Annotated in this window: 108 protein-coding genes, 4 tRNA genes and 3 rRNA genes (1 of these 115 cut by a window edge); 43 read left to right on the forward strand and 72 right to left on the reverse strand. The window is 66.3% G+C overall.

Going from position 1 to position 111475, the window contains the following annotated elements:
• Positions 1-76: 76 nt before the first annotated feature.
• From infB to trmB, 5 genes are all read right to left on the reverse strand, one after another.
• The gene (infB, locus tag E7T10_RS01325) at positions 77-3097 is read right to left on the reverse strand and encodes a translation initiation factor IF-2 (protein ID WP_137720404.1); all 3021 of its coding nucleotides are present in this window, start codon (positions 3095-3097) and stop codon (positions 77-79) included.
• A 108-nt stretch (positions 3098-3205) separates the two neighbouring features.
• The gene (locus E7T10_RS01330; protein WP_137720405.1) at positions 3206-3865 is read right to left on the reverse strand and encodes an RNA-binding protein; all 660 of its coding nucleotides are present in this window, start codon (positions 3863-3865) and stop codon (positions 3206-3208) included.
• A gap of 18 nt (positions 3866-3883) precedes the next feature.
• Positions 3884-5617, reverse strand: a complete 1734-nt coding sequence (nusA, locus tag E7T10_RS01335) for a transcription termination factor NusA (protein ID WP_137720406.1) — start codon at positions 5615-5617, stop codon at positions 3884-3886.
• Entirely contained in the window at positions 5617-6216 is a 600-nt protein-coding gene (gene rimP, locus E7T10_RS01340; protein WP_066555243.1) for a ribosome maturation factor RimP, read from the reverse strand. The genes nusA and rimP overlap by 1 nt, the downstream gene beginning before the upstream one ends.
• Positions 6217-6364: 148 nt before the next feature.
• Positions 6365-7081 carry a tRNA (guanosine(46)-N7)-methyltransferase TrmB gene (trmB, locus tag E7T10_RS01345; protein WP_137720407.1) on the reverse strand — a complete coding sequence of 239 codons (717 nt, stop codon included), beginning with the start codon at positions 7079-7081 and terminating at the stop codon, positions 6365-6367.
• A gap of 136 nt (positions 7082-7217) precedes the next feature.
• Here trmB and E7T10_RS01350 point away from each other — a divergent pair, with 136 nt between their 5' ends.
• The 4 genes from E7T10_RS01350 (at position 7218) to arfB (ending at position 11019) form a co-directional block, all read left to right on the forward strand.
• The gene (locus tag E7T10_RS01350; protein ID WP_137720408.1) at positions 7218-8696 is read left to right on the forward strand and encodes an amidohydrolase; all 1479 of its coding nucleotides are present in this window, start codon (positions 7218-7220) and stop codon (positions 8694-8696) included.
• On the forward strand, positions 8696-10036 hold the full coding sequence (locus tag E7T10_RS01355; protein WP_137720409.1) for an amidohydrolase family protein: 1341 nt from the start codon (positions 8696-8698) through the stop codon (positions 10034-10036). Before E7T10_RS01350 ends, E7T10_RS01355 begins: the two co-directional genes overlap by 1 nt.
• Positions 10037-10159: 123 nt before the next feature.
• On the forward strand, positions 10160-10618 hold the full coding sequence (locus E7T10_RS01360) for a YaiI/YqxD family protein (protein ID WP_045811813.1): 459 nt from the start codon (positions 10160-10162) through the stop codon (positions 10616-10618).
• Positions 10615-11019, forward strand: a complete 405-nt coding sequence (arfB, locus tag E7T10_RS01365; RefSeq protein ID WP_137720410.1) for an alternative ribosome rescue aminoacyl-tRNA hydrolase ArfB — start codon at positions 10615-10617, stop codon at positions 11017-11019. The genes E7T10_RS01360 and arfB overlap by 4 nt, the downstream gene beginning before the upstream one ends.
• Before the next feature lie 3 nt (positions 11020-11022).
• Here the strand turns inward: arfB and E7T10_RS01370 are convergent, their stop codons facing one another.
• Genes E7T10_RS01370 through E7T10_RS01385 form a run of 4 tightly spaced genes read right to left on the reverse strand, consistent with a single transcriptional unit; the run spans position 11023 to position 14623 of the window.
• Positions 11023-11499, reverse strand: coding sequence for a hypothetical protein (locus tag E7T10_RS01370; RefSeq protein ID WP_137720411.1), 477 nt, complete (start codon positions 11497-11499; stop codon positions 11023-11025).
• A gap of 14 nt (positions 11500-11513) precedes the next feature.
• Positions 11514-13094, reverse strand: coding sequence for a 2-polyprenylphenol 6-hydroxylase (ubiB, locus tag E7T10_RS01375; RefSeq protein WP_137720412.1), 1581 nt, complete (start codon positions 13092-13094; stop codon positions 11514-11516).
• Positions 13082-13870 carry a bifunctional demethylmenaquinone methyltransferase/2-methoxy-6-polyprenyl-1,4-benzoquinol methylase UbiE gene (gene ubiE, locus E7T10_RS01380; RefSeq protein ID WP_137720413.1) on the reverse strand — a complete coding sequence of 263 codons (789 nt, stop codon included), beginning with the start codon at positions 13868-13870 and terminating at the stop codon, positions 13082-13084. The genes ubiB and ubiE overlap by 13 nt, the downstream gene beginning before the upstream one ends.
• 51 nt (positions 13871-13921) lie before the next feature.
• Positions 13922-14623 carry a Crp/Fnr family transcriptional regulator gene (locus E7T10_RS01385; protein ID WP_137720414.1) on the reverse strand — a complete coding sequence of 234 codons (702 nt, stop codon included), beginning with the start codon at positions 14621-14623 and terminating at the stop codon, positions 13922-13924.
• A gap of 158 nt (positions 14624-14781) precedes the next feature.
• Between E7T10_RS01385 and E7T10_RS01390 the strand changes: the two genes are divergently transcribed.
• The 6 genes from E7T10_RS01390 (at position 14782) to E7T10_RS01410 (ending at position 18921) form a co-directional block, all read left to right on the forward strand.
• Complete coding sequence (locus E7T10_RS01390) at positions 14782-15087, forward strand: 4a-hydroxytetrahydrobiopterin dehydratase (protein ID WP_137720415.1); 306 nt, start codon at positions 14782-14784, stop codon at positions 15085-15087.
• Positions 15084-15881: an SDR family oxidoreductase gene (locus tag E7T10_RS01395; protein WP_137720416.1), complete on the forward strand. Its 798-nt coding sequence runs from the start codon at positions 15084-15086 to the stop codon at positions 15879-15881. Before E7T10_RS01390 ends, E7T10_RS01395 begins: the two co-directional genes overlap by 4 nt.
• 175 nt (positions 15882-16056) lie before the next feature.
• Positions 16057-16133: transfer RNA gene (locus E7T10_RS01400), tRNA-Arg, on the forward strand.
• 155 nt (positions 16134-16288) lie between these two features.
• Positions 16289-18322, forward strand: coding sequence for a TonB-dependent receptor (locus tag E7T10_RS01405; protein WP_210416132.1), 2034 nt, complete (start codon positions 16289-16291; stop codon positions 18320-18322).
• Positions 18323-18412: 90 nt separating this feature from the next.
• Complete coding sequence (locus E7T10_RS15635) at positions 18413-18574, forward strand: hypothetical protein (RefSeq protein WP_168189865.1); 162 nt, start codon at positions 18413-18415, stop codon at positions 18572-18574.
• A 146-nt stretch (positions 18575-18720) separates the two neighbouring features.
• Positions 18721-18921 (forward strand): helix-hairpin-helix domain-containing protein, encoded by a 201-nt coding sequence (locus tag E7T10_RS01410; protein WP_137720417.1) that lies wholly within the window; start codon positions 18721-18723, stop codon positions 18919-18921.
• 173 nt (positions 18922-19094) lie between these two features.
• Here the strand turns inward: E7T10_RS01410 and E7T10_RS01415 are convergent.
• From E7T10_RS01415 to E7T10_RS01460, 10 genes are all read right to left on the reverse strand, one after another.
• Positions 19095-19171, reverse strand: a tRNA-Met gene (locus E7T10_RS01415).
• Positions 19172-19258: 87 nt separating this feature from the next.
• Positions 19259-19373 (reverse strand): 5S ribosomal RNA (gene rrf / locus E7T10_RS01420).
• Between the two features lie 85 nt (positions 19374-19458).
• Positions 19459-22237: ribosomal RNA gene (locus E7T10_RS01425) — 23S ribosomal RNA — on the reverse strand.
• A gap of 200 nt (positions 22238-22437) precedes the next feature.
• Positions 22438-22513, reverse strand: a tRNA-Ala gene (locus E7T10_RS01430).
• A 62-nt stretch (positions 22514-22575) separates the two neighbouring features.
• Positions 22576-22652 (reverse strand) — tRNA-Ile (locus E7T10_RS01435).
• Positions 22653-22833: 181 nt separating this feature from the next.
• Positions 22834-24294 (reverse strand): 16S ribosomal RNA (locus E7T10_RS01440).
• Together the 16S, 23S and 5S rRNA genes with 3 tRNA genes alongside form the textbook arrangement of a ribosomal RNA operon.
• A gap of 672 nt (positions 24295-24966) precedes the next feature.
• Positions 24967-25167 (reverse strand): hypothetical protein, encoded by a 201-nt coding sequence (locus E7T10_RS01445; protein ID WP_137720418.1) that lies wholly within the window; start codon positions 25165-25167, stop codon positions 24967-24969.
• Positions 25168-25221: 54 nt separating this feature from the next.
• Positions 25222-25512: a DUF167 domain-containing protein gene (locus E7T10_RS01450; RefSeq protein ID WP_137720419.1), complete on the reverse strand. Its 291-nt coding sequence runs from the start codon at positions 25510-25512 to the stop codon at positions 25222-25224.
• A gap of 76 nt (positions 25513-25588) precedes the next feature.
• Positions 25589-26518, reverse strand: a complete 930-nt coding sequence (locus E7T10_RS01455) for an electron transfer flavoprotein subunit alpha/FixB family protein (RefSeq protein ID WP_137720420.1) — start codon at positions 26516-26518, stop codon at positions 25589-25591.
• 1 nt (position 26519) lies between these two features.
• On the reverse strand, positions 26520-27284 hold the full coding sequence (locus tag E7T10_RS01460; RefSeq protein WP_137720421.1) for an electron transfer flavoprotein subunit beta/FixA family protein: 765 nt from the start codon (positions 27282-27284) through the stop codon (positions 26520-26522).
• Between the two features lie 116 nt (positions 27285-27400).
• Between E7T10_RS01460 and E7T10_RS01465 the strand changes: the two genes are divergently transcribed.
• Positions 27401-27745, forward strand: coding sequence for a hypothetical protein (locus E7T10_RS01465; RefSeq protein WP_137720422.1), 345 nt, complete (start codon positions 27401-27403; stop codon positions 27743-27745).
• Positions 27746-27755: 10 nt separating this feature from the next.
• Here E7T10_RS01465 and E7T10_RS01470 read toward each other — a convergent pair whose 3' ends face one another.
• On the reverse strand, positions 27756-28328 hold the full coding sequence (locus tag E7T10_RS01470; RefSeq protein WP_137720423.1) for a cob(I)yrinic acid a,c-diamide adenosyltransferase: 573 nt from the start codon (positions 28326-28328) through the stop codon (positions 27756-27758).
• A 2-nt stretch (positions 28329-28330) separates the two neighbouring features.
• The gene (locus tag E7T10_RS01475; RefSeq protein WP_137720424.1) at positions 28331-28534 is read right to left on the reverse strand and encodes a twin transmembrane helix small protein; all 204 of its coding nucleotides are present in this window, start codon (positions 28532-28534) and stop codon (positions 28331-28333) included.
• A gap of 156 nt (positions 28535-28690) precedes the next feature.
• On the opposite strand from E7T10_RS01475, the gene E7T10_RS01480 reads away from it, so the two are divergent.
• A complete protein-coding gene (locus E7T10_RS01480; RefSeq protein WP_137720425.1) occupies positions 28691-29845 on the forward strand; it encodes a hypothetical protein in 1155 nt (384 codons plus the stop codon).
• 7 nt (positions 29846-29852) lie between these two features.
• Here the strand turns inward: E7T10_RS01480 and polA are convergent, their stop codons facing one another.
• The 5 genes from polA to E7T10_RS01505 form a co-directional block, all read right to left on the reverse strand.
• Positions 29853-32765 (reverse strand): DNA polymerase I, encoded by a 2913-nt coding sequence (gene polA / locus E7T10_RS01485; protein WP_137720426.1) that lies wholly within the window; start codon positions 32763-32765, stop codon positions 29853-29855.
• Between the two features lie 37 nt (positions 32766-32802).
• A complete protein-coding gene (locus E7T10_RS01490) occupies positions 32803-33420 on the reverse strand; it encodes a DUF6655 family protein (RefSeq protein WP_137720427.1) in 618 nt (205 codons plus the stop codon).
• Complete coding sequence (locus E7T10_RS01495; RefSeq protein WP_137720428.1) at positions 33420-33860, reverse strand: VOC family protein; 441 nt, start codon at positions 33858-33860, stop codon at positions 33420-33422. Before E7T10_RS01495 ends, E7T10_RS01490 begins: the two co-directional genes overlap by 1 nt.
• A gap of 81 nt (positions 33861-33941) precedes the next feature.
• Positions 33942-34181, reverse strand: coding sequence for a zinc-finger domain-containing protein (locus tag E7T10_RS01500; RefSeq protein ID WP_137720429.1), 240 nt, complete (start codon positions 34179-34181; stop codon positions 33942-33944).
• 56 nt (positions 34182-34237) lie between these two features.
• A complete protein-coding gene (locus E7T10_RS01505) occupies positions 34238-34531 on the reverse strand; it encodes a hypothetical protein (RefSeq protein ID WP_246846072.1) in 294 nt (97 codons plus the stop codon).
• A 185-nt stretch (positions 34532-34716) separates the two neighbouring features.
• On the opposite strand from E7T10_RS01505, the gene E7T10_RS01510 reads away from it, so the two are divergent.
• A complete protein-coding gene (locus E7T10_RS01510) occupies positions 34717-35691 on the forward strand; it encodes an ABC transporter ATP-binding protein (protein ID WP_055809533.1) in 975 nt (324 codons plus the stop codon).
• Here E7T10_RS01510 and E7T10_RS01515 read toward each other — a convergent pair.
• The 3 genes from E7T10_RS01515 to E7T10_RS01525 all read right to left on the reverse strand — a co-directional run bounded on the left by E7T10_RS01515 (position 35688) and on the right by E7T10_RS01525 (position 38215).
• Positions 35688-36569 carry an alpha/beta fold hydrolase gene (locus E7T10_RS01515; RefSeq protein ID WP_137720430.1) on the reverse strand — a complete coding sequence of 294 codons (882 nt, stop codon included), beginning with the start codon at positions 36567-36569 and terminating at the stop codon, positions 35688-35690. The genes E7T10_RS01510 and E7T10_RS01515 overlap by 4 nt on opposite strands.
• A 63-nt stretch (positions 36570-36632) precedes the next feature.
• Positions 36633-37142 carry an HAD-IIIA family hydrolase gene (locus E7T10_RS01520; RefSeq protein WP_137720431.1) on the reverse strand — a complete coding sequence of 170 codons (510 nt, stop codon included), beginning with the start codon at positions 37140-37142 and terminating at the stop codon, positions 36633-36635.
• Entirely contained in the window at positions 37139-38215 is a 1077-nt protein-coding gene (locus tag E7T10_RS01525) for an AGE family epimerase/isomerase (protein ID WP_137720432.1), read from the reverse strand. Before E7T10_RS01525 ends, E7T10_RS01520 begins: the two co-directional genes overlap by 4 nt.
• Before the next feature lie 175 nt (positions 38216-38390).
• Here E7T10_RS01525 and E7T10_RS01530 point away from each other — a divergent pair, with 175 nt between their 5' ends.
• The 4 genes from E7T10_RS01530 to xth all read left to right on the forward strand — a co-directional run bounded on the left by E7T10_RS01530 (position 38391) and on the right by xth (position 42056).
• Positions 38391-39554, forward strand: coding sequence for a DegT/DnrJ/EryC1/StrS aminotransferase family protein (locus E7T10_RS01530; RefSeq protein ID WP_137720433.1), 1164 nt, complete (start codon positions 38391-38393; stop codon positions 39552-39554).
• Between the two features lie 4 nt (positions 39555-39558).
• Entirely contained in the window at positions 39559-40491 is a 933-nt protein-coding gene (locus tag E7T10_RS01535) for a Gfo/Idh/MocA family protein (protein ID WP_137720434.1), read from the forward strand.
• Positions 40492-40538: 47 nt separating this feature from the next.
• Complete coding sequence (locus E7T10_RS01540) at positions 40539-41042, forward strand: hypothetical protein (RefSeq protein WP_137720435.1); 504 nt, start codon at positions 40539-40541, stop codon at positions 41040-41042.
• 216 nt (positions 41043-41258) lie between these two features.
• Entirely contained in the window at positions 41259-42056 is a 798-nt protein-coding gene (gene xth, locus E7T10_RS01545; protein ID WP_137720436.1) for an exodeoxyribonuclease III, read from the forward strand.
• A 3-nt stretch (positions 42057-42059) separates the two neighbouring features.
• On the opposite strand, the gene E7T10_RS01550 is transcribed toward xth, so the two are convergent.
• On the reverse strand, positions 42060-43562 hold the full coding sequence (locus E7T10_RS01550) for a PLP-dependent aminotransferase family protein (RefSeq protein ID WP_371275894.1): 1503 nt from the start codon (positions 43560-43562) through the stop codon (positions 42060-42062).
• An 11-nt stretch (positions 43563-43573) separates the two neighbouring features.
• Here E7T10_RS01550 and E7T10_RS01555 point away from each other — a divergent pair, with 11 nt between their 5' ends.
• Entirely contained in the window at positions 43574-44161 is a 588-nt protein-coding gene (locus E7T10_RS01555) for a YitT family protein (RefSeq protein WP_137720438.1), read from the forward strand.
• Between the two features lie 48 nt (positions 44162-44209).
• On the opposite strand, the gene E7T10_RS01560 is transcribed toward E7T10_RS01555, so the two are convergent.
• The 3 genes from E7T10_RS01560 to E7T10_RS01570 form a co-directional block, all read right to left on the reverse strand.
• Positions 44210-45514: a S41 family peptidase gene (locus E7T10_RS01560; RefSeq protein ID WP_137720439.1), complete on the reverse strand. Its 1305-nt coding sequence runs from the start codon at positions 45512-45514 to the stop codon at positions 44210-44212.
• Between the two features lie 41 nt (positions 45515-45555).
• Positions 45556-46242 carry a response regulator transcription factor gene (locus E7T10_RS01565; protein WP_039246636.1) on the reverse strand — a complete coding sequence of 229 codons (687 nt, stop codon included), beginning with the start codon at positions 46240-46242 and terminating at the stop codon, positions 45556-45558.
• Between the two features lie 65 nt (positions 46243-46307).
• Positions 46308-47024 carry a YggS family pyridoxal phosphate-dependent enzyme gene (locus tag E7T10_RS01570; protein ID WP_137720440.1) on the reverse strand — a complete coding sequence of 239 codons (717 nt, stop codon included), beginning with the start codon at positions 47022-47024 and terminating at the stop codon, positions 46308-46310.
• Here E7T10_RS01570 and E7T10_RS01575 point away from each other — a divergent pair.
• Positions 47023-47667: a thiamine phosphate synthase gene (locus tag E7T10_RS01575; RefSeq protein ID WP_210416133.1), complete on the forward strand. Its 645-nt coding sequence runs from the start codon at positions 47023-47025 to the stop codon at positions 47665-47667. The two genes, E7T10_RS01570 and E7T10_RS01575, sit on opposite strands and share 2 nt — an antisense overlap.
• Before the next feature lie 10 nt (positions 47668-47677).
• Here the strand turns inward: E7T10_RS01575 and E7T10_RS01580 are convergent, their stop codons facing one another.
• The gene (locus E7T10_RS01580; RefSeq protein ID WP_039246640.1) at positions 47678-48058 is read right to left on the reverse strand and encodes an NtrZ family periplasmic regulatory protein; all 381 of its coding nucleotides are present in this window, start codon (positions 48056-48058) and stop codon (positions 47678-47680) included.
• 364 nt (positions 48059-48422) lie between these two features.
• On the opposite strand from E7T10_RS01580, the gene E7T10_RS01585 reads away from it, so the two are divergent.
• The 4 genes from E7T10_RS01585 (at position 48423) to holA (ending at position 53169) form a co-directional block, all read left to right on the forward strand.
• Positions 48423-48887 (forward strand): DUF3576 domain-containing protein, encoded by a 465-nt coding sequence (locus tag E7T10_RS01585; RefSeq protein WP_017505409.1) that lies wholly within the window; start codon positions 48423-48425, stop codon positions 48885-48887.
• Between the two features lie 174 nt (positions 48888-49061).
• Positions 49062-51641, forward strand: coding sequence for a leucine--tRNA ligase (gene leuS / locus E7T10_RS01590; RefSeq protein WP_137720442.1), 2580 nt, complete (start codon positions 49062-49064; stop codon positions 51639-51641).
• Positions 51641-52120 carry an LPS assembly lipoprotein LptE gene (gene lptE / locus E7T10_RS01595; RefSeq protein WP_039246643.1) on the forward strand — a complete coding sequence of 160 codons (480 nt, stop codon included), beginning with the start codon at positions 51641-51643 and terminating at the stop codon, positions 52118-52120. Before leuS ends, lptE begins: the two co-directional genes overlap by 1 nt.
• Positions 52117-53169, forward strand: coding sequence for a DNA polymerase III subunit delta (gene holA / locus E7T10_RS01600; protein WP_137720443.1), 1053 nt, complete (start codon positions 52117-52119; stop codon positions 53167-53169). The genes lptE and holA overlap by 4 nt, the downstream gene beginning before the upstream one ends.
• A 2-nt stretch (positions 53170-53171) precedes the next feature.
• Here the strand turns inward: holA and E7T10_RS01605 are convergent, their stop codons facing one another.
• The 11 genes from E7T10_RS01605 to hemE all read right to left on the reverse strand — a co-directional run bounded on the left by E7T10_RS01605 (position 53172) and on the right by hemE (position 63585).
• The gene (locus tag E7T10_RS01605; RefSeq protein ID WP_137720444.1) at positions 53172-53354 is read right to left on the reverse strand and encodes a hypothetical protein; all 183 of its coding nucleotides are present in this window, start codon (positions 53352-53354) and stop codon (positions 53172-53174) included.
• Between the two features lie 26 nt (positions 53355-53380).
• Entirely contained in the window at positions 53381-54271 is an 891-nt protein-coding gene (locus tag E7T10_RS01610; protein WP_137720445.1) for a ParB/RepB/Spo0J family partition protein, read from the reverse strand.
• A gap of 25 nt (positions 54272-54296) precedes the next feature.
• A complete protein-coding gene (locus tag E7T10_RS01615; RefSeq protein ID WP_039246649.1) occupies positions 54297-55115 on the reverse strand; it encodes a ParA family protein in 819 nt (272 codons plus the stop codon).
• On the reverse strand, positions 55096-55728 hold the full coding sequence (gene rsmG / locus E7T10_RS01620; protein WP_137720446.1) for a 16S rRNA (guanine(527)-N(7))-methyltransferase RsmG: 633 nt from the start codon (positions 55726-55728) through the stop codon (positions 55096-55098). Before rsmG ends, E7T10_RS01615 begins: the two co-directional genes overlap by 20 nt.
• Positions 55728-57608: a tRNA uridine-5-carboxymethylaminomethyl(34) synthesis enzyme MnmG gene (gene mnmG, locus E7T10_RS01625; RefSeq protein WP_137720447.1), complete on the reverse strand. Its 1881-nt coding sequence runs from the start codon at positions 57606-57608 to the stop codon at positions 55728-55730. Before mnmG ends, rsmG begins: the two co-directional genes overlap by 1 nt.
• Positions 57609-57710: 102 nt before the next feature.
• A complete protein-coding gene (gene mnmE / locus E7T10_RS01630) occupies positions 57711-59018 on the reverse strand; it encodes a tRNA uridine-5-carboxymethylaminomethyl(34) synthesis GTPase MnmE (protein WP_137720448.1) in 1308 nt (435 codons plus the stop codon).
• A gap of 36 nt (positions 59019-59054) precedes the next feature.
• A complete protein-coding gene (locus E7T10_RS01635) occupies positions 59055-59279 on the reverse strand; it encodes a DUF6489 family protein (RefSeq protein WP_137720449.1) in 225 nt (74 codons plus the stop codon).
• An 84-nt stretch (positions 59280-59363) separates the two neighbouring features.
• Complete coding sequence (gene rho, locus E7T10_RS01640) at positions 59364-60797, reverse strand: transcription termination factor Rho (RefSeq protein ID WP_137720450.1); 1434 nt, start codon at positions 60795-60797, stop codon at positions 59364-59366.
• A gap of 207 nt (positions 60798-61004) precedes the next feature.
• Complete coding sequence (locus E7T10_RS01645) at positions 61005-61472, reverse strand: CopD family protein (RefSeq protein WP_137720451.1); 468 nt, start codon at positions 61470-61472, stop codon at positions 61005-61007.
• Positions 61469-62530 (reverse strand): ferrochelatase, encoded by a 1062-nt coding sequence (hemH, locus tag E7T10_RS01650; RefSeq protein WP_137720452.1) that lies wholly within the window; start codon positions 62528-62530, stop codon positions 61469-61471. Before hemH ends, E7T10_RS01645 begins: the two co-directional genes overlap by 4 nt.
• Positions 62527-63585 (reverse strand): uroporphyrinogen decarboxylase, encoded by a 1059-nt coding sequence (gene hemE, locus E7T10_RS01655; RefSeq protein ID WP_137720453.1) that lies wholly within the window; start codon positions 63583-63585, stop codon positions 62527-62529. Before hemE ends, hemH begins: the two co-directional genes overlap by 4 nt.
• A 450-nt stretch (positions 63586-64035) precedes the next feature.
• Between hemE and E7T10_RS01660 the strand changes: the two genes are divergently transcribed.
• From E7T10_RS01660 to dnaQ, 5 genes are all read left to right on the forward strand, one after another.
• Positions 64036-64905 (forward strand): pyruvate, water dikinase regulatory protein, encoded by an 870-nt coding sequence (locus E7T10_RS01660; RefSeq protein WP_137720454.1) that lies wholly within the window; start codon positions 64036-64038, stop codon positions 64903-64905.
• A gap of 86 nt (positions 64906-64991) precedes the next feature.
• Positions 64992-65537, forward strand: a complete 546-nt coding sequence (locus E7T10_RS01665) for a nucleoside triphosphate pyrophosphatase (protein WP_210416192.1) — start codon at positions 64992-64994, stop codon at positions 65535-65537.
• A complete protein-coding gene (locus E7T10_RS01670; protein WP_168189866.1) occupies positions 65534-66364 on the forward strand; it encodes a shikimate dehydrogenase in 831 nt (276 codons plus the stop codon). Before E7T10_RS01665 ends, E7T10_RS01670 begins: the two co-directional genes overlap by 4 nt.
• Positions 66361-66993, forward strand: coding sequence for a dephospho-CoA kinase (gene coaE / locus E7T10_RS01675; RefSeq protein ID WP_137720455.1), 633 nt, complete (start codon positions 66361-66363; stop codon positions 66991-66993). Before E7T10_RS01670 ends, coaE begins: the two co-directional genes overlap by 4 nt.
• 24 nt (positions 66994-67017) lie before the next feature.
• Positions 67018-67740: a DNA polymerase III subunit epsilon gene (gene dnaQ / locus E7T10_RS01680; protein ID WP_137720456.1), complete on the forward strand. Its 723-nt coding sequence runs from the start codon at positions 67018-67020 to the stop codon at positions 67738-67740.
• 87 nt (positions 67741-67827) lie between these two features.
• Here the strand turns inward: dnaQ and dapB are convergent, their stop codons facing one another.
• The 3 genes from dapB to dnaK all read right to left on the reverse strand — a co-directional run bounded on the left by dapB (position 67828) and on the right by dnaK (position 71861).
• The gene (gene dapB, locus E7T10_RS01685) at positions 67828-68577 is read right to left on the reverse strand and encodes a 4-hydroxy-tetrahydrodipicolinate reductase (protein ID WP_137720457.1); all 750 of its coding nucleotides are present in this window, start codon (positions 68575-68577) and stop codon (positions 67828-67830) included.
• Positions 68574-69776, reverse strand: a complete 1203-nt coding sequence (dnaJ, locus tag E7T10_RS01690) for a molecular chaperone DnaJ (RefSeq protein WP_137720458.1) — start codon at positions 69774-69776, stop codon at positions 68574-68576. Before dnaJ ends, dapB begins: the two co-directional genes overlap by 4 nt.
• A gap of 177 nt (positions 69777-69953) precedes the next feature.
• Entirely contained in the window at positions 69954-71861 is a 1908-nt protein-coding gene (gene dnaK / locus E7T10_RS01695) for a molecular chaperone DnaK (protein WP_039246674.1), read from the reverse strand.
• A 290-nt stretch (positions 71862-72151) separates the two neighbouring features.
• On the opposite strand from dnaK, the gene E7T10_RS01700 reads away from it, so the two are divergent.
• The 5 genes from E7T10_RS01700 to E7T10_RS01720 are packed head-to-tail and all read left to right on the forward strand — an operon-like array spanning position 72152 to position 75380.
• Positions 72152-72520, forward strand: a complete 369-nt coding sequence (locus E7T10_RS01700) for a hypothetical protein (protein ID WP_137720459.1) — start codon at positions 72152-72154, stop codon at positions 72518-72520.
• A complete protein-coding gene (locus E7T10_RS01705) occupies positions 72483-73121 on the forward strand; it encodes an alpha-ketoglutarate-dependent dioxygenase AlkB (RefSeq protein WP_137720460.1) in 639 nt (212 codons plus the stop codon). The genes E7T10_RS01700 and E7T10_RS01705 overlap by 38 nt, the downstream gene beginning before the upstream one ends.
• Positions 73122-73164: 43 nt before the next feature.
• On the forward strand, positions 73165-73923 hold the full coding sequence (locus E7T10_RS01710) for a dienelactone hydrolase family protein (RefSeq protein WP_246846073.1): 759 nt from the start codon (positions 73165-73167) through the stop codon (positions 73921-73923).
• A 58-nt stretch (positions 73924-73981) separates the two neighbouring features.
• The gene (locus E7T10_RS01715; RefSeq protein ID WP_137720461.1) at positions 73982-74461 is read left to right on the forward strand and encodes an Rrf2 family transcriptional regulator; all 480 of its coding nucleotides are present in this window, start codon (positions 73982-73984) and stop codon (positions 74459-74461) included.
• Complete coding sequence (locus E7T10_RS01720) at positions 74439-75380, forward strand: NAD(P)/FAD-dependent oxidoreductase (protein WP_246846074.1); 942 nt, start codon at positions 74439-74441, stop codon at positions 75378-75380. The genes E7T10_RS01715 and E7T10_RS01720 overlap by 23 nt, the downstream gene beginning before the upstream one ends.
• On the opposite strand, the gene E7T10_RS01725 is transcribed toward E7T10_RS01720, so the two are convergent.
• The 5 genes from E7T10_RS01725 to typA all read right to left on the reverse strand — a co-directional run bounded on the left by E7T10_RS01725 (position 75377) and on the right by typA (position 83377).
• Complete coding sequence (locus E7T10_RS01725) at positions 75377-75841, reverse strand: OsmC family protein (protein ID WP_137720462.1); 465 nt, start codon at positions 75839-75841, stop codon at positions 75377-75379. The genes E7T10_RS01720 and E7T10_RS01725 overlap by 4 nt on opposite strands.
• Positions 75841-76896, reverse strand: coding sequence for a tryptophan--tRNA ligase (gene trpS / locus E7T10_RS01730; RefSeq protein ID WP_137720463.1), 1056 nt, complete (start codon positions 76894-76896; stop codon positions 75841-75843). The genes E7T10_RS01725 and trpS overlap by 1 nt, the downstream gene beginning before the upstream one ends.
• 125 nt (positions 76897-77021) lie before the next feature.
• Complete coding sequence (murJ, locus tag E7T10_RS01735) at positions 77022-78617, reverse strand: murein biosynthesis integral membrane protein MurJ (protein ID WP_137720464.1); 1596 nt, start codon at positions 78615-78617, stop codon at positions 77022-77024.
• Between the two features lie 170 nt (positions 78618-78787).
• On the reverse strand, positions 78788-81493 hold the full coding sequence (gene glnD / locus E7T10_RS01740) for a [protein-PII] uridylyltransferase (protein ID WP_137720465.1): 2706 nt from the start codon (positions 81491-81493) through the stop codon (positions 78788-78790).
• A gap of 51 nt (positions 81494-81544) precedes the next feature.
• Positions 81545-83377 (reverse strand): translational GTPase TypA, encoded by a 1833-nt coding sequence (typA, locus tag E7T10_RS01745; protein ID WP_039246805.1) that lies wholly within the window; start codon positions 83375-83377, stop codon positions 81545-81547.
• 233 nt (positions 83378-83610) lie between these two features.
• Between typA and E7T10_RS15640 the strand changes: the two genes are divergently transcribed.
• Entirely contained in the window at positions 83611-83916 is a 306-nt protein-coding gene (locus E7T10_RS15640; protein WP_168189867.1) for a UrcA family protein, read from the forward strand.
• Here the strand turns inward: E7T10_RS15640 and E7T10_RS01755 are convergent.
• From E7T10_RS01755 to E7T10_RS01775, 5 genes are all read right to left on the reverse strand, one after another.
• Positions 83913-84410 (reverse strand): GNAT family N-acetyltransferase, encoded by a 498-nt coding sequence (locus E7T10_RS01755; protein WP_137720467.1) that lies wholly within the window; start codon positions 84408-84410, stop codon positions 83913-83915. The two genes, E7T10_RS15640 and E7T10_RS01755, sit on opposite strands and share 4 nt — an antisense overlap.
• Positions 84410-84844 (reverse strand): DUF1178 family protein, encoded by a 435-nt coding sequence (locus tag E7T10_RS01760; protein WP_137720468.1) that lies wholly within the window; start codon positions 84842-84844, stop codon positions 84410-84412. Before E7T10_RS01760 ends, E7T10_RS01755 begins: the two co-directional genes overlap by 1 nt.
• A 6-nt stretch (positions 84845-84850) precedes the next feature.
• Positions 84851-85690: a carbon-nitrogen hydrolase family protein gene (locus E7T10_RS01765; protein WP_137720469.1), complete on the reverse strand. Its 840-nt coding sequence runs from the start codon at positions 85688-85690 to the stop codon at positions 84851-84853.
• A gap of 3 nt (positions 85691-85693) precedes the next feature.
• Positions 85694-85951, reverse strand: coding sequence for a glutaredoxin 3 (gene grxC / locus E7T10_RS01770; protein ID WP_055755096.1), 258 nt, complete (start codon positions 85949-85951; stop codon positions 85694-85696).
• Positions 85952-86015: 64 nt separating this feature from the next.
• Positions 86016-86810 (reverse strand): ComF family protein, encoded by a 795-nt coding sequence (locus E7T10_RS01775; RefSeq protein ID WP_137720470.1) that lies wholly within the window; start codon positions 86808-86810, stop codon positions 86016-86018.
• Here E7T10_RS01775 and E7T10_RS01780 point away from each other — a divergent pair.
• A complete protein-coding gene (locus tag E7T10_RS01780) occupies positions 86809-87711 on the forward strand; it encodes a methyltransferase domain-containing protein (protein ID WP_137720471.1) in 903 nt (300 codons plus the stop codon). The two genes, E7T10_RS01775 and E7T10_RS01780, sit on opposite strands and share 2 nt — an antisense overlap.
• On the opposite strand, the gene E7T10_RS01785 is transcribed toward E7T10_RS01780, so the two are convergent.
• From E7T10_RS01785 to E7T10_RS01800, 4 genes are read right to left on the reverse strand one after another with little or no spacing between them, the layout of a single operon-like run.
• Positions 87708-87896, reverse strand: a complete 189-nt coding sequence (locus E7T10_RS01785; RefSeq protein ID WP_137720472.1) for a Flp family type IVb pilin — start codon at positions 87894-87896, stop codon at positions 87708-87710. The genes E7T10_RS01780 and E7T10_RS01785 overlap by 4 nt on opposite strands.
• 25 nt (positions 87897-87921) lie before the next feature.
• Positions 87922-88335 carry a (deoxy)nucleoside triphosphate pyrophosphohydrolase gene (locus E7T10_RS01790; RefSeq protein WP_091751939.1) on the reverse strand — a complete coding sequence of 138 codons (414 nt, stop codon included), beginning with the start codon at positions 88333-88335 and terminating at the stop codon, positions 87922-87924.
• Positions 88332-89726 (reverse strand): bifunctional glutamate N-acetyltransferase/amino-acid acetyltransferase ArgJ, encoded by a 1395-nt coding sequence (gene argJ, locus E7T10_RS01795; protein ID WP_137720473.1) that lies wholly within the window; start codon positions 89724-89726, stop codon positions 88332-88334. Before argJ ends, E7T10_RS01790 begins: the two co-directional genes overlap by 4 nt.
• A 1-nt stretch (position 89727) precedes the next feature.
• Positions 89728-90633: a peptidylprolyl isomerase gene (locus tag E7T10_RS01800; RefSeq protein ID WP_371275912.1), complete on the reverse strand. Its 906-nt coding sequence runs from the start codon at positions 90631-90633 to the stop codon at positions 89728-89730.
• 244 nt (positions 90634-90877) lie between these two features.
• Here E7T10_RS01800 and secA point away from each other — a divergent pair, with 244 nt between their 5' ends.
• Together secA and E7T10_RS01810 are read left to right on the forward strand one after the other, a co-directional pair.
• Positions 90878-93727 carry a preprotein translocase subunit SecA gene (gene secA / locus E7T10_RS01805; protein WP_137720474.1) on the forward strand — a complete coding sequence of 950 codons (2850 nt, stop codon included), beginning with the start codon at positions 90878-90880 and terminating at the stop codon, positions 93725-93727.
• Between the two features lie 83 nt (positions 93728-93810).
• A complete protein-coding gene (locus E7T10_RS01810) occupies positions 93811-94971 on the forward strand; it encodes an aminotransferase class V-fold PLP-dependent enzyme (RefSeq protein ID WP_137720475.1) in 1161 nt (386 codons plus the stop codon).
• Here E7T10_RS01810 and E7T10_RS01815 read toward each other — a convergent pair whose 3' ends face one another.
• Positions 94972-95868 carry a hypothetical protein gene (locus E7T10_RS01815; RefSeq protein ID WP_137720476.1) on the reverse strand — a complete coding sequence of 299 codons (897 nt, stop codon included), beginning with the start codon at positions 95866-95868 and terminating at the stop codon, positions 94972-94974.
• Between the two features lie 437 nt (positions 95869-96305).
• Here E7T10_RS01815 and E7T10_RS01820 point away from each other — a divergent pair, with 437 nt between their 5' ends.
• Positions 96306-101162 carry an NAD-glutamate dehydrogenase gene (locus E7T10_RS01820; protein WP_137720477.1) on the forward strand — a complete coding sequence of 1619 codons (4857 nt, stop codon included), beginning with the start codon at positions 96306-96308 and terminating at the stop codon, positions 101160-101162.
• A gap of 98 nt (positions 101163-101260) precedes the next feature.
• On the forward strand, positions 101261-101728 hold the full coding sequence (locus tag E7T10_RS01825) for a universal stress protein (protein ID WP_137720478.1): 468 nt from the start codon (positions 101261-101263) through the stop codon (positions 101726-101728).
• Positions 101729-101740: 12 nt separating this feature from the next.
• Here the strand turns inward: E7T10_RS01825 and E7T10_RS01830 are convergent, their stop codons facing one another.
• Both E7T10_RS01830 and timA read right to left on the reverse strand, forming a co-directional pair.
• Positions 101741-102856 carry an MltA domain-containing protein gene (locus tag E7T10_RS01830; protein WP_137720479.1) on the reverse strand — a complete coding sequence of 372 codons (1116 nt, stop codon included), beginning with the start codon at positions 102854-102856 and terminating at the stop codon, positions 101741-101743.
• Positions 102856-103494 carry a TIM44-related membrane protein TimA gene (gene timA / locus E7T10_RS01835; protein ID WP_137722523.1) on the reverse strand — a complete coding sequence of 213 codons (639 nt, stop codon included), beginning with the start codon at positions 103492-103494 and terminating at the stop codon, positions 102856-102858. The genes E7T10_RS01830 and timA overlap by 1 nt, the downstream gene beginning before the upstream one ends.
• A gap of 198 nt (positions 103495-103692) precedes the next feature.
• On the opposite strand from timA, the gene secB reads away from it, so the two are divergent.
• Entirely contained in the window at positions 103693-104205 is a 513-nt protein-coding gene (gene secB / locus E7T10_RS01840; RefSeq protein WP_137720480.1) for a protein-export chaperone SecB, read from the forward strand.
• A 7-nt stretch (positions 104206-104212) separates the two neighbouring features.
• Entirely contained in the window at positions 104213-105163 is a 951-nt protein-coding gene (locus E7T10_RS01845; protein WP_137720481.1) for a DMT family transporter, read from the forward strand.
• 4 nt (positions 105164-105167) lie between these two features.
• Here E7T10_RS01845 and dut read toward each other — a convergent pair whose 3' ends face one another.
• Together dut and coaBC are read right to left on the reverse strand one after the other, a co-directional pair.
• A complete protein-coding gene (gene dut / locus E7T10_RS01850) occupies positions 105168-105623 on the reverse strand; it encodes a dUTP diphosphatase (protein WP_137720482.1) in 456 nt (151 codons plus the stop codon).
• A complete protein-coding gene (gene coaBC / locus E7T10_RS01855) occupies positions 105620-106849 on the reverse strand; it encodes a bifunctional phosphopantothenoylcysteine decarboxylase/phosphopantothenate--cysteine ligase CoaBC (RefSeq protein ID WP_137720483.1) in 1230 nt (409 codons plus the stop codon). Before coaBC ends, dut begins: the two co-directional genes overlap by 4 nt.
• A gap of 102 nt (positions 106850-106951) precedes the next feature.
• Here coaBC and E7T10_RS01860 point away from each other — a divergent pair, with 102 nt between their 5' ends.
• Together E7T10_RS01860 and E7T10_RS01865 are read left to right on the forward strand one after the other, a co-directional pair.
• A complete protein-coding gene (locus tag E7T10_RS01860; RefSeq protein WP_137720484.1) occupies positions 106952-107464 on the forward strand; it encodes an S-type pyocin family protein in 513 nt (170 codons plus the stop codon).
• Between the two features lie 35 nt (positions 107465-107499).
• Positions 107500-108369, forward strand: a complete 870-nt coding sequence (locus E7T10_RS01865) for an HAD family hydrolase (RefSeq protein WP_137720485.1) — start codon at positions 107500-107502, stop codon at positions 108367-108369.
• Between the two features lie 9 nt (positions 108370-108378).
• On the opposite strand, the gene E7T10_RS01870 is transcribed toward E7T10_RS01865, so the two are convergent.
• The 5 genes in view from E7T10_RS01870 to sdhA are tightly spaced (at most 53 nt apart) and all read right to left on the reverse strand, a layout consistent with a single transcriptional unit that may run on beyond the window.
• Complete coding sequence (locus E7T10_RS01870; protein ID WP_246846075.1) at positions 108379-108741, reverse strand: PilZ domain-containing protein; 363 nt, start codon at positions 108739-108741, stop codon at positions 108379-108381.
• Positions 108742-108750: 9 nt separating this feature from the next.
• Positions 108751-109563 carry a kinase gene (locus E7T10_RS01875; protein WP_137720486.1) on the reverse strand — a complete coding sequence of 271 codons (813 nt, stop codon included), beginning with the start codon at positions 109561-109563 and terminating at the stop codon, positions 108751-108753.
• Position 109564: 1 nt separating this feature from the next.
• Entirely contained in the window at positions 109565-109885 is a 321-nt protein-coding gene (locus tag E7T10_RS01880; protein WP_039246732.1) for a 2Fe-2S iron-sulfur cluster-binding protein, read from the reverse strand.
• Between the two features lie 53 nt (positions 109886-109938).
• A complete protein-coding gene (locus E7T10_RS01885; RefSeq protein WP_045810997.1) occupies positions 109939-110733 on the reverse strand; it encodes a succinate dehydrogenase iron-sulfur subunit in 795 nt (264 codons plus the stop codon).
• Position 110734: 1 nt separating this feature from the next.
• Positions 110735-111475, reverse strand: the 3' portion of a protein-coding gene (gene sdhA, locus E7T10_RS01890; protein ID WP_137720487.1) for a succinate dehydrogenase flavoprotein subunit. It continues 1044 nt past the right edge of the window; only the last 741 of its 1785 coding nucleotides appear in the window; the start codon falls outside the window, past its right edge — the gene reads right to left on this strand; the stop codon is at positions 110735-110737.

The following is a 111475-nucleotide window of genomic DNA, read 5'->3' on the forward strand; positions in this document are numbered from 1 at the left end:
GTCGTGTCCAGCCTGCAAAAGAAAAGGCCCGGAACCTGAGTTCCGGGCCTTGGTCTCTTCGTGCTCGCGACAGGAACTAGTCCAGCGTGCGCTTGATCTCTTCGACCGTGAAGCACTCGATGTAGTCGCCTTCCTTGATGTCCTGGAAGCCTTGGAATTGCATGCCGCACTCCTGGCCGGAAGGCACCTCGTTGACCTCGTCCTTGAAGCGCTTGAGCGTGTTGAGCACGCCCAGTTCCAGCACCACCACGTCGTCGCGGATGATGCGGACGCGCGCGCCCTTGCGAACCACGCCTTCGGTGACGCGGCAGCCCGCGATCTTGCCGATCTTGGAGATGTCGAAGACCTGAAGCACCTGAGCGTTGCCCAGGAAGGTTTCGCGTTGCAGCGGCGCCAACATGCCCGAAAGCACGCCCTTCATGTCGTCCAGCAGGTCGTAGATGATCGAGTAGTAGCGGATCTCGACCCCTTCGCGCTCAGCCAGATCGCGCGCCTGTTTCGAGGCGCGGACGTTGAAGCCGAGGATCGGCGCGCCGGCCGACTTGGCCAGGTTGACGTCGCTCTCGGTGATGCCGCCGGCGCCGGAATAGACGATTCGGGCGCGGACCTCGTCGTTGCCCATCTTCTCCAGCGAGGCCGAGATGGCTTCGCCCGAGCCCTGCACGTCGGCCTTGATGACCACCGGCAGTTCGTTGATCTTCTTGGAGCCGAGCTTGGCCATCATGTCGACCAGCGACACCGAGCCGCCCGAGACCTGGGCCTTCTCGCGCTTCACCCGCTGACGGTATTCGGTCAGCTCGCGAGCGCGGGCCTCGGAATCCACCACGGCGAAGACATCGCCGGGCGACGGCGCCTCGTCCAGCCCCAGGATCTCGACCGGCACCGACGGACCGGCTTCGGTCAGCTGCTCGTTGCGTTCGTTCAGCAGGGCGCGAACCTTGCCCCACGAACCGCCGGCGACGACGATGTCGCCGCGCTTCAGCGTGCCGCGCTTGACCAGCACGGTGCCGACCGGACCACGACCCTTGTCCAGCTTGGCCTCGATGACCACGCCCTCGGCCGAACGATCGGCGTTGGCGCGCAGGTCCATGACCTCGGCCTGGATCAGGATGGCTTCCAGCAGGCCGTCGAGGTTCATCCGCTCCTTGGCCGAGACCTCGATGATCTGGGTGTCGCCGCCCAGGCTTTCAGCGATGACTTCGTACTGCAGCAGCTCATTGACGACCTTCTGCGACGTGGCGCCGGGCTTATCCATCTTGTTGACCGCCACGATCAGGGGCGCGTTGGCCGCCTTGGCGTGTTGGATGGCTTCGATGGTTTGCGGCATGACGCCGTCGTCGGCGGCGACGACCAGGACCACGATATCGGTCACATTGGCGCCGCGCGCCCGCATGGCCGAGAAGGCGGCGTGGCCCGGGGTGTCCAGGAAGGTGACCTTCTGGTCGTCCGGCAGGCGGACCTGATAGGCGCCGATGTGCTGGGTGATGCCGCCGGCTTCGCCGCCTGCGACGTCGGTCGTGCGCAGGGCGTCGAGCAGCGAGGTCTTGCCGTGGTCGACGTGGCCCATGATGGCCACGACCGGCGCGCGGGTGTCGGAGGCGTCCGCATCGTCGGCCTCGCCCAGGAAGCCGGTTTCGATGTCGGATTCCGAGACGCGCTTGACGGCCATGCCGAACTCTTCGGCCACCAGTTCGGCGGTGTCGGAATCGATCACGTCGTTGATCTTCATCATCAGGCCCTGCTTCATCAGGAACTTGATGATGTCGACGCCGCGCACGGCCATCCGGTTGGACAGCTCTTGCACAGTGATGACGTCGGGAATGACGACTTCGCGCGGACGGTTGGGCGCATCGGTCGAGCCGCCCTTGCGCTTTTCCTTCTCGCGTTCGCGGGCACGGCGGACCGACGCCAGCGAGCGCATCCGCTCGGCGGCGTCGCCGTCGCCGACCACGGACTGGATGGTCATGCGGCCTTCACGGCGCTTGGGCTCGCCGCGCGTGCGGCTGACCGCCTTGCCGGCGTCGGAGAAACGCTTCTCGCGATCGTCGTCACGACCGGCCGGACGACCGAAGCCGGCGCCGGGCGCACGGGCCGGACGCAGAACATTGGCCTCGGCCGGCGGGGCGTTCGGGGCGGCGCGACCGCCAGGGCCGGTGCGAGGACCGCCAGGACGGGCGGCGCCGGGCGCCGGGCGCGGGTTCAGGGCCGAATAGCGGACGGGCTCGGCCGGCTTGGCGCCTTGCGGACGCTGGCCGCCAGGACCGGAACGGGCGCCCTGCGGACGATCGCCTTGCGGGCGATCGCTCTGCGGACGGTCCGAATAGGCGCGATCGCCGCCGCCCATCGCCTGCTCGCGGGCCGAACGCCCGCCGAAGGCCGGACGCTCGGGCGCAGCGCGCTGGGGATTGCCGGGCTTGGGCACGCGCTGGCCGAAGTTGACCACCGGACGGGCCGGAGCGGCCGGACGGGCGGGAGCGGGCGCCGGAGCCGGCGCGGCGGGCGCGGGGGTCGGCGCAGCCGCGACCGGCGCGGCCGGCTTGGGCGCAGGCTTGGCCGGCGCGGCGGGCGCAGCAGCCGTCAGCTTGGCGGCTTCGGCGCGTGCGGCTTCTGCGGCGGCCTTGGCGGCGGCGGCTTCGTCACGGGCGGCCTGTGCGGCGCGCTCGGTGGCGGCGGCCTGCTCGCGGGCGGCGGCGTCTGCAGCGGCCTTGGCGGCGGCTTCGGCTGCGGCCTTGGCGGCGTTCGCCTGGGTGGCCAGGGCGATGGCGCGGCGGCGCGCTTCCTGCTCCTCGGCCGACAGGGCGCCGCCGGCGGGTTGCGACGGACGCGGACCTTGCGGACGCGGAGCCTGAGCGGCCTGTTGAGGACGCGCGACATCGAAGCCCTGCGGACGTTGCGGTCCGCCGGCGCCGGCGCGGCGCTTGGTCTCGACCACCACCGTCTTGGATCGGCCATGGCTGAAGCTCTGCTTCACGGTGCCGGTCGGCACCGATCCCACAACGCGCGGCTTCAGGCTCAGCGGAGCGCGCGGCCCCGTCTGGGACGGCGTGCCGCCCGTGTTGCCCTGGCCTTGGTTGGTCTTGTCGTTTTCGTCGCTCATCCGGTCGCTTTACTCGGGGCGGAAAGGCCCGCCGTCCTCATCTAATACCCATGAACGACCGTGAGCCCGTCTCCGCCCTTGGAGACAGGCCCTCGGCCGCTAAAATCCTCAGCTCGCCCCTGTCGGGGGTGCTCCCGCCGATCCGTCCTCGACACTGGAAACGTCCCAGTGAGGGGGGCGGAGCGGCCGAAATCCAGCCAGTCGTTCGACCTCGATGGTCCACCGATCGGCGCGTCCGCCCGCAAGCAGGACGGCGTGTATCGCATTTTCCAGCCCAAGGGCCAAACTCAAATCGTCCGCCGTGAACGCGCCGCAGATCTTGGCGGTCTGATGACGGGCCAGGGCGAGGATCTTTCCGCGCCCGTCGGCCGCGCCATCGGCGGCTTCCAGCACCCAGGCGGCCTTGCCTGCACGCAGGCTCGCCGCGGTTTTTTCAAAGCCGGATATAAGAACGCCTTCGCGCCGGGCAAGACCCAGCTGGTCGAGACAGCGCCTTGCCAGCAGCCGTTCGACGACATCGGCCAGGTCGGCCGGGGCGGTCAATTTGGTCTTGGCCGCGCGGGTGAAGCCGTTCTTCTTGACCGCCGCCTCGACCGAGGCGCGGCTGGCTTCGACCCACAGGCCACGCCCGGGCAGTTTCCTGCCCAGGTCGGGGACTACCTGGCCATCGGGCCCGGCGACGAAACGGATCAGGCGAGATTCGTCCATGACCTCGTGAGAGACGAGGTCCCGGCGTTCCCTATCGATCGTTGCGTCGCGCAAGCTCATATGTGGCCAGGTCTCCCATCACGCGTTCGACGGTTCGGCGTCGGACTCTTCGCCCTCGGCCGTGTCGTCTTCGGCAGGCGCGTCGCCGAACACCTGGTCCGGATCGTATTCGCCCTCGGCGTAATCGCCCTCTTCTTCGTAGTCTTCCGGCTCGGGCTGCGGCAGTTCCGACGCGTCGATCCAGCCGGCGGCGACGCGCGCCTGCAGGATCAGCAGCTCGGCGTCTTCCTGGGCCAGGTTGAAGCTTTCCAGAACGCCGGGGACCTTCACCCGCTCGCCGTTCTTGACCTCATAGCCGCCGCGGATTTCGTCGGTGGCCAGGTCGGCCAGATCCTCGACCGTCTTCACGCCGCCTTCGCCCAGAGCGACGGCCATGGGCAGGGTCACGCCCGGCACCTGAAGCACACCGTCCTCGACGCCCAGTTCGACGCGCTTGGCGTCCAGCTCGGCGGCCTTCTTGTCCAGATATTCGCGGGCGCGGGCCTGAAGCTCTTCAGCCGTCTCTTCGTCGAAGCCTTCGATTTCCGAGACTTCGTAAGCATCGACATAGGCCAGGTCCTCGACCGTGGCGAAGCCTTCGGTGACCAGCAGTTGGGCGATGACTTCGTCGACGTCCAGGGCTTCCTGGAACAGGCCGGTGCGTTCGGCGAACTCGCGCTGACGACGCTCGGAGTCCTGGCTTTCGGTGATGATGTCGATCTGCCAGCCGGTCAGCTGGCTGGCCAGACGCACGTTCTGGCCGCGACGGCCGATGGCCAGCGACAGCTGCTCGTCCGGCACGACCACTTCGACGCGCCCGGCTTCTTCGTCCAGCACGACCTTGGAGACTTCGGCCGGGGCCAGGGCGTTGACGATGAAGGTCGGCTCGTCCGGATTCCACTGGATGATGTCGATCTTCTCGCCCTGCAGTTCGGCGACGACCGCCTGAACGCGCGAGCCGCGCATGCCGACGCAGGCGCCGACGGGATCGATGGAGCTGTCGTTCGACAGGACGGCCATCTTGGCGCGCGAGCCCGAGTCACGGGCGGCGGCGCGGATCTCGATCACGCCGTCATAAACTTCCGGCACCTCCTGAGCGAACAGCTTGGCCATGAAGCCGGGGTGGGCGCGCGACAGCATGACCTGCGGCCCCTTGGCCTCGGGTCGGACATCGTAGATGTAGGTGCGGATCCGGTCGCCGATATTGAACACTTCGCGCGGGATGGACTGATCGCGGCGCATAACGCCTTCGCCACGGCCCAGGTCGACGATGGTGTTGCCGTATTCGACGCGCTTGACCGTACCGTTGACGATCTCGCCGACGCGATCCTTGAACTCTTCGTACTGGTTGGCGCGCTCGGCCTCGCGGACCTTACCGGTCACGACCTGGCGAGCCATCTGGGTCTGCACCCGACCGAACTCGAACGGCGGCAGGTTCTCGACGTATTCCTTGCCGACCACCGCCTCCGGATCGCGCTTGGAGGCGTCCTTCAGGCGCACCATGGCGCTGTCGTTGAACTCTTCCAGCTCGTCTTCCGGCATCCAGTCGTCCTCGACGATGGTGACGTGACGGGTCAGCGACAGTTCGCCGGTCTTGTGGTCGATCTTGGCGCGGATGTCGTGGTGCGCGCCGTAGCGCGACTTGGCGCCCTTCTGGATCGCTTCTTCGATCGCCTCGATAACGATCTCGCGCTCGATGTTCTTCTCGCGAGCGACGGCGTCGGCGATCTGCAGCAGTTCGAGGCGGTTGGCGGAAATACCGGTGACGGCCATCAGGCGTTGTCCTCAGAAGGGGTCGTGGTGTCGGTTGTCAGGTCGGACGCTTCCCCTTCGGGAAGGCCGTCGTCTTCGGGTTCGCCGCGTGCGGCGCGAATGGCGGCGCCCCGTTTCATCAGGGCGTCGGTCAGGACCAGCTTCGCGTCGCTCAGCCAGTCGAAGGGAATCAGGGCGGTGTCGTCTTCGCCGTCCAGGTCGATCAGGACGTTGCCGTCTTCATAGCCGGCCAGCACGCCCTTGAACCGCTTGCGGCCCTCGATCATCCGGTCCGTTTCCAGACGCGCCTCTTCGCCCTCGAACAGGTCGAAGTCGATGGGACGGGTCAGGGGACGATCGATGCCGGGCGACGACACCTCCAGCATATATTCGCCGGGGATGGGGTCGGCGGCGTCAAACACTTCCGACACCGCGCGGCTCAGCTTGGCGCATTGTTCGACCGAAATGTCGTGGTCGGACGGCCGCTCGGCCATGATCTGGAGGCGCTGGCGCTTGGAGCCGGTCATCAGGCGCACGCGCACGACATCCAGGCCCAACGACTCCGCGATGGGGTCGATGAGGTCCAGCAGCTGGCGATCCTGGGCGGTTCTTGCGCGCAAGCGACGAGTATCCAAAACAAAAGCGGCGGTCCGTCCGGGCCGCCGCTTGGAACGACGCCGTTGGACGCCGGTCTAACGATGTGGAGGGCCATATAGGCCTTTCGCATCCGCTTGTCAGCCTTTTTCGGTCCACGCCGAGCGTGACGCCTTATGGAAGGCGGCAGAACTCCAGAAACACGGGCGTCGTGTCGCCCAGCTTCTTTTCTTCGTAGCGGGTCACGACGTGGTCGGCGGGCGGGACGAACCAGTCCTGGTCGGCTGGACCCATTCGCTCCAGACCCGGCGTGCGGTTCAGCCGCTCCAGCGCCCATTCGGCGTAGTCCAGCCAATCGGTGACGAAGCGCAGGGTCCCGCCGGGCTTCAGGATGCGCGCGAAGGCCTGGGCCGTCTCGTCCTGCAGCAGGCGGCGCTTGTTGTGGCGCGCCTTGTGCCAGGGGTCGGGGAACAGGATCAGCACCCGGTCGACCGAAGCGTCCGGCAGGGCGTCGACCAGGTCGCGGGCGTCGTCAGCGTGGATTCGGACGTTCTTCAGCCCGCCCTCTTCGACATGGCGCAGGGCCGAGGCGACGCCGTTCAGGAAGGGCTCGCAGCCGATCACCAGGGCGTCGGGCCGCGTCGCCGCCTGGGCGGCCATATGCTCGCCGCCGCCAAAGCCAATCTCCAACCAGACCTCGGTCGCCTCGGGCATCATCGTCCTGGGATCCAGCGGCCCGGCCTTGGGATCGGGCACGGCGATCGCGGGCAGCAGGGTCTCCATCAGCGCCGCCTGGCGGGGCTTGATGGGGCGGGCCTTAATGCGGCCGAACGATCGCAGCGGGCGGTCGAGATGCGGGTTTTCGTCCTCGGGACGGTCATCGGCGTTCATGCGCCTGCCGTTAGCCGTCGCGGGCCAAGGCGTCCAGAAGACGAACGCCGAAACCTTTTGACGGTCGCGGCCGAACGCCCTTCTATGCCGGTCACAAGCGGCGTCGGGGCTGACGCATCGCGGGAGAGGGATTTCGATGATCGGACATCATCTGCGGGGCGTCAGCCTCGCGGCCATCACATGCGCCGTGCTGGGCCTGTCGGCCTGCGCCACCACCGGCCAGACGCCTGACGATACGGCCGCGAAACCGTCGAGGGACCGGACCTTGGCCGCCGGTCTGGATCCCGCGACGACGCTGGATCCCTATCCCTCGACCTATCAGCCCCTGCCGCGCGAGAACTTCGCCGTGGTCGGCGCCACCATCCTGACCGGCACGGATCGCAAGATCGAGAACGGCGTGGTCGTGGTCACGGACGGCAAGATCGCCGCCGTCGGCGACGCCTCGACCCCCGTCCCTGCCGGCTATCGCGTCGTCGAGGCGCGCGGCCGCTATGTCACCCCCGGCGTCATCGACGTGCACAGCCACCTGGGCGTCTATCCGTCGCCCGGCGTCAGCGGCATGAGCGACGGCAACGAGGCGACCAGCCCGAACACCGCCCAGGTCTGGGCCGAACATTCGCTGTGGCCCCAGGACCCCGGCTTCAACACCGCCCGCGCCGGCGGCGTGACCACGCTTCACATCCTGCCCGGCTCGGCCAATCTATTCGGCGGACGCGGCGTGACGATCCGCAACGTGCCCTCGATCACCATGCAGGGGCTGAAGTTCCCGGCCGCCCCCTATACGGTCAAGATGGCCTGCGGCGAGAACCCGTCGCGCGTCTATGGCGGCCGCAACCAGAGCCCGGCGACGGGCATGGGCAATATGGCCGGCTATCGCGCCGCCTTCATCGCCGCGCGCGACTACAAGGCCAAATGGGACAAGTGGCGCGAGGACGGCGAAGGCGCCGCCCCGACGCGCAACCTGCAGAACGAGACCCTGATGGGCGTCCTGGACGGCTCGATCCTGATCCAGAACCACTGCTACCGCGCCGACGAGATGGCGCTGATGATGGATATGGCCAAGGAGTTCGGCTATCGCATCACGACCTTCCATCACGCGACCGAGGCCTACAAGCTGGCGCCGCAACTGGCCGCCAACGGCATCTGCGCGGCCATGTGGAGCGGCTGGTGGGGCTTCAAGATGGAGGCCCTGGACGCCATCGAGGAGAACGCCGCCCTGGTAGACGCTCAGCAGGGATCGTGCGCCGTCATCCACTCCGACGACGCCGAACTGACCCAGCGGTTGAACCAGGAAGCGGCCGCCGCCCTGTCGGCCGGTCGCCGCGCCGGGCTGAACATTTCCGAAGAACACGCCATTGGCTGGATCACCTCCAACGCCGCCAAGGCCATCGGCATCGCCGACCAGACCGGGTCGCTCGAGCCTGGCAAGCGCGCCGACGTGGTGATCTGGAGCGCCGATCCCTTCTCGATCTACGCCCGCGCGGATCAGGTCTTCATCGACGGCGCCCTGACCTTTGATCGCAGCAACCCCGCCTATCAGCCGACCAGCGACTTCGAACTGGGTCAGCCGGGATACGGCCTGACCGCCGCCAACGTCACGGAAGGAGCCCGCTGATGCGCCTGTCTCACATCCTCGCGGGCGCCGTCGCGGCCCTGTCTCTCGTCGCCCCTGCCATGGCGCAGGAAACCGTCGCCATCGTCGGCGGGCGCATCCTGACCGGAAACTCCGTGATCGAACACGGCACGGTCGTCATGCGCGACGGCAAGATCGTCTCGGTGGGCTCAGGCGGAGCGCCGTCCGGCGCCCGCGTCATCGACGCGGCGGGCAAGACGGTCGCGCCCGGTTTCGTCGCTGTGGATTCCGGCCTGGCCGGGACCGAGGTCGGCTCGGTCAGCGGCACCAACGAACTGCGCAACAGCGCCAATACCCTCAGCGCCGCCTTCGACATCTCGTACGGCCTGGACCCCTGGTCCTTCACCCTGCCGGTCGCGCGGCTGGGCGGCATCACCCGCGCCATCGTCGTGCCCCAGCATCCCGGTTCGTCCGGCGGCCATGTGCATGAGGACGAGACGGCCGGCGCCGGCGACGGCGGCTATCAGACGCCGGGCCTGTTCGCGGGTCAGGCGGCGATCATCAATCTGGGCCAGGGATCCAACATCCTGGTCAAGCCGCGCGTGGCCATGGTCGCCCCCTTCGGTGAAGCGGGCGCCGACATCGCCGGCGGGGCGCGCGGGGCGCAATTCGTCCTGTTCAAGGAGACGCTGTCGGAGGTCCGCCTCTATGCCCGCAACAAGTCGGCCTATGAGCGGGCGGGCCTGCGCGACCTCAGCCTGTCGCGCGCCGATCTTGAGGCCCTGATCCCCGTCGCCAACGGGACGATGCCGCTGATCGTCACCGTCCATCGCGCCTCGGACATCCAGCAGGTGCTGCGCCTGGCGCGTGAGGAAGGGATCAAGCTGATCCTGGATGGCGCCGAGGAAGGCTGGCTGGTCGCCGGAGACATCGCCGCCGCCGGCGTGCCGGTGCTGCTGAATCCCATTTCCAACCTGCCCAGCGATTTCGAGATGCGGGCGGCGCGGGCCGAAAATGCGGCGGCCCTGAATGCGGCGGGTGTCTTGATCGCCATCAAGGGCAACGAGGGTTCGACCCACCGCGCCCGCGAGGCCCGCTACAACGCCGGCAACGCCGTCTCGCACGGACTGCCCTACGGCGCCGCCATCGCCGCCCTGACGGTCAATCCGGCCAGGATCTTCGGCATGGCCGGCCAGTTCGGCCAGATCGCGCCGGGCGCAGCGGGTGACGTGGTGGTTTGGTCTGGCGATCCGCTGGAGCCGCTGAGCCAGCCGTCGGCCGTCTTCGTCAATGGCGTCGAACAGCCCCTGACCAGCCGTCCGCTGATGCTGCGCGACCGCTATCGCCAACAGACGCCGATGCCGCCGGCGTATCGCAACTGAGGACCGTTTCGGTCTGAACGGAAAGGGCGGGGCCGCACGGTCCCGCCCTTTTTGGTTGGGGCGCTGTGCGAACTCACTATGCTGGGCCTCAAATAGCGCGAAGCGCGATAGGCCCGACCAAGTATGCCCACGGTTCTCTACATCGACGCCGACGCCTGCCCTGTGAAGGAAGAGGTGTATCGCGTCGCCCGCCGCTATGGGCTGAAGACCTATGTCGTCTCCAACACCTGGATGCAGGTTCCGCGCGAGGCGCTGATCGAACAGGTGGTGGTGGACGCCGGCCCCGACATCGCCGACGATTGGATCGCCGAGCGGGCGACCGTGGGCGATGTGGTGATCACTGCCGACATTCCTCTGGCCGACCGCTGTCTGAAGTCGGGCGCCCAGGCGCTGAAGTCGAACGGACAGCCCTTCACCCCGGACTCCATCGGATCGGCCCTTGCCGGACGGATGGTGGGCGAGCATTTGCGGTCGATGGGCGTGGCGACATCCGGTCCGCCGCCGTTTTCGGCCGCCGATCGTTCGCGTTTCTTGCAGGCCTTGGATCAGGCTGTGGTCAAGGCGCGCAAGGCGGCGACATGACCACCGTCATCCCCGAGGACGAGCTGGAGTTTCACTTCTACCGCGCGGGCGGTCCGGGCGGGCAGAACGTCAACAAGGTCTCGACCGCCGTCCAGATGCGGTTCGACGTGAAGAACTCGACGTCGCTGACCGATGCGGTCAAGGCGCGGCTGATGAAGCTGGCCGGCAGTCGGCTCACGCTGGAAGGCGTGATCCTGATTACCGCCGTGCGTCATCGCACCCAGGAGCGCAATCGCGCCGACGCCATCGAACGGCTTCAGGCCATGGTCGACGAGGCCTCGATCCGCCCCGTCTATCGCGTGCCGACACGCCCGACCAAGGCGTCCAAGGAACGCCGCCTCAAGGCCAAGACGAACCGCGCCTCGATCAAGTCCGGGCGCGGCAAGCCTTCGCTGGACTGACGGTCAGCGCTCGGCCGGGCGGAACAGCAGGGCGGCGATCTTGTCCTCGGCGTCGAAGCCGATCAGCCATTCGGTGACCTGATTGTCGAAGGTGACCCTGAACATCTGGGCCTCGCCTTCCTGCTTGACGTACTCGACCGTCTTGACGGCGCCGAAGCCCTTGATCAGCGGGACCACCTGGGCCTCCTGCTGACGGATCTGGGTTCCGAGACCCGTCGTGAAATCCGAATAGTCGAAGCCGGTCCCCTGAGCGCCGGCGATCACGGCGCGCAGCGCCTCCTCCGAACGGGCGATGTCGGGAGCCTGGGCGACGGACGCCGTTGCGGGGGCAGCGGCGGATCGGGCTTGAGGCGCTGCGGTTTGAGCCGGGCGGTCGAAGGCGTTCGGCACAGCGCCGGCGGCGGCGGCCTGGGCCAAGGCGGGCACGGGCGCCAGCAGCACGGCGGCTGCGATAGCGGTCTTCATCAGGGTCGGCTTCATAGCGAAAGCTCCGGTCAGGTCAGATAGGGCCAGAGCGAAAGGCCCAGGGCCGCCAGGGCCGCGATGACCGCGACCGTGACTGAAGCCGCCACCCAAGCCGGAGTTCCCGACTTTTCGATGACCACCGCCGCCGGGCGCGGAGGCTCCTGAACCAAGCGCGAGATGGCGCGGGCGGCGGCGATCATTTCGTTGATCGCATCACGCGCCTGGGCCTGCGGTCCCAGTTCGCGGCGGATCCAGCGTTCGACCACCGGCTGGGCGGCCTTCCACAGATCGTGATCGGGTTGCAGCCGGCGCGCCACGCCCTCGACAGAGACCATGGTCTTTTGCAGCAGGATCAGTTCGGGCCGCAGCCGCATGTCGAACAGGGCGGTGATCTCGAACAACTGGCCCAGGAGCCGGCCCATCGACACTTGGCTGGCGGCGCGGCCGATCACCGGTTCGCCGACGGCGCGCAGGGCCTGGGCGAAGGTCTCCACCGAGTGGTGCGGCGGGACGTAGCCGGCCTCGAAATGCACGCGCGAAATCCGGTCGTAGTCGCGGCTGATGAAGCCCCACAGAATCTCCGCCAGATAGCGCCGCTCGGCCGGGCCCAAACGTCCGACGATGCCGAAGTCGATGGCGGTCAGATGCGCCGGCGCGCTGGCGAACAGATTGCCCTCGTGCAGATCGGCGTGAAACACCCCGTGGTCCAATGCCTGAACCAGGAAGGCGCGCACGACATTGTCGGCCAGCTGATCCGTGTCGATGCCCGGCAGGTCCGTAAGCGCCGGATCCGTCATGGGCACGCCCTGCGCCCACTCCAGCGTCAGCACGCGCTTGCCCACCCCGTCCCAGATCACGGCCGGGGCGGACATATATCCGTCCTTGGCGAGCACCTCGGCCATCTCGCTGGCGGCGGCGGCCTCCAGCCGCATGTCCAGCTCCAGATCCAGCGAGTTGGCGATGGTCTCGACAAAGGCGGACGGCTCCAGCCGCCGCGCCATCGGCACGAGCCGCCAGACGAGCCGCGCGGCCAGCCGCATCGAGTCCAGGCCATTGGCGACCCGCCGCTCGACGCCCGGCCGCAGCACCTTGACCGCGACGGCCCGCCCATCGGCCAGGGTCGCGCGGTGCGCCTGGGCCAGGGAGGCGGCAGCGACCGGCGGGCTGAGGTCGATGAACAGGCTTTCGGCCGGCCGACCCAGCGACTTCTCGATCTCGCGTCGCGCCTCTTCCAGCGAAAAGGGCGGCAGGGCGTCCTTCAACCGGCCAAGGTCGCGCGCGAACTCCAGCCCGAAGATGTCGGCGCGCGTGGCCAGAACCTGCCCCAGTTTGATCGCCACAGGGCCCAGATGCTCGAACGCTTTGCCCAGCCTCTGGCCCGGCCGACCCTGACGCCCGGCGCGACCTGAAAACAGTTGCACGAACCGGGCGAACGGCCGCGTCCAGGCCGGCAGAAGAGGCGTGACCTCGCGCGGGATCAGGGCGTCATGACGCGCCAGAACCCACAGCCAGCCCAGCAGGCGCAGGAAGGACGCAACCGGGTTCTGGACCGCGACCGTCGCGGGCGGCGGCGGAGCCGTGCGATAGATCCGGCTGGTCAGATCGCCCACCCGTGATGGATGGCGGCGATCCCGCCCGACAGATTGGTCACGGACACGCGGCGGAAGCCGGCGTCCTCGATCATGGCCTTGAACGTATTCTGATCGGGGAAGCGACGGATGCTCTCGACCAGATACTGATAGCTGTCGCGATCCTTGGCGACCCAGCCGCCGATGCGCGGAATGGCGTGGAAGGACCAGGCGTCATAGACCTTGCGGATCGGCATGGTGGTGGGGCGCGAAAACTCCAGGCACAGGAACCGACCGCCTGGCTTCAGCACCCGACGCGCCTCGGCCAGGGCCTTGTCGATATGGGCCACGTTGCGGATGCCGAAACTGATCGAATAGGCGTCGACCGAGGCGTCCGGCAGCGGCAGGTTCATCGCATCGCCGACGCTCCACTGCATCTCCGGTTCGCCGCCCTTCTGGACGCCCGCCAGGATCATCTCGGCGTTGTAGTCCAGCACGATAACCTTGGCGTCCTCGCCCCCGCGCCGCTCCTGGGCTGCGCGCGCCATCTTGGAATAGCGCCGCGCCATGTCGCCGGTGCCGCCCGCGACGTCCAGAATGGTCTCGCCCGGACGCGGGTTCAGCTTGGCGGCGGCGATGTCCTTCCAGATGCGGTGGACGCCGACGCTCATCAGGTCGTTCATCACATCGTAGTTCGAGGCGACGGAATCGAAGACCCCGCGCACCATCTTGACCTTCTCGCGCGCATCCACGTCGCGAAAGCCGAAGGAGGAACGATCACCCGACGAATGCGGGCCGTGGGAGGAGGCGTCGGTCATAGTCGTCGTCTAGCGCGTCGCAGCGCCCCCGTCACCCGATGAGACACCCGATCAGGCCGCTTCGGGCTGCGGCAGCTTCAAATCCCTCATCACGTCGCGCATCAGGCCGTAACAGCCGCACGACGCCGCCTCCAGGCCGTCACGATCCAGCACCTTGACCCAGCCGCGCCCCCGCTGGATCAGCGACTTGCGCTCCAGCACCGTGCCGACCTCGGACACCGTGGCGCGACGCACGCCCAGCATGCCGGCGATATCGGCCTGGGTCAGGTCGATCCGGTCATCCTCGGCCCGGTCGTGAAGCATCAAAAGCCAGCGGGCCAATCGTTCGTCCAGCCGATGTTGGGCGTTGCAGGCGGCCGCCTGCTGCACCTGCGCCATCAAGCCTTCGGTGAAGCGCGACAGGGCCGAGCGCAGCGTCTCGCTGTCTTCCAGCGCCTCGCCGAACACCTCGGCCGAGCAATAGGCTGCGATCCCGTCGCGTTGGGAAATGGCGCGGCTGGCCGCGCGCGCATTGAAGGGTCCGCAGGTCACGCCGATCAGGCCTTCGCGCCCGATGGCCGCCGTCTCCACCATCTTGTCATCCGGCAGGATGGTCATCAGCGACACCACGCCCTTGATCGGAAACCAGACCTGATCGACCGCCTCGCCGGCGTCATAAAGCATCTGGCCGCGTGTGATCTCGCGCTCTTTCAAATGCGGTTCGATCCGCTTGCGGTCGGCCGCATCCAGGGCGGCGATCCAGAGATTTTCCATCCTAACCCCGCTGGCGACCGATGACGCCGAAGAGCGACGATCATTGCTCGATCAATGCACAAGCTTGACCATGGGTTCCCTGGACGAAATCCGTACGGCTTCGCCGCTTGCCGCCACCCATCAGGCGCCCTACGCAAAATGGAAAAAGAGGAAACGCGATGACCGACACACGGCTTGACGTAGCGGAAACGCTGAAGGATTTGCCCGCCTGGCGTGCGCATGACGGCGATCGCCCGGCCATCACGCGGACGCTGAAGTTCGCGGATTTCAACGCCGCCTTCGGCTTCATGACCCGCGTCGCCCTGGTGGCCGACAAGATGGACCACCATCCCGAATGGTCGAATGTCTACGACCGCGTCGAAATCCTGCTCACCACCCACGACGCTGATGGCGTGACGGACAAGGACGTGACCCTCGCCCGCTTCATTGACGACGCCGCGGCCGGCATGGGGGTGAAGTCGTGAGCGGCGCCGCGCGTTCCGGCCGTGTCGCCGGCAAGACGGCCCTGATCACCGGCGCGGCCGGCGGCCTGGGCGAGGCCATGGCCTTCATGCTGGCCCGCGAAGGCGCCCGCGTCGCCGTCACCGACATCGACGCCGCTCGCGCCCGGACCCTGGCGAGCCGGATCAATGCGGAAATACCGACCGCCGCCTTCGCCTATGCCCACGACGTCGCCAGTGAGGCCGAATGGGAAGGCGTGATCGCCGCCGCCGTCGCCGATCTCGGCGGCCTGTCGGTGCTGGTCAACAACGCCGGCGTTGGCGGCCCGCTGGCCTTCGTCGAACAGGACACGGTCGAGAACTGGCAGCGTCAGTACGAGATCAATCTCCGCTCCATCATGCTGGGGGCCAAACACGCCATGCCGCATCTGCGCGCCTCGGCGCCGGCCTCGATCATCAACATTTCCTCGATCGCAGGGCTCGCGGCGGCCCCCGGCATGGGCGCCTACAACGCCACCAAGGCGGCGGTCTGGATGTACACCAAGACCCTGGCGCTGGAGGCCGCCAAGGCCGAATGGAACGTGCGCTGCAACTCGGTCCATCCCGTCTTCATCAAGACGCCGATCCTGGATCCCTTCATCGCCATGGCCGGTGGCGATGAGGACAAGGCGCACGAGCGCCTCGCGCGGGGCATCCCCCTGAAGCGGATCGGCGAACCCGACGACGTCGCCTATTGCGTTCTCTATCTGGCGTCCGACGAATCCAAATTCGTCACGGGGTCCGAGTTCAAGATCGACGGCGGCATGACGGCGCAGTAGGGCGCGAGCGCCCTACTGCATTCTTTTTGGGCCTATCGCGCTTCGCGCTGCTTGAGGCCGTTGACCTTCCTTGTTGGTGATTGATGGCAGCCATCCGGTCGTCATCCGCGCATTCGGGATTGAGGCCGCTTGCGCCATGCTGTAAGCGGCCTTTTCCGGCGTCGCGCCGGCCGACGCACCCGTAGCTCAGCTGGATAGAGTGCTGCCCTCCGAAGGCAGAGGTCACAGGTTCGAATCCTGTCGGGTGCGCCATTTTCCCCTTCAAGATAGTCCACGACTCTTCTCCGGCCGGCGGCGCCCGTAGAGACACGTTCGACACAAAATCGTCGTCGGGTTCTTGATTGCGCAAAGCCTATGTGACGTTATCTCGTAACAAGTCACTTCCTCCCCAGGCTGAGAGTTTTTCCATGCGTCCCTCAAGCGTCTCGCGATCCCTGCTCATGGCGGCCGCAGGCTCCACGATTCTGGCCGGCGCCGCCGCCGCGCAGTCGGTCCCGCAAGCCCCGACGGAGTTGGGCGATATCATCGTGACGGGCGCGCCCTATGGCATCAGCCAGCGAGCCTCGGTGATCGCGACGGACGTGGTGGACGAGCAGACCTTGGCCACGGCGCCGGCGGCCTCGCTGGGTGACATGCTGAGCGGGCGTCCGGGCATCCGTTCGACCGACTTCGCGCCCGGCGCCAGCCGACCCGTCATTCGCGGCCTCAGCGGGCCGCGCGTCCAGGTGCTGACCAACGGTATCGGCCTGATCGACGCGAGCTCTGTCTCGCCTGACCACGCCGTGGCCACCGATCCGGCCGAGGCCAATCGTATCGAGATCATCCGCGGCCCCGCGACGCTGGTCTATGGCGGTTCGGCCATCGGCGGCGTGGTCAATGTTCTGGACGACCGCATCCCCACCGAAATCCCCGAGGGCGGCGTGTCCGGCGTCGTCTCCACCCAGGCCTCCAGCGTCGATGACGGCCGCAGCGCCTTCGGGCGCGTGACCGTCGGCAGTGGGAACTTCGCCTTCAACGTCGATGGCGTGAAGCGCAAGACCGACGACTACGACATCCCGGCCCCAGCCATTTCCGCCAGGCGCGCCGCCGCCGAAGGCCTCGCGCGCGAGGACACCGGAACCCAGCCCAACAGCTATACCGATCTGGCAGCCTGGGGCATCGGCGGGTCCTACATCGGCGACAAGGGCTTCGCCGGCGTCTCCTACAAGAACACCGACAGCGAATACGGCACGGTCGCCGAGGAGTCGGTCTTCATCAAGCTGAACCAGAAGCGCTGGGACGCGCGCGGCGAATACCGTTTCGACAGCGGGCCCTTCTCGGCCCTTCGCGGCTCCTACGGCCATGCCGACTATACTCACACCGAGTTCGAGGCCGTGGGCGAGCCGGGCACCATCTTCAACTCCGACGGCTGGGAAGGCCGTGCGGACCTGATCCAGCGCGAACGCAACGGCTGGAACGGCGCCGTCGGGGTTCAGGCCCTGTCGCGCAACTTTGAAGCCATCGGCGAGGAGGCCTTCGTGCCCAGCGTCAAGATCGACGAACTGGGCCTCTATACGGTGCAGCGCCTGGACCTCGGCAACCATGGTTTCGAGGGCGGCCTGCGTTATGACCGGCGCGAACTCAGCGGCACGCCCATAGGGGGCGCGAGCGAAGTCACGCGCGAATTCGACAACTGGTCGGCGTCCGCCGCCGCCTTCATCCGCCCGACCGCCGGCCTGTTCCTGGGCCTAAGCCTGGCCCACAACGAGCGCGCGCCCAGCGAGGTCGAACTGTTCGCCGATGGCGTTCACATCGCCACCGCCGCCTACGAGACCGGCGACCTGACGCTGAACTCCGAGAAGGTGACGACGCTGGAAGGCACCGCCCACTATGATCGCGGCCGGTTCACCGGCGATCTGCACGTCTATCACTCCTGGTACAACGGTTTCATCGACGAACGGCCAACGGGCAACCAGTTCTATTTCGAGGAAGAGGACGACTTCTTCCCCATCTATCGGTTCGTCCAGACTGACGCCAAATTCTATGGCTTCGAGCTGGAAGGCGCCTATGCGCTTTGGCAGGACGGCGATCGCAAACTGTCGCTGGAAGGCGCGGCCGACTATGTCCACGCCCAGACGGACTTCGGCCCTGCCGCGCGGATCCCGCCCTACTCCGTCACCGGACGCCTGGCCTGGACATCGACCAGGTTCGACGCCAGCGCCGAGGTTCGCCATGTCGGAGAGCAGGATCGGGTCGCCAACGAGTTCGAACTGCCGACCGACGACTATACCCTGGTCAACGCCTCGGTCGCCGTCCGTCCCTTCGCCCAGCAGAACGTCACCCTGTTCGCCGAGGCGCGGAACCTGACGGACGAGGAAGCCCGCGAACACGTGTCCTTCCTCAAGGACATCGCCCCTCTGCCGGGGCGCAATCTTCGGGTCGGCGTCGCCTACCGCTTCTGACAAACATCGAGAGCCTTCGGCGCAGCCTTGGTTGCGCCGAAAGCTCGCACGCGTCGGCGAACGCGAACCGCCTCCGTGCGTTGATCGCCCATGACCAAAAAAGAACCTCGCAGAGTCCCGATCGGCTATGAAGACCGGCCCGACAAGCCGACACGCGGCGCCTTTCGCATCACGGCCCTCGCCATCGCGGCCGCAGCCGTCGTCTTCCTGACGCTGATCGCGGTCGTCGTCACGCGAAGCGGCGGGATCTAAGGGGCTCAAGGCCTTCCGACCCGTGTCAGGGCGCGGCTTGCTGCACGTCCTTTCCAAGCGCTTGAACGTTTCGCCAGCCGGCGAAGTCGCCAGCCCGCGCAACCCCGCAGCCACTGGCCGCGAGGCTCTACTGCGGACCGCGAGAGATGATTGACTTGAACACCGCCACTGCGGCCGAACTCGATGGCGTTGAACTTTTGCGTGGCCATGGGTTTGAGATCGTCCGCTATCGTGAAGAACGCGGTTTGTTCACCAGCCTTCGCCAACTCGACGAAGTGCCGGGTCTGGCCCAGAAAACGGATGGCGTCGAAGCGCACCTTTACGTCGAATCTGGTGACGCCAGCTAGGCGATGTCTTCATTAGAGCGGCGACCATAACCACGGTAGTGTGACGCTTTGAGAGATGCCGCGATATGAACCCTTGGTATTAGCTGGGCTCCCGAGTTGGTTAAATCGCCACGCACCCCCAACCCGACAGCATAAAGCCCCACGGCTTTGTGCGGTGGGGCTTCAAGGTGTTTTGGGTGCGGGAGTAGGATTTGAACCTACGACCTTCAGGTTATGAGCCTGACGAGCTACCGGGCTGCTCCATCCCGCGGCAAACGGTAGTGTATCGTGAAGGAAGAGCGGTTCGAGAAGGACCGCGACTGCGGTTTTTGTTCATCATCGGCTGTCCGCCTGGTAGACCCGGCGGCGACCTACTCTCCCGCGCCTTGAGACGAAGTACCATTGGCTCTGGAGGGCTTAACGACCGAGTTCGGAATGGGATCGGGTGGGGAACCTCCGACATAGCCACCAGGTCAACCAGGGGGACAGCGGATGATGAGAAGACATTGTCTGCGATCGTTCTGGTCTGAACGATCATCGAATGAGTTTTGCTGAGAAACGATCAAACCGATCGGATTATTAGTACCAGTAAGCTTCATGGGTCGCCCCACTTCCACACCTGGCCTATCAACGTGGTAGTCTTCCACGATCCTCAGCGAAGCCTTGTTTTGAGGTTAGTTTCCCGCTTAGATGCTTTCAGCGGTTATCTATTCCATACTTAGCTACCCTGCTGCACAGCTGGCGCCATGACAGGTACACCAGAGGTATGTCCATCCCGGTCCTCTCGTACTAGGGACAGATCCTCTCAAGCTTCGAACACCCACGGCAGATAGGGACCAAACTGTCTCACGACGTTCTGAACCCAGCTCACGTACCACTTTAAATGGCGAACAGCCATACCCTTGGGACCTGCTCCAGCCCCAGGATGTGATGAGCCGACATCGAGGTGCCAAACTTTGCCGTCGATATGGACTCTTGGGCAAAATCAGCCTGTTATCCCTAGAGTACCTTTTATCCGTTGAGCGATGGCCCTTCCACTCGGGACCACCGGATCACTATGGCCGACTTTCGTCTCTGCTCGACTTGTCAGTCTCGCAGTCAGGCGGGCTTATGCCATTGCACTCGACGACCGATTTCCGACCGGTCTGAGCCCACCATCGCGCGCCTCCGTTACACTTTAGGAGGCGACCGCCCCAGTCAAACTACCCACCACGCCATGTCCCGGGACCGGATAACGGCCCTCGGTTAGACGTCAACGACAGTAAGGGTGGTATTTCAAGGACGACTCCACCAGAGCTGGCGCCCCGGTTTCATAGTCTCCCACCTATCCTACACATACGGTCGCTAACGCCAAGGCGAAGCTATAGTAAAGGTTCATAGGGTCTTTCCGTCTGACCGCGGGAACCCCGCATCTTCACGGGGAATTCAATTTCACTGAGCCTATGCTGGAGACAGTGGGGAAGTCGTTACGCCATTCGTGCAGGTCGGAACTTACCCGACAAGGAATTTCGCTACCTTAGGACCGTTATAGTTACGGCCGCCGTTTACCTGGGCTTCAGTTCGACGCTTTCACATCTCCCTTTAACCTTCAGGCACCGGGCAGGCGTCAGACCCTATACGTCGCATTGCTGCTTCGCAGAGCCCTGTGTTTTTGCTAAACAGTCGCTACCCCCTGGCTTGTGCCACTCAGTCCTGCTTGCGCAAGGTGAGTCACGCTTATTCCGAAGTTACGCGTGCAATTTGCCGAGTTCCTTCAGCATAGTTCTCTCAAACGCCTTGGTATGCTCTACCTGACCACCTGTGTCGGTTTCGGGTACGGTCTCTGCTGGAGTTATTTCCTGGGACAACGCCCCCGCACACACAATCCAATAAGTGGGTACGAGTTAAGCCATCCGTCACTTCCAGCTGGTGCAGGAATATTTACCTGCTTCCCATCGACTACGCTTTTCAGCCTCGCCTTAGGGGCCGACTAACCCTGCGCAGATTAGCTTTACGCAGGAACCCTTGGTCTTTCGGCGAGAGTGTCTCTCACACTCTTATCGTTACTCATGTCAGCATTCTCACTTCCGATACCTCCAGCCAGGCTCACGCCTGACCTTCACCGGCCTACGGAACGCTCCGCTACCGCTTGCAGTAAACTGCAAACCCATATCTTCGGCGCACGGCTTGAGCCCCGTTACATTTTCCGCGCAGGATCGCTTGATCAGTGAGCTGTTACGCTTTCTTTAAAGGATGGCTGCTTCTAAGCCAACCTCCTGATTGTCAAAGCAATCCCACATCGTTTCCCACTTAGCCGTGACTTGGGGGCCTTAGATGATGGTTAGGGTTGTTTCCCTTTTCACGACGGACGTTAGCACCCGCCGTGTGTCTGCCCGATAGTTCTCTTGGGTATTCGGAGTTTGGTTAGTATTGGTACCGCTCGCGCAGCCCGCAACCATCCAGTGCTCTACCCCCCAAGGAATTCGTCGGACGCTCTACCTAAATAGATTTCGCGGAGAACCAGCTATGTCCAGGTTTGATTGGCCTTTCACCCCTATCCACAAGTCATCCCAGAATTTTTCAACATTCACGGGTTCGGTCCTCCAGTTGGTGTTACCCAACCTTCAACCTGCTCATGGATAGATCACCTGGTTTCGGGTCGTCATACGTCGAACTTAGCGCCCTATTCAGACTCGCTTTCGCTGCGCCTACACCTAACGGCTTAAGCTTGCTCGACACATGAAGTCGCTGACCCATTATACAAAAGGTACGCCGTCACCGCGCTTGGCGGCTCCGACTGCTTGTAGGCTTCCGATTTCAGGATCTGTTTCACTCCCCTTGTCGGGGTGCTTTTCACCTTTCCCTCACGGTACTTGTTCACTATCGGTCGTAGAGGAGTACTTAGGCTTGGAGGGTGGTCCCCCCATGTTCAGACAGGATTTCACGTGTCCCGCCCTACTCGAGTCTCTTGCTGTTTGATGACTACGGGGCTTTCACCCACTATGGCCGACCTTTCCAGATCGTTCGTCTTTATTTCACAAGAGCACTGGCCTGGTCCCGGTTCGCTCGCCACTACTACGGGAGTCTCGGTTGATGTCCTTTCCTCCGGGTACTGAGATGTTTCAGTTCCCCGGGTTCGCTTAATGAAGCCTATGTATTCAGCTCATTATACCTTTCAACAATCCGCCAATCGCTGCCCCGAAGAGCAGAGTTGGAAGACTGTAAAGGTGGGTTTCCCCATTCGGAAATAACCGGATCAAAGGGTGCTAGCGCCTCCCCGGTTCTTATCGCAGCTTGCCACGTCCTTCATCGCCTCTCTACGCCAAGGCATCCGTCAGAAGCCCTTCAACGTTTGATCGTTTCTCAGCAAAACTCATGCTTGGTTTATTCCGCCCGACTGGAAAGATGCCGGGGGACCAAGCCTGATTTTTGTCAGACAATGTCTTCTTCTCGAACAGGACCTAAAAGCTCAGGGGAGCCGGTCACGTTCTTCCTTTACGATATCAATGCACGCCAACCCGAAGGCCGACGGCAAACTTGAATGCGATCACAAGATCCTGGTGGAGCCAGACGGAGTCGAACCGACGACATCCTGCTTGCAAAGCAGGCGCTCTACCAACTGAGCTATGGCCCCTTCTCAGGGTGTAGCCAGGAGAGCTGTCGACGATACTGCCATGAGCTGGAGTCCAGCAGGGCTGGTAGGCCCGGGCAGACTCGAACTGCCGACCTTACGCTTATCAGGCGTACGCTCTAACCACCTGAGCTACGGGCCTATGGCAGCGACAGCCGGGTCATAAACACCCAGGCTCGCGATCGCGTCACCAACTCAACGACCCGTATGGTCGAGGCGTCGATGACGAAAGTGGAAAGAGAAACGGAGACGGCGGCGTTCCGCCGTTTAGTGGAGCCTCAATAGACAGTCTCGTGAGAGACGGCCTGGAGAAGCATCCTTAGAAAGGAGGTGATCCAGCCGCAGGTTCCCCTACGGCTACCTTGTTACGACTTCACCCCAGTCGCTGACCCTACCGTGGTCGCCTGCCTCCTTGCGGTCAGCGCAGCGCCTTCGGGTAGAACCAACTCCCATGGTGTGACGGGCGGTGTGTACAAGGCCCGGGAACGTATTCACCGCGGCATGCTGATCCGCGATTACTAGCGATTCCAACTTCATGCCCTCGAGTTGCAGAGGACAATCCGAACTGAGACGACTTTTAAGGATTAACCCTCTGTAGTCGCCATTGTAGCACGTGTGTAGCCCACCCTGTAAGGGCCATGAGGACTTGACGTCATCCCCACCTTCCTCCGGCTTAGCACCGGCAGTCCCATTAGAGTTCCCAACTAAATGATGGCAACTAATGGCGAGGGTTGCGCTCGTTGCGGGACTTAACCCAACATCTCACGACACGAGCTGACGACAGCCATGCAGCACCTGTGTCCTAGTCCCCGAAGGGAAAGCCACGTCTCCGTGGCGGTCCAGGCATGTCAAAAGGTGGTAAGGTTCTGCGCGTTGCTTCGAATTAAACCACATGCTCCACCGCTTGTGCGGGCCCCCGTCAATTCCTTTGAGTTTTAATCTTGCGACCGTACTCCCCAGGCGGATTGCTTAATGCGTTAGCTGCGTCACCGAAATGCATGCATCCCGACAACTAGCAATCATCGTTTACGGCGTGGACTACCAGGGTATCTAATCCTGTTTGCTCCCCACGCTTTCGAGCCTCAGCGTCAGTAATGAGCCAGTGTGTCGCCTTCGCCACTGGTGTTCTTCCGAATATCTACGAATTTCACCTCTACACTCGGAGTTCCACACACCTCTCTCATACTCAAGACACCCAGTATCAAAGGCAATTCCGAGGTTGAGCCCCGGGATTTCACCCCTGACTTAAATGTCCGCCTACGCTCCCTTTACGCCCAGTAATTCCGAGCAACGCTAGCCCCCTTCGTATTACCGCGGCTGCTGGCACGAAGTTAGCCGGGGCTTCTTCTCCGGGTACCGTCATTATCGTCCCCGGTGAAAGAATTTTACAATCCTAAGACCTTCATCATTCACGCGGCATGGCTGCGTCAGGCTTTCGCCCATTGCGCAAGATTCCCCACTGCTGCCTCCCGTAGGAGTTTGGGCCGTGTCTCAGTCCCAATGTGGCTGATCACCCTCTCAGACCAGCTACTGATCGTCGCCTTGGTGAGCCTTTACCTCACCAACTAGCTAATCAGACGCGGGCCGCTCTAAAGGCGATAAATCTTTCCCCCGAAGGGCACATTCGGTATTAGCACAAGTTTCCCTGAGTTATTCCGAACCTAAAGGCACGTTCCCACGTGTTACTCACCCGTCCGCCACTAACTCCGAAGAGTTCGTTCGACTTGCATGTGTTAGGCCTGCCGCCAGCGTTCGCTCTGAGCCAGGATCAAACTCTCAGGTTGAGTTGACTTCTGACCTAAGCATCGGACCGACCGAAGTCGTCCTTGGCATTAGTTCTACGTATTTTATTGACGAGTTCCCACGTCATCGATCCGAAGACCGACGCATGGTATCTTTTCAAAAAGACCGCAGATAGTCAGTGTCGTATGATAGTCTCTGAGGACTATCGCAAGAACACCGCCGCCTGCGTTTCTCTTTCCAAATCAACAATGTCAAAGACCCTGGAACCTCCGAAGAGGCCCGACCGTTTAACGCCGTGTCGTCGGCGGAGGCGGCGATTTAGAGAACCGCAAACCCCGTGTCAACCGCTCTTTTCAGAGATCTTTCGGAGAGAAGAGCGAACCCTTCAGACCGCAAGAAACCACCGGAGGAAAGCGAGGCTTACCTCTAAAAACCCGTCGGCGATTCGATTGGAGCGCGGAACCTAGTGAAACCAACCGATGAAAGCAAGAAGTTTTTCGCTTCTTTCTTCCGTGGGACCCTGGAGATCTGCACCCCCGCGGCCCCGTCGGCCGGCCCGTTTCCGAGCGAGGCGGCTCTATACGGAGAGGCGGATTTGTCAGCAAGCGGATTCTGACACGAGAGGGGAAGTTTCTCGCAGATTCATGATCGTCGATCAGGGATCGTAGTCCTTGAGCCTTTTTGAAGCTCGTAGATTCAGGCGTTTCGCCTTCTCAGGCCCCGCCGAGACGCGACATCAGTTCTGGATCCTGCTCAGAGGCCGCGACCTCAGCATCGAAGGCGCGCTGGGCATCCGACTCTTCCCTAAAGGTCGCCGGCTCGGACAGCCGCAGGCTTGAGACCGCGTAGATATCGCCCTTCTGCTCGAGCGTGACGCCGCTGCGGGCGTGGAGAATGCGGGCGTCCATCGTCATTGGGCTGGTCTCCTGTTCAGATGCAGAACGCACCAATCGGCCGGATGGCTCTCCTCAATCGCCAGAAAAGCCGTCGACGAGGCGCAAGCGCAGCTCTTCGTCATTAAGGCCGTGCACGACGATCATCTTAGAGCGCGACTGTGCGCCGTGTCCGACGCTGACCGCCGACTTGGGGACGCCAAGGCTTTTGGCCAGCAGCCGGATCAGGGCGTCGTTGGCCTCTCCCTCGATCGGGCGGGCCCGGACGCGCACCTTGAGGAGCGGTCGTCCCTCGGCGTCGCTCATCCAGCCGTCGATGCGGTTGACCGCAGCGCCGGGCTGCAGCCTTACAGGCAAATTCGCCATACGCTCTTCTGCGGGCAAGAAAAAGGGCGCGGCTCCGATCGGCGCCGCGCCCTCTTCAGATCGATTCGACCTGGGCCTAGCCCAGGGCGGCCATTAGTTCCGGCACGACCGTCTTGTAGTCGCCGACCAGACCATAGTCCGCGACCTGGAAGATCGGGGCGTCCGCATCCTTGTTGATGGCGACGATGGTCTTGGAGTCCTTCATCCCGGCCAGGTGCTGAATGGCGCCCGAGATGCCGATGGCGATGTAGAGCGCCGGGGCGACCACCTTGCCGGTCTGACCGACCTGATAGTCGTTGGGCGCATAGCCGGCGTCGACCGCTGCGCGCGAGGCGCCGATGGCGGCGCCCAGCTTATCGGCGAGCGGCTCCATCACGGCATGGAACTCGTCCGCCGAGCCCAGGGCGCGACCGCCCGAGACGATGATCTTGGCGGCGCCCAGTTCGGGCCGGTCCGACTTGACCATTTCCTCGGACACGAAGGCCGTCTTAGGCGCATCGGCGCCGGCGACGCTCTCGACCGGGGCCGAACCGCCATCAGCAGCGGCCGCGAAGGCGGTCGGTCGCACCGTGATCACCTTCTTGGCGTCCGACGACTGGATCGTCTCCAGCGCATTGCCGGCATAGATGGGGCGCACGAAGGTATCGGCCGACACCACCTCGATGATGTCCGAGATCGGCGCGACATCCAGCTTGGCGGCCAAACGCGGGGCGAAATTCTTCCCGTCCGTGGTCGCCGGCGTCAGGATGGCGTCGTAGCCCCCGGCCAGCGGCAGGACGGTCGCTTCGACCGCCTCGGCCAGCATCTTGCCCAGACCGGCGCTCTCGGCCAGCAGCACCTTGCGGACGCCGGCGATCTTGGCGGCGCTATCGGCGGCGGCCTGCGCCCCCTGCCCCAGAACCAGGACATCCACATCGGACGAGAGGCCCAGCGCGGCGGTCACGGTCTTGTGGGTGGTGTCGCGAACGGTCGAACCGTCGTGATCGGCGATGACGAGGACAGCCATATTACAGCGCTCCCGCAGACTTGAGCTTGGAAACCAGTTCGGCCGCATCGGCCACCTTGACGCCGGCCGACCGCTTGGGCGGCTCGGTGACCTTGATGACCTTCAGGCGGTCGGCGACATCGACGCCGTAGTCGGCGGCCGCCTTCATGGCGATCTCCTTCTTCTTGGCCTTCATGATGTTCGGCAGGGAGGCGTACCGCGGCGTGTTCAGCCGCAGGTCCACCGTCACCACCGCCGGCAGTTCGGCGGCGATCGTCTGCAGACCACCATCGACCTCGCGCGTGACCGTGGCTTTTCCGCCGTTGATCGCCAGTTTCCCGGCGAAGGTCGCCTGGGGCCAGTCCAGCAGGGCGGCCAGCATCTGGCCGACCGCGTTGTTGTCACCGTCGATCGACTGTTTGCCCATCAGGACCAGGTCGGGCTTTTCTTCCTCGACCACCGCCTTCAGCAGCTTGGCGACCGCCAGCGGCTCCAGGTCCGTATCCGACTGGATCAGCACGCCCCGATCCGCGCCCATGGCCAGCGCCGTGCGGATGGTTTCCTGCGCCTGGGTGACGCCGATGGAGACCACGACGATTTCCGTCGCGGTGCCGGCGGCATGGTGTTCCTTGCCTTCCTTCAGACGAACCGCCTCTTCGACAGCGATCTCGTCGAAGGGGTTCATGCTCATCTTGACGTTGGCCAGATCGACGCCCGACTGATCCGCCTTGACGCGGGCCTTGACGTTATAGTCGATCACCCGTTTGACGGGGACGAGTACCTTCATGGGTCTATCCGTGAAATCGCCTGAATGTGTGGGCAGGACATGGAGCGGTCGCGAAGGCCTGTCAACGTAACGTGGGGTCAAGCTGCGGCTTCGATCCCTATCCAACGGACCACGAGATGAAGCGTTTCCTGACCTTTCCCCGCCTGGCGATGATCTTCTTCGGCCTGTTCGGCGTCACCGTCGTCGGGATTTTCGCCTTGCAGGACTATTGGGTCGCGCCCGGCAAACGCTGCGAGGCGGCGGGCAAATGGTACGATATGGAAAGCCGCATCTGCGCCCAGCCCATCTCCATCGCCCAGATCACCGGCCGCCCCAATGGCGTGTCGCGCGCCGAGGCTTCGGCCGAGAAGAACCGCGAGTTGGTTCGGATCGAACAGGATCTCGCCGCCCAGGGTCGCGCCCGCGCCGCAGAGGCCGAGCGTCAGAAAGCCGCACTGGCGGCGGCGCGTCCCGCCGCCTGACCGGTTTCGCCTAGCGGGTCGCGCCGGGCTTCCATTTGATGTCGCTGGCGCCGTTGGCGTTGGCGCGTCGAGCAGCGACGAACAGATGGTCGGACAGGCGGTTCAGATATTTGACCGCCTCGACGTTCACGGTCTCGCCGTTTTCGATCAGACGCACCGCCTCGCGTTCGGCCCGTCGGCAGACGGTGCGCGCGACATGCAGATGGGCCGACAAGGGCGCACCGCCCGGCAGGATGAAGCTGTCGAGCGCCTTCAGGCTCTCGTTCATCCAGTCGATTTCCTGCTCCAGCCGCGCAACCTGGCTCTCGACGATGCGCAAGGCTTCCCAGGCTGGCGGCGGGTCCAGAGGCGTGGCCAGATCGGCGCCCAGGTCGAACAGCTCATTCTGGATCCGGCCCAGCATGGCGTCGATCCGGTCGTTCTGACCGCTGTTCAGCCGGGCGACTCCGATCACCGCGTTCAGCTCATCCACCGCGCCATAGGCCTCGACCCGGGCATCGCTCTTGGACACCGGCGCGCCGGACGCCAGCCGCGTGCGACCGTCATCGCCCGTGCGGGTGTAGATCTTGTTCAGAGTCACCATGATCAGGCCCCCTGCGTCGCCTTCCACAACATGCCGACGACCAGCAGGATGACGGCGACCGCCTGAAGCCCGACGCGCAGCCGCATCAGCTTGTTGGAATGGCTGCGCGCATACTCTCCGCCCCGGAACAGCGAATAGAGGCCGAAGCCCAGGGTGATCGTCACGGCCAGGATCGCGAGGATGATCAGAATGTCGAAAATCTGCATGCCGTCGTTCTAGACCCGGATTGTCGTCGCGCGCCAGCGCAGCGCTCAAAGCCGTTGCCCGGCGCGCAGGCAGAACGGCAGAAACTCGCCGACCGCAGATATTTTATTTTCCGAGCTAAGCCATTTGGTGACGATTGTTGGCGTAACGTCAGCGCCATGACTGATCGCGCCGTCCGCAACCTGGAGCATCTCAAGAGCTCTGCCTCTACCGCTCGCGTGCTGAATTTGCTGCGCGTGTGGGAGGAGAACGGCGACAGCGCGCCCGATGGCGCCGTGCGCAATCCCGACTGGGCGGCGCGTCCGATCTTCCTTACGGCGGCGCTGAACCGCGCCCTGATCATCAAACATCGTCTCCGGCGCAACGAGACTGATCTGTTCACCGGCCGACGCCAGGTCGCGACCAAGGTCGTCATCCCTATCGACGATGCGGACCTGAAGACCGGCGGCCGATATGTCTTCGTCAATCAGATCGGCTTCGAGCGGATGATGATGGAGGCGTTCGGCGTGGCGCCCAACCATCCCGATATCGACACCCTGCGCCTGATCGACAAACTGCCGTCTCTGGACCCCTTTTTGCTGCGCGAACAGTTGCGCCGCGGCGGCCTGGACCCCTCGCCCTGCTACTTCTCGATCAGCGACAGTGATCTTCAGCGCATGCTGGCCTTCGTCCGCAGCGAGATCGAGCCGCTGGTGACGCTGAGCCTGGGCGCGGATACGGTAGCTGTAAATTCGGATTCCGCCGGGCGGATGGCGTCCAAGATTCTGTCAAACACGCCCGGTGATCAGCTGGACGCCCTGAGACTGACGCTGCGCCTGGCGCCCGAACAGTATCAGGAGGGCGTCTTCTGCTGGAAGGGCTTCCTCTATTACAAGTGGACGCTCGCCGCCTTGCTGGGCGAGGTCGCCGGCGTCGCCGAGGCGGTGCGTACGATCAAGCCCGTCGGCAAGGTCGATCGTGCCGCCAAGGAATATCTGGCGCGCAGCCGCGATGTCCTGCGCGGCCGCATCATCAAGACGTGCGACGAAGTCAGCAGAACCCTGCGCGTCTATGACGACGCCTACGCCAAATTGACCCAGGAAGGCCGCCCTATCGCTTTCCGTGATTTCCTTCTGGACGCCCCGTCCATGTTCGCAAAGCTGGGCGACCAGCTGGGCGCCGTTCAGCACATCGTCAGCTACTGGCGTTTCCGCTTCAGCTCCTCCGCCGCTCCGGTGAACGTCGAGGAGCTGATGGACATCTTCATGGACTTCGAAACCGGCCTGCTCGGCCGCGGCGAACTCCCCGACGACATCGGCATGATCGCCGCCTAGCCCGATCCTAGTGCGCTGCGTCCCAATTCGACGCCGCGCGGGCATCCACCACCAGCGGCACGGTCAGGGCGACCGCTGGATCTGACGCATTTTCCATCACGCGTTTGATGACGGCGATGGCGCGCTCGGCCTCGGCTTCCGGCGCCTCGAACACCAGTTCGTCGTGGACCTGAAGCAGCATGCGCGTAGCAAGGCCCGCTTCGGTCAGGGCGGCGGGCATGCGGATCATGGCGCGGCGGATGATGTCGGCGGCCGCGCCCTGGATCGGGGCGTTGATGGCGGCGCGCTCGCCGAACTGGCGCTCGGCGCCGGACTTGGAGTGGATGGCCGGGATGTGGATGCGGCGGCCGAAGACGGTCGAGACGAAGCCGGTCTGGCGCACCTCGGCCTTGGTCTTGTCCATATAGGCGCGGATGCCGGGGAATCGTTCGAAATAGGTCTTGATATAGGCCCCCGCCTCGCCCTGATCGATGCCCAGCTGGTTGGCCAGGCCGAAGGCCGAAATGCCGTAGACGATGCCGAAGTTGATCGCCTTGGCGCGCCGGCGGGTCTCGGACGGCATGCCCTCGACCGGCACGCCGAACATCTCGGACGCCGTCGCCGCGTGAATATCCAGTCCCGCCTTGAAGGCGCGCTTCAGCTCGGGGATGTCGCCGATATGGGCCAGAAGGCGCAGCTCGATCTGGCTGTAGTCGGCGCTGATCAGGACATTGCCGGGCGCGGCGATGAAGGCCTGGCGAATTTCGCGGCCTGTCTCGGTGCGGATCGGGATATTCTGCAGATTGGGATCGCTGGACGCTAGACGACCCGTGGTGGCGGCGGCCAGTTGATAGCTTGTGTGCACCCGGTCGGTCTTGGGGTCGGCGGCGGCGGTCAGGGCGTCGGTATAGGTGCCCTTCAGCTTGGACAGCTGGCGCCAGTCCAGGATCGTGCGCGGCAGATCGTGGCTGAGCGCCAACTCCTCCAGCACGCTGGCGTCGGTGCCCCACTGCCCTGAGGCGGTCTTCTTGCCGCCCGGCAGGTTCAGTTCGCCGAACAGAATCTCGCCGATCTGGCGCGGCGAGCCGATATTGAAGGGCCGCCCGGCGATCTCATGAGCCTGGGCCTCCAGCTCGGCCATGCGCAGGCCGAACTCGCTGGACAGCCGCTTCAGCCGGTCGGGGTCGATGCGAACCCCGTTCAGCTCCATGTCCGCCAGCACCGTCGGCATGCTGCGTTCCAACGTCTCATAAACGGTGGACAGGCCCTCACGCGCCAGCCGGGGTTTCAGGATCCGCCAAAGCCGCAGGGTCACATCCGCATCCTCGGCGGCATATTCCGAGGCCGGCTTCAGCGCGACGTGCTTGAAGGATTTCTGGCTCTTGCCGGTCCCCGCCACGCTCTTGAACGGAATCGGCTCGTGACCCAGGTGCAGGCGCGCCAACTCGTCCATGCCGTGCCCGTGAAGCCCGCCCTCCAGTACATAGGACATCAGCATCGTGTCGTCATAGGGCGCGACGCGGATGCCCCGACGCGCCATGACGGCGATGTCGTATTTGGCGTTCTGAAGCACCTTCAGGACCGACGGGTCTTCCAGCAACGTCTTCAGCTTGGCCAGGGTCGTGGGCTTGTCCAGCTGATGGATCGGCTCGGGCGCCTCGCCCGCTTCGCCAAACAAGCCGCCCTCGCCGGCCTGCGGCTCGTGCTCGTGCGTTAGGGGGATGTAGCAGGCCTCGTTCGGCCCCACCGCCAGCGACACGCCGCACAGGCCCGCATGGGTCGCCGACAGCGTATCCGTCTCAGTGTCGAAGCCGACAACGCCGACCTCGGTCGCGCGCGCGATCCAGCGATCCAGCGCCTCCTCGGTCTGGACGCATTCGTAGGCCGCGTGATCGAAGGTCTGAACCTCGGCGGGGCCTTCGACGACCTGGCCGTAGCGAGGGGTGGCGACCGGCGCGTTCAGGTTCGGCGCGCGTTTGGGCGCAAAGGCGGAAACGTCGCTGGGCCCGGCCTTGCCGTCGCCGACGCGGCGCTGAAGCGAGCGGAACTCCATCGTCTCCAAAAAGGCCGACAGGATCGCGGGATCGGGATCGCGCACGGCGAAATCCTCGATCGCCTCAGGCGCCGGCGCATCGCAGGTCAGTCGCACCAGTTCGCGCGACAGACGAATCTGGTCGGCGAAGTCGATCAGAGTCTGGCGGCGCTTTGGCTGTTTGATCTCGCCGGCGTTGGCCAGCAGGGTGTCCAGATCGCCGTATTCGTCCAGCAGCTGCGCCGCCGTCTTCGGTCCGATGCCTGGCGCGCCGGGGACGTTGTCGACGCTGTCGCCGATCAGGGCCTGCAGATCGACCATCTTCTCGGGGCCGACGCCGAACTTTTCGAAGACCTCAGGCTCGGCCAGACGCCGGTCCTTCATCGGATCCCACATCACCACGCCGCCGCCGATCAGCTGCATCAGATCCTTGTCCGACGAGACGATCACCGCCTCACCGCCCGCATCTCGCGCCTTGCAGGCGTAGGTGGCGATCAGGTCGTCGGCCTCATAGCCGGGCAGTTCGACGCAATGCACACCGAACGCCGCCGTCGCCTCGCGCACCAGCGGAAACTGCGGGACCAGATCCTCGGGCGGCGGCGGGCGATGGGCCTTGTACTGATCGTACAGGGTGTTGCGGAACGTCTTTTCCGAGTGGTCGAAGATGGCCACCAGATGGGTCGGGCCATCCGCGCCCTTCATGTCCTTCAGCAGCTTCCACAACATGTTGCAGTAGCCCTGGACCGCGCCGACCGGCAGGCCGTCGGACTTGCGCGTCAGAGGCGGCAGGGCATGATAGGCGCGAAAGATGTAGGCCGAGGCGTCGATCATCCACAGCCGCAGCGCAGGGCCGTCCTGCGTCATCGGGCGTTCGGTCTCTGGATTTTCGGGCGCGGTCGTCTCGGTCATGGCCGGAACATAGGGCTCCAACGCCCCCGCGTCAGCGTCAGAATTCAGTCCAGCTCGATCCCGGATCGCGTTGACCCGGCTGGGCCTGCTGCTGGCCCCAGGACACGACCATGAAGGCCTTGTGGCTGCGGATGCGATAGGTGCCGATCATCGGCATGACGGCGCCCAGCGGCGCACCGGTCTTGGCTTCGTAGAGGAAGCCGGAAAACTCGGCGACCCCGACCCGGTCCCGGTGGCTGTAGACCGACAGTTCCGGCAGGGAGACGACGTTGAAGGTCTCGTTGATCGGGATCCGCATCTCGGGAATGCCGAAGACGCGCCGCATCTGCTCCAGCGACAGGGCGCCGGCGCGGATTTCGAACACGGCGTTCGCCTCGTCCTTGTTGCGGGCCAGGCTGAAACCGGCGTCCGAGATCGCGCCGCGGATCGCGCTGACGGCGTAGCGGGTGCCCTCGCCCTGGAAATAGGCGTCGTCGATGAAGACCGAAGCGCCCGTCGGCAGCGGCAGGACCAGCCCCTCGACCGCCCGGTCCGAGGCGCGCGCCAAGAGCAGCTGCTCCGTCGCCGTGCGGCCGGTGTTGCTTTCGGTGGTCGAGGCGCAGGCCGACAGCACGACCGCCGCAACCGTCAGCAGAGCCGCCGTCCGCGCCGTCATCACCAGGCGCCGACGTTCGGCATGGAGGCCCAAGGCTCGGCCGGCGCCAGCGGCGCGCCTTCCTGAAGCAGTTCGATGGAGATGCCGTCGGGCGAGCGGACGAAAGCCATGTGGCCGTCGCGCGGCGGACGGTTGATCGTCACACCGCCGTCCATCAGCTTCTGGCAGGCGGCGTAGATGTCATCGACCTTATAAGCCAGGTGACCGAAGTTGCGGCCACCCTGATATTCTTCCGGATCCCAGTTGAAGGTCAGCTCGACCTCGGGGCAGCGTTCCGCCGCCGACTGTTCCAGATTTTTGGGCGCGGCAAGAAACACGAGCGTGAACCGACCCGCCTCGTTCTCGGTGCGGCGCACCTCCTGCAGACCCAGAAGGTCGCAATAGAAGTGCAGCGAGGCGTCGATGTCCTTTACCCGGACCATGGTGTGCAGATAGCGCAAGGCTCGTCTCCGTCCGAACAGCGTGTCAGCCGTCTATAGACCCAACCGCCGCGACACCGCGACTGAACTGAGGTTACGGTCTCAGTGGGCCTCGGGTGCGCGGGCCGCGGGGCTCAGATATTCGTTCTCGTCGTGGGCGTGGGCCGACAGGACGAAACGCCGGTCGCAATAGCCGCACTCGATGAAGTCGTCCTCGCCCATGTCCATATAGACCAGCGGATGCCCCAGCGCCCCGCCGCCGCCGTCGCAGGCCACGCGTTTGGTCGAGACGACGATCTCTTCGGGCGGCGGGATGATGGCGTCGGAATGGCGGGGAGGCATGGTCCGGTCCGGGTCTGAAAGGCTTGCGGGCTTCCTAGGCGGACCGGCCCCGAAGGTCAAACCTCGCTGGGCGCCCCCGGGCGACGGCCCAGAAGACGGTTCAGCATCGCCTTGCGCTTCTTGAACAGCGTCAGGCCCAGACAGGCCGCGCCGACCCACAGACCGATCTCTCCGATCAGCAGCAGGGTGGCGCCGGCGATGGCGGCATGCGTCATCTCGATCTGATCGGTCTTGCCCGCCAGCAGCGCCAGTCCTCCACCGATGTAGCCGATGGCGCAGACCGCCATGGCGACGAAGCCGATCAGGCGGGTGCGGGTCAGAGGCGTCTTGGCTTTTTGAACGGGGATCATGGCGGTCTCCATCAAGTTCAGTTGTCTTTATGACAAGCAAGCTAGACACGCGAAATACTCAAGTCAAGCGTCATTGACACATGGACAGGCCTGCTTGTCTAACACGGTTGGTTAGACAGGTTGGCGATTGCGGTCCCTCGCCCTACCTATGCCGCTCGCCGTCCCGTCCGAGTAAATAACCGACCATGTCTGAGACCCCTGCCCTGCCCGACAACGCCATCGAGGTGCGGGGACTGAAGAAGACCTATGCCGGGTCCAAGAAGGCTGCCCCCAAGACGGCCCTGCGCGGCGTCGATCTGGTCATTCCGCGCGGCTCGGTTTTCGGCCTGCTGGGCCCGAACGGCGCCGGCAAGTCGACCCTGATCAACATCCTGGCCGGGGTGGTGAAGAAGTCCGAAGGCTCGGTGACCATCTGGGGCCGGGACATCGACAAGGAGCCGCGCGACGCCGCCGCCGCTCTAGGTGTTGTGCCGCAGGAGATCGTCGCCGACGTCTTCTTCACCCCGCGCGAATCGCTGGAAGTGCAGGCGGGCTTTTACGGCGTGCCCAAGGACGAGCGCCGGTCCGACGAACTTCTGGCCGCGCTGGGCCTGTCGGACAAGGCCAACGCCTATGTCCGCGCCCTGTCCGGCGGCATGAAGCGCCGCCTGATGGTGGCCAAGGCCCTGGTCCACAATCCGCCCATCCTGATCCTGGACGAGCCGACGGCCGGCGTGGACGTCGAACTGCGTCGCCAGCTGTGGGCCTACGTCCGCCGCATCAACGAAGAGGGGGTGACCATCGTCCTGACCACCCACTATCTCGAAGAGGCCCAGGAGCTTTGCGACACCATCGCCATCGTCAACCGGGGCGAGGTGGTGGCCTGCGAGCCGACGCCGCAACTGCTACGCCGGCTAGACAGCCGCAATGTCGTCGTGACCCCGGAAACGCCACAGGCGACGCCGCCGGTGCTGGCCGGTTTCGAGGTGACGCCTCGTCCGGGCGGTGCCTTCGCGGTCGCCTACAAGAAGGGGCAGTCGTCGGTCGAACAGGTCATCAACGCCGTGCGCGCCGCCGGCGTCACCATCGCCGACATCACCACCGAAGATCCGGACCTGGAGGACGTCTTCCTAGCCCTGACCTACGGCGATGCGTCGCGGGTCGATCCGACCAGGGACTAATCGACCTCGGCCAGGAATTCGAAGATCGCGGCCCTGGCCTCGGCCTCGTCCAGCATGGGCGCGTGGCCGATGCCGGGAACCTCGACATAGGCCATGGTCGGGGCCGCCTTCTTCATCCGCGCGGCGATGTCGGCGCTCAGGAGGTCCGAAACAGCGCCCCGCACCAGCAGCGTCAGCTTCTTCTTCGCCAGCCGCCGGAACATCGGCCACAGGTTCGGGACCAGCGCCTTAGCCCCCGCCGCGCGGATCGGCACGGCGATGTCGGGATCGTAGTCCAGCGCGATCTCACCGTCCGGCTGCTGGCGGAAAATGCGCCGGGCGAAGGCGTCCCAGTCCGCATCCGTATAGTGCGGGAACGCCACCGCATTGATCCGCTTTGCATAGGCCGCCGCATCGGCCCAAGAGCCGATCTCGACGGGCTGACCGCTGTAGGCGGCGATGCGCGCCAGACCTTCCGGCGCCACCTCCGGCCCGATGTCGTTCAAGATGGCCGCGACCACCGCCTTGGGCCGCATCGCCGTCAGCGCCATGGTGATCAACCCGCCCATGGAGGTGCCGATGAAGACCGCTCTATCGATCCCGGCCTGCTCCATCAGGGCCAGAACGTCGCGCGCATAGACGTCGGGCATATAGGTCATGGGGTCGGGCGCACGGTCCGATAGGCCACGTCCACGCACATCCACCGCCAGCACCCGCCGCCCGCTCTGGGCCAAGAGCGGTGCGATGGCTTCGAAATCGGCGCTGTTTCGGGTCAGGCCGTGGATGGCGATCACCGGCGGCCGCGCAGTTCCGGCGGCGGGCGCATAATCCCGCGCAAAGAGAGAGAGGCCATCCGGCGAGGTCCAGCGGCGTTCGACGAATGGATAGGGCGCGCTCATTGGCGATGTCCTCCGATTTTGGCTCAGAGTAATTCACCAGCCGAGGAAATGCGACGCTCGGTCTTAGAGACCGACCACATAGCGGACGAAAGCGTCCAGATCGCCGCCTTCGAAGAGATAGCCCGCCACCCCGGCCCGCTCGCCGGCCTGCAGATCGCGCTTTTGATCGCCGATGATGAAGGACTGGGTCGGATCCAGAGCGTGCTCGGCGATGGCCCGCAGCAACATGCCCGGATTGGGTTTACGATCAGGGTGGTCGGGATGGCGATAGCGCGCCTCGACCGCCTCGGGATGGAAGGGCGCGGAATAGACGGCGTCGATGATCGCCCCCTCTTCGGCCAGTCGCGCGACCAGCAGATCGTTAAAGACGTTCATCGTCTCTTCGCTGAACAGGCCCCGCGCCACGCCCGACTGGTTCGTCACGATCACGGTGCGATAGCCGGCCTGGTTCATCCGCCGCACCGCCGCCGCCGCGCCCGGGATCAGCTTCAGGTCCTCAGGCCGATGCGGATAACCGCTGTCCACTATCAGCACCCCGTCCCGATCCAGAAAGGCGGCGGGCCAGCGGGTCATGCGTCGCTCCGAAGCAATTCAGAAAAGGCGGTCATCAGGTGATAGAGGCTGGACGCAGGCGCTGCCGCATCGTGAGAGCGGCCTTGGGCGTCGTAGCTGTCCACCCATAGACCCGGCACAGCGGTCGCCAGATGCGTGTCGAACACGGCGGCGACCAAGTCTGAAACGCCCGCGTCGCCAAAACTCAACCCCGTGCGGATGGCCTCGGTTTGGGCCCACAGACGCCGCCCGCCATTCAGCGTCTCTCCCGCCGGGCCGATCTCGCGGATGGCGAATCCGTCGCGATAACCCTGCGCTCCCGCCCGACGATGCAGCGCCGTGGCCAGCTCTGAATCTTCCCCGGCTTGTTTCAGCAGCCAGGCCCATTCTTCGAGGTGGCCCGGCTCGATCACGTGACCCGTCGCTGTATCGGCGGACCAGTCCTCAGTGAAATATTCGCGGATCGCGCCGTCGATCAGGAAGCAGTGTTTGCACAGATCCAGCGACACCCGCGCCGCCGCCTCGAACGCCGGATCGGGCGCGATCGCCTGCCAGGCCAGCATGGCCTCCAGCATATGCATGTGGGGATTTTGCCGACGCGGGAGGCGCGGCGGCAGGGCCTCCTCCCATCCTCCCTGCGAAGACGCCATCAACCGGTCGATCGCGGCCAGCGTCTCAAGCGCCAGAGGCCGCGCTCGCGCATCATTCAGGACGCGGTGCGCCGCCGCGAGCGCGAACAGGACGAAGGCCAGGTCGTAGAGATCGGGCGTCTCATCGACCACCACGCCGTCGTCATCGGTCGCCGAGACCCAGAGGCCGTCGTCACGCCGGCGGTCGGCTATCAGTTGATCCAGCCCGGCCTTGGCCACCGCACGGCCCTGCGCCCATCCCAAGGCGGCCGCTTCGCAGAAGACATAGACCTGGCGCGCCTGAACCCGTGTGCGACGACGAAGACCGTTCACCGGCCGGCCGTCGAAATCCAGCTGCTCGAAGAAGCGCCCCTGCGCATCCACGCCCTGCTCGGCCCACAGCGGCAGGGCATGGTCGAACAGCCAGTTCGAGACCCTGGTCCGGGCGGCGGAGAGCGTCGTCATGGCGCTGGCTTAGGACGCAAGCCGACGGGCGCCAAGACCTGTGTGCGGTAGCAAAGGGCAACGCGATGTGACGCCGCGCGATTTGGCCCGCGCGCCCGATCTTGCTAGGACGACCCGACATTCGCGGCCCGCCTGTCCGGCCGCCGCCCCCGATCCCCCGTGGAGAGCGTCCCTCATGATCCCCTTCATCGACCTTCAGGCCCAGCGCCAGCGCCTCGGCGGCAAGATCGAGGCCGCCGTTCAGGAGGCCGTCGTCGGCGGCGCCTGGGTGATGGGGCCGCAGGTTCGCCAGTTCGAGGCAGACCTCGCCGCCTTCGGTCAGGCCAAACACGCCTTGGGCTGCGGCAACGGCACCGACGCCCTGATCCTGCCGTTGATCGCCTGGGGCGTCCGCACCGGCGACGCCGTCTTCTGCCCCAGCTTCACCTTCACGGCCACCGCCGAGGTCGTGCCGTGGCTGGGCGCCTCGCCCGTGTTCGTGGACGTCGACGCTCACACCTACAATATGGACCCGGCCAAGCTCGAGGCGGCCATCGAAGCGGTCAAGGCCGAAGGTCGCCTGACGCCCAAGGTGGTCATCGCCGTCGATCTGTTCGGTCAGCCCGCCGACTATCCCGCCATCCGCGCCATCTGCGACCGCCATGGGCTAAAGCTGATCTCGGATTCGGCGCAGGGCTTCGGCTGCACCCTGAGCGGCGACCATCCGCTGAAGTGGGCCGACGTCACCACGACCAGCTTCTTCCCGGCCAAGCCCCTGGGCTGCTATGGTGATGGCGGTGCGGTGCTGACCAACGACGACGATCTGGCGCAGGAAATGGATTCCCTGCGCGTGCACGGCAAGGTCGTCGCCAAGGACCTGGAGGCCGGCGCCGCCGCCTTCGCCCACGACCCCAAATATCTGGCCATGCGCATCGGCATGAACAGCCGGCTGGATACCATCCAGGCCGCCATCCTGATCGAGAAGCTGAAGGTCTTCGGTCAGGAGATAGAATGGCGCAACCGGATCGCCGCCCGCTACAACGAGTTGCTCGCGTCCCATGTCTCGGCCGTGCCCCACGTCATCGACGGCGGCGTCTCCATCTGGGCGCAGTACACGATCGAGCATGAGGATCGCGACGGTCTGGCCGCGCACCTGAAGGATCACGGCGTGCCCACCGCCGTCTATTATCCGGTGCCCATGCACATGCAGCCGGCCTATCAGCGCTTCCCGCAGGGCGCGGGCGGCCTGCCCGTCACCGAACGGTTGAAGGACCAAGTCCTCAGCCTGCCGATGCACGCCGATCTGGACGAGGCGACCCAGGACAAGGTCGTCGCCGCCGTCGCCAGCTACAAGGGCTAAGCCGATGCCGAACACTCCCGCCCTCAAGATCGGCGTCGCTGGCGTCGGCGTCATGGGCCGCAACCATGCGCGCGTCGCGGCCGAGATGCGCGAGTTCGACCTGACCACCGTCTTCGATCCCGATGCGGTGACGGCCGAGGGCGTCGCCGCCGCCTATGGCGCATCGCCCGTCACGACGGCCCAGGCCTTCGTCGACGCCGGTCTGGACGCCGCCATCGTCGCCACGCCCAACCGCTTCCACGCCGAAATCGGCGTCGCCCTGCTGGAAAAGGGCGTCCACGTCCTGGTCGAAAAGCCGATCGCCGCCAGCGTCGCCGACGCCCAGCGCATGATCGATGCGGCCAAGGCCAATGAACGGGTCCTGATGGTCGGTCAGGTCGAGCGCTTCAATCCGGCGGTCGAGACCGTCAAGCGCGCCGTCGCCGACGACGACATCATCTCGATCCAGATCACCCGCGTCGGCCCTTTCCCGCCCCGCATGGGCGAGGTCGGCGTGGTCATCGACCTGGCGGTGCACGACATCGACATCATCCGCCACCTGACGGGCTCGGAGATCGTCGAGGTCCAGCCGCAACTGGCCCGCACGCGCGCTGATCGCGAGGACACGGCCTTGCTTCAGTTCCGCTTGGACAGCGGGGTAATCGCCCACATCACCACCAACTGGGTCACCCCCTACAAGACCCGCACGCTGCAGGTCGCGACCAAGACCAAGTTCATCGTCGCCGATCTGATCACGCGCCAAGTCACCGAATATTTCGGCCAGCAGCCGGACGGCTCCTACTCGACCCGGATGCTGAACAGCTGGCCGGCCGAACCGCTGAAAAAAGAACTGGAGGCCTTCGCTCGCGCCATCACGACCGGGGAAACGCCGGCGGTCACCGGCGAAGACGGTCTGCGCAATCTCGAGGTCGCGCTGCGCTGCCTCGGCGAGCACTGATCGGATCAGGCCCCGTTCTCGCCGCAAAACCTAAGGAAGAGAGACGTATGCGCCGTATCACCGCCTCCGCTCTCGCCCTGATCGCCGTCGGTTCGGCGGCGGCGCCCGCCCATGCGGACACCCGCTACCTGGCCTACAATGCGTCGGACCGGATCACCCAGGCGCTGACCAAGGGCGTCACCTTGCAGGTGCGGCGCGGTCTGTTCGGCGCGGTGCAGGTCGAGCGTCTGTTCTCCACCACTGCACGCGGCACGGCCGGTTTCACGCGCGGCGGACCGGACGCCGCGCGACGCGTCCTGCCGCAAGGCGCTGAGGAAAACGACATCTACGCCATCGATCAGAACGGCGACGGCCGCGGCCTGTCGCGCGCCCTGTGTCCCGGCGCCGACGAGGTCTGGCTGATCATGGGCCGCGTGCGTGCGCCCCGCCCCCTGACCATGCAGGCCGTGGGCCGGTGGTCGGACGGGGCCTATCGGCACTGCGTGACGCTCAGCTACGACTGGCGCGGCGAATGGGCGACGGCGCCGCAGGCGCAAACGCCGCGAGACTGATTCGCGCCGCGACTGTTTCACAATGAACACGCGCAAGCGTCATTTGTGACAATTTGACTTTTGTTTTCGCCAGTGACACTTTGAGCACACGAGCGGCGGCGGCCGTTCTACCGCCCTGGAATATCCCCCTCCCCGGCGGCGAGAGAGACGAACCTCCCATAGCCCGGCCCGTCGCGGCCGGGCTTTTTTTACGCCGCGCGCCTGCTAGACGGGGGCATGACCCTTCGCTTCGCCACCTGGAACATCAACTCTGTCCGCCTGCGCATCGACCAGGTCGCCCGTTTCGTCGCCGAACGCGCGCCCGATGTCCTGATGCTGCAGGAGATCAAATGCACCACCGACCAGTTTCCGCGCGGCGCCTTCGAGGAGATGGGCCTGCCCCACCTTCGCGTGGCGGGCCAGAAGGGCTGGCACGGCGTCGCCATCGCCAGCCGTCTGCCGCTTGAGGACAGCGACACCTTCCAGGTCTGCAAACTGGGTCACGCGCGCTGCGTCTCGGCCCGCGTGTCCGGCATCGACGTGCAGAACTTCTACATCCCGGCCGGCGGCGACGTTCCCGACCGGACGCTGAACCCCAAGTTCGATCACAAGATGGACTTCTATGAACAGCTGACCGCCATCGTGGCCAAGCAGGACAAGTCTCGTCCCTTGGTCATGGCCGGCGATTTCAATATCGCCCCCGGCGAAGGCGATGTCTGGAACCACCGCTACATGTCCAAGATCGTCAGCCACACGCCGATCGAGGTGGAGACCCTGAACCGGCTTCAGGAGACGGGCGGCTTCGCCGACGTGCTGCGCGACCGTTTCCCCGAGCCCCAGAAACTGGCGAGCTGGTGGAGCTATCGCGCCGCCGACTTCCGCAAATCGAATCGCGGTCTGCGCCTGGACCACATCTGGACGTCGCCCGGCCTGACCCCCGCCGTGGTGAAGGACACCGCCCGCATCCACGACGACGTCCGCGAGTGGGAACGTCCTAGCGACCACGCGCCGGTCACGGTTGATCTGGACGTCTGATCCTCAATAGACGGCGACCGGCTTGACGGACGCCGGCGCCTTTTGCCCCCCCCTGCCGACCTTTCTGGCGGCGCGCCCCAGCCGGACCACCGCCTCGTCCAGCTGATCTTCCGGCAAGGTATAGGGCAGGCGCAGCCGGTGTTCGAAGGCGCCGTCGACGCCGAATCGCGGACCGGCGGCGAGGCGCAGGCCTTCGGCCTCGGCCGCAATCGTGAGGGCGGAACTGATCGGCCCGGGCAGACGCGCCCACAGGGACAATCCCCCAGCCGGGCGCGGACAGACCCAGTCAGGCAGTTTTTCAGCAAGCCGCGCCCGCAGATGATCCCGGCGCGCTCGTAGAAGGGGCCGGCGCGCCGCCAGGGCCTTGCCGCCATCGTTCAACAGTTCGACCGCCGCCAGCTGCTCCAGAATCGGAACGCCCAGATCAAAGCTGGCGCGACTTTGGGCCAGACGCTGGATCACCGCCCGGTCAGCGCGGATCCAGCCGATGCGCAAACCGCCCCAGACGCTTTTGGACATCGAACCCAGTCTGACGATCCGCGGCGCATCGACGGCGGAGGCGCTGAGGGCCGGCGGTCCGCTCAAGGTCAGTTCGACCAGGGTCTCGTCCAGCACGAGCAGGGTCTCCGATCCCTTCAGCCCCGCCAGCAAGCGTGTCCGGTCCGCCGCTCGCATCATCCGCCCGGTCGGATTGTTGTGGTCCAGCACCAGATAGGCCATCGCCGCATTGCTGCTTCGGCAGGCCGCAATCAGACCCTCGACATCCCAACCCTCCTCGCCCTCGCCGTCCGGCAAGGCGACGGGCACGGCGCGACCGCCCGCCGCCAGGATGGCGTCGATCGCCTGCGGATAGGTGGGATGGTCGAACACCACCGGGGTGCCGGGGCGCGTCGTCAGGCGCAGAAGATGCACGAGGCCGTTGTGCGCGCCGTGCGTGATCAGTATCTGCCCCGACGAGGTCGCCAGGCCGCGCCGCCGGTATCCCGCAGCCACCGCTTCGCGCAGTTCCTCCAGCCCCGTCGTCTCATAACCATGTCCTGGCAGGTTCGCCGGCAATCGCTCCAGCGCCCGGACATAGGCCGCGTGCACATTGGGATCGGCCGGCAGGACGGCGGCGGTCAGGTCGATCAGGCCGGTCTTGTCCGTTGGCGTCGCCTCATGACGCGGCGCCGGTCCGTTCGGCAGGCTGGTGCGTGCGGCGGCGCCCTGCCCGCCGGTCAGAAACCCGTCATCCCGCAAACGGCCGTAGGCGGCCGAGACGGTCGTGCGGCTCAAGCCCAGCGCCTGGGCCAGTTCCCGTTCGCCAGGCAACCGCGCCGCCAGGGGCAATCGGCCATCCAGAATCAGCAGTCGTACTGCACCCGCGAGCTGCCGATAGGCTGCGCCAGCACCCGGCGATCGCCAAGCGCCAAGATGACGCGTCAGGGAAACGAGACCGATCGACCGCAACGACATGGGGCCAGAATGGCATAACTGGCTCTTTTTTCGATAGCCAGTTTGGCGCATCTTTTCGATTTATGACTCGTCGCCTGACCCAGCTTTTCGCCGGCTTGTTTGTTTATGGCCTGTCCATCGCCCTGATCGTTCGCGCCGATTTGGGACTCGATCCCTGGGACGTGCTGAACCAAGGGGTGTTCGAGCGGTTCGCGAAACCCGCCGGGATTAGCTTCGGTTTGGTGGTCAATCTGATCGGTATGGCCGTGCTGCTGCTATGGATTCCCCTGCGCCAGAAGCCGGGGATCGGCACTGTCGCCAATGTGCTGGTCATCGGCACGGTCGCCAACTTCGGCCTGGACTGGATTCCGTCCGACCTGGACCTACCGCTGCGGGCCGGCCTGCTGATCGCCGGCATTGTCCTGAACGGCGTGGCCAGCGGGGCCTATATCGGCGCAGGCCTCGGCCCTGGTCCCCGCGACGGCCTGATGACCGGTATCGTCGCGCGCACCGGCTGGCCGGTGAAATGGGTGCGGACGGCCATCGAACTCAGCGTTATCGCCGTCGGCTGGCTGTTGGGCGGCTCGGTCGGCTTGGGCACGGTGCTCTACGCCCTGACCATCGGCCCGCTGGTGCACGTCTTCCTGCCGCTTTTCACGATCCGCCGATAACTTCCGTCAGCCTTGGGCCGTCCGCCGGTTTGATCGAGATGAAGCGGCCTAATGCGAAAGTCGTCGCATCAAGGCCTTCACGGCCTTAGCGTGACCATGGTCCAGATCGCCCTCGGGATAGAGATCGATGCGGACCTGCGGCGTCAGCCCGCGTCCTTCAAGCGGATGGCCTTGCGGATCGGCGTAAAGCTCCATCGGCATGGCGAAGCGCCAACCATTGGCGAGAACGACGGGGCTCTGATCCGAAAACGCGCCTCTCGTCCGGGTCCCGGCGTGCGTGACATTGGGCAGAACCGTCATCATCTGGCTGAAAGTCTCGCCGGCGCTGACGGTGATGTCGCTGGTCAGAAGCCAGACGGGGCCGTGATAGCCCGGTCGATCCGAGGGTCGCACCTCCACGACCTGCGGAGCGACGCCCGATCCCCAGCCCCTCTTGGTGTAGGCGACGCGCGGCTGGTCGGCGAAACGCGACGCGATCAACCGGCTGACAGAGTCATAGCCGCCGCGATTGTTGGACACATCCACAATGACCGCTCGCGCCCCGTCGAAAGCGATCATCGCTTCGTCCAGCGCGGCTTCCAGCGGCTCTGTGGAAGCGGCGTCCTCGGCGTCGAACCCTCCCATGGTCACGATCGCCAGATAGCCTACGCCGTCGCGCACCCCCCAAAAGACCCGGTTATTGGCGACGGCGTGACCTTCACCGTCAAGAATGGTCTGAAGGACGCCTTCGCGCCATGCGCCCAGCCACGCCCTTTCGGGTCTTGGCTCGGAGCGGGCGTTGACCGCCTCCAGGGTTCGTCCGCTCGACGCCTGAAGGTCCTGCGTGCGGCCTTCGATTTCTGCGCTCAATTCGATATGTGCGTCATCCAGTCCTGATAGAAGTTCGGCGGCGGCGGCGAACGCCTGACTGGGGGATGGCGTCTGCGAAAGACGCCCAAGCACCTCTTTGCGACGGGCTTGGAAATCGATTTTTCGGGCCTCGAAACCGGGGTAGTAGGCCTGCAGCAAATCCGAGATGGCCAGGACGGCGGCACGGTCGCTCGAATCTGGATGTTGGCAAGCCGAGGGCAGAGCAGACAGCCTGTCGAACACATAGATGCTCGCCTGATCGTCGTGCGCTTCGGTCAAGCCTATGCCCTCAGCCACGGGGACGACGGCGGCGAAGCTGTCTTTCAGATCTTCCCCATCGGGGTCCGGCCAACAGGCCCCGGCGACCTCGTGATAGACCCGGATGTCTTGCCCGGCGCGGACGATCACCAGACCATAGCCGCGCGATCGGAACACGCCGTCCGGCGCCACGGACGGCATCGGTGATTGCTGGAGCAGGGCGGCGAGGGCGAAGGCGGCGATCATGCCGTTTCATCGCCTGCGCGAACGCTGTCGTCCAGACGGTTCTAGGGTTGAAGCCGATATCCGCCCGCATCGGTCAGCAGCAGACGCGCGTGGCCCGGCTCCGGCTCGATCTTCTGGCGCAGGCGATAGATATGGGTTTCCAGCGTATGGGTCGTGACCCCGGCGTTGTAGCCCCAGACCTCGGTCAGCAACTCTTCGCGCGACACCGGTTTGGCCCCGGCGCGATAGAGGTATTTCAGGATGTTGGTTTCCTTCTCGGTCAACCGCACCTTCTTGCCCTTTGAGTCCATCAGCACCTTGGCGGCGGGCCGGAACTCGTAGGGGCCGATGGTGAAGACGGCGTCTTCCGACTGTTCATGGCTGCGCAGATGGGCGCGGATGCGCGCCAGCAGCACGGCGAACCGGAAGGGCTTGGTGACATAGTCGTTGGCCCCGGCGTCCAGACCCAGGATGGCGTCGGCGTCCGCCGATTGCGCCGTCAGCATGATCACCGGCGTCGAAACCCCGTCCTTGCGCAACAGACGACAGGCCTCGCGGCCATCCATATCGGGCAGATCGACGTCCAGCAGGATCAGGTCGGCGCGGATCTCGCGCCCCATCCGCACCCCGTCCGTGGCGGTCGACGCCTGCTGGGTCCGAAACTCCTCGTGAAGGTTCAACTGCTCGGCCAAGGCCTCGCGCAGGTCGTCGTCGTCGTCGATGATCAGAATGGTCTTGGGCGTAGGCATGGGACAGACAATGGCGAGGCTTGGCCCCCGCGCCAAGGCTTGGGGGTGCGAATATTCACATCGGGTTACGAGCTAGAGGGCGTTTCGGGTCGATTTCGTTCCCCGAACAAGGCCGTTCCGACCCTGACGTGCGTCGCGCCGCACCGGATGGCGGTCTCGTAGTCGCCGCTCATACCCATCGACAGGACCGACAAGCCGTTGCGTTCGGCCATGGCCCGCAACATCTGAAAATGCGGCTCTGCGTCCTGATCCGCCGGGGGAATGCACATCAGACCCTCGACCGTCAGCCCATAGGTGTCGCGGGCCGCTTCGATCAGGGCGTCGGCGGCATCGGGCAGGACCCCGGCCTTCTGGGGCTCCGCGCCCGTGTTCACCTGGACCAGGACGCGCGGCGATCGGCCGCGCTTTTCACCCGCCTGCGCCAAGGCGCGCGCCAGTTTTTCACGGTCCAAGGTTTCGATCACATCGAACAGGGCGACTGCATCCTCGGCCTTGTTGGTCTGCAGGGGGCCGATCAGCCGCAGTTCCAGACCGGGCAAGGCCCCACGACGGTCAGTCCACCGGCCCTGGGCCTCCTGCACCCGGTTTTCGCCGAAGATTCGCTGACCCGTCGCCAGGATGGCGTCGATGGCCTCTGAAGCTTGCGTCTTGGAAACGGCGGTCAGGGTCACGCCTGCTGGATCCCGACCGGCTGCATGGCAGGCCGCGTCGATGCGCGCCCGCACCTCGGCGACCCTTTCGGCGATGGACGGGGCGGAAAAAGCGGAGGAAGAAGAGGTCATGATCCTGCCGGCCGGTTACAGCGACGATGCGCGCGCGCTCTGGAACGCCGCGACCGCTCTAAACCGCGCCGCCGCCGCTGTCAGCCCGGCCGCCGCAGCCTTGCCGGCGATGCTGTTCTTCACCGACCCCGATCGCACGCCCCGACCGTGGGAGACGGCGGCGCGCCTGCCCGCCGGTTCGGCCGTGGTCTATCGCGCCTTTGGCGCCTCCGATGCCGTCGAGACGGGGCATCGCTTGCGTGAGGCGACGACCGGTCGGGACGTGAAATTGCTGGTCGGACTGGACCCCGATCTGGCCGAGGCGATCGACGCCGACGGGCTGCACCTGCCCGAACGTGCGGCGGACCAAGCGGCGCGCATTCGATCGGACCGACCCGGCTGGATTTTGACGGCGGCCTGGCACGGTCTATCCCCCCCGCCCGAAGACCTGAACGCCCTGATCCTGTCGCCGGTGTTTCCGGCGGGCGGCGCGTCCGCAGGCAAACCCGCCCTGGGCATCGCTACTTTCGAACGGCATGTGAAAGCCGCCCGCCTGCCCGTCTATGCGCTGGGCGGCGTCACGCCAGAGAACTCCGCAACGCTCGCACGCACAGGCACCTGCGGCCTCGCGGCGGTGAGTGCGATCCAGTCGGCGTTTCGCTGACCGGTCGAAATCAGAACTTGAAGATGGTTTCCAGACGGACGCGGGGCTGGGCCCGGCCGTTGGTTTCGGGCGCACGGGCCGGATCGGCTTCAGGCGTGCTGACGGCGGCGGCGGCGCCCACACGCAGACGGTCGTTCAGGCGGTAATAGGCGCCGGCCTCGACGTCACCCCAGTCGGTCTCGCGACCCACAGGCTGGTTCAGGTTGAAATCCAGACCCCAGCGGCCACGGTCGTTCAGGCGCAGGCCGCGACGCTGCGGCGCCGGCGCATTGCGCTGCGCCGCCTGGGCCTCCGAAAGGGAAACGGCGGACGTGCTTTGGGCGAGCGCCGACGTCGACGCGGCCATCGCCGTCGTCGCCATCATCACAGCCAGGAAACCACCGAACCGCATACCAAATCCTTAGAACCCCGCCATGAGGCGGCGTTTCAACCCTGAACCGACCTTATATGGTCGTGAACCCCGCGATTAGACACCGGGTGTCTGCGCGGTCAACGCAATGAGCCGGCGATAACAAGGTTCCCGCGCATTGTTGTCGGCGTATGTGTCTCAAGCGTCACGGGATTCGGGCGGATTCCGGCGAAATCTCACATGCCCTTCACAAAACACCGCGACGTGCGATGCGACGGGAACCGACTTCGCCTTGTCATCGCCCCTTTTCGCCGTGTTATAGAGCCTGGCAGTCGGCATTTCTCATTGCCGTGCGCGCGTGCGGGCGAGGGCTCTCACGTCCCTGAGTTTACGGAGACTTCTCTTGATGAGCCTCAACAAGGCCCTGGTTCGGAACGTCGCGGTCGTGCTGGTCTCGGGTGTGGCCCTGGGCGCGTCCCTGTCGGCCTGCTCGAGCATTCCCTTCGTCGGCGGCAAGAAGTCTGCGCCCAAGACGAACGTGCAACAGGGCATCGGCGTCAACGCCTTCCTGTGGCGCGCCTCGCTGGACACCCTCAGCTTCATGCCGCTGCTGACCGCCGATCCGTGGGGCGGCGTCATCAACTATGACTGGTACATCAACCCCCAGACGCCGAACGAGCGTTTCAAAGCGACCGTCTTCATCCTGGACACCCGTTTGCGCGCCGATGCGCTGAACGTCACGGTGACCAAGGAAGTGAAGGGCGCCGATGGTCAGTGGACCGCCGCCCCGGTCGCCGCCCAGACCGAGGCCGATCTGGAAAACGCCATCCTGACCAAGGCGCGCCAGCTGAACCTGTCGAACGCCGGCTGAAGCCGGCGCTCGCATTATTTTGGCGCTACCGCCTTTCGGCTGCTTGAGCGCCGACTGGCTTAGTTTCGTCGGACCTGCTGGGAACGCCGAAACGCATTATTTCTTGGGCGCTGTCGTCCTTCGGGCTAGTTGAGCCGGGAGGGCGTCAGCGCCCTTTCGACTTTCAGGACGACCGTGGCCCGTTACGAACCCAAGACCGCCGAACCCCGCCAGCAGGCCCGATGGGCCGAGGCTTCCGCCTTCGTCACGAAGGACACCGGCCGGCCGAAATACTATGTGCTTGAGATGTTCCCCTATCCGTCGGGCAACATCCACATGGGTCACGCCCGCAACTATGTGATGGGCGACGTAGTGGCGCGATCCAAGCGCGCGCAAGGGTACGACGTTCTGCACCCGATGGGCTGGGACGCCTTCGGCATGCCGGCCGAGAACGCGGCCATGGAGCGCGGCATCCACCCGAAAGGCTGGACCTATTCCAACATCGCCAACATGCGCGAGCAGCTGAAGCTGCTGGGCCTGTCGCTGGACTGGTCGCGTGAGTTCGCCACCTGCGACCCGGAATACTACGGCAAGCAGCAGGCCTGGTTCCTGGAGCTGTATCGGCGTGGTCTGGTCTATCGCAAGGATGCGGTGGTCAACTGGGATCCGGTCGACAACACGGTCCTGGCCAACGAACAGGTGATCGACGGACGCGGCTGGCGCTCGGGCGCCCTGGTCGAGAAGCGCAAGCTGAACCAGTGGTTCCTGCGCATCACCGACTATGCCGACGACCTGATCGACGGTCTGAAGACCCTGGACCGCTGGCCGGAAAAGGTCCGACTGATGCAGGAGAACTGGATCGGCAAGTCCAAGGGCGCGACCCTGTGGTGGGACATCGCCGAGGCGCCGGCCTTCCTGCCCGCCTCCCCCGAGGGCGAACCCAACCACGCCCGCGATCCGATCGAGGTCTACACCACCCGCCCCGACACCCTGTTCGGCGCCAGCTTCCTGGCCCTGGCGCCCGACCATCCTCTGACCAAAGCCATCGCCGAACATCGGCCGGACGTGGCGGACTTCATCAAGTCTTGCGCTCAGACCGGCACCAGCGAAGCCGAGATCGAAAAGGCCGAGAAGCTGGGCGTGGATCTGGGCGTTCGCGTCCGCCATCCCTTCGATCCGGACAAGACCCTGCCCGTCTGGGCCGCCAACTTCGTGCTGTCGACCTATGGTTCGGGCGCCATCTTCGGCTGCCCGGCCCACGACCAGCGGGATCTGGACTTCGCCCGCAAATACGATCTGCCGGTGACGCCGGTCGTCAAACCCGACGACGCCGACACAGTCGAAATCGGAACCGAGGCCTATGTCGGTCCGGGACGCATCTTCAACTCCGATTTCCTGGACGGCATGGACGTCGAGGCCGCCAAGGCCGCCGCGATCGCCAAGGTCGAGGCCGCCGGCCAGGGCCGCGCCGAGACCATCTATCGCCTGCGCGATTGGGGCGTTTCGCGCCAGCGCTACTGGGGTTGCCCGATCCCCATCATCCACTGCGCGTCCTGCGGCGTCGTCGAGGTTCCCGCCGATCAGTTGCCGGTCGTCCTGCCTGACGATGTGACCTTCGACGTGCCCGGCAACCCGTTGGCGCGTCACGCGACCTGGAAGCACGTCAAATGCCCGTCGTGCGGCGCCGAAGCGACGCGCGAGACCGACACGCTCGACACCTTCGTCGATTCCAGCTGGTATTTCGCCCGCTTCACTGATCCGACGGCCGAGGCGCCGATCGACAAGGCCGCCGCCGACCGCTGGCTGGCCGTCGATCAATATATCGGCGGGGTCGAACACGCGGTCCTGCACCTGCTGTACGCCCGCTTCATCACCCGCGCCCTGTCTGACGCCGGCATGCTGTCGGTGAAGGAGCCGTTCGCCGGCCTGTTCACCCAAGGCATGGTCGTCCACGAGACCTATCGCCGGACCGACGGCGCCTGGGTTGAGCCGACCGACGTGGAGCTGAAGAACGACAACGGCGTCCGCTCGGCCCGCCAGCTGTCGACCGGCGAGACCTTGGTCATCGGCGACATCGAAAAGATGTCCAAGTCAAAGAAGAACGTCGTCGCGCCGGCCGAAATCCTGGAAAGCCACGGCGTGGACGCCGGTCGCCTGTTCGTCCTGTCCGACAGCCCGCCCGAGCGAGACGTGCAATGGACCCCCGGCGGCGTCGAAGGCGCCAGCCGCTTCGTCCAGCGCGCCTGGACCCTGTTCGACACCTATGACGCCGGTTTCGCGGGCGAGGACAAGGCCAACGCCGAGCTGGTGCGCGAGACGCACAAGGCCATCAAGGCCGTGTCCGAAGGGGTAGAAGGCTTCCGCTTCAACTCGGCCATCGCCAAGCTCTACGCCTTCGTCGCCACCATTCGCGACAATGCCCAGGCCGGTGGCGACGCCAAGCGTCAGGCGCTGTCGGCGCTGGCCCGTCTGATCGCCCCCTTCACCCCGCACCTGGCCGAAGAAGCCTGGACGCGGCTGGGGGAAGACGGGATGGTTCTGGACGCGCCGTGGCCCGTGTGGGACGCTGCGCTCGCGGCCGACGACGAGGTGGTCCTGCCCATCCAGATCAACGGCAAGCGTCGCGCGGAAATCCGCGTGCCGCGCGGCATGGAGCCGTCCGAGGTCGAAGCCCTGGTCCTGGCCGACGAAACGGTCAAGGCGCGGCTGGAGGGTCTGAGCGTGAAGAAGATCGTCGTGGTCAAGGACCGCATCGTCAACCTGGTGGCCGGCTGATGCGTATTGCGGCGGCTCTCGCGGTTCTCGCATCTCTGGCGGTGTCCGCCTGCGGCTTCACGCCCATGTACGCCGAGCCGGCCGTGGGGTCGTCCCTGCGCCGGATCGCCGTCACGACCCAGGACGACCGCCTGGGCTATCGCCTGCGCGAGCAGCTGGAAGACGTCCTGGCCTGGGATCGCGGCGCGACGCCGCTGTATCGCCTGACGACAGAGGTCCAGCAGAACCGCCGCTCGCTGGGTCGCCGCATCGACGACACCGCCACCCGCTATGAACTCACGGTCAAGGCGACATGGACCCTGACCCCGGCTGCCGGGGGAACGCCTGTCAGCGGCACGGAAACCGTCACCACAACCTACGCTGCCGCCGATCAGCCCTATGCCGCCATCGCCGCCCAGCAGGACGGCGAGGAGCGCGCCGCCGCCGAGCTGGCTCGCCTGATCCGACTGGATCTGATGCAGGCGCTGTCGAACCCGTGATCCTGGCCAAACGCCCCGAGATCGATCGCTTTCTGAAGGCGCCCGATCCGGCGATCCGGGCGGCGGTGATCCACGGCAAGGACCGGTCGGGCGTCGCCGAGCGGGCCGAAGTGCTGTGCAAGACGGTCACGCCCGATCTGAACGACCCCTTCAACGTCACTGTCCTGACCGACAGCGACATCGATGCCGATGAAACGAAGCTGGAAGAGGCGCTGACGGCCATGTCCCTGATGGGCGGCCGTCGTCTGGTGCGCATCCGTCTGTCGGCGCTGAAGCCCGGCGTGGACAAGGCGGTCGCCGCCGCGCTGAAAATCCACGCCGACGGCGGCTACAATCCCGACGCCATGATGGTGGTCGAGGCCGACCAGCTAGGCCGTGAATCCGCGCTCAGAAAAGCGGCCGAGAAGGAAAACGGCGCGGTCGGCATCGTCTGCTACGAGGACGAGACCGGCGATGTCGCCCGCATGGTCCGTGAAGCCCTGGCCGCCGACAAGGTGGGCCTGACGTCCGACGCCCTGGACCGTTTCGTCGCGCGCCTGCCGCGCGAGCGGGGCTTAATGCGGCAGGAGATCGAGCGGCTGGCCCTGTTCATCGGCCCCGGCTCCGGCAAGACGCTGGATATGGACGCGCTGGAACATCATCTCGGCGTCGAGCCGGACGCCTCCCTGTCGGATGCGGCGCTTCAGGCCTTCGGCGCGCGGCCCGGTCCGGCGCAGGCGGGACTCAGGCGCGCCTTCGCCGAGGGCGAATCGTCGGTGCTCGCCGTTCGCTCCGCCGCGATCCATCTCGGAAAGCTGCGCCGGATCAATATCTTGCAGGCCAACGGCGCGAACGCCAAGGAGGCCGCCAAGGCGGCCGGTGTCTTCTGGAAGCAAGAGGCGGAAATGCTGCGTCAGGCGCGGTCCTGGCGGCTCGAAGCCCTGGACGAGGTCCTGGACAGCATCAACACGGCCGATGTCGCCACCAAGACGACCGGAATGCCGGACCAACTGATCGCCGAACGCCTGCTGCTGGAAATCGCAGGTCGCGCCAGACGGTTGGGGCTGTAGCCCTAGCCGCGCTTGGAGGCCTTGCGGAAGGCGGGCTGGGCCATGGCGACGTTGCGCGCCGACACAGCCTTCTCTTCCGCCTTGGCGTTGGGTTGCGCATTGAACCCATGATCCGCCTTGGCCTTCTTGGCGACAAGCGCCTGTTTCAGCTTGTCGGCGGCAGTGGGTGTCGTGTCTTCAGTCATATCGACACCCTAGCACAGTCCGCAGGTCAGCCGCGCATCAAACGGCGGCACAGGTCGTCGAGCTGCTCCAGCGAACCGTAGCCGATCGTCAGTTCGCCCTTTCCGCCCTTGTCCGACAACTGCACCTTCAGGCCCAGCGCATCGGCCAGATCCTGCTGCAGGGCGGCGACATCGGCCGCCCCCTCCCCGCTTCCGGCCGCCGGCGCCGACTTCGCCTTCGTCGGCTTCGGCCCCTCCACCGCACGGCGCGCCAGGGCCTCGGTCTCGCGGACGCTCAGACCATCCACAAAGGCGATGTCCGCCAACTGGCCCGGATCGGGCGTATTGATCAGCGCCCGGGCGTGACCTGCGGACAGGTTGCCTTCGCGCACATAGAACAGCACCCGCTCGGGCAGTTGCAGCAGGCGCATGGTGTTGGCCACATGGCTGCGGCTCTTGCCGACCACGCCCGCCACCGCATCCTGCGTCCGTCCGAAGCGCTCCATCAGCACGCGGTAGGCCTCGGCCTCTTCCAGCGGATTCAGGTCCGCCCGCTGGACATTCTCGACGATGGCGACCTCGAACACTTCGACGTCGTCCATCTCGTGGACCACGATCGGCACCTCGGTCAGGCGCGCCGCCTGCGACGCGCGCCAGCGGCGTTCGCCGGCGATGATCTGCCAGACGCCGTCCTCGCCCGGTTGAGTCCGCACCAGGATCGGCTGCAGCACGCCCTTGTCGCGGATCGAGGCGGTCAATTCCTCCAGATCCTCCTGGCGGAAGGTCTTGCGGGGCTGGTCGGGATTAGGCTTCAGGCTTTCGATCGGCACGCGTTGCACACCGGCGGGCACGGGCGCGTCAGATGCGACCGGCGCTTCGGCGTCCTGCCCCATCAGCGCCGACAGGCCGCGGCCCAGACCTCTTTGTCGTTCAGCCAAGATACTGTTCCGTTTCTAAATAAACTCAGGCGGCCAGCTTCAGGCGCTGGCGTTCGCGCTTCACCACTTCCTTGGCCAGCCGCAGATAGGCCTGGCTGCCCGCACACTTCAGGTCATAGATCAGCGCGGGCTTGCCGAACGACGGCGCCTCGGCGACCCGGACGTTACGCGGGATCACACTCTCATAGACCTTGTCGCCGAAGTGGGCGCGGACGTCGTTCGCCACCTGTCCCGACAGGGCGCTGCGACGGTCGAACATGGTCAGGACCAGGCCCTGGATTTCCAGCGATGGGTTAAGGCTGTGCTTGACCATATCGATGGTGCGCATCAGCTGGCTTAGCCCTTCCAGGGCGAAGAACTCGCACTGTAGCGGCACCAGCACCGCGTCCGCCGCCGCCATCGCATTCAGCGTCAGAAGGTTCAGCGACGGCGGGCAGTCGATCAGTACATAGTCATACGCGGTAGGTCCGTCGTCGTGGGCGCGCAGGGCGTCGCGCAGCCGATAAGACCGGCGATCCGCCTGGCTCAGTTCGATCTCGACGCCCGACATGTCGGCGTCGGCGGGCACGATCCACAGACCTGGCACCGTCGTCTGCACCGAGGCATCGGCGATGGAGCGCTGATCCACGACAACATCGTAGATGGTGACGCGCCGTGTTTCACGTGGAACACCCAAGCCCGTCGAGGCATTGCCCTGCGGGTCCATATCCACGATCAGCACCCGCTCGCCGATGGCGGCCAGCGCAGTGCCGAGGTTAATCGCCGTCGTCGTCTTGCCGACCCCGCCCTTCTGATTGGACACAGCGAGGACGCGGGCGGGCTTTCTAGCGCGTTGAGCGGGCACGGCGGAGGCTCCGGATTGTCACGATGCGGCCGCGCACGTCGCTTTGCGACGGGGCCAGTTCAGCCTCGAAATGCCAGGATTTCCGCGCTTCGATCAACTCGGATTCGGCACGTTCCCCCTTCAGGAACAGACCTTTTGCACCTCTTTGGAAGCAGGGCTGTGCATAACCCAACAGTCTGTCCATCGGGGCCACGGCGCGGGCAGTGACGATGTCACACGTCACGGCTTGCGCCTCCGCCCGACCGACGATGACCGTCGCCGGCAAGGACAGCGCATCCACCACCTCTTGAAGAAACCGACAGCGCTTGGCCAGGCTGTCGATCAGCCAGACATGCGCCCCGTCCCGACCCTTCAGCATGATGGAAAGGACCAGTCCGGGAAAGCCGGCCCCTGCCCCGAGATCCGCCCAGGTGTTCGCGTCCGGCGCCAGATCGAGCAGTTGCGCACTGTCCCAGACATGACGGTTCCAGAAGTCTGGCAGGCTATCGGGCCCCACAAGGTTCATCACCGCATTGGCCTCGACCAACCGCAATCGAAAGGCCTCGAGGTCGGCGATCTGTGCAGCAGATGCATTGGCGCGTGCGCGGAACGCCTCTTGTTCTGCCTCCAACATCAGGCCGCGACCGACGCCTTGGGCGCGCGCTTCACATAGGCCAGCAGCGCCGTCAAAGCGCCAGGCGTCATGCCCTCGATCCGACCGGCCTGGCCCAAGGTGCGAGGTTGAACGCGCGCCAGCTTTTCCTTCACCTCGTTCGACAAGCCGCCAACGGCGCCATAGTCGAGATCGGTCGGAAGCATCAGCCCCTCCTCCGCCTTCAGCGCATCCGCATCCTGCGACTGTCGATCCAGATAGTTGGCGTAGGCAGCGTCGATTTGAACCTGCTCGCGAACATCGTCGGTCCAATCGGCGATGATGGGCACTGCCGAAACGAACTGATCCAATGTCACATCGGGGAAGGCCAGAAGTTCACGCATCGACCGCCGACGGCCGTCAGCATTGACCGCGATGCCAAGCGCACCGGCTTCATTGGGTTTGAATAGTGTTTCACGTGAAACAGCGCTCGCTGCTGCAAGCGCCGAGGCTTTGGCTTCAAAACGAACTCGCCGCTCTTCGTTGACAATGCCCAACGCAATCGCAAGCGGCGTCAGTCGAAGGTCGGCGTTGTCCGCTCGCAGCGTCAGCCGATACTCCGCCCGGCTGGTGAACATCCGATACGGCTCGGTGACGCCGCGCGTCACCAGATCGTCGATCATGACGCCGATATAGGCCTGATCACGCCCCAGGATCACCGGCTCCTGCCCGGCCGCTGACCGCGCGGCGTTCAGCCCCCCCATCAGACCCTGAGCCGCCGCTTCCTCATAGCCGGTCGTGCCGTTGATCTGTCCGGCCAGATACAGCCCGGGACGCTTCTTGACCTCCAGCGCTGCTGTCAGCTCGCGCGGATCGACGTAGTCGTATTCGATGGCGTAGCCGTATCGGAAAACCTCAACCGCTTCCAGGCCGGGAATGGTACGCAAGAAGGCGAGTTGTGTCGGCTCCGATACCGAGGTCGAAATCCCATTGGGATAAACCGTTGGATCGTCCAAACCTTCCGGCTCCAGGAATATCTGATGGCTGGTCTTGTCGGCGAACCGAACGACCTTGTCTTCGATCGACGGACAATACCGCGGCCCCCGGCCCGACAGCTTGCCGCCGTAGACGGCACTCTCGCCAAGGTTCTCAGCGATGATCCGATGAGTTTCCTCGGTCGTATGCGTCACGCCGCAGGCGATCTGGGGCACGTCGATCCGGTCGGTAAGGAAGGAAAAGGCGGACGGCGTATTGTCCGCCTGCTGCATTTCCAGACGGTCCCAGGCGATCGTCCGACCGTCCAGGCGTGCGGGCGTGCCTGTCTTCAGACGTCCCATCATCAGGTCGGCGGCATGAAGATCGGCGGCAAGACCCGTCGAGGGCTCCTCACCATGCCGCCCCGCCGGGGTTCGCTCGTCGCCGCGATGAATGACGCCGTTCAGGAAGGTGCCGGTCGTCAGGACGACCGCCCCGGCGCGAACCGTCTCTCCCGCGCCGGTGACGACCCCAACTACACGGCCGCCTTCAACGATAAGCCGCTCGGCCGTCCCCGCCATCAGAGTCAGGTTGGGCGTGCCCTTCAGTTCGGCCTGCATGGCCTCGCGATAGAGGCGGCGGTCGATCTGACTGCGCGGACCCCGAACGGCGGCGCCCTTGGATCGGTTCAGGAGGCGGAATTGGATGCCGGACACATCGGCCAACCGTCCCATGACGCCGTCCATGGCGTCGATCTCGCGAACCAGATGACCCTTCCCCAGCCCTCCGATGGCCGGGTTGCACGACATCTCGCCAATCGTCTCCAGCTTCTGTGTCAGCAGAACCGTGTTGGCACCGGCTCGCGCAGAAGCCGCCGCCGCTTCACATCCGGCATGGCCGCCGCCGATAACGACGACGTCGACGAGGAGATCAGGGGGAGAAATCATCGCCGCCACATAGGGCAAAATGGGTATGATCGCCAGAGGCGGGCAGGTCCCATCGAGCTGCAACTCAACTCTGTTTCACGTGAAACGCCGGTATGGCTAGACCTACTTTCCGATGCAGAAGGTCGAAAAGACCTCGCCCAGAATGTCCTCGACACCGATCGCACCCGTAACGCGCGCCAGAGCATCGGCAGCCCGTCTCAGATCATCGCCAGCCATTTCCGGCGCGACATCGAGCGCAACGCGCGCGGCATCGACGCTTTCCAGCGCCTCAAGCAAACGTAGCCGATGCCGTTCCTGGGTTACAGCTGGGAAGTCAGCGCCTGATAGATCTTGCGCAAGACGAGCAGCAATCCAGTCCCGAAGCTCGGCCAAGCCGTCGCCAGTGGTGGTGCTGACCGCCAGGGTCTCATAGCCGCCGCGTGCTAAAATGACGCCAAGGTCGGACTTGGTCGCGACGATTAGATCGCCATCCTCGATGTAGGCCGCAGCCACCCCGTCTGGGTCGCCAGGTGCGCGAACCCAAAGACGGAGGTCGGCGTGTTCGGCGCGAAGCCGGGCGCGGCGCACGCCCTCGGCCTCGACCGGGTCATCGCTGTCTCTCAAGCCGGCCGTATCCGACAATGTCACGGCATAGCCGCCGATCACCAGATCCGCATCCAGCACATCCCGCGTGGTGCCGGCGATCGGCGTCACGATGGCCGCCTCACGCGCAACGAGGGCGTTGAACAGCGACGACTTGCCGGCGTTCGTCTCTCCGACCAGGACGATGCGATAACCGTCTCTCACCCGTTCGCCACGCCGCCCCGTATCGGCCGCGCGTCTCAGGTCGGCGCCGAGTCGGTCCAATACCGGCCCCGCCGTACGGGCCAGATTATCCGGCACCTCTTCATCGGGAAAATCGATCTCGGCTTCGACCAAGGCCAAGGCGTGGAGAAGGTCACGACGGAACCCGGCGTAGGTTTGGCTGAGCTTGCCGTCCAACTGCCCCAAGGCCTGTTTGGCCTGGGCGCTGGTTTCCGCGTCGATCAGATCGGCGACCGCCTCGGCCTGCGCCAAGTCCATGCGGCCGTTCTGGAAGGCGCGGCGCGTGAACTCGCCGGGGTCCGCCGGGCGCAGGCCCAGGGCGATCAAGGCGCGGCTGGCGGCCTCGACGACCGCCCGACCGCCATGCAGATGCAATTCTGCCGCGTCCTCTCCCGTATAGCTGTTGGGCGCAACGAAACGCAGGACGAGCGCCTGATCGATATGATCGCCAGCATGGCTGAGATCGCGCACGGACGCCATGCGCGGTTTCAGGCGAGTTGCGCCCAGCGCCGTCAATGCGGCCTCCACCCCGGGACCCGACAAACGGATCACTGCGATGGCCCCTCGGCCGGGCGGCGTCGCCAAGGCGAAGATGGTGTCGATCATCAACTCAGACCGAGCGGCTCCGAAGCGAGTGCGTGCTCACTTCACCGCCGCTTCCATCAGGCGACGAAACTGGTCCTGGGCCTGCAGGCCGAAGCTGGTCCAGGTCTTCATCAGTTCCTCGGGCTGCATGGCGGCGACATTGGCCTCCATCCGCTTCTGCATCTCCGCAACCATGGCGTCGTTCAGCGGCGTCACGTCCGGAAGACCGAGAAAGGCGCGCGCCTCAGCCGGTGTGCACTCGACTTCCACATTGACCTTCATTGGGCGGTTTCCTGTTTCACGTGAAACGCTTTTTCCATCCTAACGCCGCACGCGCGGCGTGCGGCTGCTTGAGGTAAAGACGGATCAGGTGTTCATCGACTGGAAGAAGTCCGAGTTGTTCTTCGACTGACGCAACTTGTCGAGCAGGAACTCGATCGCGTCCTGCGGCCCCATCGGGTTCAGGATGCGGCGCAGAACATAGGTCTTCGCCAGCTGATCCTTCGGCGTGATCAGGTCCTCCTTGCGGGTGCCGGACTTCAGCACATCGATGGCCGGGAAGATGCGCTTGTCCGCAACCTTGCGGTCCAGCACGATTTCCGAGTTGCCGGTGCCCTTGAACTCTTCGAAGATCACCTCGTCCATGCGGCTGCCGGTGTCGATCAGGGCCGTGGCGATGATCGTCAGCGAACCGCCCTGCTCCACATTGCGCGCGGCGCCGAAGAAGCGCTTGGGCCGTTGCAGGGCGTTGGCGTCCACACCGCCCGTCAGCACCTTGCCCGACGAGGGGACGGTGGCGTTGTAGGCCCGGCCCAGACGCGTGATGGAGTCGAGCAGGATCACCACGTCCTTCTTGTGCTCGACCAGACGCTTGGCCTTTTCGATCACCATTTCGGCGACGGCGACGTGGCGGGTCGCGGGCTCATCAAAGGTGGAGGCGACGACCTCGCCCTTCACCGTGCGCTGCATGTCCGTCACTTCTTCAGGGCGTTCGTCGATCAACAGGACGATCAGGAAGACTTCCGGGTGGTTCCGCTCGATCGACTTGGCGATGTTCTGCAGCATTACCGTCTTACCGACGCGCGGCGGCGCCACGATCAGGCAGCGTTGGCCCTTGCCCAAGGGCGCGACGATGTCGATGACCCTGCCCGAGCGATCCTTCAACGTCGGATCCTGGATTTCCATGTGCAGCCGCTCTTCGGGATAGAGCGGCGTCAGGTTGTCGAACAGGACCTTGGTCTTAACCGCTTCGGGGTCTTCGAGATTGATCGTGTCGACCTTGAGCAGGGCGAAGTAGCGTTCGCCTTCGCGTGGCGCCCGCACCGCCCCATGGACGGTGTCGCCCGAACGCAGGCCGAAACGGCGGATCTGCGACGGCGAGACATAGACGTCGTCCGGCCCCGGCAGATAGTTGGCGTCCGAGCTGCGCAGGAAGCCGAAGCCGTCCGGCAGGATTTCCAGCACGCCGTCGGCGATGATCTCGACTTCTTCGTCGGCCAGGGCCTTCAGGATGGCAAACAGCAAATCCTGTTTGCGCAGGTTCGAGGCGTTCTCGACCTCCAGCTGTTCGGCGAAGGCGACCAGATCGGCCGGGGTCTTCTCGTTCAGTTCGGCCAGCGTGATGCGGCCGTTGGCGACGACAGGCTCGCCGTCCTCTTCGTCATCCGCCGTCGTATCCACGCCAGAATCGGCGCCCGCCGCCTCGCCGGCTTCATGCGCCGCGCCGTGATGGGTGGGGGCTTCGACCTCCACGCCTTCGGTCTCGGGGGTGTCGGGATGGGTGTCGCGGACGTCGGTCATGATGCAGGCTCGCGGGCGCACACGGCCAGACGGCTGCGGCGCAGGTCTCTGAAAATGTCTGGCCGGAAGGCCGAAGGGAGGTGCGACGGGCTCCCGCTGGCTCAAAGGCCTGCAGGCGTCACGAAAGAGAGGGACCGCCGGCGCAGCACGCCGAACGGTTCGCCGCCAGCGGAACCACAGGCGACGGACGAGGTCAAGCGGAGCCGCTTAACGGAACGCCCACTCGGTTGTCACCGACAGCACCATGATGATGGCCAGGACGAACGGAACCTCATTCGTCATGCGCCAGAACTTGCCTGAGTATTTCGACGTACCGACCGCGATCTTCTTTCTTTGGGCCGCCAGGAAGCCGTGCCAGCCGCTGAGCAGGATCACACCCGCCAACTTGGCGATCATCCAAGGCTCGCCCAGAAACGCCGCCCCGCGCGCCGAGACGTCGATGTGGATCAGCCACAGCCCGAAGACCCAGGCCAGTATCATCGCCGGGTTCAGGATGATGCGCAGCAACCGCGTCTGCCACAGGCGCAGCAGGCCCTGCATTTCGCTTTTCAGCGGTTCGGGCTTGGCGTTCTGCTCGGCGTCATAGGCGTAGAGCCGGGGCAGGAACAGCAGCCCCGCCATCCAGGCGATCACCGCCAGAATGTGCAGTCCACGTGCGAGATCGTAGGTGTTCATGCCGCCTGCCTTGCCTTGCGATGCGGACAGGCCTTCCAGTCCGCCTTGCACCCCTGGCCGAACGGCGCGACGCCCGTGTGGGACAGGGCGCCAACCGTCGCGTCGGTTAGGGCGTCGATGAACAGCGGCTCGATCCCGACCGCCGGCGCCCGCAAATAGGGACTGGCCCCTTTTTCGTGGGCCAGTTCGCCATATTCGATATCCAGCTCGACCAGGGTCTCGATATGCTCCGAGACGAAGGCGATGGGCGTGACGACCACGCCGACGCCGTCCTTGGCCGCGGCTTCGATGGCTTCGGGCGTTGATGGCCCCAGCCATTTCATCGGCCCGACCCGGCTCTGGTAGCAAATGGCGTGGTCGATCGGCCCGCGCTGCGCCGCGATGGCGGCGACCACAGCGGCGACCGTCGTCTCGATCTGCTCCTGATAGGGGTCGCCCTTGCCGGTCACCAGCTTCTCGGGGATGCCGTGGGCGGAGAACAGCACCCGCACCGGCTGGCCCACCGCCTCGTCCAGCTTCTCACCGATCGCCTGGGCCTGGGCCTCAACCCAGCCTGTCGCAGCCGGATAGCAGCAGACGGCGCGGCTGACGCCCGGGCCGGCATAGGCGGCGTTCCAGGCCTTCAACGAGGATTCCGTCGTCGTGGTCGAAAACTGCGGATAGAGCGGCAGCAGGACGACCTCGTCGGGTCCGAAGGCGGCGACCTCGGCCGCCGTCTCTTCGGTCAGCGGATGCCAGTAGCGCATGGCGATGAAGACCTTGACCTCATCGCCATTGAGCCGCGCGCCAAGCACCGCCTGCAAAGCCTCGGCCTGCCGACGGGTCTCAGGCAGCAGCGGCGATCCGCCGCCCATCAGGGCGTAGTTGGCCTGGGCGCTGGTTTCGCGCCGGCTGGCGATCAGCTTGGCAAGAGGCGTGCGGAAGATACCCGGAAGGCCGATGATGGCCGGATCGTTGAACAGGTTGAACAGGAACGGCTTGACCGAAGCCTGATCGTCCGGCCCGCCCAGATTGAACAGCACCACCGCGATGCGGCGGCCAGGGTTCGCATCGCTCATTGGGCGCCGATCCGTCTCAGAACCTGTTCGACATGGTCGATCGGCACGTCCGGCAGGATGCCGTGGCCCAGGTTGAAGAGCCAGGGCCCCTGCCCCCAGGCCTCCATCAGCTGATCGACGCGTCGGTCCAGCAGATCGCCACCAGCGCGCAGCAATAGCGGGTCAAGCGCCCCCTGGATCGGCTTGATCTGCTGCACCCGTTTACCGACCTCGAGCGGGCAGGCGGTGTCCAAGGCGACGGCGTCGACCTCGACCGCCTCGGCATACCGCTCTGCGAGCGCCGCAGAGCCCCTTGGGAAGCCGATCAAAGGTACGGTGACCCCTAGCGCCCGCGTGCGCTTCACCAGCGCCTGGTGGGGTTTCAGGACCAGTCTTTCGAACAGGTCGTCCGGCAGACCCTCGGCCCAGCTCTCGAAGATCTTCAGAACCTGGGCGCCGGCGTCGGCCTGCATCTTCAGATATCGGGCCGTGGCCTCGACCAGAACCTCCAGCGTCTCGTCCACACGAGCGGGGTCAGCATAGGCATAGGTGCGGGCCTGCGCGCGCTCGCCCTTGCCTATGGTGCGCGCCTGGCCGTCCAGCATATAGGTCGCCACGGTCCAGGGGGCGCCGGCGAAGCCGATCAGGGCGCGTTCCGGCTCCAGGGCCGCGCGCACGATCGACAGGGTCTCACCCACCGCCGACAGATGCTCGCCCGCCGCCGGCGCCAGTTCGGCCATCCGACCCGGAATCGGCATTTCGCCCAGGCGGGGCCCCTCCCCCGTCTCGAACCAGACGTCCTGGCCCAGGGCGCGCGGGATCAGCAGGATGTCGGCGAAGACGATGGCCGCATCGAAGCCGAACCGGCGCATGGGCTGAAGCGTCGCCTCGGCGGCCATTTCAGGGTTCAGGCAGAACGCGATGAAGTCGGGCGCCTCGGCCCTCAGCTTGCGATATTCCGGCAGATACCGACCGGCCTGGCGCATGAACCACACCGGCGGACGCTCCAACGTCTCCCCGCGGAGAGCCCGGAGCACCAGGGGTGTCGGATCGGCAGTCTGGATCTGATCGGTCATGCCGGAGGATTAAGGTCACAGCCACCCGCTCTCAATCCCTAATCAGATTAAGAATTAAAAGATTCGAAGTGGCAGGTAGGGCGGTGGAATGGCGGGGATGACTCGATCGGCGGCGGCGGAACAAAAGCGGATATCCACGCCTGGCGTATCCTTAACGGGGATGTCGAAACGACTGATCCCGCCGGTGGACAATCCCTAACGAAACCTTAACGGGCAAGGGTTTGCGGGGGCTTGCGGCTGTGAACGCGGTTAAGCGTCGTTAACCTTTCATTAGGATTTTCCACAGCGGTTGGAAATTCGGTTTTCCGCCTTGGGATGATCCGGCGGCGGACGGCTGACGCGATCCACCATCATCCCCGCTCGCGGGCGGATCGATCAGCGGCTAAGAAAAACGGCGCCCCGACGGTCCAACGCCGTCCCCCAACTTTCAACAGGGAGACAGACAGTCTCATGAGCCCTGCGAGACCCTCGGGACCGGCCCGTCTGGCCACCTATTTCCACGTTCACCTGGTGTCGGACTCGACCGGCGAGACCTTGAACGCCATGGCCAAGGCGGTGACCGCGCGTTTTGACGGCGTTATTCCGATCGAGCACATCTATTCCCTGGTGCGATCGCCAAAGCAGATGGAGCGGGTGCTGCAGGAAGTAGAATCCGCGCCGGGCGTCGTTCTCCACACCCTGGTCGACCGCGATCTGCGCGAGCAGCTGGAGGAAGGCTGCCGTCGCCTGGACATGCCCCAGATCGGCGCGCTGGATCCCTTGGTCGGCGCCATGTCGCGTTATCTCGGCGCGGCCCTGTCCACCCGCGTCGGCGCCCAGCACGCGCTGGACCACGACTATTTCAACCGGATCGCGGCGCTGGACTTCGCCATGGCCTACGATGACGGCCAGGGTTCGCTGGATCAGTTGGAGGGCGCCGACGTCGTCCTTTGCGGGGTCAGCCGGACGTCCAAGACCCCGACATGCATCTATCTGGCCCACCGGGGCATTCGGGCGGCCAACGTGCCTCTGGTGCCGGGTCAGGAGGACGGCGAGCGGCTGACCAAGCTGAAGAACCCCTTGGTGATCGGCCTGACCGTGTCGCCGGATCGGCTGGTTCAGATCCGCCGCAACCGCATCGACAATCTGAACGCCAGCCAGTCGTCGAACTATACCGACCAGGACGCCGTGCGCGACGAGACGATCAAGGCCCGGCGGGCCTTCGAGCGGCGCGGCTGGCCCACCATCGACGTGACCCGCCGCTCGGTGGAGGAGACGGCGGCGGCGATCACCAATCTGCTGAGCGAACATCGCAACCACAAGATCGGGACCACCTGGTGAAAAGCATTCCTGCTGCGCTATCGCCCTCCGGGCTGCTTGAGCGCGGAACTCTCATCCTGGCGTCCAAGAGCGCGGCCCGCCGCGCCATGCTGGAAAACGCCGGCGTCGCCTTTGAGGTGCGCGTCGCCGATGTGGACGAGGACGCCATCAAGGCCGTCTCGACCGATCTGGACGCCGCCGCCCTTGCCGTTCGTCTCGCGGAAGCCAAGGCCCTGGCCGTTTCGCGTGATGAGGAGACCGCCTGGGTGTTGGGCTCGGATCAGACCCTGGCCTTTGACGGCGGCCTGGTCTCCAAGGCCAGATCTCTGGATGCGGCGTGCGAGCGGCTGAAAGCCATGCGCGGCAAGTCCCACCAACTGCATTCCGGCGCAGCGCTGGCGACCAAGGGCCAGATCGTCTGGTCCGGCGTCGATACGGTACAGATGCGGATGCGCGATTTCTCCGACGCCTTCCTCGACGCCTATCTGGCGGCCGAGGGCGAGGCCCTGCTGTCCTGCGTCGGTGCCTACCGGCTCGAGGGCCTGGGCTCGCAGCTGTTCGAGGCGGTGGACGGCGACTATTTCACAGTGCTGGGTCTGCCGCTCTGGCCGGTGTTGAACGAGCTGCGTCGGGCGGGGGTGATCGCGGCATGAGCACGCACCGCATAACCGGGGCGGCCATGGTCGCCGGGATCGCCGGAAACCCGGTCGGCCATTCGCTCAGCCCGGTCATCCACAACGCTTGGCTGGCGGCCGGCGGGATCGACGGCGCCTATGTTCCCTTCGCCCCTGCCGATGCGGCCGGTTTCGAGGCGCTGGTCGCGGCGGGGCGTGCGGGTCTAATCATGGGGCTGAACGTCACCGCGCCGTTCAAGGAACAGGCCTTCGCCCTAGCGGATCAGGCGACGGCGGCGGCGCGGCTGACGTCCTCGGCCAATATACTGCAGTTCGAAAACGGGCGGGTACTGGCCGACAGTTCCGACGGGATCGGCCTGATGCGCGGCCTCAAGGAACAGGCGCCGGACCTGGACGTGGCCGGGCGGCCGGTGGTGATGCTGGGCGCCGGCGGCGCGGCCCGCGCAGGGTCCGGCGCCTTGGTCGAGGCGGGCGCCGAGGTTCGCATCGTCAACCGTTCGCCCGAACGCGCCCAGGCCCTGGCCGTCGATCTTGGACCCTCGGTTCGGGTCATGGCGGCCGAGGATGCTTTGGACGGCGCAGCCTTGGTCATCAATGCGCTCAGCGTCCCGCCCAGCATCGACTTCGACCGGATCGCGCCCGGCACGGTGGTGATGGACATGACCTACAAGCCGCTGGCCACGCCGTTCCTGACGTCGGCGCGCGGACGCGGCCTGCCGACGGTGGATGGATTGGCGATGCTGATCGGCCAGGCGGCGCCGTCGTTCGAAGCCCTGTTCCGCCGCCAGCCGCCGCCGCTCGATCTTCGCGCCCTGTTGATGACCCATCTGGGCGAGACGGCATGATCCTGCTCGGTCTCACCGGCTCTATCGGCATGGGCAAGTCGACGACGACGGCCATGTTCGCCGATCTGGGCGCGGTCGTCTGGAACGCCGACGATGCGGTTCACCGCCTCTATGCGCCAGGCGGCGCGGCGGTCGGCGCTGTGAGCGAAGCCTTTCCCGGCGTCGTGGTGGACGGCGCGGTCGATCGCACGCGTCTGGCCGAGGCGCTTGGGAAAGACGACACCGCCTTTCGGCGTCTGGAAGCCATCGTGCACCCCCTGGTCGCTCAGGGTCGCGCAGCCGATCTGGAGGCGGCGCGCTCGGCGGGTGTGAAACTGGCGGTTCTGGACATCCCCCTGCTGTTCGAGACGGGCGGGGACAAGGCCGTCGACGCCGTGGTGGTGGTCACCGCCGATCCGGCGATCCAGGCGGAGCGCGTCCTGGCTCGTCCCGGCATGACCCGCGAACGGTTCGACGCCATCCTGGCGCGCCAGATGCCGGACGCGGAAAAGCGCGCCCGCGCCGATTTCGTCATCGACACCGGCCGGGGTTTGGAGGCTGCTCGGGCCGAGATCGAGGCGATCGTCGCCGTAGTTCTGGACCCGTCGTGGATATCTCCCCGGCGCGGCGCGGCAAGCCTTTCGCGCTGAGGCGAATGCCGCCATTAAGGGCGAATGGCGCGTGAGATCGTTCTGGATACGGAAACCACCGGCTTCGACCCCAAGACGGGCGACCGGCTGATCGAGGTCGGCTGTATCGAGATCCAGGACCTGCTGCCGACGGGGCGGACCTTCCATCGGTTCGTCAACCCCGAGCGGCTGATCCCGCCCGACGCCATTCGGGTTCACGGCATCACCGACGAGAAGGTCAAGGATGCGCCCAAGTTCGCCGAGATCGCCGACGAGCTGATCGAATTCATCGGCGATGCGCAGATGATCGCCCACAACGCCGCCTTCGACCGCAACTTCATCGACTTCGAATATGCGCGATGCGGCCGGCCGATCACCGGCGAGGCGCGCTGGACCGATACGCTGAAACTGGCCCAGACGCGGTTTCCGGGCATGCCCAACTCGCTGGACGCCCTGTGCAAACGCTACAAGGTGTCGCTGGTCGAGCGGACGCTGCACGGCGCCCTGATCGACGCCCGTCTGCTGGCCGAGGTCTATCTGGAGCTTCGCGGCGGCAAGGAGCGGGTGCTGGATCTGTCGTCGGCGCCGGTCGGTCGTGGTCCTGGCGGCGTCATCGAAACCGCCGCCTACGGCCAGCGTCCCCGCCCCCTGGCGCCGCGCTCCACGCCAGAGGAACAGGCCGCCCACGTCGCCTTCCTCGCCAAGGCGCTGAAGGACCGCTCACTGTGGGAAGCCTACGGCCTGCCATCGCAGGAAGACGCGGCGTAGGTCACTACTCACAACACCGCACAATAGATGCGCTCAAGTCGTGAGCGACCGCGTCGCGAACATAGCGCGGCGCGCAGCGCCCCAGGCTTAAGCCTGCCGGAAGCCCAGCACGTCCTGCATGTCATAGAGACCGGGGCCCCGTGTCCGCACCCAGGAGGCGGCGGCGACAGCGCCCTTTGCAAACAACGACCGATCGATCGCCGAGTGGCTCAGGGTCAGCACCTCATCTTCCGATGCGAACAGCACCGTGTGCTCGCCGATGATGCCGCCGGCGCGGATGGAGGAAAAGCCGATCTTGCCGCTCTCGCGCTCGCCCTGGACCCCGTCGTAGGGTTTGGAGCGCAGACCATCCAGATCCGAGAACCGCCCCTCGGCGGCGGCTTCGCCCAGCATCAGGGCCGTGCCCGACGGTGAATCCACTTTCCGGCGGTGGTGGGCCTCGGTGATCTCGATGTCCCAGTCCTGGGCGTCCAGACGCTGGGCCGCGTGCTGGACCAGGCCGATCAGGATGTTCACGCCCAAGGAAAAGTTGCCACTCTTGACGATGGCGACCTTCTCGGCGGCCTTCATCAGGTCGGCCTCCTGCTCGTCCGTGAAGCCGGTCGAGCCGATTACCAGGGCCGGGCCGCCGCGCTCGGCTGCGCTCTGGGCCAGGGCCACCGAGGCGGCCGGGGTCGAGAAGTCGATGATCACGTCGCACAGCGACAGGTCGGCGGTCTCGCCCCAATCGAAGCGGGCGGCGACCACCACGTCCTCGCGGGCGTCCAGAACCTGAGAGACCGCACGCCCCATCCGGCCGCGATAGCCGGAAATGCCGGCGTGGAAGATTGCGCTCAAACCGCGTTCTCTTTCGACCCGTCCGCGTCCTGATTGCCCAGGATGTCGGCCCAGAAACGCTTCGCCTTTCCGGCAAAGCTGGAATTCCTGGGGTTCTGCCCCTCTCCGAACGACAGGGCAAGCTCTTCCAGCAACTCACGCTGGCGCGCGGTCAGATCGGTGGGCGTCTCGACGAACAGCTCGACGACCAGATCGCCGCGGTTGCGGCCGTTCAGATGGGGCATGCCCTTGCCCTTGATGCGCACGGTCTTGCCGGTCTGGGCGCCGGCCGGCACGGCGACCGAGGCCTTGCACTTGCCGTCGCAGGCCGTGGAGACCAGGCAGGGCGCGTCGATCTCGCCGCCCAAGGCCGCCACCGTCATTGGCACGGGCACGGTGACCAGCAGGTCCAGGTTGTCGCGCTCGAACAGGTCGTGCGGCGTGACCGAGATGAAGACATACAGATCGCCGCGCGGTCCGCCGCGCTGGCCCGCATCGCCCTCGCCCGACAGACGGATGCGCGAACCGTCGTCCACGCCGGCCGGGATTTTCAGGTTCAAGGTGCGGGTTTTGCGCACCTGGCCGTGCCCGTGGCAGGTGGTGCAGGGATCGGCGATCATCTGACCCTGGCCGTGACAACGGGGGCAGGTGCGCTCGACCTGGAAGAAGCCGTTGGCCTGGCGCACGCGACCGGCGCCCTGGCAGGTGGTGCAGGTGACGGGCTTGGTGCCCGGCTTGGCGCCCGACCCCTCGCAGGTGTCGCAGGTCATGGTCGAGGGGATGTCGATCTCGACGTCTTCGCCCTTGTAAGCCTGCTCCAGGGTGATCTCCAGATCATAGCGCAGGTCCGAGCCCCGGCGCGGTCCGCCCTGCTGGCCCCGGCCCTGGCGTCCGCCGAAGGCGTCGCCGAACGCATCGCCGAAGACCTGGGAGAAGATGTCGTTGATGTCCGAGAAGCCCTGGCCGCCCTGGCCGAAGGGATTGCCGCCCCCGCCGCCGTTCACGCCCGCATGGCCGTAACGATCATAGGCCGCGCGCTTCTTGTCGTCCGACAGCACCGTATAGGCCTCGGACAGCTCCTTGAACTTGGCCATCGACTCTTCCGAACCGCCGTTGCGGTCCGGGTGGTGGATCATGGCCAGCTTGCGGTAGGCGGCTTTCAGGCCGGGGGCGTCGATCGTGCGTTCGACACCCAGAACTTCGTAATAATCACGCGCCATCGGGCGTTCGTCCTCATACTTCCCCGTTCGCTTTCGCCTCGCCTCTTATCGAGCGTTGGTCGAAATCGATGTCCCGGCTGACATGGGGTCCGGGACCAATGATGCAAGTTTCATGAAACGAACCCCCGCCTACCAAAGGCAAGCGGGGGTTTGAATCACGTCAAATCATCGCGGCGCTCAGGCGCTCTTCTTGTCGTCGCCGTCCGTGTCCGACACTTCCTCGAACTCGGCGTCGACCACGCCGTCGTCGGCCGGCTGGCCTTCGGCGGCGGCGTCGCCCTGCTGCTGGGCGTACATCGCTTCACCCAGCTTCATCGAGGCCTGGACCAGGGTGTTGGTCTTGGCGCGGATGTCTTCCGGGTCGGTGCCTTCGCGCGCCGTCTTCAGCTCGGCCAGGCCGGTCTCGATGGCCGTCTTCTCGTCCGCGCCCACCTTGTCGCCGTGCTCGGCCAGGGCCTTTTCGGTCGAGTGGATCAGGCTGTCGGCGGCGTTCTGCGCCTCGACCAGATCCTTCTTGGCCTTGTCGGTGGCGGCGTTGGCCTCGGCTTCCTTGACCATCTTGTCGATGTCAGCGTCCGACAGGCCGCCGTTCGCCTGGATGCGGATCGACTGCTCCTTGTTGGTCGCCTTGTCCTTGGCCGAGACGTTGACGATGCCGTTGGCGTCGATGTCGAAGGCGACCTCGATCTGCGGCATGCCGCGCGGCGCGGGCGGAATGCCCATCAGGTCGAACTGACCCAGCATCTTGTTGTCCGACGCCATCGGACGCTCGCCCTGGAAGACCCGGATCGTCACGGCCGACTGATTGTCGTCGGCGGTTGAGAAGGTCTGGCTCTTCTTGGTCGGGATCGTCGTGTTGCGCTCGATCAGGGGCGTGAACACGCCGCCCAGGGTTTCGATGCCCAGGGTCAGCGGCGTCACGTCCAGCAACAGCACGTCCTTGACGTCGCCTTGCAGAACGCCGGCCTGAACGGCGGCGCCCAGGGCCACGACCTCGTCAGGGTTCACGCCCTTGTGCGGCTCCTTGCCGAAGAAGGCCTTCACGGCTTCCACGACCTTGGGCATGCGGGTCATCCCGCCGACCAGAACCACTTCGTCGATGTCCGAGGCCTTCAGGCCGGCGTCGGCCAGGGCCTTCTTGCACGGCTCGATCGTGCGCTGGACCAGATCCTCGACCAGGCTTTCCAGCTTGGCGCGCGTCAGCTTGATGTTCAGGTGCAGCGGGCCCGAGGCGTTCATGGTGATGAACGGCAGGTTGACCTCGTACTGGGTCGTGGTCGACAGCTCCTTCTTGGCCTTTTCGGCCTCTTCCTTCAGGCGCTGCAGGGCCAGCTTGTCCTGGCGCAGGTCGACCGACTGCTCCTTCTTGAACTCGTCGGCCAGGTAGTCGACCAGACGCAGGTCGAAGTCTTCGCCGCCCAGGAAGGTGTCGCCGTTGGTCGACTTCACCTCGAACACGCCGTCGCCGATCTCCAGGATCGAGACGTCGAAGGTGCCGCCGCCCAGGTCATAGACGGCGATCTTCTGGCCGTCGTTCTTTTCCAGACCATAGGCCAGGGCCGCCGCGGTCGGCTCGTTGATGATGCGCAGCACTTCCAGGCCAGCGATCTTGCCGGCGTCCTTGGTGGCCTGACGCTGGCTGTCGTTGAAGTAGGCCGGCACGGTGATCACGGCCTGGGTGACCTTGTCGCCCAGATAGGCCTCGGCCGCTTCCTTCATCTTGGTCAGGGTGAAGGCCGAAATCTGCTGCGGGGAATAGTCCTTGCCGAACGCGCGCACCCAGGCGTCGCCGTTCGGGCCCTTAACGATCTCATAGGGCACCATGCCCTTGTCCTTGGCGACGACGGGATCATCGAAGTTGCGGCCGATCAGGCGCTTGATCGCGAAGAAGGTGTTGGACGGGTTGGTGACGGCCTGGCGCTTGGCGGGTTGGCCCACCAGCACTTCCGCGCCGTCCTGGATCGCCACGACCGACGGGGTCGTGCGGTTGCCCTCGGCGTTTTCGATCACCTTCGGCGTCTTGCCGTCCATGACGGCGACGCACGAGTTGGTGGTGCCCAGGTCGATGCCGATAATCTTGGCCATGTGTTCTTCAGTCTCTCTGGTTCGGCGGGCGATGCGGCGGCCTTCGACGAAGCGCCGCGCGTGACCGCCCCCGGTTGGGTTGGCGTGGATCAGGCTGGATAGCCCCAAGTTTCGCGGGGTTTCTCCGAAGCTGGCCCCGATATGGGAAAATCCCCCCCGCCCGCAAGGGCGTTATGCGATTCAAAGCTTTCGAAGAACGATGAAATTCGAAGATGCAGAGACAGCGATCTTCGGGCATAAGATTTCCCGTCGCGATCTGGGGACCGCGATGAAGGAAGGGAGAGGAAACAATGATCAAGACCATGCTTAAGGCCGCCGTCGCCGCCGCCGTTCTGATCGGCTCTGCGGCTGCCGCGGCGCCGCCCGCTGGGGCGCCGGCCATTCAGTCGCGCGACGGCTATGATCGGCACGTCACCATCAAGAACCGCACCGGCTGGACCATGTTGCGCTTCTACGCGTCGGATTCGCGCAGCGACGACTGGGAAGAGGACATCCTCGGCTCGGACATTCTGGAAAGCGGGCAGGATGTGCGCATCAACATCGATGACGGTTCGGGCGCCTGCATCTATGACTTCAAGGCCGAGTTCACCAACGGTCAGGAGCTGACGCGGTCGCGCATCAATGTCTGTGAGGTCAGCGAATACACCTACACCCGTTGAGGTGAAGACCGCCGTCGAGGGCTTCCGGCTCTGGCCGGGGGCGTTCGACGCCGTGGCGCAGGCTGATCTGGTCGCCGAGGTGTTCGCCCGGCTGGATGACGCGCCGCTGTATCAACCGACCACGCCCGGCGGTCGGCCTTTTTCGGTTCATATGAGCAACTTCGGGCCGCTGGGCTGGGTCTCCGACCGGGGCGGCTATCGCTATCAGTCGACCCATCCCGAGACCGGGCGACCCTGGCCAGCGATCCCGACTGTGCTGCTCGACCTGTGGGACGCCACGGTCGCCTGGCCCACGCCGCCGGACGCCTGTCTGGTCAATCTGTATCGCGATGCGGCGAAGATGGGCCTGCACCAGGACAAGGATGAGGCCGACCTCGGCGCGCCCGTCCTTTCGGTGTCGCTAGGGGACACGGCGACGTTCCGCATCGGCGCGGCGCAGGGCGGCCGCACCACGACGTTGAAACTGGACAGCGGCGACGTCTGCGCCCTGACCGGACCCGCGCGCCTGGCCCGTCATGGCGTCGACCGCGTTCTTGCGGGATCGTCGCGCCTGATCCCCGGCGGCGGCCGGCTGAACCTGACGCTGCGCTGCGCCGGTTGAGTATCGGATTTTTGGACTGGCTTTCGCCGGCAAGCTGCGGCGTATGTCGAAGATGGATGATCTGAAGCGCCGTTGGGCCCGGCTGGAGCCCCATGTCACCGTCGTGGGGCCGAACGACGACCGGCCCCGTCCTGCCGTGCTGATGTTCCATGGCTGCGGGGGTCTGCGCGATCACCTGCCCCGCTACGCCGAGGTCGCCAAGGCGGCGGGCTGGCGCGCCTTCATCGTCGATTCCTACGGCCCGCGCGGATGGGGCCGGGCCTTCACCCTGGCGGCGGTCTGCACGGGCCTGTCGTTCCGGGGCTATGAGCGGGTGGGCGACGTTCTGGCGGCGATCCAGGGCGTTTCGGCCCGCCCCGATGTCGATGCGACGAAGCTGGCCCTGGCCGGGTGGAGCCATGGCGGCTGGTCGATCATGGAGATGATGAGCGGCGCGCCGACGCCCGGCGCCTTTGGCGTGACCGATCCCGCCGGCGCCGACCTGTCCGGCGTCAAGGCGGTGTGGCTGGCCTATCCCTACATCGGCCCGTTTGCCTTCAACCGGCTGAAGCCCTGGCGGCATTGCCCGCGCGTCCTGGCCGTCACCTGCAAGCGCGACCACCTGACCACCGTTCGCAACGCCGAGCAGGTCAACACCATGATCCGCAACTGCGGCTCCGAGGTCGAAAGCTGGATCGCCAGCGGCACTCACGCCTTCGACGAACCGACCAACAACGGTCCGATGCGCCACGATCCGGAACTGACAGTCGAGGCCCTGCGCCGTTTCGGCGCCTTCCTGACCGACGCCGTGCCACACGGGTGAAAAAGAAAACTGACCCGCGCTCTTGACGGGCGATCCATCACGTAACAATTGCGGTTACATGAAAAAGGATTCCCGCCTGTCCAACATTCTCCACGCCCTGCTGCACATGGCCGAGCATGAGACACGCACCGGCGCGCCAATGACCTCGGACCAGCTGGCGGTGTGCCTGTCCACCAATCCCGTAGTGGTGCGCCGAACCATGGCCGGTCTGCGCGAGCAGGGATTGGTGGCGTCGGAAAAGGGGCATGGCGGCGGCTGGCGTCTGTCGCGACCGCTGGATCAGGTCACCCTGGGCCAGGTGAACACCGCCCTCGGCGGTGCGGATCTGTTTCCTGCCGCTCCGCCCATCGAGGCTGACGGCTGCCTGGTCGAGGCGGCGGTCAACGACGCTCTGGCCGAGACCTACGCCGCCGCCCGCGCCCTGCTGATCGCGCGCCTGAACGACATCACCCTGGCCGATCTGGCGGCGGATTTCTCGCGCCGCATGGCCGAACATCCCAAGAGAGACCTGCTCCATGCCCACGCCCGAAAGTCCTGAGCCCATGCCGCACGACGCTCTGATCATCGGCGGCTCCTATGCCGGCCTGTCCGCAGCCTTGCAGCTGGTGCGCGCGCGCCGCCGCGTTCTGGTCATCGACGACGGCCGGCCGCGCAATCGGTTCGCCGCTCGCGCCCATGGCGTCCTGACAAATGACGGAAAGCCCGGCGCTGAGATCACGGCGTCCGCCCGGTCTCAGGTCGCGGCTTATCCGACCGCCGCCTTTCGCATGGCGGAGGCGGTCGAGGTCGAACGGATCGATGGCGGTTTCTCGGTCGCCTTCGCTGACGGCACACGGACGCGCGGTCGCCGGCTGCTGTTGTCGCACGGGGTCGAGGACGTGCTGGTCGACATCCCGGGGGTGAAGGAACGCTGGGGCCGCACCGCCCTGCACTGTCCCTGGTGCCATGGCTATGAGATCGGCGGCGGCCCCATCGGCGTGTTGGGCCGCGGTGATCACGCGGTCCAGTATGCGGCGACGGTCGCCGAATGGGGCCAGGTCACCCTGTTCATGGATCTGGACGTCGGCCTGTCGCCCGAGGACGCCCATGTGCTGGATCGACGCGGGGTCACCATCGAGGCCACGCCCATCGCGCGGCTGGAGGGCGAGGCGCCGGATCTAAGCGGCGCGCGGCTGACCGACGGACGGTTCGTCGAGCTGAAGGCCATCTTCGTCGGCGCCAATGTGCGTGTCGCCAGCCCGTTCGCCGAACGGCTGGCCTGCGAGATGACCGACACCCCGATGGGGCGAGTGATCAAGGTGGACGCCATGCAGCAGACGACCCAGCCGGGCGTCTTCGCCGCCGGCGATCTGGCGCGCGCCGCTTCCAACATCACCCTGGCGACCTCGGACGGGATGATCGCCGCCCACGCTCTTTTCAGATCCCTGGTCGAGGAAGAGACGGCGATCGCCGCCTAGCCGATCGTCGCCTCGACCGTGATGGTCGCGCGGACCGAATGGGCCATTTCGCAATGGTCGTGCGCCTGGTGGTGCAGGGCGTCGATCTCGGCCTGATCGGGCTCGCGGCCCGTGAAGCTGGTGAAGGGGCGCAGCGTCACCTCGGCGAGGTAGCGCTTGCCGTTCTCGTCCTTGCCCATCTTGCCCGAAGCCTCGTCGACATAGGTGTCGACCACCAGGCCGGCGTTGGCGGCGAAGGCGAGGAACCACAGCATATGGCAGCTGGACAGGGAGGCGATCATCGCCTCTTCCGGATCGACGCCGGCCGGATCGGACATCGGCACGGGCACGCTGGACGGCGCCGACGATCCCGGCACCACCGCCCCGCCGTCGAAGCTCCAGGAATGGGCGCGGCTGTAGCCCTTGTCCAGGAAGGGCTGGTCGCCCCGGTTCCAGACGACCTTGGCCTCGTAGACGCCCATTACGCCCTCCAGAAGCCGACGATCTTCTTGACCTCGTCCACCACGGGATCGGCGACCTCGGCGGCGCGCTCGGCCCCGGCCTTCAGCACGCGGTCGATCTCAGCCGGATCGTCCATCAGGCGGCGCATCTCGGCCGTCACGGGCGCCAGGGACGACACCGCCAGGTCCGCCAGCGCCGGCTTGAAGGCGCCGAAACCCTGGCCGCCGAACTGTGCGATCACCTGTTCGCGGGTCAGGCCCGCCAGCGCCGCATAGATGGCGACCAGATTCTTGGCCTCGGGCCGTTCGTTCAGGCCGTCCAGGGTTTCCGGCAACGGCTCGGGATCGGTCTTGGCCTTCTTGATCTTGGAGGCGATCGTGTCGGCGTCGTCGGTCAGGTTGATGCGGCTGTTGTCGGACGGGTCCGACTTGGACATCTTGGCCGCTCCGTCACGCAGGGACATGACGCGGGTCGCCGGTCCCTGGATGATCGGCTCAGGCACGGGGAAGAAGCCGGGAACGCCGAAGTCGTTGTTGAACTTGGCGGCGATGTCGCGGGTCAGCTCCAGATGCTGCTTCTGGTCTTCGCCGACTGGCACTTCGGTGGCTTTGTACAGCAGGATGTCGGCCGCCTGGAGGACGGGATAGGTGTAGAGGCCGACCGAGGAGCGTTCCTTGTGCTTGCCCGACTTCTCCTTGAACTGGGTCATCCGATCGAGCCAGCCGAGGCGGGCGACGCAGTTGAAGATCCAGGCCAGTTCCGCATGGGCGCGAACGGCCGACTGCGGGAAGATGATCGCCTTTGCCGGATCCAGGCCCGAAGCCAGATAGGCGGCGGCGATCTCGCGCGTCTGGGCGGTCAGTTTGGCCGGATCCTGCCAAACCGTGATGGCGTGCATGTCGGCGACGAAGACATAGACCGGCGCGCCTTGGTCCTGCAGTTCGACGAACCGCTTTAGGGCGCCGAGGTAGTTGCCCAGGTGCAGCGCGCCTGAGGCCTGGATGCCGGACAGGATGCGGCGAGGGCCGTCATAGTTAGGGACGGGGGTCGCAACGTCCGGGGTCTGGTCGGTCATGGGATCGGGTCTCGGAAGGTCGAAAGGCAGGCGTGGCGAGGCAGGCGGCGGGTCAGCCGCGCCATCGCAGGTCATGGATCAGGCCCGAGGTCGTCATGGCCTCGCGCTTATCGGTTCGCCGCCTGTCAGTCCAGACCGGAGACCGCGCCGCCGCCGGGCTCGCGCTTCAGCGTGGCCTTCAGTTCCGAGAGCGTGACGGCCCGGAACGCCAGCAGGCAGAAGCCGTAAAGCCCGGCCCCGGCGCCGCAGACCACCAGGACGGCGATCTCCTTGGCCAGGAACAGGCGAGCCAGCTGCGGATAGAAGACGTCGGCGGCGAACAGCAGAGCGGCCATCATGGCGCTGGCGGCGATCACGCGGGCGATGCGCGACAAAAAGGACGGGGACGGCCGCCAGCTGTTCTCGCGGATCAGGACCCCGCCCAACAGGGCGACGTTGACCCAGGCCGAGGTGCTCGTGGCGATGGCCAGGCCCAGCACCCCGTCCCAGCCCTGACGGCGGAACCAGAAGAACAGGGCCGAGCCCAGGATGACGGTGATCACCACGCTGGTGACGGCGAAGATCATCGGCCGGCGCGTGTCCTGGCGCGCGAAGAAGGGCGGGGTCAGAACCTTGGCCAGGACGAAGGCCGGCACGCCCCAGGCGAACTGACGCAAAACGTCGGCGGTGCGGGCGGCGTCGGCCGAGGTGAAGGCGCCCCGCGTCACGGTCGCGTCGATGATGAAGAAGGGAATGACGAACAAGGCCACCGCCGCCGGCAGGGTGAAGGCCATGGCCAGGTTGATGCCGTCGTCCAGCGTCTTTTGCCCGCCCTCGTGATCGCCGTCGACGAACGCCTTGGTCAGGCGCGGCACCAGGGCTAGGCCGATGGCGACCCCCACCAGGCCCAGCGGCAGTTGATAAAGCCGGTCGGCGTTATACAGCACCGAACGCGCACCCTCGTCCGACCCGGTCAGGAACTGCGACACCAGAGAGTTGATCTGCAGCGCTCCGCCCGCCAGGGCGCCGGGCACGGCCAGCGCCAGGGTGTGACGCACATTCGGGGTGATGCGCGGCAGGCCGATCTTCAGCCGAACGCCCAGACGCCGCACGCCCCACCACAGCAGACCGGCCTGGATCAGGCCTGACACGGTCACCGCCGCCGTCATCATCAGCAGCACCGTCTCCTGCGGGATCGGCAGGATCAGCGGCGGCATCAGGGCGGCCAGGGTGCACAGGTTCAGAAACACCGGAACCGCCGCCGACAGGGCGAACCGACCGCCCGTGTTCAACACGCCCGAGAGCAGCGAGGCCACGGTCATACAGGCCAGATAGGGCATGGCCAGCTGGGTCGCGATCACGGCGGCGCGCAGCACCATCGGCTGGTCGCGATACGCCGACAGCAGCCATGGCATGATCCAGGGCATCACGACCTGCAGCAGGATGCAGAAGCCGGCGACGACCGCCAGCATGAAGCTGAGCGCCTCGGACGCCGTGACGGCGGCGGCTTCCTCGCCCTCGCGCGCCCGAACCCCGCCATAGACCGGCACGAAGGCCTGGGCGAAGGCGCCCTCGGCGAACAGGCGGCGGAACATGTTGGGCAGCATCAACGCCGTGGTGAAGGCGTCCATCATCGGCCCTTGGCCGAAGCGCGCCGCCAGCGCCATGTCGCGCACGAAGCCGAGAATTCGACTGCCCAGCGTCAGGGTCGACTGCACCAGGGTGTTTCGGGCGAGGCTCATGCGATCTTTGGCTCTATTCTCCCCGCTCATCCCCGCGAACGCGGGGTTCCAGTGCTATCGCGGCGCACTGACCTGTCCGGGATTGGCATATCGCCAACTCGAAAAGCCTGATCGCCCAAAGACCTGGGTCCCCGCTTTCGCGGGGATGAGCGGACATTTGATCCTATCGCTTAGCGCGCTTGTTCGCCGGGCGATACGGGCTTTGCGCGCGGGCTGCGGCGGCCCAGGTCGGAGACGTCGCGCGCGCTGGCGCGGGCCGAGGCGACCTTGCGTCCGGCGGGCGCGGGCGCGCGGCTGTCCAGCACGGCCTCAAGCGCGGTGCGCAGTTCGGTGATCCGCTGTTCCGAGGTGATCTTCCGCCCCTTGCGATCCACGACGTAGAAGCTGTCCACCGCCCGCTCGCCATAGCTGGCGACATGGGCTGAGCGGATGCTCAGGCCTTCGTCGTTGAACACGCGCGACAGATCCGCCAGCAGCCCCGGCCGGTCGGCGCAGGACACCTCGACCACGGTGGCGACCTCGCTGGCATGGTGATCGACCATGACCACGGGCCGGACTTCGAAGGCCGCCTTGCGCGCATTGCCGGTCGGATCGGGCGCCTGGCCGATGCGGCCCTCGCCCCGAGCAGCCTTTTCCAGCGCTTCGACCAGGGCCTTCAGTCGGCGCGGTTCGGCCTGGCCGTAGGGCAGGCCCGCCCCATCCTGAACGCGGAAGACGTCCAGGACGACGCCGTCCTCTGTCGCCACGCGGGCGTCGGTCACGTCGGCGCCCAGGGCGGCCATGGTCTGGGCCAGATCGGCAAACAGGCCCGGTCGGTCGGCCGCGGCGATGGAGATTTCGGTGGTCTGGACCGTCAGCCCCTGCACCGGCGCGGTCGGGGCCGCCTCGGCCGCCGCGCCTGTCTCGCGCGCCCGCTGGACCAGGGCCGGATGGGCCGCCAGCGGATCCTCGCGCGCCACGTCCTCGCCCCGGAACAGGGCGGCGACCTGGTTGTAGAGCGTGCGCATCAGCTGACCCTTCCAACCGTTCCAAACGCCCGGCCCCACGGCCCGGATATCGGCCACGGTCAGGACCAGCAGCATCCGCAGTCGCTCGGGATCGCCGACCAGTTCGGCGAACGCGCGGATGGTTGCAGGGTCCGACAGGTCGCGCTTTTGGGCATAGTCCGACAGCGCCAGATGGCTGCGCACCAGCCAGACCACCAGTTCGATCCGGCGCGGATCGACACCCAGCCGCTCGCACGCCCGACGCGCGGCGATGGCCCCGTCCTCCAGCTGCCCCCGCTCGCCGCCCTTGCCCACGTCGTGCAACAGCATGCCCAGCATCAGGGCTTCCATGTCCGAGATCAGATGCACGATCTCGCTGGCCATCGGGTGGTCGGTCTTCAGTTTGCCGCGCGCGATGTCGTTGATGATGCCGATGGCCTGCAGCGTGTGCTCGTCGACCGTATAGGCGTGGTACATGTTGAACTGGGTCTGGCCGACGATCCGCCCCCATTCGGGCAGGAACCGGCCCAGCAGGCCCGTCTCGTTCATGATGGTCAGGACGCGATAGGGCCTCTGCCCGTGCGCCAGAATGTCCAGGAACGCCCGCGTCGCCGCCGGATCGCGCCTCAGCCGGGGCGTCACCAGCGACAGCGACCGCGTCACCGCCGAAAAGGCGTCCGGATGCATATCCAGATCATGCTTGTCGGCGCAGACGAACAGAGTCAGCAGCTTGACCGGATCGGCGGCGAACACCTCCGGCCCCTCGACCGACAGACGCCCCTGATCGATCCAGAACCCCTCGACCTCCAGCTTGCGGCGGGGGGCGGGTCGGAACGGCGCCATCAGACGCGACAGGCCGTGCGCCGTTTTTTGGTGACGCGCCTCCAGCTTGGCCGACATGGCGCGGGTCAGGGCGCCGACGTCGCGGGCCACCAGAAAGTATCGCCGCATGAACCGCTCGACCGCCGGTTCGTCGCCGCGCCCGCGCCAGCCCATGCGCCGGGCGACCTCGGGCTGCATGTCGAACGTCAGCTTCTCTTCGGCCCGGCCCGCGATCAGATGCAGATGGATGCGGACCCGCCACAGGAAGTCGAACGCCTCGTCCGACGTTCGGCGCTCGCGCGGGGTGAACAGTTCGTCCATCACCGTGGCGCCCAGCCGGCTTTCGGGCGCCAGGGATCGGGCGATCCAGTACAGGGTGTTCAGGTCGCGCAAGCCCCCCTTGCCGTCCTTGACGTTGGGTTCGACCTTGTAGCGGGTCGAGCCGGCCTTCTCGTGCCGGGCGGCCCGCTCCTCCAGCTTGGCGGCGATGAAGGGGCGCGGATCGGATTTCGACACCATGTCGCGGAACCGGCCGATCATCAGCTGGGCCAGCGCCTCGTCCCCCGCCAGCGGACGCGCCTCCAGCAGGGTCGTTCGCACCGTCATGTCGGTCCGCGACAGGTTCAGACACTCCTCGACCGAGCGCACCGCCGACCCGACCTTGGCCCCCAGGTCCCACAGCACATAGAGGACGAACTGGATCACTTGCTCGCCGCGCGGCGTCGCCTTGGACGATCTCAAAAACAGCAGGTCCAGATCGGAATGCGGCGCCAGAACGCCCCGGCCGTAGCCCCCGACCGCGACCAGGGCCAGCCGTTCGGCCTCGACCGGCGAGGTCGGCCACAGGGTTTGGGTCGCCACCCGCCACAGGCCGGCCAGCATCTCGTCGGCGGCGGCGGCGTACAAACGCGCCACGTCACGCCCCTTTATGCCGCCGTCCAGCTTGCGCTCGGCCCGCGCGCGGGCGGCGTCATAGGTCTCGCGCAAAACGACAGAGACCGCCGCGCGCGGGTCTTCCGCGCGGGCGGCCTCGTCAAGGCGGTCATCCAGACTGGGCGAGGCGTTCATGTCAGCCGTCTATAGGCCCCATCCCACCGCACGTCAGTCAGGGATTGCGGACTACTCCGGGCGAACGCGCTTCTTGCGGAACGACGGGTTCAGCACCTGCTTGCGCAGGCGGATGGACTTGGGCGTCACCTCGACCAGCTCGTCGTCGTCGATATAGGCGATGGCCTGTTCCAGCGACATCTGGCGCGGCGGGGTCAGGCGAACGGCCTCGTCCTTGCCGGCGGCGCGGACGTTGGTGAGCTGCTTGCCCTTGATCGGGTTGACGTCCAGATCGTCCCAGCGCGCGTTCTCGCCGATGATCATGCCCTGATAGGTCTTTTCGCCCGCGCCGACGAACATGACGCCGCGATCTTCCAGGTTCCAAAGGGCGAAGGCGGCGGTTTCACCGTCCGAGTTCGAGATCAGGACGCCCTTTAGACGGCCGGCGATGGCACCCTTGTGCGGCTCATAGTGGCTGAACACGCGGTTCAGCACGCCCGAACCGCGCGTGTCGGTCAGGAACTCGCCCTGATAGCCGATCAGGGCGCGCGACGGCGCCTTCAGGCTGATGCGGGTCTTGCCGGCGCCCGACGGGCCCATGTCGGCCAGCTCGGCCTTGCGGGCCGACAGCTTTTCGATGACCACGCCGGTGAACTCGTCGTCCACGTCGATCATGACGTCTTCGATCGGCTCCAGCTTCTCGCCGTTCTCGCCTTCCTTGAACACGACGCGCGGACGCGAGATCGAAACCTCGAAGCCTTCGCGACGCATGTTCTCGATCAGAACGCCCAGCTGCAGTTCGCCGCGGCCGGCGACCTCATAGGCGTCGCCGCCTTCGGTCGTCGTCACGCGGATGGCGACGTTGGCCTCGGCCTCCTTCAACAGGCGGTCGCGGATGACGCGCGACTGGACCTTGTCGCCTTCACGGCCGGCCAGGGGGCTGTCGTTGACCGAGACGGTCATGGAGATGGTCGGCGGATCGATCGGCTGGGCGTCCAGCGGCTCGGTCACTTCCATGGCGCACAGGGTGTCGGCCACGGTCGCCTTGGACATGCCGGCGATGGCGACGATGTCGCCCGCTTCCGAACCCTCGTCCAGCGGCTGGCGCTTCAGGCCGCGGAAGGCCAGCACCTTGGTGATGCGGCCGCGTTCGATTTCCTTGCCTTCACGGTCCAGGGCGTGGATCGCCATGCCGGGAACGGCCTTGCCGCTCTCGATACGGCCGGTCAGCAGGCGGCCCAGGAACGGATCGCTTTCGATCAGCACGTCCAGCATGCGGAACGGCTTGTCCTTGTTGGCCTGAACGGCGGGCGGCGGGACGTGATCGACGATCAGGTCGAACAGCGGGGCCAGGTTGTCGTTGGGCTGGTTCAGGTCCAGCGTCGCCCAGCCGTTGCGGCCCGAGGCGTAGATGTGCGGGAAGTCCAGCTGCTCGTCCGTCGCGCCGATGGCGGCGAACAGGTCGAAGGTCTCGTTGTGGACGCGGTCCGGATCGGCGTGGGCGCGGTCGACCTTGTTGATGCACAGGATCGGGCGCAGGCCCATCTTCAGCGCCTTGGTCAGCACGAACTTGGTCTGGGGCATGACACCCTCTTCGGCGTCCACCAGGATGACGCAGCCGTCCACCATGCCCAGGATGCGCTCGACCTCGCCGCCGAAGTCGGCGTGGCCGGGGGTGTCGATGATGTTGATGCGGGTTTCGCCCGCCTTGCCGTTCCAGAGCACCGAGGTGCACTTGGCCAGGATGGTGATGCCGCGCTCTTTTTCCTGGTCGTTGGAGTCCATGGCGCGCTCGGTCGTCGCCTCATTGGCTCGGAACACGCCGGATTGGGCGAGCAGTTGGTCAACCAGGGTCGTTTTGCCGTGGTCAACGTGGGCGATGATGGCGACGTTGCGCAGGTTCATTTGAGTATCGCGAAAAGGCGCGGCCGGCATACGGGCGGCCGCTGGTCATGAAAAGGCATGCGGGAGGCGCGCGCCTCTTACAGGCATGTGGACAGAAAGACCAGAGCGGGCGTTCGTCGCGCCGATCGCCGCCTTACCGATATTTCATCCCAGACGCCGCATCCGACGCCGCCGACGGACGCCTCTTTCCCACGACGGGCCTGGCGCAGGTCCATTCCGAAGGGGAGATGATTATGGGTTTGATGATCGCAGCCGCGCTTGCCGCCGCCTTGGGCGCGGGCCAGGCGCCGGACATGCATGTGGATGCCGAGGGGCTGAACATGGCCCGACCGGGCGAGGCGATGATCCTGGCCGGCCGCATCCGCGCCGCCAGCCATGACTGGTGCGCCCTCCATCGCGCGGTCCTGACGCCTGACAGTCTTGGCGACGCCAGCGTCTGCGAGCGTGAAATGCGACGCCGGGCCTATGTCGCCCTGCCGCGTCCTCAACGCATCCATTTCGTGCGCGCGGGCGGCCAGACCGCCCTCAATCGGCGCTAGAGCAGCCGCCGCATATAGCGGGCGTCGGCGCCGTAGCTGGCCAGTTTGGCCGCCATGGCCTCGGCGGGTTGTTCGACGAAACCGTGGTGCGACCAGAAGCCGACGGCGTCATTGACCGCGACCAGGGCGATGGCGGGCCAACCGTCCTCCGTCGCCTGTTCGGCCAGCCGCTCGACGATGGGGCCGGTCACGCCCCCGCCTCGCGCCTCGGGGTGCAGGGCCAGATCGTGCAGATAGATCAGGTCCGGCTGGGCCGGCAGGCCCTCGATCACCGTGTTCAGCGGCGGCGCGCTCTCGGTCTTCCAGGGATAGGCGATCAGATAGCCCCGCGCGGCGCCCTCGCCCTCCGCCAGCACGAAACAGCCGCGCGGATAAAGCGCCAGCCGGTTCTGGAAACAGGCGCGATCCTCGAAGTGGTCGGGAAACGACAGCCGCGCCACCTCCACCACCGCATCAACGTCCGTCGGCCGCATGGGTCGCCATTGCCGGATCATCAGTTCACCTTTGCCGGATCGACAGGCGCAGCCGGCAGGGCCGAGACCGGCACCCCGTCGTCCTTCAGCTTCTTGACCTCGGCGGGCGTGGCCTCGCCATAGATTTCGCGTTTCTCGGACCGGCCCTCGTGGATGTCGCGCGCCTCGCGAGCGAACGCATCGCCGACATAGTCGAAGTTGGCCTCGACATGGGCGCGGACCTCGCGAGCGGCGGCCATCATCATCGTCTGCATCTTGGCGGCGACGTCAGAGGCGGGATCAGCCTTGCGGGCGCCGCTGACCGCCGGGGCCATGATCGCCTTTTCGACCGCGTGCGAACCGCAGAACGGGCACTCCACCAGCCCCCGCGCCGCCTGATCGTCATAGTCGGTCGAGGAGCCGAACCAGGCTTCGAAGGCGTGGGCCTGGTCGCATTTCAGGGCGTAGCGGATCATGGGGGGTCAGGTGGCGGGCAGGAAATCGCGATCGTAGGTCAGGCTGGGCACGGCGGCGCGCGCCCTGGCCACGGCTTCCATGTCCAGTTTCGCACGCACGATGCAAGGTTCGTCGTGATCCGCCTTGGCGATGATCTCACCCCAGGGTCCGACGACGGTGGATCGCCCCCAGGTTCGGCGACCGTCTTCATGCCGTCCGCCCTGCGCCGGCGCCAGGACGAAGGCGCCTGTCTCGATGGCGCGGGCGCGTAGCAGGATCTCCCAATGGGCCTCCCCAGTCGGGGCGGTGAAGGCGGCCGGCACGGCGATCATCGACGCCCCGGCCTTGGCCAGCTGGCGATGCAGATGGGGAAAGCGGAGGTCGTAGCAGATGGTCAAACCCAGCCGACCCCAGGGCGTATCCGCCACCGCCGCCCCGTCGCCGGGCCTCACCGTCGCGCTTTCGCGATAGGTCTCGCCATTGGGCAGGTTCACGTCGAAGACATGCAGCTTGTCGTATCGGACCACGATCCCGCCCAACGCATCGATCAGCAGCGACCGATTGGCGGCGCGGCCGTCTCCCGCCTGGTCAGACCGGACGATGGCCGAACCGATCAGCAGCCAGACGCCCAGTTCCGCCGCCAGACGACGCAGGCCCAGCACGGCGACGTCCTCGTCCTCGGTCGTGATCGCCGCCTCGCGCCGGTCGCGACGTTGCTCCAGGACATTGGTCCCCTCGGGCGTCAGGACGAACTTCGCCCCGCCCGACGCCGCCTCGCGGATTAAAGGCTCGACATGGGCCAGCGCCGCTCGCGCCGTCGCCGGCGTGCGCGTCTGGATCAGGGCGATGTCGAGCCCGCTGCTCATGGATCAGGCGGCCAGAAGTCCGTCCAGCTTGCCGTCGCGATCCAGCGCGTGGATGTCGTCGGAACCGCCGACGTGCTGGCCGTCGATAAAGATCTGCGGGAAGGTCATGCGGCCGCCCGACTTTTCGACCATCTCGGCCTTCTTGTCGGGATCATTGGAGGCGACGATCTCCGTATAGTCCACGCCCTTCTTCTTCAACAGCGACATGGCGCTGAAGCAGTAGGGGCAGCCAGGCTTGGTATAGATGACGACGTCGGCCAAAATCAGATCTCCAGAAGTGAGGGCGCCCTAAAGCAGCGAGCCGCCGCGCGGCGAGCGCTAGGGCCTACATAATAAGTTCACGGGCGTTTCGCACCCGCGCGATGACGGCGAGATCCACGGCGCGCGCTCCGGCGTCGATCAGGGCGCGCGCGCAGGCCTCTCCGGTCGCGCCCGTGGTCAACACATCGTCGATCAGAAGGATGCGTCGCCCCCGGATCCGACGCCGGCCCGCCTCGGTCACGGCGAAGGCCTTCTTGACGTTCAGCCGCCGCCCGCGCCGGCTCTTGCCCCCCTGGCTGGTCGTGTGGCTCGTGCGGACCAGCGCGTCGGGCAAATAGTCGCGGCCGGCGTGCCGGGCCAGCGGCCGGGCGATCTCGGCCGCCTGATTGAAACGCCGCGACAACAGGCGAAAGCGATGCAGCGGCACGGGCAGGATCACGTCCGCGTCTTCGACCAGGTCGGCGGCGGCCCGCCCGATCCAGCGCGCGAACAGGGGCGCGAACTGCTGCTGGTCCCCGTGCTTGAACCTCAGGATAAGGCCGCGCGACGCCTCGTCATAGAGGCAGGCCGCCCGCGCCCTCTCGAAGGCGTAGGGCTTGGCGATACAGGCGGCGCAGCGATCCTCGGCGAAGGCGCCGCCGTCAAAGTCGAAGGCCGCCCCGCAGCCGTCGCAGACCGGCGCTTCCAGAAATTTGATCCGGCTCCAGGCGTCGGGCGTCAGGCCGGCCGCAGCCGTCGCCTCTCGGCTGTCATGCGCCATCGGCGGCAGGATCAGGTCGGCCAGTCCCCGCCCCGCTCCGCGCAAGTGACGGCCTGCCCCTTCCCAGGCGCGCCGCCAGCCCCCATCCTGTGCGTCCATGACCGCTCCCCAATCCCCTTCCGACGCCCCCCCGCGCATCTTCGACGCCCTTCGACGTCAGGCGCGGCTGGCGCGGTCCGCCGCCCGGTTCCCCCAGGCCGACTTCCTGCACGCTCGCGCCGCCGCCAACGCCGCCGAGAGCCTGGAAGCCATACTGCGCGATTTTCCCGTTACGGTCGATCTGTCCGCCCACCCGGGCGTGTTCGGTGCGGCGGTCCGGTCCAGCGACGCCGCCGGACGCGTCGGTTCCGTCCAGACGCCCGTCTCCCTGGCCCAGCGCGCGGCGCCGGGGGCGGACGCGTTGCCGCTGGCCGACGCCTCCACCGATCTGATCGTCTCCCTTTTGACCCTTCACTGGGCCAATGACCTGCCCGGCGCCCTGGCCCAGATCCGGCGCGCATTGAAACCGGACGGTCTGTTCATCGGCACGCTGTTCGGCGCGGGCACGTTGAAAGAACTTCGCGCCGTTCTGACCGAGGTCGAGCTGGAAGAGCGCGGCGGCGCCCAGGCGCGCGTCTCGCCCTTCGCCGACGGCTATGACGGGGCGGCCCTGTTGCAGCGCGCCGGATTCGCCCTGCCAGTGTCGGACGTGGACCGCTTCACCGTCCGATATGCCGACCTGTTCGCCCTGATCCGCGACCTGCGCGCCATGGGCGAGACCAATGTGCTGCACGGACCTGTTCGGCCGTTGAGCCGCCGTATCGTGGCGCGCGCCGCCGCCCTCTATGCCGAGCGCTACGGTCTCGATGACGGCCGCATTCCGGCGACGTTCGAGATCATCCATCTGGCCGGCTGGAAGCCTCACGACAGCCAGCAGAAGCCCCTGCTGCGCGGCTCGGCCAAGACGCGGCTGGCCGATGCCCTGGGCGTCAGGGAAATGACGGGCGAAGAGCCGGACTAGCCGATCGCGGCCTGTATGGCGGCGCTCAGCTTGTTGACCGTGGCGGCCAGGCCGCCGTTCTGGCTGTTCGCCAAGGCGCTGATCGAGGTCACAATCGCCAGGAAGATCAGGGCGCAGAGCAGGCCGTATTCGATGGCTGTGGCCCCGCTCTCATTGCGCAGGAACCGGCCGATAAGACGTCGCATGGCCGGCCTCCCTGGTCGGCGGTGGTCAGAGCAGGTCGCGCAACCAGGCGACCAGAGGTTCGTCCGCCGGCGGCATGGGATAGTCCGAAAGCTTGCTCGGCTTCACCCAGGCCAGGCCGTCGTGCTCACGCGCCGTGACCACGCCGTCCCACCGTCGGCACAGATACAATGGCATCAACAGGTGAAACGAATCGTAAGCGTGACTGGCGAAAACGAACGGCGACAGACAGTTTTCGCTGACGTCGATGCCCAGCTCTTCCTTCAGCTCGCGGATCAGCGCCTGTTCCGGCCGCTCTCCGGGCTCGACCTTGCCCCCCGGAAACTCCCAGAGCCCCGCCAGCTTCTTGCCTTCGGGACGTTTGGCGATCAGCACTCGCCCGTCCACGTCGATCAGGGCGACGGCGACGACCAGGACGGTGGGAAGCGACGCAGCGGTCACGAGCGATAATCGCCGTTGATCTCGATGTAGCCCTTGGTCAGATCGCAGGTCCACACGGTCGCCGACGCCCGGCCGGAACCCACATCGACGGTGATGTCGATCTCGGGCTTCTTCATATAGGCGGTCATCTTGGCCTCGTCGTAGGTCGGGGACGGGGCGCCGTCGACGGCGGCCTGGTGCGGCCCGAACTTGATGGCCAGGCGGTCGCGATCGACCGGTTCCTCGGTCTTGCCCACCGCCATGACGACCCGTCCCCAGTTGGCGTCCTGACCGGCGATGGCGGTCTTGACCAGGGGGCTGTCGGCGATGGACTTGGCCAGCTTGCGGGCCGAAGCGGGGCTGGCGGCGCCGTCCACCGTCACCTTGACGAACTTGGTCGCGCCCTCGCCGTCACGCACCAGTTGGTGGGCCAGGTCCAGCATGACCTTGTCCAGGGCGGCCGAGAAGCTCTTCAGGCGGCGATCGCCGACCCGCCCGATACGCGGCGCGCCCGAGGTTCCGGTGGCGAACAGCAGGGCCGTGTCGTTGGTCGAGGTGTCGCCGTCCACCGTCACGCTGTTGAAGGTGGTGCGCACATGCAGACCCAGCAGCGCCTGCAGCACGTTCGGATGGATGTTCGCATCGGTGACGATGAAGGCCAGCATGGTCGCCATGTCCGGCGCGATCATGCCCGATCCCTTGGCGATGCCGGCGATCCGAACCTTGTAGCCCTCGATCTCGGCCTCGGCGTAGGAACCCTTGGGGAAGGTGTCGGTGGTCATGATGCCGCGACCGGCCCGGGCCCAGGCGTCCGCCTCCAGCCCGGTCTCGATCTCGGGCAGTTTGGCGACGATCTTCTTGTCGTCCAGCACCACCCCGATCACCCCGGTCGAGGCCAGCATGACATCGCGCTGGCGACAGCCGAAGCGTTTGGCGACCTCCGAGGCCGTGCGCCGCACGGCGTCCGCGCCGGCCTTGCCGGTGAAGGCGTTGGCGCAGCCGGCGTTGATCACCAGGGCGCGCACATCCTTGCCGCCCTCCGCTCCGGCCAGATGCTTCTTGCACCAATCGACGGGGGCCGAGCCGATCTTGTGACGGGTGAAGACCCCGGCGCAGCTGGTCCCCCGCGCGAACCGGAACACCACCAGGTCGTCGCGCTCATGCTTGTAGAAGCCGGCGCGCGCGGTCGCGATCTCGACCCCGCCGATCGGCGGAATGGTCGGGAACGGCACGGCCAGGGGCGAGATGGCCAGACCCGGCTTGCCGGCGGCGGCCGGCGCAGGCGCGGCGGCCGGGGCGGCATCCGATCCCGGCGTGCGGGTTGCGCGCTTCAGCGCCGTGGCGAACGGATCCAGCGCCTTTTCGAACGCATGCTCGATCTTCTGGCCGGTCGTGGAGGGAGGCTTGGTCATGTCAGGCGCCCGGAGGAGCTGAAGGGGCGGAAGGAGCGGGCGATGCGGGCGGCGTCTGGGCGGGCAGGCGGACATCCACCTTGGACTTGCCGCGCAGTTGTTCCAGCAACTGCCGCACGCCCTCATAGGTTAGATAGCGCACGATCTGCGGTCGGGCCTGTTCCAGCGTCGGCGGGTTTTCCTTGCGCCGGTCCTCGACCCTCAGAACGGCCCAGCCGCCCTCGGTCTGGAACGGCCCGACGGTTGAACCGGCCGGCTTGTCGCGCAGGGCGTCGGCATAGGCTTGGGGCATCACGTCCAGCGTCGAATAGCCCAGGTCGCCGCCGGAAAACCGCGTCGCCTCGTCGATCGACCGCTCCGCCGCCACCGCCTCGAAGCCGGCGCCCTGGCCCAGAATGCCGATCACGGCATCCGCCTCGGGCTTGGTGCGCGACAGGATCAGCCGCACGCGGATTTCTTCTGAGGTCTTCGCCAGCCGCAGCTGCTCATTATACAGGGTCTGCACCGCCTGGTCCGAGACGGCCTTGTTGACCACGCTCTCGACCAGCATGTCGCCCAGGATGCGTTCGCGCGTCGCTTCCAGCCGCCGCTGCGCCAGGGGTGAGGAATCCAGCCTCCGCCGCTGCGCCTCTCCGGCCAGCAGCTTTTGATCGATCACCTCGTCCAGCACCCGGCGGAAAAGATCCGACGTCACGTCCAGCGTCTCGTCCTCGCCGACCAAGCCTTGCGCCACCGCTTCGCGCTTCACGTCCGAGGCCCAGATGGTCTCGTCCTGCACCGTGGCCACGGCCTGGTCCCCCTGTTCAGGCGGTCGGTTGTCACCGCTGCGCGAACAGGCTGCGGTCGAAAGCGTCGCCGTCAGCAAGGCCGCCGTCAGGATGCGTGAAGATCGCCGGAATGGGGTCAAGGGGGCGCTCCGTCGAAGGCGGCCGAAAGCCCCTCGCGTTGACAGGGGTTAGGCCGGTGCTTAAGTCCCGCCTGCGCCCAAGTCGAGGGGTTTTGATCGTCTGCGCGGCCCTTCGCGCGCGCCTGATGCGGCGCTCCGGGGCTGCGATCGGTCAGGGCCACTCTCACGGCGTCCGTATCGCCGCCCCTCACGGGATTTCAGAGCCGCTCAGCTCGCAGACGCTCGACCGCTTACCGGATCCAATATGCTCGGCTTCGCCAAGAAACTTTTCGGCTCTTCCAACGACCGCAAGGTCAAGGCCTTCCAGGACCACGCCCAGCGCATCAATGCGCTGGAGCCCAAGTTCGCCGCCCTGTCCGACGACGAACTGCGGATGATGACCGACGCCTTCCGCGATCGGCTGGCGAACGGCGAGACACTGGACAAGATCCTGCCCGAAGCCTTCGCCGTCGTGCGCGAAGCCTCCAAGCGCGTGCTTGGTCAGCGTCAGTACGACGTTCAGCTGGCCGGCGGCATGATCCTGCATGAAGGCGGCATCGCCGAGATGCGGACCGGCGAAGGCAAGACCCTGGTCGCCGTGGCGCCGGTCTATCTGAACGCCCTGCCCGGCAAGGGCGTGCACGTCATCACCGTCAACGACTACCTGGCCCGCCGCGACGCCGAGACGATGGGCAAGGTCTATCGCTTCCTGGGTCTTGAGGTCGGCGTCATCGTCAACGGCCTCAGCCAGGGCCAGCGCCAGCAGGCCTATAACGCCGACGTCACCTACGGCACAAACAATGAGTTCGGCTTCGACTATCTGCGCGACAATCTGGTTTATGACCGGCGCGAGATGGTGCAGCGTCCGCACAACTTCGCCATCGTCGACGAGGTCGACTCCATCCTGATCGACGAGGCGCGCACGCCTCTGATCATCTCGGGCCCGACCGAGGACCGTTCGGATCTCTACAAGGTGCTGGACGGCCTGATCAAAGACCTGATCAAGGACAAGGACACCTTCGAGCTCGACGAGAAGCAAAAGCAGGTCCTGCTGACCGAGCTGGGCTCCGAGCGGATGGAAGAGGCCCTGGAGGCCGGCGGTCACTTCGCCGCCGACACCACCGGCCTGTACGACGCCGCCAACATCAGCCTGGTCCACCACGCCAACCAGGCCCTGCGCGCCAACACCCTGTATCAGCGCGACAAGGACTATATCATCAAGGGCGGCGAGATCGTCCTGATCGACGAATTCACCGGCCGCATGATGACCGGCCGCCGCCTGTCCGAAGGTCTGCACCAAGCCATCGAGGCCAAGGAAGACGTCAAGATCCAGCCCGAGAACCAGACCCTGGCCTCGGTGACGATCCAGAACTACTTCCGCCTGTATGAAAAGCTGTCGGGCATGACCGGCACGGCCGCGACCGAGGCCCAGGAGTTCGGCGACATCTACAAGATGGACGTGCTGGAGGTGCCGACGAACCGGCCGATCCAGCGCAAGGACTATGACGACGAGGTCTATCGGACCCACGCCGAGAAGAACCAAGCCATCGCGCGCCAGATCGCCGAATGCCACCTCGCCGGGCAGCCGATCCTGGTCGGCACCGTGTCGATCGAGCGTTCGGAACAGCTGTCGGACCTGCTGAACCGCTTCGAGTACAAGGTCGAGACCTCGCGCACGCTGAAGCCGGAATATGCGGGCAAGGCCAAAGAAGCCGAGAAGATCGGCGACGCCGCCTATAACATCACCTACGAGACCAAGCTGCGCGGCATTCCGCACAGTGTCCTGAACGCGCGTCAGCACGAACAGGAGGCCTATATCGTCGCCGACGCCGGCCTGCCGGGCGCTGTGACCATCGCCACCAACATGGCCGGCCGCGGCACCGACATTCAACTCGGGGGCAACCTCGAGATGAAGATGCAGAAGTGGCTGCTGGAACAGCGCAACATGGCCGTTGAGGTCACGCCGGAAATGGAAGCGGCCAAGGAGGCCGAGTTCAAGGCCGAGATCGCCGTCCAGAAAGAAAAGGCTCTGGCCGCCGGCGGCCTGTTCGTTCTGGGCACCGAGCGCCACGAAAGCCGCCGCATCGACAACCAGCTGCGCGGCCGCACCGGCCGTCAGGGAGACCCCGGCACCTCGAAATTCTACCTGTCCTGCGAGGACGACCTGCTGCGCATCTTCGCCGGCGACCGCCTCGACTCGATCATGAAGACCTTTGGCGTGGCGGAGGGCGAGGCGATCACCCACCCCTGGCTGAACCGCGCCATCGAAACCGCCCAGAAGCGCGTCGAGACCCGCAACTACGACATCCGCAAGAACCTGCTGAAATACGACGACGTCGTAAACGATCAGCGCAAGGCCGTGTTCGAGCAGCGCCAGGAGTTCATGGACTCCGAGGATCTGTCCGAACTGGTCGGCGACTTCCGCCGCGACGTCGTGTCCGACCTGGTCGAACGCTACATGCCGCCCAAGGCCTATGCCGAGCAGTGGGACATCGACGGCCTGGACGAAAAGGTCCGCTCGACCCTGGGTCTTGAGCTGCCGCTGCACGACTGGGCCGCCGAGGAAGGCGTGTCGAACGAGGAGATCGAGGAGCGGCTGCTGGCCGCCGCCGATGCGCGCGCCGCCGAACGTCTGGAGATGATCGGGGCCGAACAGACGCGCGGTCTGGAAAAGCAGTTCATGCTGCAGATGATCGACATGCAGTGGCGCGAGCACCTGGTCCATCTGGACCACCTGCGCGGCGTCATCGGCCTGCGCGGCTATGGCCAGCGCGACCCGCTGAACGAATACAAGACCGAAGCCTTCTCGCTGTTCGAGAACCTGCTCTACGACCTGCGCCATAACGTGACCCGCTGGCTGATGACGGTCGAGTTCCGCTTCCAGGCGCCGCCCGAACTGCCCGAGTTCCAGGAAATCCACCTGAACCCCGGCACCGGCGAGAACGAGATGGCCAATCCGTCGGCCCAGAACCCCGAAGGCACGCTGATCGGCGACGACCGTTCCAAACTGCCCGTCGAGGCTCTGCCGCCCGGCTGGGAAATGACCGGCCGTAACTCCCCCTGCCCCTGTGGCTCGGGCCGCAAGTTCAAACACTGCCACGGGGCGCTGGTTTAAGAGGCAGCTTACGCGCGGCGCTCTCGCTCGCCGCGCTTCGGCTCGCTGCTTGAGCGCTGGGTGAGATGTCCTAAAGAAGAGGGATGACCTACAAGTCCCTCTTCTCCCGCGCCCTGTCGGCGGCGCCCGGTCGGCTGCATTTCGCCGCGCATAGCCATCACCTGTGGCCTGACGCCAGTTTCGAGGCGCAGCAGCAGACCTGGCTCGACGCCAATCTGCATGCCGACCACAAGTGGGACCTCGTCTTCGGCCAGGTGATCCCCGAGGCCCAAGCCCATGTCGCGGCCGAACTGGGACTGCCCTCGCCCGACAGCATCGTCTTTTCGTCCAACACCCACGACTTCGTGCTGCGCCTGTTTTCGGGCGTGGAGACCAGGCCGGTTCGCATTCTGGCGACCGACGGCGAATTCCACTCCTTCCGTCGTCAGGCGGAACGGTGGGAAGAGGTCGGGGCGGCGGTGGTCACGCGCGTTCCGCTGGCGCCCTTCGAGACCTTCGCCGATCGCTTCGTCGCCGAGGCGTCCAGGGGCGGTTACGACTGGATCGTGGTCAGCCAGGTCTTCTTCCGCACCGGCGGCCTGTTCGACCGGATCGAGGAGCTCGCCGCCCTGGCGAGACCCGAAGGCCCTTGGGTGCTGATCGACGGCTATCACGGCTTCATGGCGACCCCGACCGACCTGTCGGCGGTGGCCGACCGGGTCTTCTATGTCTCCGGCGGCTACAAATACGCCATGTCTGGCGAGGGCGTCTGCTTCCTGCACGCCCCGCCCGGCTTCTGCCCGCGTCCTGTCGTCACCGGCTGGTTCGCGGAGTTCGGCGACCTGTCGGGTCCGCCCGGCGGCGTGCAGTATCGCAGCGACGGCGGTCGCTTCTGGGGCGCCACCTTCGACTGCACGCCGCTGTATCGTTTCAACGCCGTGCGCCGACTGCTGGATCAGCAGGGGCTCGACACCGCCGCCATCGCCGCCCATGCGCGCGATCTGGCGACCAGGTTCCAGCAGGCCGTTCAGGGTGGACAGGCCGGGGTGTTGTCTCAGGCCGAAATCCTCAATCCCGTCGAGGGCGACGCGCCGCGCGCCCGTTTCCTCGCTTTGCGTCATCCCGACGCCCAGGCCTGGTGCGCCGGTCTGCGGGCGGCGAACATCGTCACCGATGTGCGCGAGGACGTCATCCGCTTCGGCTTCGGCCTGTATCAGGACGCCGAGGACGTCGATCGCCTGATCGCGGCCTGCCGAACGCTCTGATCAATAGAAGGTCGTGTCGTCCTGCTTGCTGGGCGCCGGGGCCATGCGCGGCGACGGCGCCGGTCGGTTCGTTGCGGGCGGGGTCGCCGGGCGGGCTTCAGGCGAGGACGGCGTCGGCGTGGTCCCGCTCGCCGGCGCATTGACCGGAGGGATCGCCGGCAGGTCCGGATAGGGCATGGCCGAAGGGCGGGCGTCCTGCGCCGGCGCCGCTTCTTCGGGCGCGATCGGTCCCGTGTCGGACTGGCCCAACCGGTCGGGCGCGCCGACATCGTCGCGGATGAAGGCCCAGGCCTGCCGGTCCGAGCAGCCGCAGGCCTTCAGGAAGCCCTGCTTGTCGCGCCACAGGATCAGCGGATAGCTGATGTCGACGCCGGACTCCTTGAGCAGCTGGCTCAGCCGTTCGTTGAAGCGACGTCCGGCCTCGACCACGGCGGTGCGCGCCAGATTGCCGTCCGCCTGCGGTACGCCTGCGGCGGTCCAGCTGTTGGCCGGCGTCGCCATCCAGCGCTGATAAAGCGGCCAGTCCCGAGTCAGCCACAGCTCGGCGACCGTCGCCCGCTCCGCCGCCGTCGATTGCGCCGCACCCTCCAGATCGGGGCGGGCGAACAGGATGTAGCGGGTCTCGATCCCCGCCGCCTTCAGCTTGGGCGCCTCGTCGCGCGCGTAACGCAGGGCCGAGGCGCTGTCGCGATAGGTGACGATGTACAGGGCCTGCCCCCCGCTGCCGTCCGACACCCAGGACGCCTCGTCCAGCAGTTGCTGCACCTCGGCCTGATTGCGGCTGATCGTGACCGGCTGGAACCGCGAATAGAAGTTCCAATAGGCCCAGTATCCGGCGCCGGCGAGCAGCAGGCCGACCACGGCCGCCACGATCGAACCCATCAAAAAGCGACGCATGTAATCGGGTGCTCCAGCTTCACCGTTGACCCCTCCTAACGCATAGCATCGGAATCCGTTGTCGCGGCCTTCGGATCGACCATCCGGGGCGCCAAAATGTCGCGAAAGATTCCGCCCGATCCGCTCTTGAACGGCGCAGGCGGCTTCCCATTTCCGATTTCGACGCTGCGGGACACTCCCCTCCGAACCGCAGCGAAGCGAAGCTGGCGCCCTCCCCTCCCCTCCAGGCGCCGCTCGCGCAGGCCGCCGGACTCCCCCAGTCCGGCGGCTTTCTGCTTTGTGGCGCTGCACAATAATTCCAACCTGATCACTGATCATTACAATGAACGGTCTCCGGGGGCTTCCCGAGCGACCGGACCTGGCCTAGTCAGCGGGGGTGGCGCCCCGTCGCGCCGCATCCCTTGCGGCCCTGCCGCGTCGTTCGAGACTGCTCGTCCATGACCGCCCACGATCTGCGCCAACCCGTTCAGCCGATCACCAAGGCCGCGCTGGAGGCGGCTTTCGCCAAGATCGTGGGGACCGGGCCCGGCGCAGTCGAACAGACCTATCTGACCCAGGCGCACGAAGACTATTCCGCCGATGAGACGCCCGAGCTCAGCGGCGAGGATCTGGCCGCCCTGCTCGCCGCCTCCTGGACCGCCGCCAAGGCCTATCCGACCGACGCGGCCGCTCCCGCCATCACCGTCGGCCCGCTGCACGGCGCGTCGGACAAGGTGCTGGATTACGATCTGGTGCGCATCGTCCAGTCCGACGCGCCCTTCCTGGTCGACAGCGTCATGGGCGCCCTGGCCGAGGCCGCCGTGTCCGTGCGCGCGCTGTTTCACCCGGTGGTCGAGCTGGACGGCCGCCGCCTGTCGATCATCATGCTGGTCATCGACAGCGTGCCGCAGGAGCGCCGCGACGCCCTGGGCGAAGGCCTGGCCCAGAGCCTGTCGGACGTCCACGCCGCCGTCGCCGATCACGACGCCATGACGTCTTTGATGCGCCAGGCCGTGCAGCGTCTGGAAGAGACCCCGCCCCCGGTCGATCCCGCCGTCCTGGCCGAGAACATCGCCTTCCTGAAATGGCTGAAGAGCGACCATTTCGTCTTCCTGGGCGCGCGCGACTACGACTATCCGCTGAACGCCGACGGCGACTATGAGGCCGAGGCGCCGCTGGGCCTGTCCACCGACGGCCTGGGCATTCTGGCCGATCCCGAGCGCACCGTGCTGCGCCGCGCGTCGGAACCCGCCGTCCTAACGCGCCAGATGCGCCGTCAGCTGGACCTGAGCGAACCGGTGACGGTGGCCAAGGCCAACGCCCGCTCGCGCGTCCACCGCCGCGCCTACATGGACTATGTCGGGGTCAAGCGTTACGGCCCGGACGGCAAGGCGACGGGCGAGACCCGTTTCGTCGGCCTGTTCACGTCGGAAGCCTACGACCAGCTGACGACCGAGGTGCCGCTGCTGCGTCGCAAGGTGGCCAACGCCTTGGCTCGCGCCGACAAGGCGCCCGGCAGCCACAACGAAAAACGCCTCAAGAACATCCTTGAGAATTATCCGCGCGACGAGCTGTTCCAGGTCAGCGAGGACGAGCTGCTGTCCATCGCCCTGGGCATCCTTCACCTCTACGACCGGCCGCGCATCCGTCTGTTCTCGCGCCAGGATCCGTTCGACCGCTTCGTCTCGGTCCTGTGCTTCATTCCGCGCGAGAAGTTCGACTCCGCCGTGCGCGAACGCATCGGCCAGATCATCGCCCGCGCCTGGGGCGGCCGCATCTCGGCCTGGTATCCGGAGCTGTCCGACGCGCCCCTGGTGCGCATCCACTACATCATCGGCGTCGAGCCCGGCGCCCACCCGATCCCGGACGCCGCCCAACTGGAAGCCGACGTCGCCGAGGCTGGTCGCGGCTGGGTCGATCGTTTCGAAGGCGCCCTGCGCCGCTCGGGCGTCGAGGAAGTCGCCGTCGGTCCGCTCAGCGCCCAGTGGGCCAAGGCGTTCGGCGCCGCCTATCGCGATCGCTATGACGCCGACGAGGCCGCGACCGACCTGCAATACGTAAACCGGCTGAACGAGACCGGTCTGCCTGGCGAAGGCAAGGCCGTCGCCGTGCGCGCCTTCCGCACGCCGGACGACAGCCGACTGCAGTTCCGCTTCAAACTCTATCGTCGCGGCCCGGCCGTGCCCCTGTCCGACGTCCTGCCGATCCTGGCCGATATGGGTCTGAAGACGTTGGAGGAATACGGCTATCCGATCCGTCCGATGGGCGAGGAGGAGATCCACGTCCACGAGTTCCTGATGGAGGATCCGCGTGGCGAGGCGCTGGTCTTCGATGACGTGAAGGGCCCGTTCGAGGACGCCTTCGCCGCCGTCTGGACCGGCCGCAATGAAAGCGACGGCTTCAACCGTCTGGTGATCGAACTGGGCGTGGAATGGCGCGACGCCGCCCTGATCCGCACCCTGGCCCACTATCGCCAGCAGACGGGCCTCGACCCTTCCCAGACGGTGCAGGAAGAGGCCCTGCGCGAATATCCCGACGTGGCGCGCGCGCTTCTGTCGCTGTTCAAGGCCAAGTTCGCGCCTGAAGGGGGCTCGGCCGACGACCGCGCGCCGGCCGTCGCCGAGCTGGACGCCAAGATCGTCACCCTGCTGCAGGACGTGAAGAGCCTGGATCACGACCGGGCCCTGCGCCGCATCGCCGCCCTGATCGGCGCGATCAAGCGCACCAACTATTTCCAGCTGGACGCCGACGGTCAGCCCAAGCCGCACATCTCGATCAAGATCGCCTCGCGCGAGTTGGACGACCTGCCGCTGCCCAAACCCTATCGCGAAATCTTCGTCTGGGCGCCGCATGTCGAGGGCGTGCACCTGCGCTTTGGTCCCGTCGCGCGCGGTGGTCTGCGCTGGTCGGACCGTCGCGACGACTTCCGCACCGAGGTCCTGGGCCTGGTCAAGGCGCAGCAGGTCAAGAACGCCGTCATCGTGCCGGTCGGCTCCAAGGGCGGCTTCTATCCCAAGCAACTGCCGCGCACGACGGACCGCGAGGCCATCCAGGGCGAGGCCATCCGCGCCTATCGCACCTTCCTGTCCGGCCTTCTGGACATCACCGACAATATCGCCGCCGACGGTTCGGTGACCCATCCGGCCAATGTCATCGCCTGGGAGGGCGACGACCCCTATCTGGTCGTGGCCGCTGACAAGGGCACGGCGACCTTTTCCGACATCGCCAACGGCGTCTCGGCCTCCTACGGCTTCTGGTTGGGCGACGCCTTCGCCTCGGGCGGCTCCATCGGCTATGACCACAAGGCCATGGGCATCACCGCGCGCGGCGCCTGGGAGGCGGTCAAGCGCCACTTCCGCGAGATGGGCAAGGACATCCAGACCCAGCCCTTCACCATGGTCGGCGTCGGCGACATGTCCGGCGACGTCTTCGGCAACGGCGTCCTTCTGTCCAAGGCGACGCGTCTGGTCGCCGCCTTCGATCACCGCGACATCTTCATTGATCCGAACCCGGATCATGTGACCAGCTGGGTCGAGCGCAAGCGTCTGTTCGACCTGCCGCGCTCGTCCTGGCAGGACTATGACAAGGCCCTGATCTCGGAAGGCGGCGGCGTCTTCTCGCGCTCGGCCAAGTCGATCCAGCTGACGCCGCAGATCAAGGCGGCCCTGGACATCGCCGAGGACGAACTAGACCCCGTCAGCCTGATCCGCGCCATCCTGAAGGCGCCGGTCGAACTGCTCTATCTGGGCGGCATCGGCACCTATGTGAAATCGGCGGCCGAAACCGACGCCCAGGTCGGGGACAAGGGCACCGACGCGCTGCGCATCAACGCCGACGAACTGCGGGTCAAGGTGGTGGGCGAGGGCGCAAACCTGGGCTTCACCCAGGCCGGGCGCATCGCCTTCGGTCAGGCCGGCGGCCGCATCAACACCGACGCCATCGACAACTCCGCCGGGGTCGACACCTCCGACCACGAGGTCAACATCAAGATCCTGGTCGGCTCGGCCGTGACCAACGGCGTCCTGCCGGCCGAGGAGCGCACGCCGCTGCTGGCCTCCATGACCGACGAGGTCGGCCTCAAGGTGCTGGCCCACAACTACGATCAGACCCTGGCCCTGACCCTGCAACAGGCCGAAGGCGTCGGCGCCCTGGACGCCCAGCAGCGGTTCATGCAGAGCCTGTCGGCACGCGGAAAGCTGGACCGCAAGGTCGAGGGCCTGCCCAACGACGCTCGCGTCAAGGAGCTGATGACGGCGGGCATCCCGCTGGCCCGGCCGGAGCTGGCCGTCCTGATGGCCTACGCCAAGCTGGAGCTGTCGGACGACATCGTCGCCTCCCAGGCGCCCGAGGATCCCTTCTTCGAACAGATCCTGGTCCGCTACTTCCCCGAGGCCCTGGCCCGGTTCGAGCCGGAGATGAAGAGCCACCGTCTGCGACGCGAGATCATCGCCACCGTCATGGCCAATGAAGTCGTCAACATGTGCGGCCCGACCTTCCCCGACCGCCTGCGCGGCTCGGCGGAATGCGACACCACCGCCCTGATCATCGCCTTCGAGGCCGCGCGCCGCGTCTTCCGTCTGGACGAGGCGTGGGACGCCGTGTCGGCCCTGGACCTGAAGATCTCGGCCGAGGCCCAGATCGCCCTCTATCAGGAGATCGCTGTCGTCCTGCGTCGTCAGACCTTCTGGCTGGCCCGCCGCGCCAAGGGCGGTCTGTCGGTCCAGGCCCTGATCGACCGCTACCGCCCGATCGCCGACGCCTTGCAGGCCGAGGGCGCGCCCGTCCTGTCGCGCTTCGAACAGGGGCGTCTGGATGCGCGCGTCAAACGTTTCGCCGACCACGGCGCGCCTGAGGATCTGACCCGCAGCATCGCCATCATGCGCCCCCTCGTCGCCGCCTCCGACATCGGGGACCTGGCGCAGGAGGCGAACTGGCCGGTCGCGGCCATGGCGCGCCTGTATCACCAGGTCGGGGCCGCCTTCGACTTCGATCGTCTGCGCGCCGCCGCCGGCTCCATTCCGTCTGCGGATCATTTCGATCGTCTCGCCGTCCGTCGTCTGATCGAGGACCTGATGAACGAGCAGGCGGCCCTGACCCGCGCCGTCGCCCGCGCCTCCGATCCGTCGGTCGGCGTCAGCGAGGACGCGGCCGAGGCCGCCGTGGACGCCTGGATCGGCTCCAAACAGGCGACGGTCGAGGGCGTGCGCGCTTCGGTGGACGAGATCGAACAGTCCGGCTCGGGCTGGACCTTCGCCAAACTGACCATCGCCAACGCCACGATCCGCGATCTGGCGACGGCGGCGGTGAATAGTTAGTCGTGCTATCGGCCGTCGGCCTGCTTGAGCACGTGATCGCTTGACGAAGCCGTCGTCGCACGGCCTCTTCAGCCGCTGATCAGGCTGGGGAGGCCGCAATGCCGAGAAAGTTCCTCGTCGTCGTCGACGATAGTCCGGAGTTCGAGGCCGCCCTGCGGTTCGCCTCGCGCCGGGCGAAATCGACGGGCGGGCGCGTGGTCATGCTGCGCGTCCTGCCGACCGACAGCGACGCCCACTGGTCGGGCGTGCGCGAGGAAATCGAACGCCAGCAGCGCCAGGAGGCGGAAATCCTCCTGAACCGCCTGGGCGAGGAGGCGCAAACCCGTTCCGGCGCCGCGCCGGTCTTCCTGATCGAAAAGGGCGAGGCCCAGGCCGCGATCAAGAAGGTCGTCGCCGCCGATGCTGAGATCAAGATCCTGGTCCTGGCCGCCGGAACCAGCTCGCGCGGCCCCGGCCCGCTGGTCTCGGCCATCATCAAACAGGGCGCGCAGATCGGCGGCCGCAAACTGCCTGTCACCATCGTCCCCGGCGAACTGACCGAAGACGAGATCGAAGACCTGGCCTAGCCGGGCAGGGATCTAACCCTTCGGGACCAGGCGCCACATCCGCAAGGGATGGCGCACGGTCCCGGCCTCGGCCCCCGCGCGGTCCCCGCGACCCATATAGAGGTCGGCGCGCACCGGTCCGCGAATGGCCGACCCGGTATCCAGCGCCATGGCCAGACCGCGGTAGCTGGCCGTGGCGCCGCGCAGATTACCGCCGTCGGCCTCCAGCCAGACCAGTTCGCCATAGCGCCAATGGGCCGGATCGACCGCGATGGCCCGCCGCTCGGTCAGGGGCACGCCCGCCGCCCCCGCCGGATGGCCGTCATCGTCGGGGTCCAGCCGGAAGAAGATGTAGCGCGGGTTCAGCGCCATGACCGCCTGCGCCTCATAGCCCCTATGGCTGGCCAGCCAGTCCCGGATCGCATCGCCGGAGGTGCCGTTCTGCGGCAACAGCCCCTGCTGCGCCATCGGTCGGGCGATGCCCACGAACGGCTTGCCGTTGTCGGCGGCATAGGCGGCGCGGCCGCGCGTGCCGTCCTCGAACGTCAGATAGCCCGACCCCTGGATCTGCAGAAAGAACAGGTCCTCGGCCCGCATCCAGGCCAGGGCCTGCTCGGGCCGAGCGGCGGATTCGATATAGGCCCGGTCGCCTGCGGCGCGGGGATTGGCGGGCTTGGGCAGGACGGGGGCCGAGAACTCGGCGTCCGGCCGTCGCCGCGCCGGATATTCGGGCGCGAAATAGGAGGTCAGCAGCCCCGGTCGCCCGTCCGGCGTCTGGGCCGGGATCGCGCTGAAGCTGGCCTCGAAGAAGGCGCGCGCCTGTGACGGCGTGATCGCCATCGTCGTCGCCATAGCCTTGGCGCGTCCGCAGACCCGGCGTGCGGCCTCGTCACGCGCCGCGCCGCACCCGTCCACATAGGCCCGGAAGGCTGCCAGGTGATCCTCTTGGCTCCAGCCCGGCAGCACGGCGGGGCTCAGGGCGTCGGACGGCGCGGGAGGCGGGGTCGGATTGGGCGAGGGCGTATAGGGAACCGGCCCCGTCTGCGGCCCCGTCGCGCCCGTCGGCGTCATCGGCCCGGTCGAACAGGCGGCGACCGCCAGGGCGGCCGTCAGCGTCGCCAGTCCGCCCGACCGGCCGCGAACCGCCATCAGGCGTTGGCCGGCTCGACGCGCGCCAGGACCCAGTTCGGGTCCGTCGCGCCCAGGGTGCGTTCGAAAGTCCAGTGTTCGGCCGTGCGGCGTTCCTCCACCAGCGGCTCGCCCGTCGTCGCGTCCGACGTTTCGCCCGAAGCCTTGGTCACCCGACTGCGCAGTTCGGCAAGGAAGCGGACCTTGGCCACGGCCTTGTCGCCCTCGGCGACCGCGCCTTCCAGATCGGCCCGGGGCGGATACAGGAACTCGACGGTCTCGGTCTCGCCGCGCGTCTCCCGCGCCGCGATGCCGGTCTCGAATGAGGCGAAGACGTTCGGCGTCAGCAGCGGCTTCAGTGCGGCCCGGTCGCCGGCGGCGTAGCCGCGCACGATGGTCTCATAGGCCTGACGCGCCCCGTCAAGGAAACGGGCCGGGTCGAACGCCGGATCGCGCGCCTTCAGGCTGGCGATGGAGGCCAGGGTCGCCGGGTCGATCGCCGCGACCTTGGGCGTCTCGGCCTGGGCCGGGCCGGGCGGCGCGATCTTGGCGTCTTCCTGCGGCTGACGGCCCACCCGCTTGCCCAGCACATTGTAGAGCTGGAACAGCACGAAGGCTGCGATGAAGGCGAAGACGACGACCTGGAACTGAACCGGCATGTTCAAGAGGAGATTCCTGTAGCGAACGACGAGTGCGCCAAACCCTTAGTCTGGCGTGATTACGGGCTCATATAGGGTGAGGCAAGGCGAAGCGCGCCCCCAATCGCGCGCGCGACGTTGCGGCCAAGCGTCCCGGCATGGTAGTCGCGGCGCCTCATTCCGGCCTCATCGGCCCCAAACTGCGCCAAAGACCGTTTCATGACCGACGCCGCTCCTCCCGCCGAACAGCCCCAACAAGGCGACGCCCAGCAGGGCCAGCCCGCCGGTCCCGGCTTCCGCATCCTGGCGCAATACGTCCGCGACTTCTCGTTCGAGAACCCGCGCGCCCCGGAATCCCTGCGCATCGACGGCAAGCCCGCGATCGACCTCGGCGTCGAAATGGCCGCCCAGGGCCGCCCCGACGGCCTGTTCGAACTGGACCTCAAGCTGTCGATCAAGGCGACGCACGAGAACCAGCCCGTCTTCCACGTCGAACTGGTCTATGGCGGCCTGTTCCAGCTGGCCAACGTTCCGGAGCAGGACATCGAGCCCCTGCTGCTGATCGAATGCCCGCGCTACCTGTTCCCGTTCGCACGCGAGATCATCTCGGGCGCCACGGCCGACGGCGGCTTCTATCCCCCGTTCCAGCTGGACCCCATCGACTTCGCCGCCATCTACATCGCGCGCCAGCAACAGATCGCCCAGCAGCCGGTCGAAACCGGCCAGGCCTAAGCGCGACATGGTCGCCGCCGCGCGGCCTTCGCCTGACCCATCGAAAGCCGCGGGCGAGGACGTCGTCCGCGGCATTCTTCTGCGCATCGCCGCCGCCGGCTGTTTCTCGATCATGACGGCGACGTTGAAGCTGGCGTCGCAGGATGGCGTGGCGGCGCCGGAAATGCTGTTCTACCGCGCCTTCTTCGGCCTTCCGGTCGTTGTGGCCTGGGTGCTGACCCAGCCGGGCGGCCTGTCGGCCCTGTCGACGCGCCGCCCCCTGGCTCATCTGGGACGCAGCGCCCTGGGCGTCGCGGCCATTCTGTGCCTGTTCCAGACGCTGACGCTGCTGCCGCTCGCCGACGCGACGACGCTCAGCTTCACCGCTCCGATCTTCGCCACCATCCTGTCCTTCTTCGTGCTGAAGGAGGCGGTCGGTCCGCGCCGCTGGGCTGCCGTCGCGGTCGGCTTCATCGGCGTGATCGTCGTCATGCGGCCGGGCGTCGGCCATTCGGTCCTGCCGCTAGCGGGCGTGGCCTTCGCCCTGATCGGGGCGGTGCTGACGGCCGGCGTGACCATCACCCTGCGCCAGTTGCGCGACACAGAGCACGTCGCCGCCATCGTCTTCTGGTTCTTCGTTGCCTGCTCGGTCGTGGGGGCGATCCTGCTGCCCTTCGTCGGCCATTGGCACGCGCTCGGCACCTTCGGACTGCTGGTCGGATCGGGCGTCGCCGGCGGCCTGGCCCAACTGTTCATGACCGCCTCGCTGCAAAAGGCTCCGGTCGCCGTGGTCGCGCCCTTCGACTATCTCCAGATCGTCGGCGCCATCGTCTTCGGCTGGTGGCTGATGGCCGCGACGCCCACCCTCACCACCCTGGCCGGCGCCGCCCTGATCGCCAGCAGCGGCCTCTACACCGCCTGGCGCGAACACATCCGCCGCAAGGCCAGCCTGATCCAGCCTACCGCGCCGCTGGTTTAGGGCGTCAGCGTCCCGTCGATCCGAAACCGCCCGTCCCGCGTGCGGTTTCGTCCAGCGTCTCGACCTCGACCCAGTCCGCTCGCTCATGCCGGGCGATCACCAGCTGGGCGATGCGTTCGCCGCGGCGGATGACGAAGGGTTCGGCGCCGATATTGGCCAGGATCACGCCGCACTCGCCGCGATAGTCGCTGTCGATCGTGCCCGGCGCATTGGGGCAGATGATGCCGTGTTTCAACGCCAGTCCCGAGCGCGCCCGCACCTGGGCCTCATACCCCATCGGCAGGGCGATCTTCAGACCCGTCGGCACCAGGGCCCGCTGACCCGGCGCCAGGGTCATCGGCTGATCCTCGGGCACGGCGGCGCGCAGGTCCATGCCCGCCGACCCGGCGGTTTCGTAGGCGGGCAGGGGCAGACCCTCGGAATGCGGCAGGCGCAGGATCTGGATCGGGGTCTCGGTCATTGGGCGGCCCTGAAATGGTCGGCGATGCGGGCGGCGACGGCCCGGGCGATGGTGGTCTTGGACTGGCGCGGCCAGGTCTCGGTCCGATCGGCGGTGACCAGCAGCACGGCGTTGCCGTCCGATCCGAACACGTCGTCGGATACGTCATTGCCAAGGATCCAGTCGCAGCCCTTTCGCGACAGCTTGGCGCGCGCATTGGCCTCCAGGTCCGTCGTCTCGGCGGCGAAGCCGATGACCAGGGCCGGGCGGTTCGGACCGGGCGCGGCGACGCCCGCCAGAATGTCGGGGTTTTCGATCAGGGCCAGGGTCGGCGGGCCGCCCGGTCCCTTCTTGATCTTGCCGCCGGCGATGGTGTCGACGCGCCAGTCGGCGACTGCCGCCGACAGCACGGCGATGTCGGCGGGAAGGGCGCTCTGCGTCGCCGCCTGCATCTCAAGCGCGCTCTCCACATCGATCCGCGTCACGCCGGTCGGGGCGGCCAACGCCGTCGGCCCCGACACCAGCGTCACCTCGGCCCCCAGCTCGGCCAGGGCGGCGGCGATGGCGTAGCCCTGTTTGCCGCTGGAGCGATTGGTCAGGCCCCGCACCGGATCGATCGGTTCGAACGTCGGCCCGGCCGTGACCACGGCCTTGCGTCCTTGGAGCGGTCGCCCCGCCGCACCCGCCAGCAGGCCTTCAATGGCCTCCAGGATCGCGGCGGGTTCCGCCATGCGCCCCGGCCCGTATTCGCCGCAGGCCATCTCGCCGTCGTCCGGCCCCACCACCGCGACGCCGTGAAAGCCCGGAAAGGCCTTCAACCGCTCCATATTGGCCTGGACCGCCGGATGCTCCCACATCCGCACATTCATCGCCGGCGCCAGCAGCACCCGCTTGTCCGTCGCGATCAAGGTCGTCGAGGCCAGGTCGTCGGCCAGCCCGTTTGCAGCCTTGGCGATCAGTCCCGCCGTCGCCGGCGCCACCACCACCAGATCGGCCCATCGCGACAGCTCGATATGGCCCATGCTGGTCTCGTCGTCGGGGTGGAACAGGCCCGACCGCACCGGATGCCCGCTCAGCGCCGCCAGCGATAGGGGCGTCACGAACTCGGCGCCGGATTCCGTCAGGATCACCCGCGTCTGCCCGCCCGCCTTGGCGATCAGTCGTACCAGCTCCAGCGCCTTATAGGCCGCGATGCCGCCGCCCACGATCAGCAGGATCTTGCGGTTCGAAAGGGGGCGATTGTCCATGCGCACGGTCTAGCCGCCGCGCGTGACGCCGTCGAGACGAGAACATTGCACGAACAATAAAGTTGTGCTTTCGTCGCGCGCAGCGGGTATCTGGAGGGAAGAATGAGAACGCTGACGAGGGGAGGGGCCGCGCTGGTCCTGTGCGGACTGGTGGGGCTTGCCGGCTGCGACAACAGTTCGGCGGTCGAGACACGGGATCGGACGGCGAGCGCCGAACCCGTCGCCCTGACCTCCATGCCGGCGACCGGCGAAGAGGCCGCCGCGCCGCAGGAAAAGCCGGTCCTGACCGCCAACCGGCGCGAGACCGTCGACGCCAAGATCGCGCGTCTTTACGACCGCAACGGCGCAGACTTCGGCGCGCGCTCAGCCGAGGATTATCTGACGAAGGTCACGGCTTTCACGACAAAGCCTCCGCGCGACGCCGAGACCGTCAAGCGGCCCAATGGCGACACCCTGATCTATCAGGCCTCGACCAACACCTTCGCCGTCGTGGCCCGCAACGGGTCGCCCCGCACCATGTTCAAGCCGACGACGGGCGCCGACTACTGGGCCGAGCAGAAGGCGGCGGCGCCCACCTTCGGTCAGCGGCGACAATCGACGGGCGCGGCGGGCTGATATAGAGGGCGGGTTCCACCAAGGATCTCGCCCCCATGTCCGATACGGCCGAACCCAAGACCCCGCTGCTGAAGACCGCCCTGATCTATGATTTCGACGGCACCCTGGCGCGCGGCAATATGCAGGAGGTGTCCTTCATCCCCTCCGTCGGCATGGGCATCGGCGCCTTCTGGGACGAGGCCGAGCGCCTGACCAAGGACGCCGACGGGGACGGCATCCTGATGTACATGCAGCTGATGCTGCACCACGCGCGTCAGAACGGCGCCCCGGTGACGCGCGAGACCCTGCGCCAGCACGGCGAGGCGGTGGCTCTGTTCGAGGGGCTGAAGGATCTCAGCTGGTTCGACCGGATGAACGCCTTCGGGGCCAAATACGGGCTGGAGATCGAGCATTACATCATCTCCGCCGGGCTGGAGGAGATGATCGACGGCACGCCGATCCGCCCCGCCCTGACCCACGTCTTCGCCTCCCATTACGTCTATGACGACAAGGGCGAGGCCGCCTGGCCGGCGGTCGGCGTCAACTACACCACCAAGACCCAGTATCTTTTCCGCATCAACAAGGGCGTGAAGAACCACTGGGAGCACGAACGCATCAACCACTTCATCCCCGACGACGAGCGGGCCGTGCCGTTTGATCGGATGATCTTCATCGGCGATGGCGACACCGACGTGCCGACCATGAAGATGATGCACACCAAGGGCGGCTTCTCGATCGCCGTCTATGATCCGCGCTCGAACGAGCGGGATCAGAAGAAGGTCTATTCCCTGATTTCGGAGGACCGGGTGAACTTCGTCGCCGCCGCCGACTATCGCGAGGGATCGGCCCTGGACCTGATCGTCAAGGGGCTGGTGGGCCGCATCGCCATCAACGCCGGCTCCATGCCCGCCGACACGGCGGAGTAATCAGGCTGATCAGCGCCCGCCGGCCCTCAGCCAGGCGTCGCGCGCGGAGATCAGCCTCGCCGGCGCCAGGCCTCTCAGCGACTTCGCCCCAGTCTGCCTCAGCCCGGCCTCCTGCCCGCGCTGCCAGACGACGGTGGCGGGATAGGCGACGCCCGCAGCCACATCGACCACCACCACCTCGCGCGGCAAGGCCCCGCCCCGGTCCAGCCGCAGCTTCATCCCCGCGTCCGACAGATCGACGATCAGACACGCCGTCTCCAGGCCAGGCGCGCAGACGACGCCGCGCGCATTGGCCGGCCGGCGCACGCCCGTGCGGCGGTCGGGCTCGACGGCTGGCTTGGATCCAAACAGGCTCATGGTCCGATAACGCACGGATGCCGCTCAGGCGCCAAGGCCGCCTTCAAGACTGCGAACGCCGCGCTCCCGGTCCAGGGCGACGATCAGGTCCGCCTCCACGCCGCCGGCCATCATATGCCGGCTCAGGCGCTCATAATGCTGGATGAAGACCGCCAGGGCCGCGCGTCGCTCGGACGATACGGCGTCCTGCCCCATCAATCCCGCCTCCTGCTCGCAGCGCCAGTCCAGCACCACATCGAACCCCGGCGCTTTCAGAAAGATCAGGGCGTCCAGCCGCGCGCGCAGGCGGGCATAGGGCTGACCTAGCGCATCATTGACCGCCCTGCGCCATTCGGCCCCGACGTCCTGCCGGGCCTCCAGGGCGTTGATCGGCGCAACCAGGTCCCCCTCGGCCTGCGGCGTCGCGCCCAGGCACCATCCCTCCAGAACGATGAACCGCGGCCGACCCTTCACGACAGGCCAGTCCGCCTCGCCCGCCCGGTCGTCGGCCAACTTGTCGAACCGCGGCAGAGGCGTCAGGTCGTCCGGCCCCGCCCCCTGCAACCGATCCAGCAGACGGTTCAGAAGGCCCAGATCATGCGTCCCTGGCGGCCCGCGCGTGGCGAACAGCGGATGGACTCGCGCCGCCATCGCCGCCCGCTCCGCCTTCGTCAGATAGACGTCGTCCAGCGACAGGGTCGCCCCGCCGAACCGTTCGCCGACGGCCTTGGCCAAAGTGGATTTTCCCGAACCCTGCGATCCCGCAATCCCCAGTATCGGCGGACGGTCCCGGCCCATAGCCTCGGCGCGCTGCTCGATCCATCGGCCGATCCTGTCGATCAGCCGCGCGTCGATCATTTCAGTGCTGGTTTTCCGGCAACCGCACGATCAGGCCGTTCAGCGCGTCCGACACCCGGATCTGGCACGACAGGCGGCTGTTCGGCTCGACCTCCTCGGCGAAGTCCAGCATCGACTCTTCCATCGCCGACGGCTTGCCTGTCGCCTCGCGCCAGGCTTCGTCGACATAGACATGGCAGGTGGCGCAGGCGCAGGCCCCGCCGCAGTCCGCGTCGATGCCCGGCACATTGTTGCGGATCGCGCCTTCCATGACGCTCAGCCCCGGCTTCACGTCGACGACGTGCTCGGTTCCGTCATGCTCGATATAGGTGATGCTGGCCATGCGCCGCTCTTAAACGAGGCGGCGCCGGAGGCAAGGCCCACGGCGCCGGATACTCAGGCCGCCTTCTTGCGGCTCGGCGCGACCATCAGCTTCTTGGTCTCGGCGATGGCCTTTGCCGGGTTCAGACCCTTGGGGCAGACCTGGGCGCAGTTCATGATCGTGTGGCAGCGATACAGTTTGAACGGGTCTTCCAGGTCGTCCAGACGCTTCTGGGTCGCGTCGTCGCGGCTGTCGGAGATCCAGCGATAGGATTGCAGCAGCGCCGCCGGGCCCAGGTACTCTTCCTGATTCCACCAGTAGCTGGGGCACGAGGTCGAGCAGCAGGCGCACAGGATGCATTCGTACAGGCCGTCCAGCTTCTCGCGCTCGGCCGGGGTCTGCAGACGTTCCTTCTCGGGGTCCGGCTCGTCCGATTGCAGATACGGCTGGATCGAGTCGTACTGGGCGTAGAACAGGCTCAAATCCGTCACCAGGTCCTTGACCACCGGCTGGTGGGGCAGGGGGGAGATGGTGATGGTGTTGGACGCGCACTCGTCCCAGCCCTTGGTGCAGGCCAGGGCGTTGCGCCCGTCAATATTCATCGAGCACGAGCCGCAGATGCCCTCGCGGCACGAGCGCCGGAACGACAGGGTCGGATCGATGGTGTTCTTGATGTGGATCAGGGCGTCCAGCAACATCGGGCCGTGGTCGCCGGTCGGCACCTCATAGGTGTCCCAGCGCGGATCGGCGTCGGTTTCCGGATCGTAGCGATAGACCTTGTAGGTCTTCACGTCCTTGGATCCCGGCGCGGCCTTGTGGACCTTGCCGGTCGTCGGCTTGGAGCCTCGGGGGAGAGTCAGCTGGACCATCTTAGTAAACCCGCGTCTTCGGTTCGATATACGCGATGTCGTCGGACATGGTGTAGTTGTGGACCGGACGATAATCGATCTGGACCTGCTCGCCCGGACGCTTCCACGCCAGGGTGTGCTTCATCCAATTGACGTCGTCGCGATCGGGATAATCTTCGCGGGCGTGGGCGCCGCGCGATTCCGTGCGGTTCAGACCGCCCTCGATCGTCACTAGCGCCTGGGCGATCAGATTGTCGTACTCCAGCGTCTCGACCAGGTCCGTATTCCAGATCAGGCCGCGATCGGTGGTCTTGATGTCGGCGCCGGCCGCCTCGATGGCGCGCAGCTTGTCGGTGCCCTGTTGCAGGGTCTCGCCGGTGCGGAACACCGCCGCATCGGCCTGCATCGCGCGCTGCATCGACAGACGCAGCTCGGCGGTCGGGGTCAAGCCGTCGGCGTAGCGGAAGCGGTCCAGGCGGGCCAGGTGCTGGTCGGTCTGGGCCTTGGAGGCCGACGGCACGGCCGAGGCCTTGTCGACGACTTCACCGCAGCGCAGGCCGACGGCGCGGCCGAACACCACCAGGTCGGTCAGGGAGTTGGAGCCCAGGCGGTTGGCGCCATGCACCGAAACGCACGCCGCCTCGCCTACGGCCATCAGGCCCGGCACCACGCTGTCGGGGTTGCCGTCGCGCAGCGTCAGGACTTCGCCGTGATAGTTCGTGGGGATGCCGCCCATGTTGTAGTGGACGGTCGGCAGGACCGG

The organism is Brevundimonas sp. SGAir0440 (genome assembly GCF_005484585.1).
Classification (GTDB): Bacteria; Pseudomonadota; Alphaproteobacteria; order Caulobacterales; family Caulobacteraceae; genus Brevundimonas.

What these genes read in the sequence shown, in the direction of transcription:
- infB (WP_137720404.1), bottom strand. Translation starts at nt 3,097, where the DNA reads ATGAGCGACGAAAACGACAAGACCAACCAAGGCCAGGGCAACACGGGC.
- E7T10_RS01330 (WP_137720405.1), bottom strand. Translation starts at nt 3,865, where the DNA reads ATGAGCTTGCGCGACGCAACGATCGATAGGGAACGCCGGGACCTCGTC.
- nusA (WP_137720406.1), bottom strand. Translation starts at nt 5,617, where the DNA reads ATGGCCGTCACCGGTATTTCCGCCAACCGCCTCGAACTGCTGCAGATC.
- trmB (WP_137720407.1), bottom strand. Translation starts at nt 7,081, where the DNA reads ATGAACGCCGATGACCGTCCCGAGGACGAAAACCCGCATCTCGACCGC.
- E7T10_RS01350 (WP_137720408.1), top strand. Translation starts at nt 7,218, where the DNA reads ATGATCGGACATCATCTGCGGGGCGTCAGCCTCGCGGCCATCACATGC.
- E7T10_RS01355 (WP_137720409.1), top strand. Translation starts at nt 8,696, where the DNA reads ATGCGCCTGTCTCACATCCTCGCGGGCGCCGTCGCGGCCCTGTCTCTC.
- E7T10_RS01360 (WP_045811813.1), top strand. Translation starts at nt 10,160, where the DNA reads ATGCCCACGGTTCTCTACATCGACGCCGACGCCTGCCCTGTGAAGGAA.
- arfB (WP_137720410.1), top strand. Translation starts at nt 10,615, where the DNA reads ATGACCACCGTCATCCCCGAGGACGAGCTGGAGTTTCACTTCTACCGC.
- E7T10_RS01370 (WP_137720411.1), bottom strand. Translation starts at nt 11,499, where the DNA reads ATGAAGCCGACCCTGATGAAGACCGCTATCGCAGCCGCCGTGCTGCTG.
- ubiE (WP_137720413.1), bottom strand. Translation starts at nt 13,870, where the DNA reads ATGACCGACGCCTCCTCCCACGGCCCGCATTCGTCGGGTGATCGTTCC.
- E7T10_RS01385 (WP_137720414.1), bottom strand. Translation starts at nt 14,623, where the DNA reads ATGGAAAATCTCTGGATCGCCGCCCTGGATGCGGCCGACCGCAAGCGG.
- E7T10_RS01390 (WP_137720415.1), top strand. Translation starts at nt 14,782, where the DNA reads ATGACCGACACACGGCTTGACGTAGCGGAAACGCTGAAGGATTTGCCC.
- E7T10_RS01405 (WP_210416132.1), top strand. Translation starts at nt 16,289, where the DNA reads ATGCGTCCCTCAAGCGTCTCGCGATCCCTGCTCATGGCGGCCGCAGGC.
- E7T10_RS15635 (WP_168189865.1), top strand. Translation starts at nt 18,413, where the DNA reads ATGACCAAAAAAGAACCTCGCAGAGTCCCGATCGGCTATGAAGACCGG.
- E7T10_RS01410 (WP_137720417.1), top strand. Translation starts at nt 18,721, where the DNA reads ATGATTGACTTGAACACCGCCACTGCGGCCGAACTCGATGGCGTTGAA.
- E7T10_RS01445 (WP_137720418.1), bottom strand. Translation starts at nt 25,167, where the DNA reads ATGACGATGGACGCCCGCATTCTCCACGCCCGCAGCGGCGTCACGCTC.
- E7T10_RS01450 (WP_137720419.1), bottom strand. Translation starts at nt 25,512, where the DNA reads ATGGCGAATTTGCCTGTAAGGCTGCAGCCCGGCGCTGCGGTCAACCGC.
- E7T10_RS01455 (WP_137720420.1), bottom strand. Translation starts at nt 26,518, where the DNA reads ATGGCTGTCCTCGTCATCGCCGATCACGACGGTTCGACCGTTCGCGAC.
- E7T10_RS01460 (WP_137720421.1), bottom strand. Translation starts at nt 27,284, where the DNA reads ATGAAGGTACTCGTCCCCGTCAAACGGGTGATCGACTATAACGTCAAG.
- E7T10_RS01465 (WP_137720422.1), top strand. Translation starts at nt 27,401, where the DNA reads ATGAAGCGTTTCCTGACCTTTCCCCGCCTGGCGATGATCTTCTTCGGC.
- E7T10_RS01470 (WP_137720423.1), bottom strand. Translation starts at nt 28,328, where the DNA reads ATGGTGACTCTGAACAAGATCTACACCCGCACGGGCGATGACGGTCGC.
- E7T10_RS01475 (WP_137720424.1), bottom strand. Translation starts at nt 28,534, where the DNA reads ATGCAGATTTTCGACATTCTGATCATCCTCGCGATCCTGGCCGTGACG.
- E7T10_RS01480 (WP_137720425.1), top strand. Translation starts at nt 28,691, where the DNA reads ATGACTGATCGCGCCGTCCGCAACCTGGAGCATCTCAAGAGCTCTGCC.
- polA (WP_137720426.1), bottom strand. Translation starts at nt 32,765, where the DNA reads ATGACCGAGACGACCGCGCCCGAAAATCCAGAGACCGAACGCCCGATG.
- E7T10_RS01490 (WP_137720427.1), bottom strand. Translation starts at nt 33,420, where the DNA reads ATGACGGCGCGGACGGCGGCTCTGCTGACGGTTGCGGCGGTCGTGCTG.
- E7T10_RS01500 (WP_137720429.1), bottom strand. Translation starts at nt 34,181, where the DNA reads ATGCCTCCCCGCCATTCCGACGCCATCATCCCGCCGCCCGAAGAGATC.
- E7T10_RS01505 (WP_246846072.1), bottom strand. Translation starts at nt 34,531, where the DNA reads ATGATCCCCGTTCAAAAAGCCAAGACGCCTCTGACCCGCACCCGCCTG.
- E7T10_RS01510 (WP_055809533.1), top strand. Translation starts at nt 34,717, where the DNA reads ATGTCTGAGACCCCTGCCCTGCCCGACAACGCCATCGAGGTGCGGGGA.
- E7T10_RS01515 (WP_137720430.1), bottom strand. Translation starts at nt 36,569, where the DNA reads ATGAGCGCGCCCTATCCATTCGTCGAACGCCGCTGGACCTCGCCGGAT.
- E7T10_RS01520 (WP_137720431.1), bottom strand. Translation starts at nt 37,142, where the DNA reads ATGACCCGCTGGCCCGCCGCCTTTCTGGATCGGGACGGGGTGCTGATA.
- E7T10_RS01525 (WP_137720432.1), bottom strand. Translation starts at nt 38,215, where the DNA reads ATGACGACGCTCTCCGCCGCCCGGACCAGGGTCTCGAACTGGCTGTTC.
- E7T10_RS01530 (WP_137720433.1), top strand. Translation starts at nt 38,391, where the DNA reads ATGATCCCCTTCATCGACCTTCAGGCCCAGCGCCAGCGCCTCGGCGGC.
- E7T10_RS01535 (WP_137720434.1), top strand. Translation starts at nt 39,559, where the DNA reads ATGCCGAACACTCCCGCCCTCAAGATCGGCGTCGCTGGCGTCGGCGTC.
- E7T10_RS01540 (WP_137720435.1), top strand. Translation starts at nt 40,539, where the DNA reads ATGCGCCGTATCACCGCCTCCGCTCTCGCCCTGATCGCCGTCGGTTCG.
- xth (WP_137720436.1), top strand. Translation starts at nt 41,259, where the DNA reads ATGACCCTTCGCTTCGCCACCTGGAACATCAACTCTGTCCGCCTGCGC.
- E7T10_RS01550 (WP_371275894.1), bottom strand. Translation starts at nt 43,562, where the DNA reads ATGCGCCAAACTGGCTATCGAAAAAAGAGCCAGTTATGCCATTCTGGC.
- E7T10_RS01555 (WP_137720438.1), top strand. Translation starts at nt 43,574, where the DNA reads ATGACTCGTCGCCTGACCCAGCTTTTCGCCGGCTTGTTTGTTTATGGC.
- E7T10_RS01560 (WP_137720439.1), bottom strand. Translation starts at nt 45,514, where the DNA reads ATGATCGCCGCCTTCGCCCTCGCCGCCCTGCTCCAGCAATCACCGATG.
- E7T10_RS01565 (WP_039246636.1), bottom strand. Translation starts at nt 46,242, where the DNA reads ATGCCTACGCCCAAGACCATTCTGATCATCGACGACGACGACGACCTG.
- E7T10_RS01575 (WP_210416133.1), top strand. Translation starts at nt 47,023, where the DNA reads ATGATCCTGCCGGCCGGTTACAGCGACGATGCGCGCGCGCTCTGGAAC.
- E7T10_RS01570 (WP_137720440.1), bottom strand. Translation starts at nt 47,024, where the DNA reads ATGACCTCTTCTTCCTCCGCTTTTTCCGCCCCGTCCATCGCCGAAAGG.
- E7T10_RS01580 (WP_039246640.1), bottom strand. Translation starts at nt 48,058, where the DNA reads ATGCGGTTCGGTGGTTTCCTGGCTGTGATGATGGCGACGACGGCGATG.
- E7T10_RS01585 (WP_017505409.1), top strand. Translation starts at nt 48,423, where the DNA reads ATGAGCCTCAACAAGGCCCTGGTTCGGAACGTCGCGGTCGTGCTGGTC.
- lptE (WP_039246643.1), top strand. Translation starts at nt 51,641, where the DNA reads ATGCGTATTGCGGCGGCTCTCGCGGTTCTCGCATCTCTGGCGGTGTCC.
- E7T10_RS01605 (WP_137720444.1), bottom strand. Translation starts at nt 53,354, where the DNA reads ATGACTGAAGACACGACACCCACTGCCGCCGACAAGCTGAAACAGGCG.
- rsmG (WP_137720446.1), bottom strand. Translation starts at nt 55,728, where the DNA reads ATGTTGGAGGCAGAACAAGAGGCGTTCCGCGCACGCGCCAATGCATCT.
- mnmG (WP_137720447.1), bottom strand. Translation starts at nt 57,608, where the DNA reads ATGATTTCTCCCCCTGATCTCCTCGTCGACGTCGTCGTTATCGGCGGC.
- mnmE (WP_137720448.1), bottom strand. Translation starts at nt 59,018, where the DNA reads ATGATCGACACCATCTTCGCCTTGGCGACGCCGCCCGGCCGAGGGGCC.
- E7T10_RS01635 (WP_137720449.1), bottom strand. Translation starts at nt 59,279, where the DNA reads ATGAAGGTCAATGTGGAAGTCGAGTGCACACCGGCTGAGGCGCGCGCC.
- rho (WP_137720450.1), bottom strand. Translation starts at nt 60,797, where the DNA reads ATGACCGACGTCCGCGACACCCATCCCGACACCCCCGAGACCGAAGGC.
- E7T10_RS01645 (WP_137720451.1), bottom strand. Translation starts at nt 61,472, where the DNA reads ATGAACACCTACGATCTCGCACGTGGACTGCACATTCTGGCGGTGATC.
- hemH (WP_137720452.1), bottom strand. Translation starts at nt 62,530, where the DNA reads ATGAGCGATGCGAACCCTGGCCGCCGCATCGCGGTGGTGCTGTTCAAT.
- hemE (WP_137720453.1), bottom strand. Translation starts at nt 63,585, where the DNA reads ATGACCGATCAGATCCAGACTGCCGATCCGACACCCCTGGTGCTCCGG.
- E7T10_RS01660 (WP_137720454.1), top strand. Translation starts at nt 64,036, where the DNA reads ATGAGCCCTGCGAGACCCTCGGGACCGGCCCGTCTGGCCACCTATTTC.
- E7T10_RS01665 (WP_210416192.1), top strand. Translation starts at nt 64,992, where the DNA reads ATGCTGGAAAACGCCGGCGTCGCCTTTGAGGTGCGCGTCGCCGATGTG.
- E7T10_RS01670 (WP_168189866.1), top strand. Translation starts at nt 65,534, where the DNA reads ATGAGCACGCACCGCATAACCGGGGCGGCCATGGTCGCCGGGATCGCC.
- coaE (WP_137720455.1), top strand. Translation starts at nt 66,361, where the DNA reads ATGATCCTGCTCGGTCTCACCGGCTCTATCGGCATGGGCAAGTCGACG.
- dnaQ (WP_137720456.1), top strand. Translation starts at nt 67,018, where the DNA reads ATGGCGCGTGAGATCGTTCTGGATACGGAAACCACCGGCTTCGACCCC.
- dnaJ (WP_137720458.1), bottom strand. Translation starts at nt 69,776, where the DNA reads ATGGCGCGTGATTATTACGAAGTTCTGGGTGTCGAACGCACGATCGAC.
- dnaK (WP_039246674.1), bottom strand. Translation starts at nt 71,861, where the DNA reads ATGGCCAAGATTATCGGCATCGACCTGGGCACCACCAACTCGTGCGTC.
- E7T10_RS01700 (WP_137720459.1), top strand. Translation starts at nt 72,152, where the DNA reads ATGATCAAGACCATGCTTAAGGCCGCCGTCGCCGCCGCCGTTCTGATC.
- E7T10_RS01705 (WP_137720460.1), top strand. Translation starts at nt 72,483, where the DNA reads ATGTCTGTGAGGTCAGCGAATACACCTACACCCGTTGAGGTGAAGACC.
- E7T10_RS01710 (WP_246846073.1), top strand. Translation starts at nt 73,165, where the DNA reads ATGTCGAAGATGGATGATCTGAAGCGCCGTTGGGCCCGGCTGGAGCCC.
- E7T10_RS01715 (WP_137720461.1), top strand. Translation starts at nt 73,982, where the DNA reads ATGAAAAAGGATTCCCGCCTGTCCAACATTCTCCACGCCCTGCTGCAC.
- E7T10_RS01720 (WP_246846074.1), top strand. Translation starts at nt 74,439, where the DNA reads ATGCCCACGCCCGAAAGTCCTGAGCCCATGCCGCACGACGCTCTGATC.
- E7T10_RS01725 (WP_137720462.1), bottom strand. Translation starts at nt 75,841, where the DNA reads ATGGGCGTCTACGAGGCCAAGGTCGTCTGGAACCGGGGCGACCAGCCC.
- trpS (WP_137720463.1), bottom strand. Translation starts at nt 76,896, where the DNA reads ATGACCGACCAGACCCCGGACGTTGCGACCCCCGTCCCTAACTATGAC.
- murJ (WP_137720464.1), bottom strand. Translation starts at nt 78,617, where the DNA reads ATGAGCCTCGCCCGAAACACCCTGGTGCAGTCGACCCTGACGCTGGGC.
- glnD (WP_137720465.1), bottom strand. Translation starts at nt 81,493, where the DNA reads ATGAACGCCTCGCCCAGTCTGGATGACCGCCTTGACGAGGCCGCCCGC.
- typA (WP_039246805.1), bottom strand. Translation starts at nt 83,377, where the DNA reads ATGAACCTGCGCAACGTCGCCATCATCGCCCACGTTGACCACGGCAAA.
- E7T10_RS15640 (WP_168189867.1), top strand. Translation starts at nt 83,611, where the DNA reads ATGGGTTTGATGATCGCAGCCGCGCTTGCCGCCGCCTTGGGCGCGGGC.
- E7T10_RS01755 (WP_137720467.1), bottom strand. Translation starts at nt 84,410, where the DNA reads ATGATCCGGCAATGGCGACCCATGCGGCCGACGGACGTTGATGCGGTG.
- E7T10_RS01760 (WP_137720468.1), bottom strand. Translation starts at nt 84,844, where the DNA reads ATGATCCGCTACGCCCTGAAATGCGACCAGGCCCACGCCTTCGAAGCC.
- E7T10_RS01765 (WP_137720469.1), bottom strand. Translation starts at nt 85,690, where the DNA reads ATGAGCAGCGGGCTCGACATCGCCCTGATCCAGACGCGCACGCCGGCG.
- E7T10_RS01780 (WP_137720471.1), top strand. Translation starts at nt 86,809, where the DNA reads ATGACCGCTCCCCAATCCCCTTCCGACGCCCCCCCGCGCATCTTCGAC.
- E7T10_RS01775 (WP_137720470.1), bottom strand. Translation starts at nt 86,810, where the DNA reads ATGGACGCACAGGATGGGGGCTGGCGGCGCGCCTGGGAAGGGGCAGGC.
- E7T10_RS01785 (WP_137720472.1), bottom strand. Translation starts at nt 87,896, where the DNA reads ATGCGACGTCTTATCGGCCGGTTCCTGCGCAATGAGAGCGGGGCCACA.
- argJ (WP_137720473.1), bottom strand. Translation starts at nt 89,726, where the DNA reads ATGACCAAGCCTCCCTCCACGACCGGCCAGAAGATCGAGCATGCGTTC.
- secA (WP_137720474.1), top strand. Translation starts at nt 90,878, where the DNA reads ATGCTCGGCTTCGCCAAGAAACTTTTCGGCTCTTCCAACGACCGCAAG.
- E7T10_RS01810 (WP_137720475.1), top strand. Translation starts at nt 93,811, where the DNA reads ATGACCTACAAGTCCCTCTTCTCCCGCGCCCTGTCGGCGGCGCCCGGT.
- E7T10_RS01815 (WP_137720476.1), bottom strand. Translation starts at nt 95,868, where the DNA reads ATGCGTCGCTTTTTGATGGGTTCGATCGTGGCGGCCGTGGTCGGCCTG.
- E7T10_RS01820 (WP_137720477.1), top strand. Translation starts at nt 96,306, where the DNA reads ATGACCGCCCACGATCTGCGCCAACCCGTTCAGCCGATCACCAAGGCC.
- E7T10_RS01825 (WP_137720478.1), top strand. Translation starts at nt 101,261, where the DNA reads ATGCCGAGAAAGTTCCTCGTCGTCGTCGACGATAGTCCGGAGTTCGAG.
- E7T10_RS01830 (WP_137720479.1), bottom strand. Translation starts at nt 102,856, where the DNA reads ATGGCGGTTCGCGGCCGGTCGGGCGGACTGGCGACGCTGACGGCCGCC.
- timA (WP_137722523.1), bottom strand. Translation starts at nt 103,494, where the DNA reads ATGCCGGTTCAGTTCCAGGTCGTCGTCTTCGCCTTCATCGCAGCCTTC.
- secB (WP_137720480.1), top strand. Translation starts at nt 103,693, where the DNA reads ATGACCGACGCCGCTCCTCCCGCCGAACAGCCCCAACAAGGCGACGCC.
- E7T10_RS01845 (WP_137720481.1), top strand. Translation starts at nt 104,213, where the DNA reads ATGGTCGCCGCCGCGCGGCCTTCGCCTGACCCATCGAAAGCCGCGGGC.
- dut (WP_137720482.1), bottom strand. Translation starts at nt 105,623, where the DNA reads ATGACCGAGACCCCGATCCAGATCCTGCGCCTGCCGCATTCCGAGGGT.
- coaBC (WP_137720483.1), bottom strand. Translation starts at nt 106,849, where the DNA reads ATGGACAATCGCCCCCTTTCGAACCGCAAGATCCTGCTGATCGTGGGC.
- E7T10_RS01860 (WP_137720484.1), top strand. Translation starts at nt 106,952, where the DNA reads ATGAGAACGCTGACGAGGGGAGGGGCCGCGCTGGTCCTGTGCGGACTG.
- E7T10_RS01865 (WP_137720485.1), top strand. Translation starts at nt 107,500, where the DNA reads ATGTCCGATACGGCCGAACCCAAGACCCCGCTGCTGAAGACCGCCCTG.
- E7T10_RS01875 (WP_137720486.1), bottom strand. Translation starts at nt 109,563, where the DNA reads ATGATCGACGCGCGGCTGATCGACAGGATCGGCCGATGGATCGAGCAG.
- E7T10_RS01880 (WP_039246732.1), bottom strand. Translation starts at nt 109,885, where the DNA reads ATGGCCAGCATCACCTATATCGAGCATGACGGAACCGAGCACGTCGTC.
- E7T10_RS01885 (WP_045810997.1), bottom strand. Translation starts at nt 110,733, where the DNA reads ATGGTCCAGCTGACTCTCCCCCGAGGCTCCAAGCCGACGACCGGCAAG.